The sequence below is a fragment of the Burkholderia perseverans genome (assembly GCF_022870505.1).
In the GTDB taxonomy this organism is placed as follows: Bacteria; Pseudomonadota; Gammaproteobacteria; order Burkholderiales; family Burkholderiaceae; genus Burkholderia; species Burkholderia plantarii.
The window spans coordinates 1,942,316-2,053,881 of record NZ_CP045094.1 but is presented as its reverse complement, the minus strand read 5'-3'; the positions used below and the strand labels follow the sequence as shown (position 1 = coordinate 2,053,881).

Annotated in this window: 112 protein-coding genes and 3 riboswitches (1 of these 115 cut by a window edge); of the genes, 71 read left to right on the top strand and 41 right to left on the bottom strand. The window is 67.5% G+C overall.

Annotated elements, in window-relative coordinates; translation table 11 throughout:
• Positions 1-146: the beginning of a hypothetical protein gene (locus BpN12_RS23785; protein ID WP_246797864.1), read on the bottom strand. Its footprint begins 181 nt before the window's first position; only the first 146 of its 327 coding nucleotides appear in the window; it begins with the start codon at positions 144-146; its stop codon lies off the left edge, out of view.
• Between BpN12_RS23785 and BpN12_RS23780 the strand changes: the two genes are divergently transcribed.
• The 3 genes from BpN12_RS23780 (at position 145) to BpN12_RS23770 (ending at position 2,808) form a co-directional block, all read left to right on the top strand.
• Positions 145-1,785, top strand: a complete 1,641-nt coding sequence (locus BpN12_RS23780; RefSeq protein ID WP_246797863.1) for a methyl-accepting chemotaxis protein — start codon at positions 145-147, stop codon at positions 1,783-1,785. The genes BpN12_RS23785 and BpN12_RS23780 overlap by 2 nt on opposite strands.
• On the top strand, positions 1,782-1,943 hold the full coding sequence (locus tag BpN12_RS23775; protein WP_246797862.1) for a hypothetical protein: 162 nt from the start codon (positions 1,782-1,784) through the stop codon (positions 1,941-1,943). The genes BpN12_RS23780 and BpN12_RS23775 overlap by 4 nt, the downstream gene beginning before the upstream one ends.
• A 160-nt stretch (positions 1,944-2,103) precedes the next feature.
• On the top strand, positions 2,104-2,808 hold the full coding sequence (locus BpN12_RS23770) for a glutathione S-transferase N-terminal domain-containing protein (protein ID WP_246797861.1): 705 nt from the start codon (positions 2,104-2,106) through the stop codon (positions 2,806-2,808).
• A gap of 130 nt (positions 2,809-2,938) precedes the next feature.
• On the opposite strand, the gene cobM is transcribed toward BpN12_RS23770, so the two are convergent.
• From cobM to cbiE, 3 genes are all read right to left on the bottom strand, one after another.
• Positions 2,939-3,664: a precorrin-4 C(11)-methyltransferase gene (gene cobM, locus BpN12_RS23765; RefSeq protein ID WP_246797859.1), complete on the bottom strand. Its 726-nt coding sequence runs from the start codon at positions 3,662-3,664 to the stop codon at positions 2,939-2,941.
• A gap of 85 nt (positions 3,665-3,749) precedes the next feature.
• Positions 3,750-4,511, bottom strand: a complete 762-nt coding sequence (locus BpN12_RS23760; protein ID WP_246797858.1) for a cobalt-precorrin-6A reductase — start codon at positions 4,509-4,511, stop codon at positions 3,750-3,752.
• Positions 4,508-5,728 (bottom strand): precorrin-6y C5,15-methyltransferase (decarboxylating) subunit CbiE, encoded by a 1,221-nt coding sequence (gene cbiE / locus BpN12_RS23755; protein ID WP_246797857.1) that lies wholly within the window; start codon positions 5,726-5,728, stop codon positions 4,508-4,510. Before cbiE ends, BpN12_RS23760 begins: the two co-directional genes overlap by 4 nt.
• 108 nt (positions 5,729-5,836) lie before the next feature.
• Positions 5,837-6,028: riboswitch (cobalamin riboswitch) on the top strand.
• 214 nt (positions 6,029-6,242) lie between these two features.
• Here cbiE and cobG point away from each other — a divergent pair.
• Genes cobG through cobJ form a run of 4 tightly spaced genes read left to right on the top strand, consistent with a single transcriptional unit; the run spans position 6,243 to position 10,883 of the window.
• Positions 6,243-7,613 (top strand): precorrin-3B synthase, encoded by a 1,371-nt coding sequence (gene cobG, locus BpN12_RS23750; RefSeq protein ID WP_246797856.1) that lies wholly within the window; start codon positions 6,243-6,245, stop codon positions 7,611-7,613.
• Positions 7,614-7,618: 5 nt separating this feature from the next.
• On the top strand, positions 7,619-8,245 hold the full coding sequence (locus tag BpN12_RS23745) for a precorrin-8X methylmutase (RefSeq protein WP_198252352.1): 627 nt from the start codon (positions 7,619-7,621) through the stop codon (positions 8,243-8,245).
• Positions 8,242-9,063, top strand: coding sequence for a precorrin-2 C(20)-methyltransferase (locus tag BpN12_RS23740; protein ID WP_246797855.1), 822 nt, complete (start codon positions 8,242-8,244; stop codon positions 9,061-9,063). Before BpN12_RS23745 ends, BpN12_RS23740 begins: the two co-directional genes overlap by 4 nt.
• Positions 9,060-10,883, top strand: coding sequence for a precorrin-3B C(17)-methyltransferase (cobJ, locus tag BpN12_RS23735; RefSeq protein WP_246797978.1), 1,824 nt, complete (start codon positions 9,060-9,062; stop codon positions 10,881-10,883). The genes BpN12_RS23740 and cobJ overlap by 4 nt, the downstream gene beginning before the upstream one ends.
• A 348-nt stretch (positions 10,884-11,231) precedes the next feature.
• Here the strand turns inward: cobJ and gcvA are convergent, their stop codons facing one another.
• Positions 11,232-12,146 (bottom strand): transcriptional regulator GcvA, encoded by a 915-nt coding sequence (gene gcvA, locus BpN12_RS23730; RefSeq protein ID WP_246797854.1) that lies wholly within the window; start codon positions 12,144-12,146, stop codon positions 11,232-11,234.
• A gap of 110 nt (positions 12,147-12,256) precedes the next feature.
• Between gcvA and BpN12_RS23725 the strand changes: the two genes are divergently transcribed.
• Complete coding sequence (locus tag BpN12_RS23725) at positions 12,257-13,207, top strand: DMT family transporter (protein WP_246797853.1); 951 nt, start codon at positions 12,257-12,259, stop codon at positions 13,205-13,207.
• A 118-nt stretch (positions 13,208-13,325) separates the two neighbouring features.
• On the opposite strand, the gene BpN12_RS23720 is transcribed toward BpN12_RS23725, so the two are convergent.
• The 5 genes from BpN12_RS23720 to BpN12_RS23700 all read right to left on the bottom strand — a co-directional run bounded on the left by BpN12_RS23720 (position 13,326) and on the right by BpN12_RS23700 (position 19,563).
• Positions 13,326-14,411, bottom strand: a complete 1,086-nt coding sequence (locus BpN12_RS23720) for a retropepsin-like aspartic protease family protein (RefSeq protein WP_246797851.1) — start codon at positions 14,409-14,411, stop codon at positions 13,326-13,328.
• 213 nt (positions 14,412-14,624) lie between these two features.
• Positions 14,625-15,278 carry a hypothetical protein gene (locus BpN12_RS23715; protein ID WP_246797850.1) on the bottom strand — a complete coding sequence of 218 codons (654 nt, stop codon included), beginning with the start codon at positions 15,276-15,278 and terminating at the stop codon, positions 14,625-14,627.
• A 1,059-nt stretch (positions 15,279-16,337) separates the two neighbouring features.
• Positions 16,338-17,135 (bottom strand): ABC transporter ATP-binding protein, encoded by a 798-nt coding sequence (locus BpN12_RS23710; protein WP_246797849.1) that lies wholly within the window; start codon positions 17,133-17,135, stop codon positions 16,338-16,340.
• The gene (locus tag BpN12_RS23705; protein ID WP_246797848.1) at positions 17,132-18,214 is read right to left on the bottom strand and encodes a FecCD family ABC transporter permease; all 1,083 of its coding nucleotides are present in this window, start codon (positions 18,212-18,214) and stop codon (positions 17,132-17,134) included. The genes BpN12_RS23710 and BpN12_RS23705 overlap by 4 nt, the downstream gene beginning before the upstream one ends.
• Positions 18,215-18,309: 95 nt before the next feature.
• A complete protein-coding gene (locus tag BpN12_RS23700; RefSeq protein WP_246797847.1) occupies positions 18,310-19,563 on the bottom strand; it encodes an ABC transporter substrate-binding protein in 1,254 nt (417 codons plus the stop codon).
• Between the two features lie 269 nt (positions 19,564-19,832).
• On the opposite strand from BpN12_RS23700, the gene BpN12_RS23695 reads away from it, so the two are divergent.
• Together BpN12_RS23695 and BpN12_RS23690 are read left to right on the top strand one after the other, a co-directional pair.
• Positions 19,833-21,251 (top strand): ATP-binding protein, encoded by a 1,419-nt coding sequence (locus BpN12_RS23695; protein ID WP_246797846.1) that lies wholly within the window; start codon positions 19,833-19,835, stop codon positions 21,249-21,251.
• Positions 21,252-21,616: 365 nt separating this feature from the next.
• Positions 21,617-22,720 (top strand): pyridoxal-phosphate-dependent aminotransferase family protein, encoded by a 1,104-nt coding sequence (locus tag BpN12_RS23690; RefSeq protein WP_246797845.1) that lies wholly within the window; start codon positions 21,617-21,619, stop codon positions 22,718-22,720.
• A 303-nt stretch (positions 22,721-23,023) separates the two neighbouring features.
• On the opposite strand, the gene BpN12_RS23685 is transcribed toward BpN12_RS23690, so the two are convergent.
• The 4 genes from BpN12_RS23685 to BpN12_RS23670 all read right to left on the bottom strand — a co-directional run bounded on the left by BpN12_RS23685 (position 23,024) and on the right by BpN12_RS23670 (position 28,437).
• Positions 23,024-24,289: a styrene monooxygenase/indole monooxygenase family protein gene (locus tag BpN12_RS23685; RefSeq protein ID WP_246797844.1), complete on the bottom strand. Its 1,266-nt coding sequence runs from the start codon at positions 24,287-24,289 to the stop codon at positions 23,024-23,026.
• 352 nt (positions 24,290-24,641) lie between these two features.
• Complete coding sequence (locus BpN12_RS23680) at positions 24,642-25,217, bottom strand: class I SAM-dependent methyltransferase (RefSeq protein ID WP_246797843.1); 576 nt, start codon at positions 25,215-25,217, stop codon at positions 24,642-24,644.
• Between the two features lie 140 nt (positions 25,218-25,357).
• Positions 25,358-26,926: a tetratricopeptide repeat protein gene (locus BpN12_RS23675; protein ID WP_246797842.1), complete on the bottom strand. Its 1,569-nt coding sequence runs from the start codon at positions 26,924-26,926 to the stop codon at positions 25,358-25,360.
• A 320-nt stretch (positions 26,927-27,246) separates the two neighbouring features.
• Positions 27,247-28,437 carry a fumarylacetoacetate hydrolase family protein gene (locus BpN12_RS23670; protein ID WP_246797841.1) on the bottom strand — a complete coding sequence of 397 codons (1,191 nt, stop codon included), beginning with the start codon at positions 28,435-28,437 and terminating at the stop codon, positions 27,247-27,249.
• Between the two features lie 148 nt (positions 28,438-28,585).
• Here BpN12_RS23670 and BpN12_RS23665 point away from each other — a divergent pair, with 148 nt between their 5' ends.
• Complete coding sequence (locus BpN12_RS23665) at positions 28,586-29,362, top strand: IclR family transcriptional regulator (RefSeq protein WP_246797840.1); 777 nt, start codon at positions 28,586-28,588, stop codon at positions 29,360-29,362.
• Positions 29,363-29,561: 199 nt separating this feature from the next.
• Here the strand turns inward: BpN12_RS23665 and BpN12_RS23660 are convergent, their stop codons facing one another.
• The 4 genes from BpN12_RS23660 to cobW all read right to left on the bottom strand — a co-directional run bounded on the left by BpN12_RS23660 (position 29,562) and on the right by cobW (position 36,271).
• On the bottom strand, positions 29,562-30,131 hold the full coding sequence (locus BpN12_RS23660; RefSeq protein ID WP_246797977.1) for a vWA domain-containing protein: 570 nt from the start codon (positions 30,129-30,131) through the stop codon (positions 29,562-29,564).
• A 92-nt stretch (positions 30,132-30,223) separates the two neighbouring features.
• Positions 30,224-31,333: a magnesium chelatase ATPase subunit I gene (locus BpN12_RS23655; RefSeq protein WP_246797839.1), complete on the bottom strand. Its 1,110-nt coding sequence runs from the start codon at positions 31,331-31,333 to the stop codon at positions 30,224-30,226.
• On the bottom strand, positions 31,330-35,187 hold the full coding sequence (gene cobN / locus BpN12_RS23650) for a cobaltochelatase subunit CobN (protein ID WP_246797838.1): 3,858 nt from the start codon (positions 35,185-35,187) through the stop codon (positions 31,330-31,332). The genes BpN12_RS23655 and cobN overlap by 4 nt, the downstream gene beginning before the upstream one ends.
• Positions 35,188-35,203: 16 nt before the next feature.
• Entirely contained in the window at positions 35,204-36,271 is a 1,068-nt protein-coding gene (gene cobW, locus BpN12_RS23645) for a cobalamin biosynthesis protein CobW (RefSeq protein ID WP_246797837.1), read from the bottom strand.
• Between the two features lie 174 nt (positions 36,272-36,445).
• A riboswitch (cobalamin riboswitch) is annotated at positions 36,446-36,708 on the bottom strand.
• 93 nt (positions 36,709-36,801) lie between these two features.
• Positions 36,802-37,049, top strand: a riboswitch (cobalamin riboswitch).
• Positions 37,050-37,265: 216 nt separating this feature from the next.
• Between cobW and BpN12_RS23640 the strand changes: the two genes are divergently transcribed.
• Genes BpN12_RS23640 through BpN12_RS23630 form a run of 3 tightly spaced genes read left to right on the top strand, consistent with a single transcriptional unit; the run spans position 37,266 to position 39,737 of the window.
• Positions 37,266-37,754 (top strand): cobalamin biosynthesis protein, encoded by a 489-nt coding sequence (locus BpN12_RS23640; RefSeq protein ID WP_246797836.1) that lies wholly within the window; start codon positions 37,266-37,268, stop codon positions 37,752-37,754.
• Between the two features lie 49 nt (positions 37,755-37,803).
• The gene (cobO, locus tag BpN12_RS23635; RefSeq protein WP_246797835.1) at positions 37,804-38,406 is read left to right on the top strand and encodes a cob(I)yrinic acid a,c-diamide adenosyltransferase; all 603 of its coding nucleotides are present in this window, start codon (positions 37,804-37,806) and stop codon (positions 38,404-38,406) included.
• A complete protein-coding gene (locus tag BpN12_RS23630; protein ID WP_246797834.1) occupies positions 38,406-39,737 on the top strand; it encodes a cobyrinic acid a,c-diamide synthase CobB in 1,332 nt (443 codons plus the stop codon). Before cobO ends, BpN12_RS23630 begins: the two co-directional genes overlap by 1 nt.
• Before the next feature lie 60 nt (positions 39,738-39,797).
• On the opposite strand, the gene BpN12_RS23625 is transcribed toward BpN12_RS23630, so the two are convergent.
• Together BpN12_RS23625 and BpN12_RS23620 are read right to left on the bottom strand one after the other, a co-directional pair.
• Positions 39,798-40,166, bottom strand: a complete 369-nt coding sequence (locus BpN12_RS23625; protein ID WP_246797833.1) for a helix-turn-helix domain-containing protein — start codon at positions 40,164-40,166, stop codon at positions 39,798-39,800.
• Between the two features lie 248 nt (positions 40,167-40,414).
• Entirely contained in the window at positions 40,415-41,029 is a 615-nt protein-coding gene (locus tag BpN12_RS23620; protein WP_246797976.1) for an RNA polymerase factor sigma-70, read from the bottom strand.
• A gap of 621 nt (positions 41,030-41,650) precedes the next feature.
• On the opposite strand from BpN12_RS23620, the gene BpN12_RS23615 reads away from it, so the two are divergent.
• Positions 41,651-42,964, top strand: coding sequence for a M23 family metallopeptidase (locus BpN12_RS23615; RefSeq protein WP_342346223.1), 1,314 nt, complete (start codon positions 41,651-41,653; stop codon positions 42,962-42,964).
• A gap of 259 nt (positions 42,965-43,223) precedes the next feature.
• Positions 43,224-44,015, top strand: a complete 792-nt coding sequence (locus BpN12_RS23610; RefSeq protein WP_246797831.1) for a YoaK family protein — start codon at positions 43,224-43,226, stop codon at positions 44,013-44,015.
• A 216-nt stretch (positions 44,016-44,231) separates the two neighbouring features.
• Here the strand turns inward: BpN12_RS23610 and BpN12_RS23605 are convergent, their stop codons facing one another.
• The 14 genes from BpN12_RS23605 to BpN12_RS23540 form a co-directional block, all read right to left on the bottom strand.
• Entirely contained in the window at positions 44,232-45,536 is a 1,305-nt protein-coding gene (locus BpN12_RS23605; protein ID WP_042624860.1) for an MFS family transporter, read from the bottom strand.
• A gap of 307 nt (positions 45,537-45,843) precedes the next feature.
• Positions 45,844-47,526 carry a SpoVR family protein gene (locus BpN12_RS23600; protein ID WP_246797830.1) on the bottom strand — a complete coding sequence of 561 codons (1,683 nt, stop codon included), beginning with the start codon at positions 47,524-47,526 and terminating at the stop codon, positions 45,844-45,846.
• 4 nt (positions 47,527-47,530) lie between these two features.
• Positions 47,531-48,796: a YeaH/YhbH family protein gene (locus BpN12_RS23595; RefSeq protein ID WP_246797829.1), complete on the bottom strand. Its 1,266-nt coding sequence runs from the start codon at positions 48,794-48,796 to the stop codon at positions 47,531-47,533.
• Between the two features lie 114 nt (positions 48,797-48,910).
• Positions 48,911-50,833: a PrkA family serine protein kinase gene (locus tag BpN12_RS23590; RefSeq protein WP_042624857.1), complete on the bottom strand. Its 1,923-nt coding sequence runs from the start codon at positions 50,831-50,833 to the stop codon at positions 48,911-48,913.
• 1,062 nt (positions 50,834-51,895) lie between these two features.
• Positions 51,896-52,837, bottom strand: a complete 942-nt coding sequence (gene rbsK, locus BpN12_RS23585) for a ribokinase (protein WP_246797828.1) — start codon at positions 52,835-52,837, stop codon at positions 51,896-51,898.
• Entirely contained in the window at positions 52,834-53,880 is a 1,047-nt protein-coding gene (locus tag BpN12_RS23580; RefSeq protein WP_246797827.1) for a LacI family DNA-binding transcriptional regulator, read from the bottom strand. Before BpN12_RS23580 ends, rbsK begins: the two co-directional genes overlap by 4 nt.
• A gap of 22 nt (positions 53,881-53,902) precedes the next feature.
• Complete coding sequence (locus BpN12_RS23575; protein ID WP_246797826.1) at positions 53,903-54,925, bottom strand: ABC transporter permease; 1,023 nt, start codon at positions 54,923-54,925, stop codon at positions 53,903-53,905.
• Positions 54,922-56,505, bottom strand: coding sequence for a sugar ABC transporter ATP-binding protein (locus BpN12_RS23570; RefSeq protein ID WP_246797825.1), 1,584 nt, complete (start codon positions 56,503-56,505; stop codon positions 54,922-54,924). The genes BpN12_RS23575 and BpN12_RS23570 overlap by 4 nt, the downstream gene beginning before the upstream one ends.
• A gap of 7 nt (positions 56,506-56,512) precedes the next feature.
• On the bottom strand, positions 56,513-57,469 hold the full coding sequence (locus BpN12_RS23565) for a sugar ABC transporter substrate-binding protein (protein ID WP_246797824.1): 957 nt from the start codon (positions 57,467-57,469) through the stop codon (positions 56,513-56,515).
• 365 nt (positions 57,470-57,834) lie between these two features.
• Positions 57,835-58,764 (bottom strand): CysB family HTH-type transcriptional regulator, encoded by a 930-nt coding sequence (locus BpN12_RS23560; RefSeq protein WP_042624851.1) that lies wholly within the window; start codon positions 58,762-58,764, stop codon positions 57,835-57,837.
• A 53-nt stretch (positions 58,765-58,817) separates the two neighbouring features.
• On the bottom strand, positions 58,818-59,879 hold the full coding sequence (locus tag BpN12_RS23555; protein ID WP_246797823.1) for a sulfate/molybdate ABC transporter ATP-binding protein: 1,062 nt from the start codon (positions 59,877-59,879) through the stop codon (positions 58,818-58,820).
• Positions 59,880-59,896: 17 nt separating this feature from the next.
• A complete protein-coding gene (gene cysW, locus BpN12_RS23550) occupies positions 59,897-60,817 on the bottom strand; it encodes a sulfate ABC transporter permease subunit CysW (protein ID WP_246797822.1) in 921 nt (306 codons plus the stop codon).
• On the bottom strand, positions 60,814-61,713 hold the full coding sequence (gene cysT / locus BpN12_RS23545; protein ID WP_246797821.1) for a sulfate ABC transporter permease subunit CysT: 900 nt from the start codon (positions 61,711-61,713) through the stop codon (positions 60,814-60,816). The genes cysW and cysT overlap by 4 nt, the downstream gene beginning before the upstream one ends.
• A gap of 177 nt (positions 61,714-61,890) precedes the next feature.
• Positions 61,891-62,925, bottom strand: coding sequence for a sulfate ABC transporter substrate-binding protein (locus BpN12_RS23540; protein ID WP_246797820.1), 1,035 nt, complete (start codon positions 62,923-62,925; stop codon positions 61,891-61,893).
• A gap of 271 nt (positions 62,926-63,196) precedes the next feature.
• Between BpN12_RS23540 and lexA the strand changes: the two genes are divergently transcribed.
• The 3 genes from lexA (at position 63,197) to BpN12_RS23525 (ending at position 65,066) form a co-directional block, all read left to right on the top strand.
• The gene (gene lexA / locus BpN12_RS23535; RefSeq protein ID WP_246797819.1) at positions 63,197-63,844 is read left to right on the top strand and encodes a transcriptional repressor LexA; all 648 of its coding nucleotides are present in this window, start codon (positions 63,197-63,199) and stop codon (positions 63,842-63,844) included.
• Between the two features lie 137 nt (positions 63,845-63,981).
• Positions 63,982-64,323 (top strand): hypothetical protein, encoded by a 342-nt coding sequence (locus tag BpN12_RS23530; RefSeq protein WP_246797818.1) that lies wholly within the window; start codon positions 63,982-63,984, stop codon positions 64,321-64,323.
• An 89-nt stretch (positions 64,324-64,412) separates the two neighbouring features.
• On the top strand, positions 64,413-65,066 hold the full coding sequence (locus tag BpN12_RS23525; RefSeq protein WP_246797817.1) for a DUF2939 domain-containing protein: 654 nt from the start codon (positions 64,413-64,415) through the stop codon (positions 65,064-65,066).
• 151 nt (positions 65,067-65,217) lie between these two features.
• Here the strand turns inward: BpN12_RS23525 and BpN12_RS23520 are convergent, their stop codons facing one another.
• A complete protein-coding gene (locus BpN12_RS23520; RefSeq protein ID WP_246797816.1) occupies positions 65,218-65,721 on the bottom strand; it encodes a universal stress protein in 504 nt (167 codons plus the stop codon).
• Between the two features lie 217 nt (positions 65,722-65,938).
• Between BpN12_RS23520 and nodI the strand changes: the two genes are divergently transcribed.
• Both nodI and BpN12_RS23510 read left to right on the top strand, forming a co-directional pair.
• Positions 65,939-66,853: a nodulation factor ABC transporter ATP-binding protein NodI gene (gene nodI, locus BpN12_RS23515; protein ID WP_246797815.1), complete on the top strand. Its 915-nt coding sequence runs from the start codon at positions 65,939-65,941 to the stop codon at positions 66,851-66,853.
• 3 nt (positions 66,854-66,856) lie between these two features.
• Positions 66,857-67,687, top strand: coding sequence for an ABC transporter permease (locus BpN12_RS23510; RefSeq protein ID WP_246797814.1), 831 nt, complete (start codon positions 66,857-66,859; stop codon positions 67,685-67,687).
• 240 nt (positions 67,688-67,927) lie between these two features.
• Here the strand turns inward: BpN12_RS23510 and BpN12_RS23505 are convergent, their stop codons facing one another.
• The 4 genes from BpN12_RS23505 to BpN12_RS23490 all read right to left on the bottom strand — a co-directional run bounded on the left by BpN12_RS23505 (position 67,928) and on the right by BpN12_RS23490 (position 71,255).
• Entirely contained in the window at positions 67,928-68,350 is a 423-nt protein-coding gene (locus tag BpN12_RS23505) for a hypothetical protein (protein ID WP_042624841.1), read from the bottom strand.
• A 125-nt stretch (positions 68,351-68,475) separates the two neighbouring features.
• A complete protein-coding gene (locus tag BpN12_RS23500; protein ID WP_246797813.1) occupies positions 68,476-69,537 on the bottom strand; it encodes a permease in 1,062 nt (353 codons plus the stop codon).
• A 272-nt stretch (positions 69,538-69,809) separates the two neighbouring features.
• On the bottom strand, positions 69,810-70,688 hold the full coding sequence (gene ypfJ, locus BpN12_RS23495; protein ID WP_246797812.1) for a KPN_02809 family neutral zinc metallopeptidase: 879 nt from the start codon (positions 70,686-70,688) through the stop codon (positions 69,810-69,812).
• A gap of 129 nt (positions 70,689-70,817) precedes the next feature.
• A complete protein-coding gene (locus BpN12_RS23490; RefSeq protein ID WP_246797975.1) occupies positions 70,818-71,255 on the bottom strand; it encodes a PaaI family thioesterase in 438 nt (145 codons plus the stop codon).
• Positions 71,256-71,415: 160 nt separating this feature from the next.
• Here BpN12_RS23490 and BpN12_RS23485 point away from each other — a divergent pair, with 160 nt between their 5' ends.
• The 9 genes from BpN12_RS23485 to BpN12_RS23445 all read left to right on the top strand — a co-directional run bounded on the left by BpN12_RS23485 (position 71,416) and on the right by BpN12_RS23445 (position 80,958).
• Positions 71,416-71,892 carry a winged helix-turn-helix transcriptional regulator gene (locus BpN12_RS23485; protein ID WP_246797811.1) on the top strand — a complete coding sequence of 159 codons (477 nt, stop codon included), beginning with the start codon at positions 71,416-71,418 and terminating at the stop codon, positions 71,890-71,892.
• Positions 71,893-72,672: 780 nt separating this feature from the next.
• On the top strand, positions 72,673-73,950 hold the full coding sequence (locus BpN12_RS23480) for an L-fuconate dehydratase (protein WP_246797810.1): 1,278 nt from the start codon (positions 72,673-72,675) through the stop codon (positions 73,948-73,950).
• A 72-nt stretch (positions 73,951-74,022) separates the two neighbouring features.
• The gene (locus BpN12_RS23475; protein WP_246797809.1) at positions 74,023-74,799 is read left to right on the top strand and encodes an SDR family oxidoreductase; all 777 of its coding nucleotides are present in this window, start codon (positions 74,023-74,025) and stop codon (positions 74,797-74,799) included.
• Positions 74,800-74,820: 21 nt separating this feature from the next.
• Positions 74,821-76,368 (top strand): sugar ABC transporter ATP-binding protein, encoded by a 1,548-nt coding sequence (locus BpN12_RS23470; protein ID WP_246797808.1) that lies wholly within the window; start codon positions 74,821-74,823, stop codon positions 76,366-76,368.
• Between the two features lie 19 nt (positions 76,369-76,387).
• The gene (locus tag BpN12_RS23465) at positions 76,388-77,425 is read left to right on the top strand and encodes an ABC transporter permease (RefSeq protein WP_246797807.1); all 1,038 of its coding nucleotides are present in this window, start codon (positions 76,388-76,390) and stop codon (positions 77,423-77,425) included.
• A gap of 70 nt (positions 77,426-77,495) precedes the next feature.
• The gene (locus BpN12_RS23460; RefSeq protein ID WP_246797806.1) at positions 77,496-78,437 is read left to right on the top strand and encodes an ABC transporter substrate-binding protein; all 942 of its coding nucleotides are present in this window, start codon (positions 77,496-77,498) and stop codon (positions 78,435-78,437) included.
• Between the two features lie 151 nt (positions 78,438-78,588).
• Positions 78,589-79,362: a FadR/GntR family transcriptional regulator gene (locus BpN12_RS23455; RefSeq protein WP_246797805.1), complete on the top strand. Its 774-nt coding sequence runs from the start codon at positions 78,589-78,591 to the stop codon at positions 79,360-79,362.
• Between the two features lie 536 nt (positions 79,363-79,898).
• Positions 79,899-80,081, top strand: a complete 183-nt coding sequence (locus tag BpN12_RS23450) for a hypothetical protein (protein ID WP_246797804.1) — start codon at positions 79,899-79,901, stop codon at positions 80,079-80,081.
• 71 nt (positions 80,082-80,152) lie between these two features.
• Positions 80,153-80,958, top strand: a protein-coding gene (locus BpN12_RS23445) for an IS5 family transposase (protein ID WP_246797803.1) whose coding sequence is annotated in 2 segments (ribosomal slippage) — positions 80,153-80,483 and positions 80,483-80,958 — 807 coding nt in all. Because the reading frame shifts where the segments join, the coding sequence is not laid out codon by codon here.
• Between the two features lie 651 nt (positions 80,959-81,609).
• Here BpN12_RS23445 and BpN12_RS23440 read toward each other — a convergent pair.
• Positions 81,610-82,098 carry a hypothetical protein gene (locus BpN12_RS23440; RefSeq protein WP_246797802.1) on the bottom strand — a complete coding sequence of 163 codons (489 nt, stop codon included), beginning with the start codon at positions 82,096-82,098 and terminating at the stop codon, positions 81,610-81,612.
• A 13-nt stretch (positions 82,099-82,111) separates the two neighbouring features.
• Positions 82,112-82,903: an XRE family transcriptional regulator gene (locus BpN12_RS23435; RefSeq protein ID WP_246797801.1), complete on the bottom strand. Its 792-nt coding sequence runs from the start codon at positions 82,901-82,903 to the stop codon at positions 82,112-82,114.
• A 144-nt stretch (positions 82,904-83,047) separates the two neighbouring features.
• Here BpN12_RS23435 and BpN12_RS23430 point away from each other — a divergent pair, with 144 nt between their 5' ends.
• The 41 genes from BpN12_RS23430 to BpN12_RS33465 all read left to right on the top strand — a co-directional run.
• Positions 83,048-83,377: a helix-turn-helix domain-containing protein gene (locus tag BpN12_RS23430; protein ID WP_246797800.1), complete on the top strand. Its 330-nt coding sequence runs from the start codon at positions 83,048-83,050 to the stop codon at positions 83,375-83,377.
• A gap of 61 nt (positions 83,378-83,438) precedes the next feature.
• A complete protein-coding gene (locus BpN12_RS23425; protein ID WP_246797799.1) occupies positions 83,439-83,921 on the top strand; it encodes a hypothetical protein in 483 nt (160 codons plus the stop codon).
• Positions 83,918-86,104 carry a Mu transposase C-terminal domain-containing protein gene (locus BpN12_RS23420; RefSeq protein ID WP_246797798.1) on the top strand — a complete coding sequence of 729 codons (2,187 nt, stop codon included), beginning with the start codon at positions 83,918-83,920 and terminating at the stop codon, positions 86,102-86,104. The genes BpN12_RS23425 and BpN12_RS23420 overlap by 4 nt, the downstream gene beginning before the upstream one ends.
• An 18-nt stretch (positions 86,105-86,122) precedes the next feature.
• Positions 86,123-86,872, top strand: a complete 750-nt coding sequence (locus BpN12_RS23415; protein ID WP_246797797.1) for an AAA family ATPase — start codon at positions 86,123-86,125, stop codon at positions 86,870-86,872.
• Between the two features lie 7 nt (positions 86,873-86,879).
• Positions 86,880-87,101, top strand: coding sequence for a hypothetical protein (locus BpN12_RS23410; RefSeq protein WP_246797796.1), 222 nt, complete (start codon positions 86,880-86,882; stop codon positions 87,099-87,101).
• Entirely contained in the window at positions 87,091-87,711 is a 621-nt protein-coding gene (locus BpN12_RS23405) for a hypothetical protein (RefSeq protein WP_246797795.1), read from the top strand. The genes BpN12_RS23410 and BpN12_RS23405 overlap by 11 nt, the downstream gene beginning before the upstream one ends.
• Positions 87,698-88,027 carry a helix-turn-helix domain-containing protein gene (locus BpN12_RS23400; protein ID WP_246797794.1) on the top strand — a complete coding sequence of 110 codons (330 nt, stop codon included), beginning with the start codon at positions 87,698-87,700 and terminating at the stop codon, positions 88,025-88,027. The genes BpN12_RS23405 and BpN12_RS23400 overlap by 14 nt, the downstream gene beginning before the upstream one ends.
• Positions 88,024-88,338, top strand: coding sequence for a hypothetical protein (locus BpN12_RS23395; protein WP_246797793.1), 315 nt, complete (start codon positions 88,024-88,026; stop codon positions 88,336-88,338). The genes BpN12_RS23400 and BpN12_RS23395 overlap by 4 nt, the downstream gene beginning before the upstream one ends.
• Before the next feature lie 70 nt (positions 88,339-88,408).
• Positions 88,409-88,855, top strand: coding sequence for a hypothetical protein (locus BpN12_RS23390; RefSeq protein ID WP_246797792.1), 447 nt, complete (start codon positions 88,409-88,411; stop codon positions 88,853-88,855).
• Entirely contained in the window at positions 88,852-89,166 is a 315-nt protein-coding gene (locus BpN12_RS23385; RefSeq protein ID WP_246797791.1) for a hypothetical protein, read from the top strand. Before BpN12_RS23390 ends, BpN12_RS23385 begins: the two co-directional genes overlap by 4 nt.
• Positions 89,167-89,207: 41 nt before the next feature.
• Positions 89,208-89,795, top strand: a complete 588-nt coding sequence (locus tag BpN12_RS23380; RefSeq protein ID WP_246797790.1) for a hypothetical protein — start codon at positions 89,208-89,210, stop codon at positions 89,793-89,795.
• Positions 89,788-90,408 carry a DUF3164 family protein gene (locus BpN12_RS23375; RefSeq protein WP_246797789.1) on the top strand — a complete coding sequence of 207 codons (621 nt, stop codon included), beginning with the start codon at positions 89,788-89,790 and terminating at the stop codon, positions 90,406-90,408. Before BpN12_RS23380 ends, BpN12_RS23375 begins: the two co-directional genes overlap by 8 nt.
• A 7-nt stretch (positions 90,409-90,415) precedes the next feature.
• Positions 90,416-90,703: a hypothetical protein gene (locus BpN12_RS23370; RefSeq protein WP_246797788.1), complete on the top strand. Its 288-nt coding sequence runs from the start codon at positions 90,416-90,418 to the stop codon at positions 90,701-90,703.
• 11 nt (positions 90,704-90,714) lie between these two features.
• The gene (locus tag BpN12_RS23365; protein WP_246797787.1) at positions 90,715-91,413 is read left to right on the top strand and encodes a DUF2786 domain-containing protein; all 699 of its coding nucleotides are present in this window, start codon (positions 90,715-90,717) and stop codon (positions 91,411-91,413) included.
• A 78-nt stretch (positions 91,414-91,491) separates the two neighbouring features.
• The gene (locus BpN12_RS23360) at positions 91,492-91,887 is read left to right on the top strand and encodes a gp16 family protein (RefSeq protein WP_246797786.1); all 396 of its coding nucleotides are present in this window, start codon (positions 91,492-91,494) and stop codon (positions 91,885-91,887) included.
• Between the two features lie 2 nt (positions 91,888-91,889).
• On the top strand, positions 91,890-92,324 hold the full coding sequence (locus BpN12_RS23355) for a Mor transcription activator family protein (RefSeq protein ID WP_246797785.1): 435 nt from the start codon (positions 91,890-91,892) through the stop codon (positions 92,322-92,324).
• Between the two features lie 130 nt (positions 92,325-92,454).
• Positions 92,455-92,973 carry a glycoside hydrolase family 24 protein gene (locus BpN12_RS23350; protein ID WP_246797784.1) on the top strand — a complete coding sequence of 173 codons (519 nt, stop codon included), beginning with the start codon at positions 92,455-92,457 and terminating at the stop codon, positions 92,971-92,973.
• A gap of 166 nt (positions 92,974-93,139) precedes the next feature.
• Entirely contained in the window at positions 93,140-93,388 is a 249-nt protein-coding gene (locus tag BpN12_RS23345) for a hypothetical protein (RefSeq protein WP_246797783.1), read from the top strand.
• Complete coding sequence (locus BpN12_RS23340; RefSeq protein ID WP_246797782.1) at positions 93,372-93,971, top strand: hypothetical protein; 600 nt, start codon at positions 93,372-93,374, stop codon at positions 93,969-93,971. Before BpN12_RS23345 ends, BpN12_RS23340 begins: the two co-directional genes overlap by 17 nt.
• 4 nt (positions 93,972-93,975) lie before the next feature.
• Positions 93,976-94,203, top strand: a complete 228-nt coding sequence (locus BpN12_RS23335) for a TraR/DksA C4-type zinc finger protein (RefSeq protein WP_246797781.1) — start codon at positions 93,976-93,978, stop codon at positions 94,201-94,203.
• Positions 94,194-94,496: a hypothetical protein gene (locus tag BpN12_RS23330; RefSeq protein ID WP_246797780.1), complete on the top strand. Its 303-nt coding sequence runs from the start codon at positions 94,194-94,196 to the stop codon at positions 94,494-94,496. Before BpN12_RS23335 ends, BpN12_RS23330 begins: the two co-directional genes overlap by 10 nt.
• Positions 94,493-94,687 (top strand): hypothetical protein, encoded by a 195-nt coding sequence (locus tag BpN12_RS23325; RefSeq protein WP_246797779.1) that lies wholly within the window; start codon positions 94,493-94,495, stop codon positions 94,685-94,687. Before BpN12_RS23330 ends, BpN12_RS23325 begins: the two co-directional genes overlap by 4 nt.
• A 5-nt stretch (positions 94,688-94,692) precedes the next feature.
• Positions 94,693-95,193, top strand: a complete 501-nt coding sequence (locus BpN12_RS23320; RefSeq protein WP_246797778.1) for a DUF1804 family protein — start codon at positions 94,693-94,695, stop codon at positions 95,191-95,193.
• 9 nt (positions 95,194-95,202) lie between these two features.
• Entirely contained in the window at positions 95,203-95,400 is a 198-nt protein-coding gene (locus BpN12_RS23315; protein WP_246797777.1) for a hypothetical protein, read from the top strand.
• A 1-nt stretch (position 95,401) separates the two neighbouring features.
• Positions 95,402-97,171 (top strand): hypothetical protein, encoded by a 1,770-nt coding sequence (locus BpN12_RS23310; RefSeq protein WP_246797776.1) that lies wholly within the window; start codon positions 95,402-95,404, stop codon positions 97,169-97,171.
• 8 nt (positions 97,172-97,179) lie between these two features.
• Entirely contained in the window at positions 97,180-98,799 is a 1,620-nt protein-coding gene (locus tag BpN12_RS23305) for a DUF935 domain-containing protein (protein WP_246797775.1), read from the top strand.
• Positions 98,789-100,093 carry a PBECR2 nuclease fold domain-containing protein gene (locus BpN12_RS23300; RefSeq protein WP_246797774.1) on the top strand — a complete coding sequence of 435 codons (1,305 nt, stop codon included), beginning with the start codon at positions 98,789-98,791 and terminating at the stop codon, positions 100,091-100,093. The genes BpN12_RS23305 and BpN12_RS23300 overlap by 11 nt, the downstream gene beginning before the upstream one ends.
• Positions 100,094-100,192: 99 nt before the next feature.
• The gene (locus BpN12_RS23295) at positions 100,193-100,783 is read left to right on the top strand and encodes a phage virion morphogenesis protein (RefSeq protein ID WP_246797773.1); all 591 of its coding nucleotides are present in this window, start codon (positions 100,193-100,195) and stop codon (positions 100,781-100,783) included.
• A 200-nt stretch (positions 100,784-100,983) separates the two neighbouring features.
• Positions 100,984-102,078 (top strand): phage protease, encoded by a 1,095-nt coding sequence (locus tag BpN12_RS23290; protein ID WP_246797772.1) that lies wholly within the window; start codon positions 100,984-100,986, stop codon positions 102,076-102,078.
• Positions 102,075-102,479 carry a hypothetical protein gene (locus BpN12_RS23285; protein ID WP_246797771.1) on the top strand — a complete coding sequence of 135 codons (405 nt, stop codon included), beginning with the start codon at positions 102,075-102,077 and terminating at the stop codon, positions 102,477-102,479. Before BpN12_RS23290 ends, BpN12_RS23285 begins: the two co-directional genes overlap by 4 nt.
• Positions 102,480-102,489: 10 nt before the next feature.
• Complete coding sequence (locus tag BpN12_RS23280; RefSeq protein WP_246797770.1) at positions 102,490-103,407, top strand: Mu-like prophage major head subunit gpT family protein; 918 nt, start codon at positions 102,490-102,492, stop codon at positions 103,405-103,407.
• A 116-nt stretch (positions 103,408-103,523) separates the two neighbouring features.
• The gene (locus BpN12_RS23275; RefSeq protein WP_246797769.1) at positions 103,524-104,078 is read left to right on the top strand and encodes an SPFH domain-containing protein; all 555 of its coding nucleotides are present in this window, start codon (positions 103,524-103,526) and stop codon (positions 104,076-104,078) included.
• Between the two features lie 3 nt (positions 104,079-104,081).
• Positions 104,082-104,507: a gp436 family protein gene (locus BpN12_RS23270; protein ID WP_246797768.1), complete on the top strand. Its 426-nt coding sequence runs from the start codon at positions 104,082-104,084 to the stop codon at positions 104,505-104,507.
• Positions 104,507-105,220 (top strand): DUF1834 family protein, encoded by a 714-nt coding sequence (locus BpN12_RS23265; RefSeq protein WP_246797767.1) that lies wholly within the window; start codon positions 104,507-104,509, stop codon positions 105,218-105,220. The genes BpN12_RS23270 and BpN12_RS23265 overlap by 1 nt, the downstream gene beginning before the upstream one ends.
• Complete coding sequence (locus tag BpN12_RS23260; protein WP_246797766.1) at positions 105,210-105,431, top strand: hypothetical protein; 222 nt, start codon at positions 105,210-105,212, stop codon at positions 105,429-105,431. The genes BpN12_RS23265 and BpN12_RS23260 overlap by 11 nt, the downstream gene beginning before the upstream one ends.
• Positions 105,432-105,433: 2 nt before the next feature.
• Complete coding sequence (locus tag BpN12_RS23255) at positions 105,434-106,852, top strand: phage tail sheath C-terminal domain-containing protein (protein WP_246797765.1); 1,419 nt, start codon at positions 105,434-105,436, stop codon at positions 106,850-106,852.
• A gap of 25 nt (positions 106,853-106,877) precedes the next feature.
• Complete coding sequence (locus BpN12_RS23250; protein ID WP_246797764.1) at positions 106,878-107,255, top strand: phage tail protein; 378 nt, start codon at positions 106,878-106,880, stop codon at positions 107,253-107,255.
• Complete coding sequence (locus tag BpN12_RS23245) at positions 107,252-107,647, top strand: hypothetical protein (RefSeq protein ID WP_246797763.1); 396 nt, start codon at positions 107,252-107,254, stop codon at positions 107,645-107,647. Before BpN12_RS23250 ends, BpN12_RS23245 begins: the two co-directional genes overlap by 4 nt.
• Before the next feature lie 139 nt (positions 107,648-107,786).
• Positions 107,787-110,147 carry a phage tail tape measure protein gene (locus tag BpN12_RS23240; RefSeq protein WP_246797762.1) on the top strand — a complete coding sequence of 787 codons (2,361 nt, stop codon included), beginning with the start codon at positions 107,787-107,789 and terminating at the stop codon, positions 110,145-110,147.
• Between the two features lies 1 nt (position 110,148).
• On the top strand, positions 110,149-111,459 hold the full coding sequence (locus BpN12_RS23235) for a DNA circularization protein (RefSeq protein ID WP_246797761.1): 1,311 nt from the start codon (positions 110,149-110,151) through the stop codon (positions 111,457-111,459).
• Positions 111,443-111,566: phage baseplate assembly protein (locus BpN12_RS33465; RefSeq protein ID WP_425306372.1), on the top strand; the 124-nt coding region annotated here is incomplete at its 3' end. The genes BpN12_RS23235 and BpN12_RS33465, both read left to right, overlap by 17 nt.

The following is a 111,566-nucleotide window of genomic DNA, read 5'->3' as shown; positions in this document are numbered from 1 at the left end:
GCGACTACCTGATTTTCGTGATTCGGGTCAACGATATAGGGGTTCGGGAAGGTAAAGAAAAAAACAAACATCCCGTTAACGCAACTACGACGAGCGGACGTCGCGCTGATTTTCGTCTCGAACCCTACTTTCAAGAGGTTAATCATGAAAATTCTGCGGCTGAGCATCAAGACCAAATTGCTTGGTGCTTTCGGCTTGCTGGCGGCAGTCGTGGTGGGCGTTTCGGCATTTGCGCTGAATGCGCTATCGGACACCAATCACGCGTTCGCCAGCTATACCGAAGGCATCAATGCGCGCGCCAACGTGGCCGAGGAAGTGCGCACGGCGGTGGACCGCCGCGCGATCGCGGCGCGCAACCTGGTGCTGGTGACGCGGCCCGACGACATCGCGCTGGAAAAGGCCGACGTGCAGCGCGCGCACGCGGACGTGCAGCACCGGCTCGCGCAGCTGCAGTCGATGCTGGCCGCCGCGCCCGACGCCACCGACCGCGCCCGCGCGCTCGCCGCCACCATCGCCGAGGTGGAGGGCCGCTACGGCCCGGTCGCGCTGCGGATCGTCGACCTGGCGCTGCAGGGCAAGCGCGACGAGGCGACCACCGCCATCGACAACGAGTGCCGCCCGCTGCTGGCCGAACTGGTGCGCGCCACCGACGCCTACGCGGCCTACACGCGCGAGCGCGAGGCCGGACTCGCGCAGGCCGGCGCCGAGCGCTACACGAACGTGCGCAACCTGATGGCCGTGATCAGCGCGGCCGCCGCCCTGCTGGCGATCGGCGCCGGGCTCTGGCTCACGCGCTCGATCACGCGGCCGCTGTCGGACGCCGTGCGGGTGGCGCGCACCGTCGCCGACGGCGACCTGACGAGCCACATCCAGGTGCGCGGCCACGACGAGACGCGCGACCTGCTCGACGCGCTCGACACCATGAACACGCGGCTCGCCGGCATCGTCAGCCGCGTGCGCGAGGGCAGCTCGGGCATCGCCGCGGCGGTCGGCGAGATCGCGGCGGGCAACGTCGACCTGAGCCAGCGCACCGAGGAACAGGCCGCGTCGCTGGAGGAAACGGCCGCCACCATGGAACAGTTCACGTCCACGGTGCGGCTCAACGCCGAGAACGCGCGCCAGGCCAGCGCGCTCGCCAGCAGCGCCTCGGATGTCGCGCAGCGCGGCAGCCACGCGGTGGGCCGCGTGGTCCACACCATGAACGACATCGGCGAGCGCTCGTCGAAGATCGCCGACATCACCGGCATCATCGAGGGCATCGCGTTCCAGACCAACATCCTCGCGTTGAACGCGGCCGTGGAAGCGGCGCGCGCCGGCGAACAGGGGCGCGGCTTCGCGGTGGTGGCGAGCGAGGTGCGTTCGCTCGCCCAGCGCTCGTCGGTGGCGGCCAAGGAGATCAAGGACCTGATTGCCGCCTCGGTGCAGACGGTGCATGACGGCGCCGCGGTGGCCGACGAGGCGGGCCGCACCATGACCGAGGTCACGCAGGCGGTGGCGCGCGTGACCGACATCATGGAGGAGATCGCGGCGGCCTCGACCGAGCAGAGCCGCGGCATCGAGCAGGTGAATCTGGCGATCACGCAGATGGACGAGACCACCCAGCAGAACGCGGCACTGGTCGAGCAGGCGGCGGCCGCGTCGAAGTCGCTCGAAGCGCAGGGGCGGCAGCTCGACGAGACGGTGGCGCGCTTTCGCGTCAACGCCGGGCCCCCGGACGCGCCGGTCGCGAGCGTCGTCCCCGAGCGCTACGCGGGCCACGCCGACTGGCGTCTGGCGACGGCATGAACGCCGCGCCCCGCCTGCTGCACGACGGCTCGACGGCCGCCGCGCGCGCCGCGCGGCGCCTCGGCCGCGCCCGCCACGCCGACGCGCTCCACCACTGCCTGCGCCACGCGCGGCGGCGCCCGCCGCGCGAACGACGGCCGATGCCGCGTGCGCTCTGAGCGCGCCGCACGGCATCGGCGCCTGGACGGACCGGATGGTCTCTCGCGTCTCGCGGCCCGCCCGGCTTGACGCGGTCGGCATGGCCCCCCGGACGGCACCGGCAGCGTCCGGCGGTTCCGTATACCATCGCGACACCCTTCACTCACACCGAGCCGCCCCATGAGCGACCTGTCCACGTTCCCGATCACGAAAAAATGGCCGGCGCAGCATCCGGACCGCATCCAGCTCTATTCGCTGCCCACGCCGAACGGCGTCAAGGCGTCGATCATGCTGGAAGAACTCGGCCTGCCCTACGAGCCGCACCTGGTGCGTTTCGACGCGAACGACCAGTTCTCCCCGGAATTCCTCTCGCTGAACCCGAACAACAAGATTCCCGCGCTGATCGATCCGGACGGCCCCGGCGGCCAGCCGATCGGCCTGTTCGAATCGGGCGCGATCCTGCTGTATCTGGCCGAGAAGACCGGCAGGCTGATCCCGGCCGACGCGGCCGGCCGCTACGAAACGATCCAGTGGCTGATGTTCCAGATGGGCGGCATCGGCCCGATGTTCGGGCAGCTCGGCTTCTTCCACAAGTTCGCGGGGCGCGAGTACGAGGACAAGCGCCCGCGCGACCGCTACGTCGGCGAGGCCAAGCGCCTGCTCGGCGTGCTGGAGGCGCGGCTCGCCTCGAACGCCTGGATCGTCGGCGCCGACTACACGATCGCCGACATCGCGACGTTCCCGTGGGTGCGCAACCTGGTGGGCTTCTACGAGGCGCGCGAGCTGGTCGAGTTCGAGCGCTTCCCGAACGTCGGGCGCGCGCTCGAGGCGTTCCTCGCGCGCCCGGCCGTGCAGCGCGGCCTGACGATCCCCGCGCGCGACTGAGCGTTCCGCCGCCGGCGCCGCGCCGGCCCGGCCTGGTGCCGGCGGCGCGGTGCGGCGCTTTCGGCGGCTTCGCGAGTTGGCGGCGCCGCGGCGTTCCCCTCTCCACTTCCCGTCACCTTTCCGGCGCGGCTCAAGCCTTCGCGTAGAGCGTCGATTCGTCGAACCGGTCGGTATCGAGCACGCGGCCGATCAGGATCAGCGCCGTGCGCTCGATCGCGGTGGCCGCGATCCTGCCGACGATGTCGGCCAGCGTCCCCGTCACGCGCGTCTCGTCGGGCCAGCTCGCGCGGTAGATCACGGCGATCGGGCAATCGTCGCCATAATGCGGGCGCACCTCCTCGACGATCTTCGCCAGATGCCGCACGCCGAGATGGATCGCGAGCGTCGCGCGATGCGCGGCCAGCCCGCCCAGCGCCTCGCCTTCGGGCATCGTGGTCTTGCCCGCGTAGCGCGTGAGGATCACCGTCTGCGCGACGCCGGGCAACGTCAGCTCGACGCCGAGCGTGGCCGCGCAGGCGGCGGTGGCGGTCACGCCGGGCACGATCTCGTAGGGAATCCCGAGCGCGCGAAGGCGGCGGATCTGCTCGCCGATCGCGCCGTACAGCGACGGGTCGCCCGAATGCACGCGCGCCACGTCCTGCCCCTTCGCATGCGCGTCGGCGAGCAGCGCGACGATCGCGTCGAGGTCCAGCTCGGCCGTATTGACGACCGTTTCGGCGCGATGCCCGTCGAGCACCGCGGCCGGCACCAGCGAGCCGGCATAGAGGATCACCGGGCAGCCGCGCACGAGGCGCTGGCCCTTCACCGTGATCAGCTCGGGGTCGCCCGGCCCCGCGCCGATGAAATACACCGTCATCTGTCGTGTTCTCCGTTGGAATGGGATGGCGCCGGGCGGGTCCGACGCAGGTCGTGCATGCGCCGGCCGGCTCTCGCGCCCGGCATCAGGTCGCGCGCCAAGCGGCGAGCGCGTCGGCCAGCGCGGCCGGATCGTCGAAACTGCGCCCGGGCTCGGGCAGCGCCGGCCGCTCGATCATCACGACCGGGATGCGCCGCTCGCGCGCGACCTCGAGCTTCGCTTCGGTCGCCGCGCCCCCGCTCATCTTGCTGACCAGCACGTCCACCCCGAGCAGCGCGAACAGTGCGCGCTCGGCGGACAGCTCGAACGGCCCGCGCGCGGCGATCACGTTCGCGCGCGCGTTGCCGCGATGTGCGTCGAGGCAGCGGATGGTCCAGTGCTGATGCGGAGGAATTTCGTCCAGATGCGCGAGCGGCTCGCGGCCGAGCGTGAAGAACGGCCGCGCGAACGGCGCGATCGCGGCGGCCACGCCGGACCAGTCGCGCACGAAACGCCAGTCGTCGCCGTCGCGCGCGCTCCAGGCCGAGCGGCGCAGCGCCCAGTACGGCGTGCCGGTGGCCGCGCAGGCCGCCGCCGCGTTCGCGCTGATGCGCGCGGCATACGGATGGGTGGCGTCGGCCACGAGAGCGATGCCGGCCTCGCGCAGCCAGGCGGCCAGCCCGTCGGCGCCGCCGAAGCCGCCCACGCGCACCTCGCAGGCCAGGTCGTCGGGCACCTTGCCGAGCCCGGCGAGGCTGTAGACGTCGGGGGCCGGCAGCGTGCGCGCGATCTTCAGCGCGTCGCCGGTGCCGCCGAGCAGCAGCACGCGCGCGGCGGCGCGGGGCGTGTCGGGCGAGGTGCCGCTCATGCGCCGCCGTCCGCGAGCGGCTTGCGGACCTCGTAGAGCGTGACGGGCAGCGCCGGGCGCCAGGTGTCGAAGCCGCCGAGCGGCGCCGCGCCGGCCAGCGCGACGCGCGTGAGCGTGCCGCCGTGCCGCTCGCGCCAGTCGAGCAGCGCAGCCTCGGCCTGCAGCGTCACCGCGTTGGCCACCAGCCGGCCGCCCGGCTTCAGCGCGGCCCAGCAGGCGCCCAGCACGCCGGGCTCGCTGCCCCCGCCGCCGATGAACACGGCGTCCGGCGCGGCAAGCCCGGCGAGCGCCTCGGGCGCGCGGCCCGCCACGATCGCAAGGCCCGGCACGCCGAGCCGGTCGCGGTTCAGCGCGATGGTCTCGCGGCGCGCCGCGTCGGCCTCGATCGCGAGCGCCATGCACGATGGATGCGCGCGCATCCATTCGATACCGATCGAGCCGGAGCCGGCGCCGACGTCCCACAGCAGTTCGCCCGGGGTCGGCGCGAGCCGCGCCAGCGTGATCGCGCGCATGTCGCGCTTGGTCAGCTGGCCATCGTGCTGGTAGGCGTCGTCGGGCAGGCCCGGGGTGAGCGGCACGGGCGGCGTGTCGGCCGCGCGCACGCAGTCGAGCGCGATCAGGTTCAGCGCGGCGACCTGCGGCGCGGGCCAGCCCTGCGCGAGCGCGTCGATGCGGCGCTCGTCGGGGCCGCCCAGATGCTCGAACACGCTGATGCGCGTCGCGCCGTAGCCGGCCTCGGCCAGCCGCGCCGCGAGCGCGGCCGGCGTCGCGCCGTCGGCGCTCAGCACCAGCAGGCGCCGGCCATGATGCAGATGGCGCGCCAGCGCCGCGAGCGGACGGCCGACACACGACACGATCTCGAGATCCTGCAGCGCCCAGCCGAGCCGGGCCGCGGCCAGCGATGCCGACGACGGCGCCGGCAGCACGCACAGTTCCTCGGCCGGCAGCTGCCGCGCGAGCGTCGCGCCCACGCCATGGAACATCGGGTCGCCGCTCGCGAGCACGCACACGGCCTTGCCGCGCCGCGCCAGCAGCGCCGCCAGATCGAACGGCTTCGGCCACGGCTCGCGCCGCGCGCGCAGGCAGGCCGGCAGCATCGCCAGATGGCGCTCGCCGCCGATCACCACGGCCGCGTCGATCAGCGCGCGCCGCGCGCGCTTGCCGAGCCCCGCGAATCCGTCGTCACCGATTCCGACCACCGTCAGCCACGCCGTCATGCCCCGTTCCCCATCCGTGTTCCATCCTCGCCGCGTTGCCGTCCATCGCCGCGTCGGGCACGCCGGCCGGCGCGCCCGGCGTATCTCGGCCGAACGAAAGCAGGCATAATACAGCCTCGTTCGCCGGTGCCCAACGGGCCTAACAGGGAACGCAGGGCGTGGCTTGCCGCGCCGCTGCGGCTGCCCCCGCAACTGCGCGCAGCGAGTGCGCCGCCCGTCGATGCCACGGCATGCGTGCCGGAAGGCGCGCGGCGGCAACCCGTTGCGCACCAGCAGACCTGCCGGCGCGATGAACGTGCCGGCCGGCATCAGGCGGGGTAAACCGATGCCGCTACGGCGCACGCGCGAGTCGCGGGCGCCCGTCTCCCGCCGGCTCGCGACCTGACCCGGCACGCCGTTGACTCGTTCGTTATCCTCCCTTCGCTCGCCCCCTGGCCCGACTCCGAATCCGACCGAACGGCCGGCCGATGGTCGGAGCGATGCCGCGTCCGCTGCTGCTCTGGCTGCCGACGCGGTGCCCGCTGCCGCGCCCGCCATCCCGGCGATCCGTCCGAGCGCCTGCCCGGGGCTGGTCCGCGTGGTCGCGACGAAGGACGGCGGACTCTGCCGCGTGCGGCTGCCGGGCGGCCGGCTCGATGCCGCCGGCGCGCGCGCGCTCGCGGCGGCGGCCCGCACGCACGCCTCGGGCGCGCTCGACGCGACCAATCGTGCAAACCTGCAGATCCGCGGCGTATACGCCGGCCACGAGGCCGCGCTCGCGGCCGCGCTGATCGACGCGGGCCTCGGCCCGCTGCCCGACGGCGGCGTCGATCTGGCCACGGCGGCACTGCGTGACGACCTGCGGAACGTGATGCTGAGCCCGGCTGCCGGGCGCGATCCCGGCGCGCTCGCCGATACGCGCGCGCTCGGCGCGGCGCTGCTCGCGATGTTGCAGACCGAGCCGCGCTTCGCGGCGCTCTCGCCGAAATGCTCGTTGCTGCTGGACGGCGGCGAGCGGCTCGCCGCGCTCGATCATCCGCACGACCTCTGGTTCGCCGCGCTGCACGATGCCTCGGGCGAGCCGCGCTACGCGTTCGGGCTGGCCGGCCGCCCGCCCGTGACGGCCGGCGATGCGCCCGCGCTCGCCACGGTGGCGCCCGACCAGGTCGTGGCCACCGCCCATGCGCTGCTGCTCGCGTTCATCGAACTCGCGCCGGCCGACGCGACACGGCTGCGCGACGCGCTCGCCGTGCTGCCCGCCGAGGCGCTGCTCGCGCACGCGGTTGAGCGGCTGCCGTTCGCGCCACGCCGCGAGGCGGCGCTGGCCGGCTGGCGCCGCAGCGCGGCCGAATCGTTGCGGCGCTTCGGGGTGCAGCCGGAAGCCGACCCGGCCACGCGCCAGGTCGGCGCCCAGGTGCCGCTCGGCCGGCTCGCCGCGGCCACGCTCGACGCGCTCGCGGCGCTGGCCGAACGCCACGGCGACGGCACGCTGCGCTTCACGCCGTGGCAGAGCGTGCTGCTGCCCGGCGTGCGCGCGGCCGATGCCGACGCCACGCTCGCCGCGCTGACCGCGCTCGGCCTCGTCGGCACGGCCGACGCGCCGCTCGCGCATCTGGTCGCCTGCGCGGGCAGCCGTGGCTGCGGCCGCGCGCTGGCCGACACCAAGGCCGACGCGCTGGCGCTGGCCGCGCGCCTCGCCGCGCCGGCCGAGGCGCATCTGAGCGGTTGCGCGCGCGCCTGCGCGCAGCCGTGGCCGGCCGCCGCCACGCTGGTGGCGATCGAGGCCGGCCGCTACGACCTTTACCGACGCGACGGCGAGACCGGCTTCGGCCGCCTCGCCGCGCGCCATCTGACGATCGACCAAGCCGCCGCGATGCTCGACGCGCCGCGGCGCACTCAGGACTGACTCGCATGCTCGACTACCTTCGCGACGGCCAGGCAATCTACCGGCAATCGTTCGCGACGATCCGCGCCGAAGCGGATCTGACGGCCATCCCGGCCGACCTGGAAAAACTCGCCGTGCGCGTGATCCACGCGTGCGGGATGGTCGACATCGTCGCCGACCTGCGCTTCTCGGCCGGCGCCGGCACGGCCGGGCGCGCGGCGCTCGCGGCCGGCGCGCCGATCCTCTGCGATGCGCGGATGGTGGCCGAAGGCATCACGCGCGCGCGGCTGCCGGCCGCCAACCCGGTGTGTTGCACGCTCGGCGAGCCCGAGGTGCCCGCGCTCGCCGCGCAACTCGGCAACACACGCTCGGCCGCCGCGCTCGAACTGTGGCGCCCGCAACTGGCCGGCAGCGTGGTGGTGATCGGCAACGCGCCCACCGCGCTGTTCCACCTGCTCGACATGCTCGATGCCGGCGCGCCGAAGCCGGCGCTGATCCTCGGCTTCCCGGTCGGCTTCGTCGGCGCGGCCGAATCGAAGGCGATGCTCGCCGCCGACAGCCGCGGCGTGCCGTTCGTGGCCGTGGCCGGCCGGCGCGGCGGCAGCGCGATGGCCGCCGCCGCCGTCAACGCGCTGGCCACGGAGGTCGAATGAGCCTGCCGTTCGATTCGCTCCTGCCGCCCCTGCCGGCTGAGCTGCTCGCCGACATCCCCGCCGCCCTGCCCGGTGACGTCGCGCCGGGCACGCCGCGCGGCAGGCTGTTCGGCATCGGCGTCGGCCCCGGCGACCCCGAGCTGCTGACGCTGAAGGCCGTGCGCCTGCTGCGCGCGGCGCCGGTGGTGGCCTACTTCGTCGCCAAGGGCAAGAAAGGCAATGCCTACGGCATCGTCGAGGCGCATCTGGCCGAGAGCCAGTGCCAGCTGCCGCTGGTCTACCCGGTCACCACCGAGGCGCTCGCGCCGCCGCTCAGCTACGAGCACATCATCGCCGACTTCTACGACACCGCCGCCGAGGTGGTGGCCGCGCATCTCGACGCCGGCCGCGACGTGGCCGTGATCTGCGAGGGCGATCCGTTCTTCTACGGCTCCTACATGTACCTGCACGACCGGCTCGCGCAGCGCTACGACACCGAGGTGGTGCCCGGCGTCTGCTCGATGCTCGGCGGCGCCGCCGTGCTCGGCGTGCCGCTCGTCTACCGCAACCAGACGCTGTCGGTGCTGTCGGGCGTGCTACCCGCCGACCAGCTGCGTGCGCGGCTCGAGAAGGCCGACGCGGCCGTGGTGATGAAGCTCGGCCGCAATTTCGACAAGGTGCGCCGCGTGCTCGAGGAACTCGGGCTGGCCGAGCGCGCGCTGTACGTCGAGCGCGCGACCATGGCGAACCAGCGCATCGTGCCGCTCGCCGAGGTCGATCCGATGGCCTCGCCGTATTTTTCGCTGCTCGTCGTGCCGGGGGAAAAATGGCAAGGCTGAACGTCGCGCCGGCCATCGTCGTGCTCGGTGCCGGCGCGCTACCGGTGGCCGAGCGGATTCGCGCGCGCTACGCGGGCGCGACCCTCCACGCGCTCACGGGCCGTGTGCAGGGCGACGTCGGGTTCGCCGAACTCGGTGCGCACCTGCGCGAGCTGTACGCACGCGGCACGCCGATCGTCGCGCTGTGCGCGGCCGGCATCGTGATCCGCTGTGTCGCGCCGTGCCTCGCCGACAAGGGCGTCGAGCCACCCGTGCTGGCGGTGGCCGAGGACGGCAGCGCGGTCGTGCCGCTGCTCGGCGGGCTGACCGGCGCGAATTTGTTCGCGCGCGAGATCGCCGAACTGCTCGCGGTGGCGCCTGCCATCACCACCAGCGGCGAGCTGCGTTTCGGTGCCTGCGTGCTGAATCCGCCCGACGGCTACGCGCTGGCCGACCTCGGCGCCGGCAAACGCTTCGTGTCGGACCTGCTGGCCGGCGCCGGCACGCGCGTGGACGGCGACGCGCCGTGGCTCGACCAGGTCGCGCTGCCGCTCGATCCGGATGCATCGCATGCGATCCGCGTGACGCCGCGCGTGGCCGGCGGCGGCGCCGGCGAACTCGTGATCCATCCGCGCAGCGTGGTGGTGGCGCTGTTGCCGGAGGCGCGGGCGGTGGCACCGCTGGCGCCCACGACACCGCTCCTGGACGCCTCGCTCGATTCCCGCGCCGATCCGCTTGCGGCCCACGTGCTCGACGCGCTGACTGCGGCCGGTCTCGCGCCGCTGGCGCTGGCCGCGCTCGTCGCGCCACGCCGGGCGATGCGCGACGCGGCGCTGGCAGGCGCCGCGCGCGCGCTCGGCGTGCCGCTGCGCTTCGTGCCGGACGCCGGCAGCGGAGATCGCGCCGATGCCGGCGCGCTGCTCGACGCGGCGCTCGCGTCGGCCTCGATCGTTGCGACCCGCGTCATGGCCGTCGATTCCGCTGGACAAGCCCTCGCTGCTCCGGCTCATCATGGCGTTGAGGCTGCCGTGCCCGTCGCGATCGCCGTGGCCGCCGCGCCCGTCGACGCCGACGCGCTCGGCCAGGCGCGCGGCAGCCTGACCGTGCTCGGCCTCGGCCCCGGCAGCGCCGAGTTGATGGCCCCGGCCGCGCGCGCCGCGCTCGCCTCGGCCAGCGACATCCTCGGCTATGCGACCTACGTGCGCATGGCCGGCCCGTTCCGTGCCGATCAGCGCGTCCACGAAACCGACAATCGCGAGGAATTGCAGCGCGCGCGGCACGCGTTCGAACTGGCCGCGCAGGGGCGCCGCGTGGCGATGGTGTCGTCGGGCGATCCGGGCGTGTTCGCGATGGCCGCGGCGGTGCTGGAAGCGCTCGACGGCAGCGACGACGCGGCCTGGGCCGACGTCGCGCTCGACGTGGTACCCGGCGTGTCGGCCGCGCTCGCCACCGCCGCGCAGGCCGGCGCGCCGCTCGGCCACGATTTCTGCGTGATCTCGCTGTCGGACAACCTGAAGCCGTGGAGCGTGATCGAGGAACGGCTCGCGCTTGCCGCGCGCGCCGATCTGGTGATGGCGTTTTATAACCCGGTGTCGCGCGCGCGGCCGTGGCAGCTCGATCGCGCGCTCGATATCGTGCGCGCGGTGCGCACGGCCGACACTGTTGTCGTGCTGGGTCGCGACATCGGCCGGCCCGGCGCCACGCTGCGCAGCACGACGCTCGGCGCGCTGAGCGCGGCCGATGTCGACATGCGGACCATGGTGATTATCGGCTCGTCGAAGACGCGCCGCTTCGTGAGTGGCGAGCGGGAGTGGGTTTATACGCCTAGGTTTTATGATTGATGGGGGTGTGGGTGGATGGATGGCCGGTCGGGGTGGTGGTTAGAGATCAGGCGACGGGCGACCCGTTGCAGTCGGTGAGCTTTTACCAAGTTGGTTGCACGGCGCATCGCAGTCTCCTCTTGATATCGTGAAATCCAGCACTGCCGCTCGATGGATGTCTGGTCGTGGCCGGCTCCTTTGCAACACTTCGGACAGGTCTGCCGGGGGCAAATTGCCGAAAATGGCCGGCAGGCCACCGTGCAAAAACGCGACCGTCGCAGATCGACCTTCTCGGTCACTCTGTGTATCGACTAGGCCGACCGATTTCGGCCTGATACCGATCCGTGAACTCGAGAGTGTCAGCGTCGCTCATTCACGGGGACGCAGAAATCGCCGCACTTCAACTGCCAACCAGTCGCGCAGGACCGATACCTTGGCGTCAGCGCCGCTTCCGGCGCGATACACGAGATCATAGCCGCGCTCGGCCTTTAGCCGGATGTCGTGAAACGGTGCAACGAGCCGTCCCGCCAGAATGTCGTCATGCACCAAAACACTACGGCCTAACGCGACACCTTCGCCGCGTATGGCTGCTTCAATTGCCATGCTACCGTGGCTGTATGCCGGACCGCGACCTCTGCGGCTCCGTTCCAGGCCTGCAAGTGCCAACCATCGATCCCAGTTCGCCAGCATTCTGTCCTCGTGCAGCAGCGTGCAGTGCGCGAGATTCGTCAGGTCCCGCAGGCCGCCCACATCGTCAAGATAACCGGGGCTGCACACCGGGGTGACGGTCTCTTCGAGTATCCGCTCGCAGCCTGTGCGGGGATACCGACCATTGCCATACCGCAGGGCCGCATCGACCTGACCGTCTCCGAGGTCGACATTGAGATCGGTCACATCAAGATGGATATCGAGTTCCGGATGCAGGGCCTTGAGCCGATGCAGCCGTGGCGCAAGCCATTTGCTCGCGAATGACACGCTCGTGCTGATTGTCAGGCGCGACACGGTGTCATGTCCGCGCAAGCGCTCCGCTTCGCGTGTCAGATCCCCCAGCAACCGCGCGACGACAACATGGAATTCGGCTCCCGCATCGGTGAGCACGATGCGACGCGTCAGGCGTCGGAAAAGCGGAACGCCGAGATGGTCCTCGAGCGTCTTGACGTGCCGGCTGACCGCACCGTGCGTGACATGGAGTTCTTCGGCCGCGAGCGTCATGCTCAACAGTCGCGCGGCTGCTTCGAAAGCTCGCAGTGTTTGCAGGGGAGGAAGCCGGTCGAACATGTGCATCGGTTATACGTGAGTTTGACTCACGCATTATATGACGACAAATGGTTTGTCAGTCCCGTGCAGTGGCTGCAGTATCGTGACCGCCGATCACGCTTACGCAAAAACATTCGATGTCTAGTCAATCCATCCAGTCCGATGTTCCCGTCGGGAATGCGACCACCACCCGCAAGCCCGTCACGCTTTATCAGTTTGGCGCAATGCTCCTGCTCGCAGTCATGTGGGGCCTGTCGATCCCGGTGACAAAATTCGGCCTTCAAACCATGCCGCCGTTGACGCTAACCACGATGCGTTACGGCGTAGCAGTGCCGCTACTTCTTGTCTTTGTCATTGTCGGCCGGCATTCACTGCCTTGGCGCGCTCTACCTCGCGTTGCTGCGCTTGGCGTGCTTGGCATTGGCATTGGGCAGGTCGCGCAGACCTTCGGTGTTGCCGGCACGTCGGCATCGGCCGGCACGATCATCTCGGCGACTATTCCGGTCTTTATCGTTTTCTTCGCTGCGATCCGCCTCAAGCAGCAGGTGTCCCGATGGCAAAAAGTCGGCCTGCTCGCAGCATTCGCAGGCATTGCAGTGGTCGCATTGGGACATCAAGGCGCGTCGGCAAGCGCACAAACGACGAGTGCCGGTGCAGCCTGGGTTCTGCTATCGGCGCTTGCGATTGCGTTCTATTACGTATGGAGCGTGGAATTGACAAACACTTACGGCACGGCAACTGTTGCCGCGTGGAGCACGCTATTCGGCTTCGTCGCATTGCTGCCTTGGTGCGCGCGTGAGATATCGCATGCTGCGCTTCATGTCACTACTCAGGGATTTGTCGCTGCGACCTACCTCGGCGTAGTCGTAACAGTCGCAGGTCTCTTCATGTGGCTGAACCTGCTGCGTGTCGTTCCTGCCCGGATGGCCGCGAGCGTTCAATATGTCCAACCGGTAATTGGCATCATAGCCGCCTCGGCTTTGTTCGGTGACCGCATCGGCATCTCGTTTGTCTTGGGTGTTGCCATGGTGCTCGGTGGGTTGATGCTGACAATGACCTCTCGTAGCGAACCGGGCCAGGCAAGCTGAAGGTAGAGCGTCTGTTGATCCGTAGCCGAATGCAACCTACCCTGAAGCAAACCGCGAAACGAATGTCTTGCGCTCCGCACGCGCGATGGGAGGAAGCACGAGCCAACGATGACGAGACTCAGGAATGCTGCCGGATCAACCAGTACGTTGGCGTGAACGAAACTTCGAATCGCGAAAGAAAGGATTGCCCCAGCAGGCCGTCGATACCCTGCCCGAACGGCGTCTTGGCTGCGGGATCAACCGACACGGGCACGGCGGAAGCCGCCACCTTGCCGAGCGTGACGGAATTCGCTTGAGCGAGCAGGCCGTCACGCGATCCATTGGCGGTCTGCAGATGAATATGCCGGGCCTGCGCGGTGTCGATCCGGGCACGCTGCGCGAAGTCCCGACTCATCACGACATAACTCGCGCCGGTATCGACGATGAAGGTGCCCTCCACACCATTGATGCGTGCATTGACCCGGATGGTGTTGCCGCCCGAGCGCGCAAAGCGCTCCTGCCCCGAGGCGTAGTTCGATGGACAGTTGGCCTGCGAGGCGTAACGGGCAATCCTATTCTTGGCCTCCACGTTGTCGGCACGCTCGGGATCGGCCGCTACCCACATCCGGATAGCGCTCGCCGCGTCGCAATACCGGCCGGCCTTGGCATGCAGATCGGCGATGCGTATGAACAGGTTGCTGGTGATCGACGCGCGGTTCGGTGACAAGGCCAGCACCTGCATGTAGTCGGCCAGCGCTGCGTCGTCCAGCTGGCCGACTTCGTAGGCACGGCCGCGATCGAAATAGTATTGCGGTTCCGTGGCGTCGTTCGCGAGCAGGCGATTGGCGACCGCCACCGCGCCCTTGGAGTCGCTGGAGGCAATCAGACCCTCGAGAGCCGCGCTCAGGAATCCGTCCGCCCTGCCGCATCGATCCACGAAACCGACCAGCGCGTCGGCACTCTCGCGCCGGTAACCGAGCCGGTCGATCTGCGCAGCCATGCGGCCCATTGCATCGCGATTGCAGGCTTCACGGCTCAGTTGAACCAGCGAGCGCCGAATCTCCGGCCTGGTCAAATCGGAAACACCGAGACTTGACAGCCGGTACGCATCGACAGCCGGTTTGATGTCATCGGGAATGCTTACCTTGACCTCGTCGCAAGCGGCTTGCGAGAGCAAGATCGCACAAAGCAGGAGTTCAGCCAGCCCCGCTGGAGTTCGCTTCATTTTGTTATTTTGTTCAGGTAAAGATCGGAATATTTAATGCCGAAAAATGAGATTCGATTTTCGCGAAATCTTAACACGTCATTCAGATATCACCGCGACCTGACGAAGGATCAAGGGTAGGATCGGGTGTATGGAACGGCCGCAACTGGCCAACAGTTGTCTCATGCCACGGCGTTCTGACCCTGGAAGCGGGCGGGCGGCAATCGAGCCGGTTCAGTGCGTGGCCGGACTCGTCTGCACTACAGAAAGATCGATACGGCCCGCCTCGGAATCGACGGCATGAACCGTCAAAACGCGTATACCTAGCGGGCCGCGCAGGGAGTGCACGACGGATAATCTGCTGATCGGCCCGCCGTACTTTGGAAATAGTGGGGAGGTCAAGCAAACGGTCACATTGCCGCCAACGAACGAGTCGAGCCATGTGACAGCATTGCCACATCCTTTCTGATATGTCGCTTTAACAGTTTCTTCATAAAACACATCTGTTTTAGCCGATGATCTGACCACCAGCGTTTCAACATCAGTAACAAGTAGCCAGAAAGGCAGGCAGTTAAGCGCGCCAAAAGCCAAGACGAAGACAATAATCTGTGATGGCAGGGCTGGCAGTCCACCCGCTTCCTGCATAGCTAATGGCGGCTTCGCGGACGAAGACGATGGAGAACGCCAGCGCGCGAGCCACAAAAGGGTTGCCAAAACGATCAGGCCGATTACGCTGATTACGGCAACCTCGAGCGGATTGATATGCTGAGCGAACTCTCTCGTTGCGAAGGTGGCAGATACGAGCGGTTGCAGAGCGAGCGCTACCGTGAGGCTTCCGATAAGGCTCAGGGACAGTAGTGTAAATATGTACTTCCGAAACCGCTGCATATGTGGTTGCTTCTCAAGAGTTCGCTCGACGACAGTAGCCGATTTTTGTAGCGTAATCTAGGACGGTCGAGTGTCCGTTCCTGGCCGAACACGGCCGACCGCCACCCTGCGACGCGCGACAATCGCAGACCGACCCGGAGCATCCGTCGGACGATCTTGAAAGCAGCCGTTCGAACTGGTCAGATTTGACCACAAGTAGACGACGTACTGCCCGGGCATACATGAGGCTATGGATTTAGTCGCTTGAATCGAATCTCTGCGATCGTCTGCAGAAGCAACCAGAAGCCGCACCAGAAAGCTCCGAATCTGGTCACCCACGTACTACTTCGTCGAGTCGCGGCGACTTGATCATCGAGGTACTGCTGAGTCCACCGAAACACTTCGGCACCGGAAATCGTCACTCGTGCCGGATGGGCGCCGCAGAACTCTGCCCGTACCGGGAAACCGACCCGCGCCTCGAAAAGGCTCGGATCAAGTGGGCCACACCCGCCCTTGGCGCAACGCGACAGAAGCGTGGCGTTGTCTCCTGCCTCCTGGATGAAGTAGGCATTTGTAATGTGCGATACGCGTCCGACAGCTACTTTGTCTATTACCGGATCACCGGACGCATTCAAGTGGCATATGTCCGAAAGCCTGGACGCGGGCGCTGGCTGCAGCATCGGCATAACAACGCTCAATAAGCCAGTGGCCACCATCGATATCGTGAAGCGACGTAACTTCACAGCGTCGAATCTTGCTGTCATCGGTGCGGTGTCGCCGGTCCTCGTCAAGGAACCAGATTGTCGACGATCCATGCATCCATGTCGAATGTCCGTTACTGGCTGCGGATTCAACCGGTAAACGCAGGCCGCCCAAGCAACTTTCCCTGCCGCGTGAGTACGCCCCCTCCCCCGCAGCGCCTGCAACCGTCACTCCGTGCGGCGCAGGCGCGCGTATCAAACCACGCATCCGCACCGGTTGAACCGGGGGGGTTATGCACCACCGATGCCGGCCGGCACGTGCCCGAGCCTCATCCACCTCGAACGGACCGCCAGGCGCAGCAAGCATCGTCCGCCCTTCTCAAGCCCCCACCGCCAACCCATCAATCATCACCTGATGGTACCCAAGCGAACAAGGCTCGATCCGCGCCACCACCCCAAACACATCCGCCAAACTTTTCGCCGTAACAACCACCTCCGGCGCACCAAAACGCTCGATACCACCACAATGCAGCAGCATCGCGCGATCGCAGGCGCGCATCGCCGCGTTGATGTCGTGCAGCACCACCACGGTAACGATCCCACGCTCACGCGTGACCTCGCGCAGCACCTGCATCACATGGAACTGGTGGTTCAGGTCAAGCGCCGAAAGCGGCTCATCCAGCAGCAGCACGTGCGGATCGCGCGCGAGCGCCTGCGCGATCCCCACCAGCTGCCGCTGCCCGCCCGACAGTTCATCGAGCGAGCGCGTCGCGAGCGCCCCGATGCCGAGCCGCTCGAGCACCACATGCGCGGTAGCCAGATCAGCGGCCGAGCCGTGCCGCGGCAAGCCCGGATCGCGCGCCGCGCGCCGCGCGACCAGCACCGATTCGAGTACCTGCAGCCGCACGCCGGCCGGCAGCGTCTGCGGCAGGTACACCACGCTGTGCGAACGCGCGCTGCGCGCCGACAGCGCGAGCGGCTCGCCGTCGAGCGTCAGCCGGCCGGCGCTGGCGGCGGTCAGCCCGGCCAGCACGCGCAGCAGCGTGGACTTGCCGCTGCCGTTCGGCCCGAGCAGCGCCGTGATCATGCCGCGCGGCAGCGGCCCGGCCGACAGCTCGCGCAACACCTCGCGCCGTCCATAGTGCACCGACAGCCCGTGAATCGACAGCCCGCTCATTGCGACGCCCCCTGCGAACGCACCACGATCGCGAGGAACAGCGGAATGCCGACCAGCGCCGTGACGATGCCAACCGGAATCAGCACGCCCGGCACGATCAGCTTCGAGGCGATCGACGCGAGCGACAGCATCAGCGCGCCGCACAGCAGGCTGCCCGGCAGATAGAAACGGTGGTCCTCGCCGAGCAGCGTGCGTGCGATGTGCGGCGCGATCAGGCCGACGAAGCCGATGGTGCCGACGAACGACACCGCGAGCGCCGACAGCACCGCCACCCGCAGCAGCGTGCCGAGCCGCAGCCGGCGCACGTCGATGCCGAAGCTGGCCGCGCGCTCCTCGCCGAGCCGCAGCGCGGTGAGCGCCCAGGCATTGCGCATCGACAGCGGCAGCGCGATCGCGAGCGCCGCCGCGAGCACGCCGATCTTCGGCCAGTCGGCGCGAGCGAGCGAGCCGAGCGTCCAGAACACCAGCCCCTGCAGCGCGTCGGCCGAGGCGATGAACTGCATCAGTTCGACCAGCGCATGGAACGAGAACACCAGCGCAATGCCCATCAGCACCACGCCGGCGGTGCTCATGCCGCGCCAGCGCGCGACCAGGTCGAGCAGCATCGCCGAGGCGAACGCGAACACGAACGCGTTCGCCGAGATCACCCAGGTCTGCGGCACATGCGGGATCGCCACGTCGAGCACGATCGCGAGCGACGCGCCGAACGCGGCGGCGGCCGACACGCCGAGCGTGTACGGGCTGGCCAGCGGATTGTTGAGGGTGGTCTGCATCTCGGCGCCCGACAGGCCGAGCGCGGCGCCCACCACCAGCGCCATCACCGCATACGGCAGGCGGATCTGCCAGACGATCACGAGGTTGGCCGGATCGGCGCCGGCCGGCGAGAAGATGGTACGCAGCAGCGTCGCCAGCGGCAGGCCCGACGGTCCGGATGAAAGATCGAACAGCAGCGAGGCCACGATCAGCAGCGCGATCGCCACGAGGCACAGCACGCGACGCCGCGTGAGCCGCGCATAGGCGCGACGCGCATGGCCCTCGTCGGGCGCATGCGCGTGCGGGTTGGCCGTCGGATGAGCCATCGAGTTGGCAGTCGGCTGGGCCGCCGGGTCGATCGGAGCGGCCGGCCCACCGCCGCGGCCGGCCGGCGCGGCCGGGGCCGCCGGAAGCGGCGCGCTCATCGCGCCGCCTGCTGCGCGCCGCCCGCCGGCAGCGGCGAGTCCACCCATTCGGTGCCCGACACCGGCACCGCGAGGAAGCGGCGATACAGCTCGGCCTGCGTGGCGTGGACGTCGAGCGACGCGAAGCGCTGCGGATAGAACCACTTCGCGAACGCCTCGATCGCGATGATGTTGTACGGCGAATCGTAGTAGTTGTGCGCGATGCCGTGGACGCGGCCGTCGTGGATCGCCTTGATGGTGTCGAAGCCGGGCCGCGCGACCAGTTGCGCGAGGCTCGCGCGCGCATCCTGCTCGCTCGTCAGCGCGCCCACCCGCAGCGACGCGAGGCCGGGCTTGGTGCGCGCGCCGGTGGCGATGTAGACGTCGGGCCGCGCCGTGATGATCTGCTCCATGCTGAGGTCGCCGAGCACGCCGGGCAGCAGGCCCGCCGCGATGTTGCGCCCGCCCGCGGCGGTGATGAACTCGCCGAAGTTGCCGTTGCCGGCGGTGTGGCAGCAGCCGGCGTCCCAGACGCCCGCGAGCATGTCGATGAACACCTTCGGACGCTGCGCCTCGGGCACCGTGTCCACCACCTGCCGCACGCGCGCCAGATGCTGCTGGTAGAACGCGATGTAGTCGTTCGCCTCGCGCTCGCGGTGCAGCACCTGGCCGAGCAGCCGGATGCTCGGCAGCGTGTTCTGCATCGGGTGCAGGCGGAAATCGATGAACACCACCGTGGTGCCGGTCGCCTCGAGCTGCTTGACGAGCGCGTTGTAGCGGCTCGGGCCGTGGCCGGCGATGCTGAAGATCGCGACGTCGGGCTTCAGCGCGAGCGCCTTCTCGTCGCTGATGCTGTCCTCCGTGGCCTTGCCGATCAGCGGCACCTCGCGGATCTCGGGGAAGGTCTTCGCATAGGCGTTGAACGCCTGCGGATCCATGGTCGGCAGGTCGCCCTGCCAGCCGACGATGCGCGCGAGCGGATGCTGGCCCTCGAGCAGCGCGACGGCCTCCAGCGTGCGGCTCTCGCCGAGCAGGATGCGCTTCGGCTCGGCGGCCGGAATCCGGATCGCGCGGCCGGCCAGATCGGTGACGGTCTGCGCGTCCGCGGCGGCGGCGGTCGTGGCGGCGGCGGCCTGCGCGGCGAAGGCCGGCGCACCGGCGGCGCAAGCCGCGCCGGCCAGCACGACGGTGGAAAGCGCGCGCGCGGCCGGCACCGCGATCACGACGGACGCGGCCGCCCGGGCCGCGCGAACAAGGCTGGAAATCGACATGGTGGACATCTCAAATGAGAACGATTGCTATTTGTGCGTGGCCGACACTGTAGCGACGCTTTGTAATGCCGGTGTGTTGGGCGCGGGCGCTTTTGTAATGGATTGTGTTGGGCCGGCGCGCGGGCTCAAAGTCGATGCGCGGGTCGATGCGATTGCCGCTCGCGCGGCGCGCCGGTTCGCGGTAACGTCGCGCAGGCGCGCGGCGCGCCCGGCGCGAGATCCGTCTCCGGACAGACGCCGCTTCGTTGCCCTTTTGCCCCGTTACGCCCATGACCTTTCGCCTGTGGCCCGATTCGCTGTTCGGCCGTCTCGTGACGATCCTCGCGGCCGGCATGTTCGCCGGCCAGCTGCTGACCAGCACGATCTGGTTCGACACGCACGACAACCGCGCGCTGGAGATTCCGGCGCGGCTGTTCGCGAGCCGCCTCGCCGACACGCTGCGCCTGCTCGACAACGCGCCCGACGCGGCCACGCGCGACGCCACGCTCGCGCGCCTCGCCGACGCGCGCTACCGGCTGCGCTGGGTGGCCGCGCCCGAGCCGGCGCCGGCCTCGCCCTCGTTCGTGCAGCGCGCCACGGGCGGCCTGATCGCGGGCGTGATCCAGCGCCGGCTCGGCACGCCGGTGGAAGTGCGGCTGCTCGATGCGCAACTGCGCGACGATGCCGGGCGCCATCTCGGCATCCTGAGCCTGTTCAACTCGCGCATGCCGATGGGCGACTTCCACCTGCAATTGCAGGTGCCGAATCAGGGCTGGCTCGACGTGGTGGCGCACGAAGGCCAGGCCGGCATGCACAGCGAGCCGGGCGCGCTGGTGGCCGACTATCTGTTGCGGCTCTACCTGATCCGTTTCGTGGCCGTCTGCGGCTTCGCGTTCGTCGCGGTGCGCTTCGCGCTGCGCCCGCTGCGCGCGTTCGCGAAGGCCGCCGAGGCGCTCGGCCGCAACATCTATCGCGCGCCGCTCGCGCTCGACGGTCCGCAGGAGGTGCGCGGCGTGGCGAAATCGTTCAACGCGATGCAGCAGCAGCTGATCGACAGCTTCGCCGCGCGCACGCGCTTCCTGACCGCCGTCTCGCACGATCTGCGTTCGCCGCTCACGCGCCTGCGGCTGCGCGCCGAGATGCTGCCCGATCCGCTCTGGCGCGAGCGGCTGCGCGGCGACCTGGACGAGATGGAGGCGATGCTGCGCGCCACGCTCGACGCCGTGCAGGGCATCGAGATCACCGAGCCGCGCCAGCGCATCGACGTCGACTCGATGCTGGCCGGCCTCGCCGAGGACGCGCGCGACGCCGGCCACGCGGTGCGTATCGACGGCCACGCGGGCGCGCCGTATCCGGGCTTCGCGCGCAACCTGAAGCGCTGCCTGCAGAACCTCGTCGACAACGCGATCCGCTACGGCAGCGACGTCTCGATACAGGTCACCGACGACGGCCGCGCGCTGCGCATCGTGATCGGCGACCACGGGCCGGGCATCCCCGATCCGGCGCTGCTCGAACGCGTGTTCGAGCCGTATTTCCGCGCCGTCACCACGCACGACGGCGCCCCCGCGCCGGACGGCACCGGGCTCGGCCTCACCATCGCGCAGGGCATCGCGGCCGCGCACGGCGGCACGCTCACGCTGCGCAACCGGATGGACGGCGCGCGCATCGACGGGCTCGACGCCGAACTGGTGCTGCCGCGCGAGGCTTGAGGCGGGAGATGTGAGGCGGCGGGTGCGGGACGGCAACGTCGCGCCGGATTGGCGAACCCGCGCGGCGCCGCTTCGCAAATGCGGCGCCCGCTGCGGACCGGACCCGGGCCGCGGCCGCCGGCCGTGACAGACTTTGCCGGTTTGGGCAGGCGCTGCCCGTTTCCGTCCACCGTCGAGGTCCGCTGCCGATCCAGGCCGCCGGCCGTGCCGCCGGGCGCGCCGTTTGCCGGCGCGCGGCGGCATGGGCCGGCCCGCGCCGGTTCGAAGCGGGCGGTCCGCGAGGCACGCCGCATCCGGCCGGCCTCGCGGCGCGGCGTGCCGGTCGCGACCGCGCCGCCCGCCCGTCCCTCTTCCACCGCCTGCCCATGAACCGCTTCGATCCGCATCTCCTGCTCGACCTGCCCGGCTATCCGGAGCATGGCTACGCGCGGCTCGCCGATCGCATCCGCCACCTGCTCGCCACCTCGGCCGACATCCTGTTCGTGCAGGCCGAGGCCGCGTTCGCACTGGAGGCCGTCGCCACCAGCCTCGCGCGCCCGGGCCTGACCGCCGTGAACATCGTCACGAGCCGCTACGGGCGCTGGTTCGGCGCCTGGCTGCGACGCGGCGGCGTGAGCGTCCACGACGTGACGGCCGCGCCCGGCCAGGCGATCGCGCTCGACGCCGTCGAGGCCTGCGCCGCCGGGCTGGAGCGCGTCGACATCGTGGCCGCCGTGCATGCCGAATCGTCGACCGGCGCGCTCAACCCGATCGCCGGCCTCGCCGCGCTGGCCCGCGCGCACGACGCGCTGTTCGCGGTCGACGCGGTCGCCTCGGTCGGCGGCCATCCGCTCGAACTCGACGCGCTCGGCATCGACGTGGCCGTGATCGGGCCACAGAAGGCACTGGCCGGCCCGGCCGGCGTGTCGGCCGTGGCAGTCGGCGCGCGCGCCTGGGCGCAGATCGAGGCGGCGCCGGATTTCGCGCCGTCGGGCCTGTCGCTGGCCGCGCTCCGCCGCGACTGGCTGCAGCGCGATCGCGGCCTGCTGCCGGGCTCGCCGTCCGCGCTCGAATTCTGGGCACTGGAGGCCGCGCTCGACCGCATCGAGGCCGAGGGCATCGCGCGAATGGTGGCGCGCCACGCGCAGGCCGCGCGCGCGAGCCGCGCCGCGCTGCGCGCGCTCGGCGTGACGCCGTGGATCGCGCACGACGACGACGCCTCGGCGCTCGTCACCGCCGCACCGGTGCCACCCGGCGTGGACCCGCTCGCGCTGATCTCGCACGCGCGCCGGCACGGCGTGGAACTCGCGCCCGGCTCCGGCGAGATCGCCGGGCAGATCGTCCGGCTCGACCACACGGGCCTGCGCGCCACCGCCGACGCCGTGCATGCGAACCTCGTCGCCTACGGCTGCGCGCTCGAGCAGCAGCGTTATCCGGTCGATCTGGACGCGGCCGGGCAGGCGATTGCCGACGCCTACGCGGGCGAGTGACGCGCGCCGGCTGACGGTGAAGCGGACGCCGGATCGTCCGGCTCGATCGAACCGGCCTGCGCGCCACCGCTGACGCTGTGGATACGAAGCTCGTCGCCTATGGCGGCGTGCTCGAACAGCAGTGTCATCCCGTCGATCTCGATGCGATCGACCCGGCGATCACCGATGCGGACGAGTGACGCGCGCCGGCCAACGTCGGGACAGCGGCCGTGACGGCGCTCCGAACCTCGGCCCGAAGCGCCATCGCCAAGGCCCGACCAAACGCAGGCCGAAGTCCATCGCCCGCCTGCGACCTCCTCCGCGTCAAATACCGAGCGACTCGCGCCAGGTCTCGCAGGCCTGCGCGTCGCTCCACGCCGGATAGAGGCTCGACGGATCGTCGAAGCCATCGGCCAGCCGCGTGGCGAGCGCCGGATTGCGCTGCGCCGCGCGGAACAGGCCCAGCACATGCGGCACGGGCGGGAACAGCATCGAGTTGGTCCATTGCACGGCGTAGGCCGCATCGCGCCAGTACGCGGCGAACGCCGACAGCATCCAGCCGTGCGTGAACGGCAGCGCGCCGCGCTCGACGATCGCCTCGACGTAGGCCGCCGCGCATTTCACGGCGCCGTTCGCGCCTTGCCCCGTGATCGGATCGTGCAGCACCACCGCGTCGCCCATCCCCAGCACCGCGCGCCCCGACGGCAGCACCGCCACCGGATGGCGAACCGTCGGCGCGAACGATCCGGTCAGCGTGCCGTTCGCGTCGGTCAGTTCCACGTAGCGGCAGGCGTCGAGTTCCCAGGGCGTGAAGCGCCGCATCAGGTCGAGCGAGCGGCCCAGATGCGCGCCGGCCGACTTCACGTCGCGCCAGCAGTCGAGCGGCCCACCCGCGATGCCTTCGAACACCGCGACGTGGCACGGCCCGGAATGCGTGAGCGCCGGCATCACGAAGATCTCGCCGACGCCCGGCACCACGTTGAAGCTGACCGCATCGGCCGGCCCGACGCGGCCGTCGCAGTGCAGGAAGGTCAGGCCCAGCACGCGCTGCGGCGTGCGGAACACCGAGCGCACCGCGTCGCGCTCGAACAGCTGGCCGGTCTCGCCGCGCCCGGTCGCCACCAGCACCAGGTCGTGCGAGGCCGCCAGTTCCTCCAGCATCGCCACGTCGGCCGTCGCGATCCGCACCGTGCCGCCGCGCCGCGGCACCTCGCGCAGCAGCGCGGCGAACTTGATGCGCGGGTCGATCGCGGCCGCGCCGCGGCTCAGCGCGCCGCGCCAGGCGATCATGCGGCCGTTCGGGCTGCGCGCGTCCACCGCGCCGAACGTGATCGCGTTGATCGGCGGGCAGGCGTCGCGGCCGAACTCGATGCCGGCCGCGCGTTCGAGCTGCAGCGCCTCGCCGAACAGGCACTGGCTCGATTTCACGCGGCCGCGCTCGACGTCGTCGGGCTCGCGCTCGGCCACCAGCGTGACCGCGTAGCCGCGCCCGAGCAGCGCCAGCGCCGCCTGCAGTCCCGCCTGCCCCGCGCCGACCACGGCGATCCTGCGCCCCGCGCCGGCGGTCCCGGGGCTCTCCACTTGCGTCATTGCTGTTACTCCGTCGTAGGCCTGGATTCGGGAGGCCGGTCAGTCCGGCCGCCCGCCCCATGCGAGGGACGCGTCGTGGCTGCGCGCGTGCCGTCGTGGGGCGTTCGTGCTGATGTCCTGGGCTTAACGGATGAAGGGGCGGGATTATTCCGCGAATCGCGTGTCGATGATTGACGATGCGTGGCGGCGCGGGAACGCGGTGGAAAATCGCGCGGACGGACGGCGCGCGCAGCTTGTCGCGCGTATTTTGCGCGCCCGAAACGACCGGCGCCTGCGGATCCTTATCCGCAGCCAACGACAGATCATGGCGGCAACCGGAGCGGACCGGTGCCCGAGTTTGGCCGGCGCGTGCCTAGCGAGCGGCGCCGTCGTCCGGCTGCACGCCCTTGCGCGCCGGCCAGCGATACAGCGCGGCGGCGCCGCGCAGCCCGGGCCCTTGCCGGACCGCCTCGACCTGCCGCTCGCGGAACCAGAACGTCAGCGCCACCACCGGCGTGCCGGGCCGCAGCATGCGGTCGAGCAGCGCCGCCAGTTTCGGCATCGGCGCCATCATCAGGTAGCAGGTCACGGCGTGCGCGTCGCTCAGATCGCAGCGATGGAAATCACCGCGCCGCAGCGACACGTTGGGCAGCCGTCGCGTGCGCCAGCGCGCCACCCAGTACGGCAGCGGCGACGCCTCGATGCCGCGGATCTCCGCGTCGGGAAACGCCCGGGCCAGCGCGATCACGAGCGCGCCCCAGCCACTGCCGAGTTCGTAGACGATCGCGCGCGGCGGCAGCTTCGCCTGCTTCAGCAGCGCCACCACGTCGGCCGTCTCGGCGCTACCCGACGACATCGGCGGCACGCCCGTGAGGATCTGGAACAGCAGCAGCGACAGGCAGAGCGCCACGACCACCACCAGCACGACGAGCGAGAGGATATCGGGCATCAGCGACCTGACTGGCGAAGCGACCGGTTATGCAGCCGGCGCGTGGTGCCGCCGGCCGGGTGCGAGTGAGAGTGAGAGTGCAAATGCGAATACGAGCGCGATCCGGGCGGACCGCAACGAAGCACCGCGCCGGGCGCCCATCACGCGCGGCCGAAACCGTCGACGGCCGTGCGCAGCGCGGCCACCACGTCCGACCAGTCGCCGCGCCGGGCCTGCCGGAACAGCCGCGCGCCGGCGTACCACGGGCTGTCGTCGCGGCCGAGCCGCCAGCGCCAGTCCGGCATGAACGGCAGCGCGATCCAGACCCGCTTGCCGAGCGCGCCGGCCAGATGCGCCACGGCGGTATCGACGCTGATCACGAGATCGAGGCGCGAGACCAGCGCCGCGGTGTCGGCGAAGCTGCCGAGCCGCGCGGACACGTCATGCAGCACGCCGCGTGCTTCGTATTGCGCGAGCGCGGCGCGATCGCCCTCGCGCAGGTCCGGCTGCAGCGAGAAGAATGCCGCGTCGGCCTCGAACAGCGGCGCGAGTTGCGCCAGCGTCATCGAGCGGTTGCGGTCGTTGCGGTGGGTGCGGCTGCCCGACCAGACGAGCCCGACGCGCGGCCGGCCCGGCGCGGGCGCCGGCAGGTCGTCCCAGCCCGCGGCCAGCGCCGCGTCGGCATGCAGGTACGGCCCCGGCACCGCGATGTCGGCCTCGCGCACCTTCAGCGCGAGCGGCAGGCTCAGCATCGGGATGTGGAAATCGAACGCCGGCACCGGCGCGGTCTCGCCGATCACCTCGGTCGCGCCCGGATAGTCGCGCAGCAGCGGCAGCAGCGAATCCTGCACGCGCAGCACGACGCACGCGCCGGCCGCGGCGAGCCGGTCGACGAAGCGCACGAACTGCAGCGTGTCGCCGAAGCCCTGCTCGTGATGGACGAGGATCGTCCGGCCCGCCAGCGGCTCGGCGCCGCTCCATTGGCTCTGCACCGGGAAGCCGTGGCGCGCCGGGCCTTCGCGCCAGCGCCATTCGTACTCGCGCCAGCCGTGCTCGTATTCGCCGAGCAGCAGATTGGTCTGGGCGCGGTTGGTGCGCGCGCCGACATCGTTCGGATTGATCGCCAGCGCCTTCTTGAACTGCTGCAGCGCCTCGTCGAAGCGCGTCAGGTCGCGCAGCGCCACGCCGAGGTTGACGTAGGCGTCGGTGAAGCGCGGGTTCAGCGCGATCGCCTGCCGGTACGCGTCGAGTTCGTCGTCGTAGCGCGCCATCGTGCCGAGCAGCGTGCCGCGGTTGTAGTGCGCCTCGGCCGAGCGCGGCTGGAGCCGGCACAGCCGCTCCAGCAGGTCGAGCGCGCGCGCGTGCTCGCCGAGCGCGATCAGCGACATGGTCGCGCCGTGCAGCGCGTCCGGGCGGTTCGGGAACCGTTCGAGGCTGCGCTCGAACAGCGCCAGCGCATCGGCGTGGCGCTGCACCGACTGGCAGACCTGCGCGGCGAAATCGAGCTGGGCGTCCGACATCGGCAGATGCGCCGCCGCGCGGACCAGATAGTCGGCCGCGCCCGCGTGATCGCCCTGCCGGATCGCGAGATGGCCGAGCCCTTCGAGCGCGTCGCCGTGCGCGGGGTCGCTCGCCAGCACCTCGTGCAGCAGGCCCGTGGCCTCGCTCAGGCGGCCGGCGACGGCATGTTGCTGGGCGGCGGCGAGCGCGTGCTCGATATCTTGGGTCATGACGATCGGGGATGAAGGACGGATGGATGGCCGGGAGCGACCGTCGCGGGGCAACATTGTAGCGGGTGCGTATAGCGGGTGCGCGTGGCGGGTGCGCGTGGCGCGAACCGGCGCGAGGCGGGAAGTTCGGTGAGTCGCGTGGTTCGTGCGGATCGAACACGACGCGTCGTGCGGGAGCAGGCGGCGTGCTGCACGCGCCGCTCGCGGGCGTCGCGTTCGCGCTTGCCGGCGGCGAGCGCCGCCGGCCCGCAGCGAGCCGCGCGAAGCGCCCGGCCGCCGCGCCCACCCGCGGGCGCGGCAAGACCGCCGGGCGCCGGCCCTCAGCGCACCAGCCCGCGCGCCGCCAGATTGCGAAACAGCGCGCGCGTGCCGAACTGCCACGGCGCCACCTCGGTACACAGCGACACGCGGTTGACGAGCGCGCCGAGCGAGGCCGTCGAGATCGTCACGCGGTCGCCGAGATGATGCGTGAACCCGGCGCCGGCCTGATCGCGATCCTTGATCGGCGAGAACATCGTGCCGAGGAACAGCATGAAGCCGTCCGGATACTGGTGATGCGTGCCGCAGGTCTGCGCGACCAGGTCGAGCGGATCGCGGCTGATCTCCGACATGTGGCTGACGCCGTCGAGTTCGAAGCCGTCGCTGCCGTCGATGCGCAGCCCCACCGAGGCGCCGCGCACCGTATCGATCGTGAACGCGCCGTCGAACAGCCGCACGAACGGCCCGATCGCGCACGACGCGTTGTTGTCCTTGCACTTGCCGAGCAGCAGCGCCGAGCGCCCTTCCACGTCGCGCAGGTTCACGTCGTTGCCGAGCGTCGCGCCCACCGCCTCGCCGCGCGCGTTCACGGCCAGCACCACTTCCGGCTCGGGGTTGTTCCAGGTCGAGATCGGCAGCAGGCCGACCTCGCTGCCGAAACCGACCGCCGACATCGGCTGCGATTTCGTGAACACCTCGGCGTCGGGTCCGATCCCGACCTCCAGGTATTGCGACCACACTCCGCGGTCCTGCAGCTCCTTCTTGAGCCGCAGCGCCGCCTCGGAGCCCGGCACGACCTGCGAGAGATCGGTGCCGATCGCGCGCTGGATGGTGGCGCGCACCTCGTCGGCACGGCTCGCGTCGCCGGCCGCCTGTTCCTCGATCACGCGCTCGATCAGGCTCACCGCGAAGGTCACGCCGCAGGCCTTGATCGCCTGCACGTCGCACGGCGCGAGCAGCCGGATCGCGGGCTCGGCGCCGTCGCCGAGCTGCGCCGCGAGGATCTCGCGCGCGCTGCCGAGATGTTCGCCTTCGGCGCGGCGCGCCACTTCCACCGCGTCTGGCAGGTCGAACAGGTCGGCCGTGGTCGGCGCGGCGGCCGTGATGTCGAACACCTCGCCGTCGCGCACGGCCACCACGCACGGCCCCTCGAAACTCGCCGTCTCGCGCCAGACGCGGCCGACCAGCAGCGCGCTGCCGAGGTCGGCGGGAAGAAAATCGTCGATCGTGAACTTGTCTGCCTGGGATGTCATCGGTCCTGTCTCCTCCATCGGATGCGGCCGATGCTAGGGCGAAGCGCCCGGCCTGTCCAACATGCGGACGTATAATCCAGCCAGCTGGACAGCCTCAAGTGCCCTGCTATCTTCCTGCCCACGTCCTGCCCGCTTGCGAGCTGCCCCGATGCCCGACCCGTCCGATAAATCCGATAAGCCCGACAAAGCGAACGACGTGCCCGCGATCGGCCGCGTCCACGACATCCTCGACGCCTTGAAGACCACGCGCCGCCCGACCTCCGCGCGCGACCTGCTCGCGCTGACGGGCATGCCGCGCAGCACGCTCTACCTGACGCTCGACGCGCTCGAACGCCGGCAGTGGCTGGAGAAGATCGGCGACGGCTACGCGATCGGCGTCGCGCTGTTCGAGATCGGCAGCACCTACCTGCTGGCCGACTTCACGCTCGATGCGTTCCGCCGCGAGGCGGCCTGGTTCGTGGCGAAGCACAACGAGGCAGTGCAGATGGCCGTGCTGGACCGTGCCGAGGTGGTCTATCTCGCGCGCGAGGACCCGTCGCGCGCGGTGCGGCTCGTTTCCGACATCGGTTCGCGGCTGCCCGCGCATTGCTCGGCGCTCGGCAAGGCGCTGCTCGCGAGCCTCGCCGACGAGACCGTGCAGATGCTGCTGCCGGCGCGGCTGCACGCGCTGACCGAACGCTCGCTGACGCGCCGCGCCGAGCTGATCGAGGCGCTGGCCGGCGTGCGCGCGAACGGCTACGCGATCGAGCGCGAGGAAGCCTGCACCGGGCTCGCGTGCCTGGCCGTGTTCGTGGGCGTGTCGTCGGTGGGCAAGCGGATCGCCGTCAGCACCAGCGTGCCGGTGGACCGGCTCGACGCGAAACGCGAGACGCGACTGCTGGTCGATCTGACCACGCTCGCGCAACGCGTGGCGCGCGGGCTTTGAGCGCGGTGCGCAGAGGCGCGGAACGAGGCAGGAGCACCAGGCGCGTCAGCGAGCGAACGCATCGCTCCCCGCCACCTGCAAGCCATGACCACGATGACTTCGGAAGCGGTGGCGCGGAAGTGTGTCGAAGGTGGGAAACGAGCTGACCGTTAGTTGCGACTGATATCTCGACATACCGACCGAACGCGCCCCACCCCACTCAATCCCGAATCAACATCTCCGGCAGCCACCAGCGCGCCTCCCAGGCCCGCGCCAGCCGTTCAGCGCGGCCGAGCCGCACGGCGGCATCGTCAAAATCGACCACATGGATCTCGTCGGCCTGCGCGGGCCGCGCCGGCATCTCGTCGGTACGTCCGTCGGTCAGCAGCCAGAGCGAGCGCGGCGCGCCGGGCCGCCGCCGGGCCAGCTGCGCGAGCAGCACGCGCGCCGCGTCGATGCCGAGCGTGAGCGGCGTGCCGCCGCCGCCCGCCACCGGTTCGAGCCAGCGCTCGTTCCACCAGCGCGGCACGGCCGGCCCGAAGCGCCGCTCGGCGCCGCCCGCGCCGAAGCAGATCAGCGCCACCTCGGCGCGCTCGCGCGCCGCCGCGTCGAACAGGCCGACCAGCAGCCCTTTCGCGCGCGCGAGCCGGCCGCCGTCGAGCATCGACGCCGAGCAGTCGAGCACGAAGCAATGGAACGCGCGCGGCGCGCCGGCGCGCGGCCGGAAGCGCAGATGCGCCGGCGCGAGCGCGGCGCCGCGCGCGGCGGCCAGCGTCGCGGCCCAGGCGATGCGCGTGCCGGGACGGCCGCGCCGGTCGGGGAGCTTGCCGTGCTGCCATCGAACCCCGCTGCCGGCGGCGGCGGGGGCATCCGTCCGATGGCTCAGCGTTTTTTTGACGGCAGCGGGATCACACCCTTGACGGGCACCAGGCCGGCCGGCTCGGGCGGCAGGTAGCCCCAGTCGGCCTCGTCGCGCGCCGGGCTCGTCGCGGACGACGAACGGGAGGATGAATTGGACGACGAATTGGACGACGCCGCGCCGGCGTCATCATCGGCGCGATGCTCGTCGCGCGGCGCATCCGGCGGCGGCCGCGACGGCGCGGGCGCCGCCGGCGGCACGGTGCGCCGGTGCCGCAACACATCGTCGGCGACGCGCTCGACATGCGCGTCGCGCACCGCCGCCTCGCCGTCGAGCGCCGCCAGCGCACGCGCGGCGCGCAGCATCACGAGGTCGGCACGCAGCCCGTCCACGGCGGCCTCCATGCAGCAGGCCGCCACGCGCGCGTGGACGGCGTCGTCAATGCGCACCGTAGCGAGCGCCCCGCGCGCACGGCGAATCCGTTCGACCAGCGCGGCCTGCGCCTCGTCATGCGCGGCGCGAAACGCCTGTGGATCGAGATCGAACGCGAGCCGCGCCTTGACGATCCGCTGCCGCTCGTCGGCATCACGCGGGTTCGCGAGTTCGACCATCAGCCCGAAGCGGTCGAGCAGTTGCGGGCGCAGTTCGCCCTCTTCCGGGTTCATCGTGCCGACCAGCGCGAAACGCGCCGCGTGCGAATGCGAGATCGCATCGCGCTCGACGGTGTTGACGCCGCTCGCGGCGGCGTCGAGCAGCACGTCGACGAGGCCGTCGGGCAGCAAATTCACCTCGTCCACGTACAGCACGCCGAGATGCGCGCGCGCCAGCAGCCCCGGCGAAAAACGCACGGCCCCCTCGCCGAGCGCGCCGGCCAGATCGAGCGAGCCGGTGACGTGCTCGTCGGCGGCGCCGAGCGGCAGCGTGACGAAGCGGCCCTCGGGCAGCAGTTCGGCCAGCGCGCGCGCGGCCGTCGATTTCGCGGTGCCGCGCGGCCCGCTCACCAGCACCCCGCCGATCGCCGGATCGACGGCCACCAGCAGCAGCGCGCGCTGCAGCGCGGCCTGCCCGACCAGCGCGGAAAACGGAAAGGGCGGCAGCGCGCCTGGCGCATCGTGTGGGCTGTGTGGGCTCATCGCCGGCTTCCTTCGAGATGCTGCTCGACGGCGAGCAGCTGTTGTTCGAGCTGGTCGCGATAGGCGCCGGGCTCCTGCCAGAGTCCGCGCTGGATCGCCTCCAGCAGCCGCTCGCAGATGCCGTGCAGCGCGTGCGGATTGTGCTGTTCGAGGAACGCGCGCGTGGCGGCATCGTTCACGTAGGCGTCGGTGACGAGCGCGTACTGGTGGTCGGCCACCACGCGCGCGGTCGCGTCATAGCCGTACAGGTAATCGACGGTCGCCGCCATCTCGGCCGCGCCCTTGTAGCCGTGCCGCTTTACGCCGTCGATCCACTTCGGATTGACCACGCGCGAGCGGATCACGCGCGCGATCTCCTCGGTCAGCGTGTTGACGCGCGGCGTGTCGGGCCGGCTGTGGTCGCCGTGATAGAGCGCCGGCTGGCGCCCCGCGCGATGCCGGACCGCGGCCGCCATGCCGCCCTGGAACTGGTAGTAGTCGTTCGAGTCGAGCAGGTCGTGCTCGCGGTTGTCCTGGTTCTGCACCACCGCGTCGAGGGTGGCGAGCCGCGCGCCGAACGCGTCGTGGGCCGCTTCGCCGGCGCTGTTCTGCGCGTAGGCGTAGCCGCCCCAGGCCTGGTAGGCGTCGGCGAGGTCCGCGTCGGTCTGCCAGCCGCGGCCGTCGATCATCTGCTGCAGGCCCGCGCCATAGCTGCCCGGCCGCGCGCCGAACACGCGCCAGCCGGCGCGCCGCCGCGCCTCGTCGGCCGCCACGCCGCGTTCGACCAGCGCCGCCGCGTCGCGCTGCACGCGCGCGCGGATCGGATTCAGATGCGCGGGCTCGTCGAGCTCGGCCACCGCCTGCACGGCCGCGTCGAACAGGTGCATGAGGTTCGCGAACGCATCGCGGAAGAAGCCCGACACGCGCAGCGTCACGTCAATGCGCGGCCGGTCGAAGATCTCGATCGGCAGGATCTCGAAGTCGGTCACGCGGTGGCTGCCGTGCGCCCACTTCGGCCGCACGCCGATCAGCGCGAAGGCCTGCGCGATGTCGTCGCCGCCGGTGCGCATGGTGGCCGTGCCCCAGACCGACAGGCCCACCGCGCGCGGATAATCGCCATGCTCCTGCAGGTGGCGCTCCACCAGCTGGTGCGCGGACTTCATGCCGAGCAACCAGGCCGCCTGGGTCGGCACCGCGCGCGTATCGACCGAATAGAAGTTGCGGCCGGTCGGCAGCACGTCGGGGCGGCCGCGCGACGGCGAGCCGCTCGGCCCCGGCGGCACGAAACGGCCGTCGAGCCCGCGCAGCAGATGGCGCAGTTCGTCGGCGCCGCAGGCGTCGAGGCGCGGCGCGAGATCGCGCGCGACGCGGTCGAGCACGGCCAGCGTGGCGGGCCAGCGTTCGGGGTTCGCGTGAAGATCGGGGGTGCCGGCGAGCGCATCGGCTTCGGCAGCGTCCGCCGCCGCCTCGCCGTACCCATCACCCTCACCAGTCAACCCCGCCACCAGCCGCTGCGCGAGCAGTTCGAGCCGCTCGCGCGTGTCGCCGGCATGGCGCCACGGCGTCGGATCGACGGCCAGCAGTTCGGCAGGCCGCGGCCCGCTCCACGGCGCGGCCCAGTCAGCCGCGAGCGGATCGAAATCGCCGCCGAGCGCGAGATCGCGCGCGAGCGCCGCGATCAGCCCCGCGTTCGCGCCGAGCCCGTCGCCGACTGGAAAGCGTGCCAGCGCGAGCAGCGTATCGCGGCGCTGGCGCCCTGCGGGAGAGCGGCCGAAGGTATGCAGCCCGTCGCGGATCTGCGCCTCCTTCAGCTCGCAGAGCCAGGCGTCGACGCGCGTGAGCAGCGCGTCCTCGTCGCCCTGCCCGGTGGGCGCGGCCATGCTCAGTTCCTCGTGCAGGCGGTGCTCGACGATGGTGTCGAGGATGGTCCGGCGCAGCAGCTTCGCGCGCCGGGCGTCCACCATCAGCGCGTCGTAGTACTCGTCCACCTGCCGCTCCAGGTCCTGCAGCGGCCCGTAGTTCTCGGCGCGCGTGAGCGGCGGCATCAGGTGGTCGACGATCACGGCCTGCGCGCGCCGCTTGGCCTGGCTGCCCTCGCCGGGATCGTTGACGATGAACGGATACAGATGCGGCAGCGGCCCGAGCACGAGGTCGGGCCAGCACGCGTCGGACAGCGCGACGCTCTTGCCCGGCAGCCATTCGAGGTTGCCGTGCTTGCCGACGTGGACGATCGCGTCGATCGCGAACCCATCGCGCAGCCAGAAATAGAACGCGAGGTAGGCGTGCGGCGGCACGATGTCGGCGTCGTGATAGCTCGCGTAGTCGTTCGCGTCGCGCGTGCGCGCCGGCTGGATCCCGACGAACACGTGCCCGGCGCGCCAGCCCGCGATCGGAAAGCGTCCGTGGCGCAGCCCCGGCTCCTGCTCGGGCAGGCCCCAGCGCGCCTCGATCGCCTCGCGCGCGGCAGCCGGCAGCCGCGCGTAGTGCCGCCGGTAGGCCTCCATCGCGAGGCTCTGGAACGCCGGCCGCAGTGCGCTTTGCGCCGCGTCGTTGGTCACGCCGTCGGTGAGCCGCGCGATCAGCGCGTCTCCCGATTCCGGCAGCGGCCCGGCCAGCGTGTAGCCGGCCGCGCCGAGCGCGGCCAGGATGCCGAGCGCCGAGGCCGGCGTGTCGAGCCCGACGCCGTTGCCGATCCGCCCTTCGCTGGTCGGATAGTTGGCCAGCACCAGCGCGAGCCGCTTGTCGGCGTTCGGCGCGGTGCGCAGCCGGCACCAGCGCCGGCTCAGCTCGGCCACGAACGCCACGCGTTCGGCGTCGGGCTGGTAGCGCACCACGTCCACCTCGGTATGCGGGCAGCGATAGGCGAGCCCCTTGAAGCTGACCGCGCGCGTGACGATGCGCCCGTCCACCTCGGGCAGCGCCACGTGCATGGCGATGTCGCGCGCATGCAGCCCCTGCGGGTCGGCCAGCCACGCCTCGCGGTTGCCGCCCGACAGGATCACCTGCAGCACCGGCGCGTCGCCGGCCAGCTCGACGGCGGCGGGCGCGTCGATCGCGCCGGTCGCGAACGCGGTGGTGTTGAGTACCAGCGCCACGCGCTCGGACGCCACCAGCCGGTCGATCACCTCGCGGCTCATGGCGTCCTTCAGCGAGGTAACCGCGATCGGCAGCGGGTTGAGCCCCTCGCGTTCGAGCGCCTCGATCAGCGCGTCGAACACGGCCGTGTTGGCGGCCTGCCAGTGCGCCTTGTAGAACAGGATCGCCACCACCGGCGCGCCGGGCGTCCAGCGCGCGCGCCAGTCGTCGAGCGTGGCCGGCTCGCGCGCCGGGTGGTAGAGCGCGGCGGCCGGCAGCGGCCGCGGCGGCGGCGGTTCCTCGCCCACCCCGAGCGCATGGAACGCGATGCTGCGCAACAGCGCCCGCGCGTTGTGCGCGCCGCCCTCGCGCAGATAGCGCCACCATTGCCGGCACAGCGCCGGCTCGACGGTGCTCCTGGCGATCAGGTTCGGATCTTCCTGCAGGTCGCCCGAGAACATCGCGAGCCGCTGGCCGCGCCGTTCGGCGAGCGCCACCGCCTGCTCGATCCCGTAAGGCCAGTAGGCCTCGCCGCCGAGATGGTCGATTACCACCACGCGCGCGTGCTGCAGCACGTCGTCGATATATAAATCGACCGACGCCGGCTGGCGCAGGAACGTCACGTTGGCGAGCCGCACGCTCGGGAAACCCTCGCCGAGCAGCGGCACGGCGCTCGCGAGCAGCGACAGCGTGGTGTCCGCCGAGCTGAGGATCACGATCTCGGCGGGACGCTGGTCGATCCGGATCACGCCCTGCGTGTCGTCGACGAAGCCGCCCGGCGTGGTGCGCAGCAGATGCATGGTGGCGCCCGGCGCGTCAGGCCGCCTGCGTGGCGCCGAGCGCGGCCGTGAAGGCCTGCTGCAGCGCGGCCGCGTCGAGATCCTCGCCGATCAGCACGAAGCGGCTGACCTCGCCCTCGCCGTCCCGCAGCCTGCGGTCGAAGTAGCTGTCGAAGCGCCCGCCCACGCCCTGGATCACGAGCCGCATCGGCGTGTCCGGCAGCGCCGCGAAGCCCTTCACGCGGTAGATCGTGTGGCCGTCCACCAGCGCGCGCAGCGCGGCGATGGTCGCCTCGCGCGAGCTGACGCGCGCCTCCACCACCACCGAGTCGAACTCGTCGTGATGGTGATCCGCGTCGTCGGCCGAGCCGTGGTGGTCGTGGCGCAGGTGGATGGTTTCCTCCGAGGCCGCGTTCAGGCCGATCAGCGTGGCCAGATCGAGTTCGCCGCGCTGCGCGCGCACGATCTTCACGTGGGCCGGGATGTCCTCGCGGATCGTGGCCTCGACCGAGGCGAACTGCGCGTCGTCGAGCAGGTCGGTCTTGTTGACGATCACGAGATCGGCCGACGAGAGCTGATCGGCGAACAGTTCGTGCAGCGGCGATTCGTGATCGAGGTTCGGGTCGGCGCGGCGCTGCTCGTCCACGGCCTCGGGGTTCTCGGCGAACTGGCCGGCCGCGGCGGCCGGGCCGTCCACCACCGTCAGCACCGCGTCGCAGGTGAAGCTGTTCTTGATCGACGGCCAGTTGAACGCCTGCACGAGCGGCTTGGGCAGCGCGAGGCCCGAGGTCTCGATCAGCACGTGGTCGATGTCGGCGCGGCGCTCGACCAGCGCTTCCATCACCGGATAGAACTCCTCCTGCACCGTGCAGCACAGGCAGCCGTTGGCGAGCTCGTAGAGCTGGCCGGCCGCTTCCGCGCCCTCTTCGCAGCCGATGCCGCAACCCTTCAGGATCTCGCCGTCGATGCCGAGCTCGCCGAATTCGTTGACGATCACCGCGATCCGGCGGCCCGAGGCGTTCTCGAGGATGTGACGCAGCAGCGTGGTCTTGCCGCTGCCGAGGAAGCCCGTGACGACGGTCACGGGAATTTTGCGCATTTGCATGGGAAGGATTCCGTCGGTGAGTCAGTGGATGATGCCATCGGCGCGTGGCATGGGCGATCGCGCGAGCAAGCCGCCACGCCGGCGGCCCGGGACAGCGCGCCGCCTCCCGCGGCGCGTCCCTTTCGGAACCTCGCGCGCCGCGCGCCGGACCGGGTCCGGGCGCGCCGCGAGCGCGGCGGCTCCACCGTTCTGGCCGGTATCCGGGCTGGCGATCGCGCCGCTTCGCCTTCCCGGACGCCGGCGGCATCCAGTGGCCTGGCCGCGCGTGACTCGCACGCGCGGTGAAGCGGGCCTCGCATCGCCTGCGCGATGCGTTCGCTTACCGTTGCGGGGGCAGCACAGGTTGATCGCGGCCGCGGCGCGGCCCGATGCCCTGTTTCCCGTTCAACTGCGTGCGCAGGAATCCGCACGCGAGCACCAAAACGGCTGCGAGTGTAGGCGCCGCGCCGGGACGCGTCAAGGCGGCCGGGCGGGCCTCGCGCGGGCCGTCCGGCGCCGCGCGGCGGCCCGTCCGCGCGCCGTCGCTGTGCTATCGTATGCGCGCGTCTGGTGCCCGCTGCCGCGTTCGTGGCGGCGGTTGAACGGGAAACAGGAAGCGGCGTGCATCAAGTGGCACCTCGCGTGGCCTGTGCTGTCCTCGCAACGGTACGCCGCCGGCGGCGCGCGCAAGCGGGCCGCGCGGATCGACGAACGCCACTGCCGCGCGCGGCGGGAAGGCCTCGATCCGTTCGTTTCGATCGGCGGTCAGCCCGGATACCGGCCGGCGCGATGGCGGGTTCGCCCGCCCGACACGGCGCTCGCGAGGTACGCGCGCCATCGTGGCCGCGCCAGCGCGCCGTTCCGATCAACCCAGGTTCGATCCCGCTTTCGCATGACCCGCTCCGCTTCGCCTCCGGCCCCGGATCACGCGTCGTCATCGGCCGCGATGCCGTCCGGTGTGACGCGCGCGTCCGATGCCGCGCCATGGCCGTCCTTGCCGCCCTCGGCATTCCCCTTGTCTTCGCTGGCGATGCCCGCGTGCGCGCCGGCCACCGGAGCGCCCGATGCCGCCGATGCCGCTGATGCCCTCGCCCCGTCCGCCGCGCCGTGGCGCGTCGCGATCGGCGTCGGCTGCCGCGCCGGCCGCCCGGCCGAGGCGATCGACGCCGCGATCGATGCCGCGCTCGCGCGCCATCCGGGCCTCTCACGCGAGGCCATCGCGCTCGTCGCGACGCTCGACGCGAAGGCGGCCGAGCCCGGCCTCGTCGCCTGCTGCGCGCGCCACGGCTGGCCGCTCGTCGCGATCACGCGCGAGGCGATCGCGGCACTGACAAGCGGACCCGACGCAAGCAGCGACGCGGTGCCCACGTCAGCGGTGCAGGCGCGCTTCGGCGTCGCCGGGGTCTGCGAGCCCTGCGCGCGCGCGGCCGTGCCGAACGGCACGCTGCTGGTGCCGAAGACGATCCTGGACGGCGTGACCGTCGCGATCGCCGGCCCGCTCTGAACCCGCCCCTCCACCCATTTCCGTACCCAGGACCCGAAGGACCGATCCGATGAAAACCGATCCCGAATCGCATCAGCGCATGACCGAACGCCGCCGCGCCGGCCACGAGAAGAAACAGGCCGCGGCCACCGTCGAGAAGGGGCTGCTGATCGTCAACACCGGCAACGGCAAGGGCAAGAGCACGGCCGCGTTCGGCATGGCGGTGCGCGTGCTCGGCCACGGCATGCGGCTCGGCGTGGTGCAGTTCATCAAGGGCGCGCTGCACACGGCCGAGCGCGACCTGCTGAACACCTTCGCGCAATGCGATTTCGTCACGATGGGCGACGGCTACACCTGGAACACGCAGGACCGCGACGCCGACATCGCCACCGCGCGCAAGGGCTGGGACGAGGCGCGCCGCATGATCGAGAGCGGCGACTACCAGATGGTGATCCTCGACGAACTGAACACGGTGCTGAAATACGAATACCTGCCGCTCGACGAGGTGCTGGCCGTGCTGGCCGCGCGCGCGCCGATGCTGCACGTGGTGATCACCGGCCGCCACGCGCCCGACGCGCTGGTGGAGGCCGCCGATCTCGTCACCGAGATGCGGCTCGTCAAGCACCCGTACCGCGAGCAGCACGTGAAGGCGCAGCGCGGCGTGGAGTTCTGATGACGGCGGCCGGCGCGCCCGCCTGCCCCGCGCTGTTCGTCGGCGCGAGCGGCTCGGGCCAGGGCAAGACTTCCGTGACCGCCGGGCTCGCGCGGCTGCATCGGCGGCTCGGCCGGCGCGTGCGCGTGTTCAAGACCGGCCCGGACTTCCTCGATCCGATGATCCTCGCGCGCGCGAGCGGCGCCGAGGTCGAGTCGCTCGATCTCGGCATGGTCGGCGAGGCCGGCTGCCGCGCGCTGCTGGCACGCGCGGCGGCCGAGGCCGACGTGATCCTGATCGAGGGCGTGATGGGGCTCTACGACGGCACGCCGAGCAGCGCCGATCTGGCCTGCCGGTTCGGCGTGCCGGTGGCCGCGGTGATCTCGGCGAAATCGATGGCGCAGACGTTCGGCGCGCTCGCGTTCGGGCTCGCGCGGTTTCGCCCCGAGCTGCCGTTTCACGGCGTGCTCGCCAACCGGGTCGGCTCGGCGCGCCACGCGACGCTGCTGCAAGCCGCGCTGCCCGACGACATCCGCTGGCTCGGCCATCTGTCGACCGACGCCGGCATCGCGCTGCCGGAGCGGCATCTCGGGCTGCATCAGGCCGGCGACATCGCCGATCTCGACGCGCGGCTCGAACGCGCGGCCGACGCGCTCGCGGCCACCGCGCTCGCCGAGCTGCCGCCGGTGGTGCGCTTCGCGCCGCCCGAACCCGCCCCGCCGCTGCCGCGCTGGCTCGACGGCCTGCACGTGGCGGTGGCCCGCGACGCAGCGTTCTCGTTCATCTATCCGGCCAACCTCGCGCTGCTGGCCACGCTCGGCGCGCGCGTGACGAGCTTCTCGCCGCTCGCCGACGAGCCGCTGCCCGACTGCGACGCGCTCTATCTGCCGGGCGGCTATCCCGAACTGCACGCGGCGCGCCTGGCCGCCAACACGCGCAGCGCGGCCGGCATCGCCGCGCACGTGGCGGCCGGCCGGACCGTGCTGGCCGAATGCGGCGGCCTGCTCTACCTGTGCGAGACGCTGACCGACGCCGAGGGCACGACTACCCCGATGCTCGGCCTGCTGCCGGGCGCCGCCACCATGCAGCGGCGCTTCACGGCGCTCGGCATGCAGCGGCTCGACACGCCGCACGGGCCGCTGAACGGCCATACCTTCCATTATTCGAAGCTGGCGATGCCGCTCGCGCCGGCCGCGGTGGCCACGCGCCCCGACGACGGCGCGCGCGGCGAGGCCGTGTACCGGCACGGGCCGATCGTGGCGAGCTACCTGCATGCGTACTGGCCGTCGAACCCGCGCGGCCTCGCGAGCCTGCTGCGCGGCGAATGGCCCGACGCCTCCGCGCGTCTCTGAGCGACGCGGCGAGCACGCGCAACCTCACCGAGGGAAGACCCGGGCGCGGCGCGCGCCGGATCAGGCCGCGCCGATCAGCACGTCGGCCGGGATCCCGAGCCCCCGGTGCAGCCGCCGGATCATCGCGAGGCTCAGCGAGCGCTTGCCGTTCAGCACTTCGTAGATGCGGTTGGTGTTGCCGATATAGGGCTTGAGGTCGGCGACCGACAGGCCGTCCTGCTCCATGCGATAGCGGATCGCGGCGATCGGGTCGCGCGCGTGCCGGCGCAGGCAGGCGTGCTCGTAGCGCTCGACGAGGCACTCGAGGATCTCGAGCTTGTCGCCGCCGGGCGTGCCGGGCCTGGCGCCGGCCGCGGCCAGCGCCGACATCTCGGCGAGCGCGGCCTCGTAATCGGGTTCGCTGCGGATCGGGCGAATCGTCAGGTCCATCGGGTCATCTCCACGGTAGCCGCACCGGCCGGACACGCGGCGGGATTCCCGCGGATGCCGGCCGGGAAGCGGGGCGAGCCATGGTAGTCCCCGTGCGGGACCGCTCTCAATGCGACATGGCTGCGCGGGTATCGATCGGGGCCGGCAGCGACGGGAATGGTGGCCGTGGCGCGCTGGCAAGGCGAGGCCACCGACACCGCCCGCGCCGGAACACCGGTGACGACGAAGCGATGCCGAGGAGCCCGCGCCTAACGCCGTCTCGGTGCCGCCGCGAAGGCAGGCGGCGCGGCGCCGCGATCGAGCGCGTCGAGGCTCTCCGCGCAGTGCCGCGTCACGTCGCGCACCATGAAATGCACGAGCGTCTGCGAGACGTCGAGCGCGTTCGCGGTGGCTTCGAGCGTTTCCTCGCGCAGCCGCACCATCTCGAACGCGGCACGGCTGCGCGCGGGAATCGCGGCCAGCGCATGCTGCACGCGCCGCAGCGCGTCGCGCGTCAGCACGGCCGCCTCGGGCGTCGGCGCGGGCGAGGCCACCTCCAGCGCGGGTTCTTCATCCTGATCGGCAAACCAGGTGGTTTCGAGCGACTGGCGGCGGCACACGTCGATCGACGCGTTGCGCACCATGCGCGTGACGTAGGCGAGCGGCTGGCGGATCGCGTCCTGGTTCGGAAAATCGACGAGCCGCACGCAGACGTCGTGGACCACGTCCTCGGCACGGCTCGCGCAACCGAGCACGCCGCGCGCGACCTGCACCAGCATCGCGCGATGGCGGACCAGCACCTCGACGAGCGCGCCCGCGGCCGGCTGCGCGCCATCCCGTTGCCACGACGCGGCAGGCACCGCGCCGCGTTCGCGCGCCGGCATGCGGAGCGACGCTTCGGCACCATCGACATCCATGGCGCCCGCCGGACGCACGCGGCGCGCCCGCGGCGGCGGCGAAGTCCCGGCGAACGCCGGGGTGGCAGGCAGATCCGATCTCACGGCAGGGCTCCTTGGCGACGGCGCGCATCCGGCGGCGCGCGCGGCATCGCCGGCGCCGCCGCATCCGCCGTCGGGAATGCGGAATTCGTCAATTTAATGCAAACGCAAATCGTTCTCAATCTTGTTTGAGAACATTCCCATGCCTTCGCTGAAAACAGCGCCGCATGACAGCCCCGCCGCTTCGGCTCGCATCATGCCCGAGCTTGCCGATCCGCCCGCGATCAAGCAGGGAACTTCCATCAAACCCCATATAAAAAATCCGAATGTGACGGAACGCGGACGACATCGTGCTGTCACTTTTCCTGGCATCGATTTCCACGCAGGGTCCCGCCCTTCATCGATGGATCCTCGTCCGGCGCGTTTCACCGCGCGCCGACGCGCCGAACCGAACGCAGCCGGCCGCCCTCGCGGCGCCCGGTGCCGACGCTCAAGCGCCGCCGGGCCGTGTCGTGTCACGCGGCCCGCCTCCCGTCGCCCAAACCGTTTTTGAGGAAGTGCAGTCCGTTGAACCCCATTTCCGACGTTCCCGTCTGCGCCGGCGCCCGACACGCCCGCCGGCCCGCCGCGCGCCCGCTCGCGCGCCTCGTTCATGCCACCGGCGCCATCGGCGCGCTGGCCGCGCTCGCCGCCCTCAGTCTCACCGCCGCGCCGCCGGCCGCCTCGACGCCGGCCTCGCCGACACTGACCGGCGCCGCGAAGACGCCGCTGCGCGTGTTCGCGGCCACGCCGTTCCCGAGCGCGCAGCGCTTCGTCACCGATCAGCTCGAAGCCGCGATCGGCGCGCACGACGCGGCGCCGGGCCAGCCCGCCGCGCTCACCACCCTCACCCCGCGCCGGCTTGCGCGGCCGGGCCTGCTCGGCGACGCCGGCGACCTGTTCTCGCTCGCCGCGCCGTCGCCCGACGCCGCCGCGGCGCCGCAGGCGAGCGGCGTGCGCACCGGCACGATCGAGCGTTCGTTCGCGGACACGCTGCAGCGGCTCGACGTGCCGCCCGAGGTGCGGATCCAGCTCGGCGACCTGGTCGCCGCACACGCGCGCTCGCACGCCGCCGCGCAGGCCGGCGACCGCTACCGGCTCGCCTACGAGGTGACGCGCGACGGCCCGCGCCTGACCGCGCTCGACCTGCGCAGCGCCGGGCGCCGCTTCGGCGCGATGTGGTTCCGCCCGCCGGGCGCGGTACACGGCGCGTTCTACAGGTTCGACGGCACGCCGCTGGAAGCGGCGGCGCTGACCATGCCGGTGGTCGCCACGCGCATCAGCTCGCCGTTCGGCGAGCGCATCCACCCGATCTCGCACCTGCACCTGATGCATACCGGCGTCGATTTCGCGGCGCCGCGCGGCACGCGCGTGAACGCGGCGGCCGACGGCGTGGTGTCGTTCGTCGGCGTCGATCCGCATGGCTACGGGCGCTACGTGGTGGTCGAGCATCCCGATCACGATTCGACGCTGTACGCGCATCTGTCGGCGTTCGCGCCCGGGCTCGAGGAAGGCATGCGCGTGGCGCAGGGCCAGCGGCTCGGCGCGGTCGGCATGACGGGCGCCGCCACCGGCCCGCATCTGCATTTCGAGGTGCGCGTGGCCGACACGCCGATCGATCCGGTCGTCGCGCTCGCCGACGCCAGCAACACGCTCTCGCCGATGCAGCTCGACGCGTTCCGCCGCGAGGCCACCGACCTGCGCACCCAGCTCGCCGCCGCGGCCGGCCCGGCCACCGGCATCGCGATGCTCGACGCGGCGCCGGCCGGCGCCGGCCTGAGCACGCTCGACCCGACGCTGCGCGCGCTGCTGCCGGCGCCTGGCCTGGGCACCGCGTCGTAACGGCGGTGACGGGGGAGCCGCCGGTGTCGGCGTGACGATGTTGTCGGCAGTATCCGCAGCCTCGGCGCCGTCAGCGGTGTCGGCAGCGCCAATGGCGCGGCGGCGTCGGCAGTAACGGCCCGATCCAGCCACGCAACGCGGCACGCGCCATGACGTCGCGCCGCTGTCTCGCTATCATCGTGGGCGAGGCGCGCCGGCAGCGGCACGCCTCGCGGGCCGCGCGCGGCGCGGCACAGCATTCCTCGACGGGAGCGCTTCGATGGCGCCAACTCAGTATTTCCGCAGCCTCGCCGGACGCGAGCGCAGCGCCGACGGCAATCGCCGGCTCGGCCTGTCGCTCGCGTTCGTGGCGGGCGCGGCCAATGCCGGCGGCTTTCTCGCCGTCCACCAGTACACCTCGCACATGAGCGGCATCGTGTCGTCGATCGCCGACGACACCGCGCTCGGTGATCTTTCGCTCGCGCTGGCCGGCGTGGCGTCGCTGCTCGCGTTCGTCTGCGGCGCGGCCAGCACCGCGCTGCTCGTCAACTGGGGGCGCCGGCGCGGCCTGCACAGCCAGTACGCGTCGCCGCTCGCGCTCGAGGCGCTGCTGCTGGTGGGCTTCGGCATGCTCGGCAGCCAGCTCGCCGAGCATCGCCCGTTCTACGCGCCGCTCACGGTGATTCTGCTCTGCTTCATCATGGGGCTGCAGAACGCGATGATCACCAAGATCTCGAACGCCGAGATCCGCACCACGCACGTCACGGGGATGGTCACCGACATCGGCATCGAACTCGGCAAGCTCTGCTATCCGAACCGCGCGCTGGCCGGGCCGGCACCGGACGGCGCCGCGGACCCGCCCCTCGCGGCGCTGCCGCCGGTGCGCGCGAACCTGCCGAAGCTGCGCGTGCTCGGCGCGATGCTGGCGATGTTCATCGGCGGCGGCCTGGCCGGCGCGCTCGGCTTCCAGCACGCCGGCTACGCCGCGACGCTGCCGCTCGCGGCGCTGCTCGTCGTGCTCGCGATCGTGCCGTTCGCCGACGACGTGCGCGCGCGGCTCGACCGCTCCTGATCGCACCGCGCCGCCGCCCGCGCAATACGGACACGAACACGAACACGAACACGGACACGAACACGGACGAAAAAAAGCCCGCCGTCAGGCGGGCATCCAATCCCAGTCAAGGAGGTGTCACACGAACTACGGGTTCAGATTAAGGTGCCCGCCGCGTGACCACAACCAAGCATTTCCGATATCGTTATCGCGCGCGCGCCGCTGCCGCCCCCGCGCTCACGGCTCGTGCCGCAGGTAACCTTCCCTGGCCGGTTCGCGCATCCGCCACGACACCAGGAACGAGATCGCGCACAGCGCCGTCACGTACCAGTAGAACGTCGCCTCCGTGCCGGCCTGCTTGAACCACAGCGCGACGTACTCGGCCGTGCCGCCGAACAGCGCGTTGGCCACCGCATACGAAAGACCCACGCCCATCGCGCGGACTTCGGGCGGGAACATCTCGGCCTTGATCAGGCCGCTGATCGAGGTGTAGAAGCTGACGATGGCGAGCGCGACCGTGATCAGCACGAACGCCATGACCGGGTTCGTGGTGCCCGCGATCGCATGCATCAGCGGCACCGTGCCGATCACCGCGAGGCCGCCGAACAGCAGCATCGAGGTGCGCCGGCCGATGCGGTCCGACAGCGCGCCGAACACCGGCTGCAGCAGCATGTAGACGAGCAGCGCCACCGTCATCACGTTGCTGGCCGTCTTGGCATGCATGCCCGCCGTGTTGACGAGGTACTTCTGCATGTAGGTCGTGAACGTGTAGAAGATCAGCGAGCCGCCGGCCGTGAAGCCGACCACCGTGAAGAACGCGCCCTTGTGCTGCATCACGCCGCGAATCGTGCCGGCGTCGCGCGCGTGGCGCGATTCGCTGGTGGAGGTCTCGTCGAGCGACTTGCGCAGGTAGACCGACACCAGCGCGGCCGCCGCGCCGACCACGAACGGAATCCGCCAGCCCCAGGCGCGCAGTTCCTCGGTGGTGAGGAACTGCTGCAGGATCACCAGCACCAGCAGCGCGCAGAGCTGGCCGCCGATCAGCGTCACGTACTGGAACGACGCGAAGAAGCCGCGCCGGCCCTTCAGCGCGACCTCGCTCATGTAGGTCGCGCTGGTGCCGTACTCGCCACCCACCGAGAGCCCCTGGAACAGCCGCGCGACCAGCAGCATCACCGGCGCGAGCGCGCCGATCTGGTCGTAGGTCGGCATCGCCGCGATCACCAGCGAGCCGCCGCACATCATCAGCACCGAGATCATCATCGCGGTGCGCCGGCCGTGCCGGTCGGCGATGCGGCCGAACAGCCAGCCGCCGATCGGCCGCATCAGGAAGCCGGCCGCGAACACGCCCGCCGTGTTCAGCAGCTGCGTGGTGGGATTGCCGCTCGGGAAGAACGCGTGCGCGAAATAGAGCGAGCAGAACGAATAGACGTAGAAGTCGAACCACTCGACGAGATTGCCCGACGAGGCGCCGACGATCGCGAAGACGCGCCGGCGGGTGTCATTGGCGGCCACGAAGGCCGGATCGGTGAGATCGGTCATGCAGTTGGGTTCCTCGATTGGTCGTGTGGTGCGTGCGTGTGGCGGGCGGACAGGGGCGCCCGGCGGCCGCGAGCGGTCCGCCCAGGGGTACGGGCCGGGCTGATCCGGCACCGCCCGCGTCTGCTGCGGCGCCATTTTATCCAATTGAAAGGTTGCGTGCCTTCAGGGCTGTCCCCAAGACCGGGGACGGCCCACGCCCGCCCCTATCGATCGCGCCCCATAACGAAAAAGCCAGCCCGGAGGCTGGCTTCGTTTCACGCGGACCGGCGTGGCCGCGATACGTGCGGACGGCGCGTCCGCCCGGCGCTCAGACGCGCACGTCGGGCGGCCGGTAGCGGCACTCGTAGCGCTTGCGCACCGTGCCGGACTCGTCGACGCTCTCGAGGAACACGTCGAACTGCCAGAGCCGCGCCATGTGCTTGAGCACCTCGTCGCTGTCGTTCGACAGGTGGCGGTTGTCGGTCATGAAGTGGCGCAGCGTGAGGCTGCGGTCGCCGCGCGTGTTGACGGCCCACACCTGGATGTTCGGCTCGCGGTGATGGATGTCGTACTGGCGCGAGAGCGCCTGCCGCACGTACTGGTAGCCGCTGTCGTCGTGGATCGCCGAAACCTCGAGCGAATCGCGCATGTCGTCGTCGAGCACCGAGAACAGCCGCATCTCGCGGATCAGGTGCGGTGAAAGATATTGCGCGATGAAGCTCTCGTCCTTGAAGTTGCGCATCGCGTAGTGCAGCGCCGGCAGCCACGGGCTGCCCGCCAGCTCCGGAAACCAGCGGCGGTCCTCCTCGGTCGGGTTCTCGCAGATGCGCCGGATGTCGCTCATCATCGAGAAGCCGAGCGCATACGGGTTGATGCCGCTGTAGTAGGGCTTGGTGACGGGCGGCTGGTAGATCACGTTGCTGTGTGAATGGAGGAACTCCATCATGAAGCCGTCGGCCAGCTTGCCCTGCTGGTAGAGCGTGTTGAGCAGCGTGTAATGCCAGAACGTGGCCCAGCCCTCGTTCATCACCTGCGTCTGCCGTTGCGGGTAGAAGTACTGCCCGACCTTGCGCACGATGCGGATCACCTCGCGCTCCCACGGTTCGAGCAGCGGCGCGTTCTTCTCGGCGAAGTACAGCAGGTTCTCCTGCGGCTCCGGCGGGTAGCGCCCTTCCACTTCCTCGTCGGCCGCTTCCGGCTTGCGGCCCGGCAGCGTGCGCCAGAGTTCGTTGACCTGCGACTGCAGGTAGGTCTCGCGCTCGCGCCGCAGCGCGGCCTCCTTGGCCAGCGACGGCTTCTGCGGACGCTTGTAGCGGTCCACGCCGTAGTTCATCAGCGCGTGGCACGAGTCGAGCAACTCCTCGACGCGGTCGAGCCCGTAGCGTTCCTCGCATTCGGCGACGTAGTTCTTCGCGTAGACGAGGTAGTCGACGATGGCGTGCGCGTCGGTCCAGAGCCGGAACAGGTAGTTGCCCTTGAAGAACGAGTTGTGGCCATAGGCGGCGTGCGCGATCACGAGCGCCTGCATGGTCAGCGTATTCTCTTCCATCAGATACGCGATGCAGGGGTTCGAGTTGATCACGATCTCGTAGGCGAGCCCCATCTGGCCGCGCCGGTAGCTCTTCTCGGTCGACAGGAAATGCTTGCCGAACGACCAGTGGCGGTAGTTGACGGGCATCCCGACCGACGCGTAGGCGTCCATCATCTGCTCGGCGCTGATCAGCTCGAGCTGGATCGGGTAGATGTCGAGCTCGTATTGCTCGGCCACCTGCGCGATATGCGTGTCGTACTCCTCGATCAGCTCGAAGGTCCAGTCCGACGGGCATGGCAGCGGTTTGCGTTCGGCGACGTTCATGCGCCCTTCCTTGTGCCCGCTCTCGGGCATTGCTGGGTGCGGCGGCGAGGCATCGGTTCCGGCGCCGGCTTGATCGGCGCCGGGGCCGGGCGTGTCGTCGCCCGTGTGGCGCGCCTGCCAGCCGCGCGCCTCGTTGTCCGGATGGCGTGTCGTCATGCGATCAGGTTTCCACGTGTTTTTCGAACAGCTCGCGGAACACCGGATAGATGTCCGCCGCCGACTCGGCCTTCTTCATCGCCATGTGCGGCTGCGACAGCGCGAGCTGCGCGTATTCGAGCCACAGGTTCTGCTCTTCGGGCGCCACCTGGATGTAGGCGAAGTAACGCGTCTTGGTGAGGATGTCGTCCTGCAGGATCTTGCGGCACTTCGGCGAATCGTCGGTCCAGTTGTCGCCGTCCGAGGCCTGCGCGCCGTAGATGTTCCATTCGGTCGGCGAATAGCGCTCGTTCATCACCTTGCGCATCAGTTCGAGCGCGCTCGACACCACCGTGCCGCCGCTCTCGGTCGAGTGGAAGAAGGTGTCCTCGTCCACTTCCTCGGCACGCGTGTGATGGCGGATGAACACCACCTCGATGCGCTCGTAGTTCCGCTTCAGGAACAGGTAGAGCAGGATGAAGAAGCGCTTCGACAGATCCTTGCGCTGCTCGTCCATCGAGCCCGACACGTCCATCAGGCAGAACATCACGGCCTGGCTCGACGGCTGCGGCTGCTTCACGCGATTCACGTAGCGCAGGTCGAACGGATCGATGAACGGAATCCGCCAGATACGCCGCTTCAGGTGATGGATCTGCGCCTCGAGTTCGGCGATCTCGACGCGGTGGTCGCCGGGATCGTCCTGCAGCGCCTCGAGTTTCGTCTCGAGCCCGCGCAGCTCGGCCACCAGCGGCGAGCCGAGCGCGATGCGCCGGCCCAGCGCGCTGCGCAGCGAACGCACCACGTCGATGTTGTTCGGCGTGCCTTCCGCCGCCCAGCCCGCGCGCACGTTCTTCCAACTCGGCACCGTCAGCAGGTGCGTCTTGACGAGCCGCGGCAGCTCCAGGTCGTCGAAGAAGTACTGCATGAACTCGTCGCGGCTCAGCTCGAACACGAAGTCGTCCTGCCCCTCGCCCTCGTTGCTGGCCTGGCTGCCGCCGCCACCGGAGCCGCCCGGCGGACGCGGGATCTTGTCGCCGCGGATGTAGTCGGAATTGCCGGGATGCACGTGTTCGCGCCGCCCGCCGGACGCGTGGCGGAACGTGGGCTCCGCGATGTCCTTGCGTGGAATGGTGATGCTCTGGGTGCTTTGGATGTCCTTGATGCTACGGTCGCGGACGGCGTCGGACACCGCCCGGCGAATGTAGTTCTTGACGCGACGCAGAAAGCGTTCGCGGTTTGCAATGCTCTTGTTCTTGCCGGCAAGCCTGCGGTCGATGATTTGATGAAGCACTCCCGGTCTCCCGCTCGAAAGTCGATACGCCGGGACGTGCCGCACGATCCGCCGTGCGGCGCGTCGCTCAGGGTGCCCGCGCGGCGCGGCCGCGCGGGCGGTGCAACAGGTGCGTCATGACGACTTGCGCACGCGCAGGTACCAGTCGCAGAGCAGGCGAACCTGCTTCGGCGTGTAGCCCTTGGCGACCATGCGGTTCACGAAGTCCTCGTGCTTGCGCTGCTCCTCCGCCGATCCCTTGGCGTTGAACGAGATCACCGGCAGCAGTTCCTCGGTGTTCGAGAACATCTTCTTCTCGATCACCACGCGCAGCTTCTCGTAGCTGACCCAGGCCGGATTCTTCCCGCCGTTCGCGGCCCGCGCACGCAGCACGAAGTTCACGATCTCGTTGCGGAAATCCTTCGGATTGCTGATGCCCGCCGGCTTCTCGATCTTCTCGAGCTCGGCGTTCAGCGAGGCGCGATCGAAGCTCTCGCCCGTGTCGTGATCGCGGAACTCCTGATCCTGAATCCAGAAGTCCGCATAGGTCACGTAGCGGTCGAAGATGTTCTGCCCGTACTCCGAATACGACTCGAGGTACGCCGTCTGGATCTCCTTGCCGATGAACTCCGCGTAGCGCGAGGCGAGCAGGTCCTTCACGAACGACAGGTACTTCTGCTCCGTCTCCGGCGGGAACTGCTCGCGTTCGATCTGCTGTTCGAGCACGTACATCAGGTGGACCGGGTTCGCGGCCACCTCCGAGCTGTCGAAGTTGAACACGCGCGAGAGGATCTTGAACGCGAAGCGCGTCGACACGCCCGTCATGCCTTCGTCAACGCCGGCGTAGTCGCGATACTCCTGATACGACTTCGCCTTCGGATCGGTGTCCTTCAGGTTCTCGCCGTCGTACACCTGCATCTTCGAGAACAGGCTCGAGTTCTCGGGCTCATGCAGCCGCGTGAGCGCCGAGAACTGCGCCATCATCTTCAGCGTGCCCGGCGCGCAGACGGCCTCGGCCAGCGAGGAACTGCGGATCAGCTTCTCGTAGATGCGGATCTCTTCCGACACGCGCAGGCAGTACGGCACCTTCACGACGAAGATCCGGTCGAGCAGCGCCTCGTTGTTCTTGTTGTTGCGGAACGCCTTCCATTCGGACTCGTTCGAGTGGGCGAGGATCACGCCGTCGAACGGGATCGCGCCGAAGCCTTCGGTGCCCTTGAAGTTGCCTTCCTGGGTGGCCGTCAGCAGCGGGTGCAGCACCTTGATCGGCGCCTTGAACATTTCGACGAATTCGAGCAGGCCCTGGTTGGCGAGACAGAGGCCGCCCGAGTAGCTGTAGGCGTCGGCATCGTCCTGCGCGTACTGTTCGAGCTTGCGGATGTCGACCTTGCCGACCAGCGAGGAGATGTCCTGGTTGTTCTCGTCGCCCGGCTCCGTCTTGGCGATGCCGATCTGGCGCAGGATCGACGGATAGCGGCGCACCACGCGGAACTGGCGGATGTCGCCGTTGTACTCGTGCAGCCGCTTGACGGCCCACGGGCTCAGGATGCTCTTGAGGTAGCGGCGCGGAATGCCGTATTGCTCTTCGAGGATCGGGCCGTCCTCGTCGTAGTCGAACAGCCCGAGCGGCGATTCGTTGACGGGCGAGCCCTTCAGCGAATAGAACGGCACGCGTTCCGCCAGCTGCTTGAGCCGCTCGGCGATCGACGACTTGCCGCCGCCGACCGGTCCGAGCAGATAGAGGATCTGCTTCTTCTCCTCGAGCCCCTGTGCCGAGTGGCGGAAGTACGCGACCACCTGCTCGATCACCTCCTCCATCCCGTAGAACTCGCGAAACGCGGGATAGACCTTGATGACCTTGTTCGCGAAGATCCGCGACAGACGCGGATCGTTTCGCGTATCGACCTGCTCCGGTTCCCCGATGGCTGCCAACATGCGTTCGCCCGCGGTGGCGTACGCCGATGGATCGTTCTTGCAGAGCGCGAGATACTCTTCGAGCGAGAACTCCTCCTCCCGGGTTTTCTCGAAGCGGTTCGCGAAGCTGCTGTAAATATCCATGCTACCTCCTCGCCTTGTGACGGAAGACGATCTTGCCTTCGTTGGATCACGCAGAAGCAGGACCGTTCGATTTCATCCTAAACCCATTTCCCTATTTTTTCACGAACAAACTTCAGTCGGAACGTTGTTGCCGGACACTCAGAAAAACCCCGCTTGGACTGGGTTTTTTGACTGCCATACAATGTTCTCCCCGAGCTTCGCAACGTGACGCACGCGTCCTCTCCTGTTGCATGGAATCGTCTCTTTCACCGGACGCGTTCCTCCCTTCTTCCCTATACGATCGAGCCGGCATTTCGGACGACAGAGCGATCGCATTCGTTACAATTTTTTGCGATTGGACCGGATTCGCGCGATGACGCGATGTGCTCGCGACGCGGTGAGTGGTGCGGCATCGCGGCTTGCATGTTTCGATGCGATGCGCGTGAATGGTGCGTTGGCGAGAGGCACGGACGCATCGGTGGAAACACGACGTAGCGTGTCACATGCTCGTGCATCGGGCCTGCCCGGCATCGTGTGATGCGAGGTGAGGTGAATGACGCTGGATCGCGCGCCATGCTCGTTAACCTGCATCCAGATCGTGGATCGAGACGCCGGGCTCGAACGATGAATGGAAGCGAACCGGACGAAGCGCTGCGATCGCGTCGATACGATGGTGTATCGCAAGCATTGGTCCGATGCTGCGGATACCGCGATCCGTGAACGCCACCCGTCGTGACGACTCATCCGGACATGGCCCGCTTGGCGCTGCGTTCCGGCGATAGATACCGGTTCGTATCGTCGCATCACGCGATGGACGATCGGGAACGCAACGGTAATTTCGATATTCGGATGAGCCGCGCATCACGATCCCGGCGACGCACGAGATGCACCTGTGCGGGGCACCGGACGTGCAGCGTCCCTGCTCACTCTCGCGCGCGACGAAACGATCGCAGCAATCGTCTCGTTCATCTCGAACGATCCGCCCCGTCATCCCCACCCCGATAAAACGGCATCCCCAAACGAACGAATCCGGCGCAAGGCCGGATTCGAAGGACTGCCGTGGGTACGACGCGCGAGCGACGCTTACGCGGACAATTCTTGTAGGGTCGGAATCGAAGGTTGCGCACCCTCGCGCGTCACCGACAGCGCGGCCGCGCGTTGCGCGAAGCGGATCGCTTCGTCGGGCGCGTCGCCGGCCGCGAGCCGTGCCGCGAAACCGCCGATGAAGGTATCGCCGGCCGCCGTCGTGTCGACCGCCTCCACTTTCGGCGCCGGATAATGGCGCGTGCCGCCGTCGGCGTACCGCGCCACCACGCCCTGCCCGCCGAGCGTGACGATCACGTTGCGCGCGCCGCCCTCCGCGAGCCGCCGGGCGGCCAGTTCGGCATCGGCCGGCGTCGCGATCGCGATGCCGGTCAGCGCAGCCGCCTCGATCTCGTTCGGGATCAGCCAGTCGACCAGCGGCAGCCAGCCGTCCGGCAGCGGCGCGAGCGCCGGCGCCGGATTCAGCACGACGATGCGTGCGTGGCGGCGCCCCGCCTCCAGCGCGGCCCGCACGGCCGGCAGCGGCGTCTCCAGCTGGCAGACCAGCACGTCGGCGGCCGCGATCATCGCGTCGTGGGCGGCGACGTCGTCCGGCGTCACGCGGCCGTTGCCGCCGGCCACGATCACGATCGCGTTCTGGCTCGCGTCGTCCACCACGATCAGCGCGACCCCGGTCGGCACGCCGGCGCTGGTCGCGAGCGCCGCGCAGTCGATCCGCTCGGCCTCGAGCGCGGCCCGCAGCGCGGCGCCGTTCGCGTCGTCGCCGAGGCGCCCCAGCATCGCGACCTGCGCGCCAAGCCGCGCGGCGGCCACCGCCTGGTTGCCGCCCTTGCCGCCCGCGGCCTGCGCATAGCCATGGCCGCTCAGCGTCTCGCCCGGCTTCGGCAGGCGCGGGGCGCGCACCACCAGATCCATGTTCAGGCTGCCGACCACGGCAACCTGGCCGCCCGGCGGCCGCGCGCCCTGCCCGCCGCCGCTCATGCGCGCCCGGCCGGCGCGACGCCGGCTTCGCCGTTGTAGGCCGCGGTCGATTCCCGCAGCACCAGCCGCGGCGACACCACGCGGCGGCGCTTGGTCATCGTCGCCGAGCCCTCCGAGCCGGCCGCGATCCGCTCGATCAGCGTTTGCGCGGCAATTTCGCCCAACGCGCGCACCGACTGGCCGACCGTCGACAGCGCCGGGTAGGTGTAGCTCGACATCTCGATGTCGTCGAAACCGATGATCGAGCAATCCTCCGGCACGCCGACCCCGCGTTCGGCCGCCGCGCGCAGCGCGCCGATGCCCATCAGGTCGTTGCCGGCGAAGATCGCCGTGGGCTGCAGCGTGTCGAGCAGCTCGGCCGCGGCGCGGTGGCCGCCCAGGCACGAAAAATCGCTCTCGGCGATCGCGCCGGGCATGATGTCGAGGCCGCGCTCGGCCATCGCACGGATGAAGCCGTGGACGCGCATCGCGCTGACCGCCGTATCGACCGGGCCGGTGATGCAGCCGATCCGCGAATGCCCGAGCTCGATCAGGTGGCGCGTGGCCAGATAGGCACCACGTTCGTGGTCGATCTGCACCAGATCGGCCGACAGCCCCTCGATGTTGCGGTCCACCACCACCAGCGGCTCGCGCGAATCGGCGAGCGTCTGGGCCAGCACCGCGTCCTCGCCCGCCGACGCGATGATCAGCCCGTCGATGCGTTTTTCCTGCAGTACGCGCAGGTAATTGCGCTGCTTGACGGGATCGTCGTCGGAATTGCAGAAGAACACGCAATACCCGCGTGCCGCGCACTGATCCTCGATGCCGCGCGCGAGTTCGGCGAAATACGGATTCGTGCTGTTCGGCACGACCAGGCCGATGGTGGCCGTCGAGCGTGCTTTCAGGGATCGCGCGACGGCCGACGGGACGTAGTTGAGCTGGGCGATCGCCCGCTCCACCTTCGCCCTCACGTCGGCCGACACCGGCCGCGAATTGTTCACCACGTGTGACACCGTCGTGAACGACACGCCTGCCATGGCAGCCACATCCTTGATCGTCGCCATTTTGAATCCCTCTGGTCTGTCTTTAAGTGCGCGACCGGCGGCTGCGATACGTGTCGAGCACGACGGCGACGACGATCACGGCCCCGGTAATGATGCGCTTGGTCGGTTCGTTCGCGCCGATCTGGGCAAGCCCCGCCGCCAGCACCGAGATGATCAAGACGCCAAAAAACGTGCTGATCACGGAGCCGCGCCCGCCCATCAGGCTCGTGCCGCCGATCACGACGGCCGCGATCACCTGCAGTTCGAGCCCGACGCCCGCATTCGGGTCGGCCGCTTCGAGCCGCGAGATCTGGAACAGCGCCGCAAGCCCCGCGAGCGCGCCCATCAACGCAAACACGATGATTTTATACGGACGAGGGTTGACCCCGGCAAGCCTTACAGCCTCTTCGTTGGTACCGATACCAACCAGATATCGGCCGAACACCGTCCGGGTAAGCACGAACTGGGCCACGAGCATCACCGCGACCGCGATCGCGAACGCCGGCGAAATGCCGAGCGCGAAAGGATTCGACAGGAAATCGAAGGCATCGCCGATGTAGGCGGTGCGCGAATTCGTCAATTGATAGGCCAGCCCGCGCGCGCCCTCCAGCACGCCGAGCGAGACGATGAACGACGGAATCCGCCAGCCCACCGTCACGGCGCCCGTCGCCATCCCGGTGACGGCCGCCGCGGCCATGCCGAGCAGCGCGGCCGGCAGCGGCGCCCAGTGCCACCTCAGCGCCGCCACGCTGACCACCGAGGCGGCCAGCGCCAGCACCGAGCCGACCGACAGGTCGATCCCGGCGATGATCAGCACGAAGGTCATGCCGACCGACATCACCACCAGGTCGGGAATCTGGTTCGCGATCGTGCTGAACGTGTCGTAGGTCAGGAAATGCGAGCTGAGCGCCGAGAACAGCGCGATCATCGCGAGCAGCGCGCCGGCCAGGCCCAGGTAGTTGGACAGCCCGAGCCGCGTGCCCGAGAGGCGCTTCGCGGAAGGCGCGGCCGCGTCGGGCGCGGCACCGCCGGCCGTGTCGTGGCCGGGGACGATCGGTTCATTCATGAAGGAATTCCTGGGGTCGAGTCACCTGCCGGCGCGGCAGGCATCGGAGCGGGCGTGGCGGCGCGGCGCGAGAAGCCGGCGAACGCGGCGGCCAGCAGCGCGTCCTGGGTCCAGTGCCCGCGCTCGAACACGGCCGTCATGCGGCCGGCCGACATCACGCCGATCCGGTCGCAGATCAGCATCAGTTCGCGCAGGTCGCTCGACACCACGACCAGCGCGCGGCCCTCGCGCGCGAGGCCGCCCATCAGCGCGTAGATGTCGAACTTGGCGCCGACGTCGATCCCGCGCGTGGGCTCGTCGAACAGCAGCACGCCCATGTCGTGGGCCAGCCAGCGGCCGATCACGACCTTCTGCTGGTTGCCGCCCGACAGTTCGCCGACCGGCTGCGCCGGCCCGCGCGTGCGGATCCGCATTGCCTCGATCTGGCGCTGGGCGAGCGCGTGCTCGCGCCGCGTGTCGACCACCCCGCCGCGCGAGATCCGGCCGAGCTGGCCCAGCGACACGTTGGCCGCGATCGGCTGCGACAGCAGCAGCCCCTCGCCCTTGCGGTCCTCGGTGATCAGCGCGATGCCATGCTTCACCGCGTCGGACGGCGAGCCGATCCGCACCGGGCGCGGCGGCGTGCCGATCGAGACCGTGCCGGCCTCGGCGCGGTCGGCGCCGTAGATGAGCCGCAGCAGCTCGGTGCGCCCGGCGCCGATCAGCCCCGAGATGCCGAAGATCTCGCCCGCACGCACCTCGAACGACACGTCGCGCACCGCCGTGCCGCGCGCGAGGCCCGCCACCGCGAGCCGCGGCGCGCCGATCCGGCGCTCGCCGAACTCGATGTGCTCGCCCACCTCGCGGCCGGCCATCAGCGCCACCAGCCGCTCGCCCGACACCTCGCCCATCGGCCCGGCATGCACCAGCCGGCCGTCGCGCAGCACCGCCACGCGCTCGGCCACGCGCGCGAGTTCCTCGAGCCGGTGCGAGATGTAGACGAGCGCGACGCCGGCGGCCTTGAGCCGGTCGATCTGCGCGAACAGCAACTCGACCTCGCGCGCGGTCAGCATCGCGGTCGGCTCGTCGAGGATCAGCACGCGGCAGTCGCCGATCAGGTTGCGCGCGATCTCGACCATCTGCTGGTGGCCGATGCCGAGCGCGCCGACCGGCGTGTCCGGGTCGATCGCGTCGAGCCCGACGCGCGCCATCGCCTCGCGCGCGTCGGCGCGCAGCCGGCGCCGGTCGATCACGCCGAAGCGGCGCGGCAGGCGGTTCAGGAACAGGTTCTCGGCCACCGTCAGGGTGGCGAGCAGGTTCAGCTCCTGCATCACCATCCGCACGCCGAGCGCCTCGGCCTCGCCGCGGCTGGCCGGCGCATAGGCGCCACCCGCCAGCCGCATCGCGCCGGCCGTCGGCGTGACGAGGCCGCCGACGATTTTCGACAGCGTGCTCTTGCCCGCGCCGTTCTCGCCCGTCAGCGCGAGCGCCTCGCCCGCGTGCAGCGCGAGCGAGACGTCGGCCAGCACCGGTTCGGCGTAGGTCTTGCCGATTCCCGAGACGTCGAGCACCGGCTCGCCGGCGGTTGCGATCGTCGCCATGCGCGCCTTACTGCTTGACGATCAGGTCGACCGGCGTCTCGACCACGCCCGACAGGTCCGACTGCTTCTTGTGCGCGGCGATCGCCTTCAGCGCCGTGTCGATGCCGAACACGGCCTGCTTGGCCGCGTACTGGTCGGCGGTGGCGAGGATCCGGCCGTCCTGCAGCATCGGCTTGACCGCGTTGATGTTGTCGTAGCCGACCACGTAGACCTTGCCGGCCTTGCCGGCCGCGCGCACCGCCGACACGGCGCCGATCGCCATGCTGTCGTTGCCGCACAGCAGCGCCTTCAGGTTCGGGTATTCGTTGAGCATCGCCGAGGCCACCGCGTTGCCCTTGTCGATCTCCCACTCGCCCGACTGCACCGACACCACCTTCACGCCCGCGGCCTTCATCGCGTCCTGGTAGCCGGCCGTGCGCTGCTGCGCGTTGGTGGTGGTCGACACGCCCTCGAGGATGCCCACCTCGTCGCCGGCCTTCAGGCGCTTGGCGAGGTAGTCGCCGATCTTGCGCGCGCCCTTGCGGTTGTCGGGGCCGACGAACGGCACGTTGAGGTTCTTCGACTTCAGCACGTCCGGATCGAGCCGGTTGTCGATGTTGATGACGATGATGCCGGCATCCACCGCCTTCTTCACCACCGGCACCAGCGCCTTCGAATCGGCCGGCGCCAGCACGATCGCGTCGGCCTTGGCGACGATCATCTGCTCGACGATGCGGATCTGGTTGGCGGTGTCGGTCTCGTCCTTGATGCCGTTGGTGACCAGATCGAACAGCGCCGGGTTGTGCTGCTGATAGTCCTTCGCGCCGTTCTCCATGGTCAGGAAGAATTCGTTGGCGAGCGACTTCATCACGAGCGCGACCTTCGGCTTGTGCGCGGCCTGCGCCTGCGCGCCGAGCGGCGCGACGGCAATGGCGGCGCCGACGAGCGCGGCGGCGAGAACACGGCGGCGAATGCGGAACTCCATACGACTCTCCTCACTGATCTGGCCCGGCTGTCCGGGTGTCGTTTTCATGTTGAGCAAACGTTTGCTCGATGGCATCCGGCGCGGTGCGAAAAAAGGTGCGACCGCAACCATGAATGCGACGAATCGGCTTTCGACGGCGGCCGTCCGCTCTCGCGCATCCAGGCCGGACGTATCGGCAAGCGCCTATGCTGGACTGATCGCGCGCGATGCGCAACGGGGTTTTGCCCTGATTGAGCGTGGGTCGGGAGTTTGCAGGGCGCGACACGGGTGCGCACCTTCGCGGATGACCGCGGGCGCCGGCGGGCGCCGGCCTGGGGCAGGATGGCGCGCCGGCGCCGCCTCGCGGCGGGCGCGGCGCCTCGCGCTCAGAGCGCGGTTTCCTTCAGCTGCGCGACCACCTCGGCTTCGGTCAGGTGCGGCGCGAACATCTCGAGCAGCCGGTAGGCATAGGAGCGCAGGAACGCGCCCTTGCGCAGGCCCACCCGCGTCGTGCTGGCCTCGAACAGGTGCTGGGTGTCGAGCGCGACGAGCCCGGCATCGCGCTGCGCGTCATAGGCCATCGCCGCCACCACGCCGATCCCCATGCCGAGCTCGACGTAGGTCTTGATCACGTCCGCGTCGATCGCGGTCAGCACCACGTCGGGCACCGCGCCCGCCTTCGCGAACGCCTGGTCGATGTGCGAGCGGCCCGTGAAGTCCTGGTCGTAGGTGATGATCGGATGCTCGGCGATTTCCTCGAGCGTCAGGTTCGCACGGCCCACCAGCGGGTGATCCTTCGGCACCACCACGGTGTGATGCCACGAATAGCACGGGAACGTGACGATGTCCGGGTAGCGGTCGAGCGCCTCGGTCGAGATGCCGACATCGGCCTCGCCGCTCAGGATCATCTGCGCGATCTGCTGCGGGCTGCCCTGGCGCAGCGCCAGATGGACCTTCGGGAACACCTCGGTGAACTGGCGGATCACCTTCGGCAGCGCATAGCGCGCCTGCGTGTGGGTGGTCGCCACCACCAGGTGGCCGCTGTCCTGATCGGCGTACTGGCGCGCCACGCGGCGCAGGTTCTCGGCGTCGAGCAGCATCCGCTCGATCAGCTGATGCACGGCCTTGCCCGGTTCGGTCAGGCCGGTCAGCCGCTTGCCGCGGCGGATGAAGATGTCGACGCCGAGCTCGTCCTCCAGATCCTTGATCTGCTTCGAGACGCCCGATTGCGACGTGTAGAGCACGTTCGCGACCTCGGTCAGGTTCATGTTCTGGCGTACCGCTTCCCGAACGAAGCGCAGTTGCTGGAAATTCATGGGTCAGCCTCTCAGGGGCGTTGTCGTTGTCGATTGTCGAGGAAAAACGGGCCTCAGCGCGCCGGAAACACGCGCGCGTGGCGCGGCACCGCCGTGGCGCCGTCGCCGACGTTGAGCGCGAGCGCGCGCCAGGTGTCGCGATCGAGTTCGGCTTCCAGCGGCGTGCCGCCGGCGCGCGGCGCGAGCTCGATACGCACCGCGCCGCCGAGCGGCACCACGCGCCGCACGTCCACCGCGATGCCGTCGCCGCGCGCCTCGCCGGCCGCGACGATCTGCAGGTCGTGCGGGCGCACGTAGGCATGCGCGCGGCCGGCGAAGTCGGCGGCCACCGTGATCGGGCCGGCCGCGCCGTCGGCCACGAAGCCGTCGCCCTGCACCACGCCGTCGAGCTTGTTGGCCGCGCCGAGGAATTCGTAGACGAACGCGCTCTGCGGATGGTCGTACACGTCCTGCGGGCTGCCCACCTGCTCCACGTGGCCGCGATTGAGCACGACGATGCGGTCGGCCACCTCCAGCGCCTCTTCCTGGTCGTGCGTGACGAAGATGGTCGAGATGTGCAGGTCGTCGTGCAGGCGGCGCAGCCAGCTGCGCAGTTCCTTGCGGACCTTCGCGTCGAGCGCGCCGAACGGCTCGTCGAGCAGCAGCACCTTCGGTTCGACCGCCAGCGCCCGGGCCAGCGCGATGCGCTGGCGCTGGCCGCCCGAGAGCTCGGACGGATAGCGCGGTGCGAGCCAGTCGAGCTGCACCAGCTTGAGCAGCTCGTGGACCTTCTCGCGGATCACGGCCTCGGACGGACGCTCGGCGCGCGGCTTCACGCGCAGCCCGAACGCGACGTTCTCGAACACGGTCATATGGCGGAACAGCGCGTAGTGCTGGAACACGAAGCCGACCTGGCGCTCGCGCGCGCCGACGTCGGCCACGTCCTGGCCTTGCAGCACGACCTGGCCGGCGTCCGCGTGCTCGAGGCCCGCGATCACGCGCAGCAGCGTGGTCTTGCCGCAGCCGGACGGCCCGAGCAGCGCCACCAGCTCGCCGGGCGGGAAATCGAGCGAGACGTCGTCGAGCGCCGTGAAGTCGCCGAATTGCTTGTGCAGGTTACGAACGGTGATACCCATCTGGTGTGCCTCTTCGATCAGGAGTGCGCCGTGGCGCCAGCGCGCGCATCGGCGAGTTCGGCCGACATGCGGCGTTCGGCGAGCAGCTTCAGCGCCAGCGTGACGAGCGCGAGCAGGGCCAGCACCGAGGCCACCGCGAACGCGGCCGAGAAGTTGTATTCGTTGTAGAGGATCTCGACGTGCAGCGGCATGGTGTCGGTCTGGCCGCGGATGTGGCCCGACACCACCGACACCGCGCCGAACTCGCCCATCGCGCGCGCGTTGCAGAGGATTACGCCGTACAGCAGGCCCCAGCGCACGTTGGGCAGCGTCACGCGGCGGAAGATCTGCCAGCCGGAGGCGCCGAGCACGCGCGCGGCCTCCTCCTCGTCGTTGCCCTGCGCCTGCATCAGCGGAATCAGCTCGCGCGCGACGAACGGGAACGTCACGAAGATCGTCGCCAGCACGATGCCGGGCACGGCGAAGATGATCTGGATGTCGTGCGCCTCGAGCCACGGCCCGAGCCAGCCCTGCGCGCCGAACATCAGCACGTAGACGAGCCCCGAGATCACCGGCGACACCGAGAACGGCAGGTCGATCAGCGTGGTCAGCAGCGCCTTGCCGCGGAACTCGAACTTGGCGATCGCCCACGAGGCGCAGATCCCGAACACCAGGTTCAGCGGCACCGCGATCGCGGCCACCGTCACGGTCAGCTCGATCGCGGCCCAGGCGTCGGGGTCGCCGAGCGATTCGAAGTAGAAGCCGATGCCCTTGGCGAGCGCCTGCGCGAACACGGCGGCGAGCGGCACCACCAGGAAGCCGGCCAGGAACAGCAGCGCGAGGCCGGTCAGCACCCAGCGCACCAGGCGCGATTCGGTGACGGGGTCGCGCCGGCGCGCGGCCTTCGCGCGCGGCGCGGCGCCGGCGGGCAGCGTGGAGCTGGTCGAGTCGCGGCTCATCGCACACCTCCGGCGGCGGCCACCGCGGCGCCGGTCGCGGCCGGCGCCGGACCGCTCGCGCCGCGGCTGGTGCGGCGCTGCAGCCACCATTGCAGCGTGTTGATCAGCAGCAGCATCAGGAACGAGACCACCAGCATCACCACCGCGATCGCGGTCGCGCCCGCGTAGTCGTACTGCTCGAGCTTCGTGATGATCAAGAGCGAGGTGATCTCGGACTTCATCGGCACGTTGCCGGCAATGAAGATCACCGAGCCGTACTCGCCGAGCGCGCGCGCGAACGCGAGCGCGAAGCCCGTCAGCAGCGCCGGGAACACGGCCGGCAGCACCACGCGGCGGAACGTCAGCCAGCGCGAGGCGCCGAGGCAGGCCGCGGCCTCCTCCTGCTCGCGCTCGAACTCCTCGAGCACGGGCTGCACCGTGCGCACCACGAACGGCAGGCCGATGAAGGTCAGCGCCACCAGCACGCCGAGCGGCGTGAACGCGATCTTGATGCCGAGCGGCGCGAGATACTGGCCGACCCAGCCGTTCGACGCATAAACGGCCGCGAGCGAGATGCCCGCGACCGAGGTCGGCAGCGCGAACGGCAGGTCGACGATCGCGTCGACGATGCGCTTGAACGGAAACCGGTAGCGCACCAGCACCCAGGCGACCAGGAAGCCGAACACGGCGTTGATCAGCGCGCCGCCGAGCGCCGAGAGGAACGTGAGCCGGTACGAGGCGATCACGCGCGCGGAAGTGGTCGCGGCGACGAACTGGTCCCAGGTCAGCGTCGCGGTCTTCAAGAACGTGGAGGCGAGCGGTATCAGCACCACGAGGCTCAGATAGGCCACCGTGATCCCGAGCGTCACGCCGAAGCCGGGCAGCGCGCTCGGCTTGCGGAAGGTGTACGTCGTCATGCGAAATGCGCTTCCTTGGTTGACATGGGAGGCGCGGCCGTCGGAAGGTACCGGGCGGCCGCGCATGGGTTCGTGTTCGTCGTTGTATCGGGCCGCGCGTGCGCTCGCTCGCGCCGCGCGGCCTCGGGTTGCTGCTCCGCCGCGCATTGTTGCCCGGCAGGGTGTAGCGTGCCGCGTTTATTGCGGCTTGTAGATCGAATCGAACACGCCGCCGTCGGCGAAATGCGTCTTCTGCGCGTTGGTCCAGCCGCCGAACGTGTCGTCAACCGTGTAGAGCTTCAGCTTCGGGAACTGCTTCGTCAGCTCGGCCGGCACGTCCTTCGAGCGCGGGCGATAGAAGTTGCGCGCCGCGATTTCCTGGCCCTCCTTGCTGTAGAGGAAGTTCAGGTAGGCCTCGGCCAGCTTGCGGTCGCCCTTCTTGTCGACCACCTTGTCGACCACCGCGACGGGCGGCTCGGCGAGGATGCTGACCGACGGCACGACGATCTCGAACTTGTCCGGGCCGAACTCCTTCAGCGACAGGAACGCCTCGTTCTCCCAGGCGATCAGCACGTCGCCGATGCCGCGCTGCACGAAGCTGGTGGTCGCGCCGCGCGCGCCCGAATCGAGCACGCCGGCGTTCTTGTAGACCTTCGCCACGAAATCCTTCGCGCTCTGCTCGCTGCCGCCCGGCTTGTGCAGCGCATAGGCCCAGGCCGCCAGGTAGTTCCAGCGCGCGCCGCCCGAGGTCTTCGGGTTCGGCGTGACGATCGACACGCCCGGCTTGATCAGGTCGTCCCAGTCCTTGATGCCCTTCGGGTTGCCCTTGCGCACCAGGAACACGATCGTCGAGGTGTACGGCGACGCGTTGTCCGGCAGGCGCTTCTGCCAGTCCTTGGCGACGATGCCCTTGTTGGCGAGCGCGTCGATGTCGTAGGCGAGCGCGAGCGTCACGACGTCGGCCTGCAGGCCGTCGAGCACCGAGCGCGCCTGCGCGCCCGAGCCGCCGTGCGACTGCTTGAAGTTCACGGTCTCGCCCGTCTTGGCCTTCCATTCCTTGCCGAACGCCTGGTTGACGTCCTGATACAGCTCGCGGGTCGGATCGTACGAGACGTTCAGCAACGTCGTGTCCGCGAGTGCGTGCGTGGCGCCGCCGAGCGCCGCCGCGCCTACCGCCAGTGTTGCGATCAGACGGCGGACGCCGCCAGCCAGCCCCGTGTTGCGCTTGACCATCCCGTGATCTCCAAAGGTTCGTGGATCGTTTTTTGCAATGTCGGGCCAGTCTAGCGAACGGCTTTCATCATTAAAAATAATCGTTCCGAATTTTTTTATATGAAAAAGTGGTAAGGACCAGCCGGCGGACGGTTGCGGCATCAGAACCGGCGTTTCGACGTCGCTCGATCGCGGCGGAATCGACGCGATAGCGCCGAACTTCAAGTAACACTTGAATTTCCCGGACTACTGTATAAAAATACAGATCACTGTCTATCCATACAGTCCAACCATGACCAAACTCACCGCACGCCAGCAGCAAGTGTTCGACCTGGTTCGCCGCGCGATCGAGCGCTCCGGCTTCCCGCCGACCCGCGCCGAGATCGCCGCCGAGCTCGGCTTCAGTTCGCCGAACGCGGCCGAGGAGCACCTGCGCGCACTCGCCCGCAAGGGCGTGATCGAGCTGGCCGCCGGCGCCTCGCGCGGCATCCGCCTGCTCGGCCTCGACGACGCGCCGCACCAGCTCACGCTGCCGCACGCGGGGCTGATGCAACTGTCGCTGCCGCTCGTCGGGCGAGTCGCGGCAGGTAGCCCGATCCTCGCGCAGGAACACATCTCGCAGCATTACGCGTGCGACCCGGCGCTCTTCACGAGCAAGCCCGACTATCTGCTGAAGGTGCGCGGGCTGTCGATGCGCGACGCCGGCATCCTCGACGGCGACCTGCTCGCCGTGCAGAAGCGCAGCGAAGCCAAGGACGGCCAGATCATCGTCGCGCGGCTCGGCGACGACGTCACGGTCAAGCGCCTGAAGCGCCATTCCAGCGGCATCGAACTGATCGCCGAGAACCCCGACTACGAAAACATCTTCGTGAAGGCCGGCAGCGCGGAATTCGCGCTCGAGGGCATCGCCGTCGGCCTGATCCGCTCCGGGGAGCTGTAGCGCCTGGGCCAGGGCCGGTTGCGGTTCGCCGTCCGGCCGTTTTTTTGCCCGCTTGCTGCCCTTGTTTCCTGCCCGCTGCCTGCACCCGGTTTGCATCCGCTTAGTACGTTCGTCCCTCCATCCGATCTGGAGAACACATGGAACGCCTCGCCCGCCTGTTGCCCTTCCGTCAATTCGGTCGCCTGCGCCATCTGCGGGGCCGCACGCCCTGCACGCCGCTCATGGCGGATTCCGCCGAATCCGCCGGGTTTGCCGAGTCCGGCACGCTGTCGCTGGCCGCCGAGCCGGCCGCGCTGCCCTCGGCGCTGCCGGCCTTCGCACGCGTCTCGCTGAACGCCGGGCTCCATCACGCCGAGCCGGCACGCCGTGCGCCGGTGCGCGTCTACCACGGGCAGTCGCGCGTGATCATGGTGGGGACGATCGATGCGGTGTGTCGCATGATCGATCGTTGCATTGCCGAGGGACGCTCGGCGGTCTGATGGTCTGATACGCTCTCCAGGTTCCGAGACCGTCTTTCGAGACAGGAGGCCTGGTGTCCGTTTCTTCGTCGTCTGATTCGCCGTCTGATATGTCGTCCGTTCCGCCCCCACGCCGCAAGCGGCTCGGATGGGTGCTTGCCCTGGTGGTTGCCGTCGCGGTGCTTGCGGCGATCGTATACGCGGCCGCGTCGCCCTATCTCGCGTTGCGCGAGTTGAAGCGGGCGATCGATGCGCGCGACGCGCAGGCGATCAGCCGCTATGTCGATTACCCGGCCTTGCGCATCAGCCTGAAGCAGCAGTTGACCGACGAACTGATGCGTCGCATCGATCTGCAGCGGCACGACAATCCGCTCGCGATGCTCGGCGCGATGGTCGGCTCCGCCTTGATCGGCCCGCTCGTCGATGCCTACGCGACGCCCGAGGGCGTGGCCGCGCTGCTGAGCGGCCTGCCGCCGAACGGCGATCCGCGCCAGCAGCCCCCGGCGCTTGCTCAACCCGCGCCGCCGGCCCCCGCTCCGGCATCCAGCGCCGGTGTCGCGCCGCCTGCCGTGGCCAGCGCGCCTCCGCCTTCCGGCAGCGGCACGATGCCACCCGCGGCGCCGCAATCGAGCGCCGCCTACCACGGCATCAACGAATTCATCGCCGTTTATCAGCGCGATGCCGGCGGCACGCGCTACGCGGCCATTTTCCGGCGCAGCGGCCTGTTCGGCTGGAAGCTCAGCGCGATCGATCTCCAGCACTGACGCGATCCGCGCCGCCGCATGCCGAAGGCAGCCGGCGGCGCGGTCGGAAGCGGCCGGTGGCGGGCACGGAATTCGCGCCACGCCCGCTCGCCAATCGCTTCGACCTCCTCGATCCGCCGATCAACCCATCGAACCGCCGGCCCGTCGATGCTCAGGTGTGGGCCGCTGCCGCGAGCGCCGCTTCCTTTTCCTTCGCCAGTTCCTCACGCTGCTCGTCGGACGACGCGCAGGCCACCAGGATGCTGCACGAAATGCGGTCGAGCAGCTGGGTGTTGCCGGCGCCCATCCACCAGCGCGCGAGCCCGCTGCGGCAGCGATGGCCGACAACGACCAGGTCCGCACCGAGCTCCTTCGCGAGATTCGCGATCTCGTCGATCGGATAGCCGAACGCGAAGTGGCCCTGCGCCTGCACGCCGCGCGCGGTCAACCAGTCGACGCCTTCCTGCAGGATCGCGCGCGCCGTCTCCTCGAAGCGCCCGCAGGCGACGTCGGTCAGCAGCCCGGCGCTCTGCGCGATGCTCGAGCGCATGTCGACCACCGACAGCAGATGCGTCTCCGCCTTCAGTTCGAGCGCGAGGTCGGCGCCGCAGCGCAGCGCCTTGCGGCCCTCGAGCGTGCCGTCGTAGCAAAGCAGGATTTTCTGGTAACTGGCCATGATCGCCTCCGTTGCGACATCGGTCGTCAATTCATCATCGTGCGCCGCAATTCAGGATGCAAGGGCTGGAAAACGCGAAGTCCCTTGTCGGGCGAGGCTGCCGCGTCGCGGTGCAGGCTTGCACGATGGCGCGGCAGGTTCGGGCCGATATCGGGCCTGATGCACTAGAATGGCCGCTTCGTGATGTCCTTCCGTCCCTTTCGCCCTTCGCGCACCCATGTCCGTCGCTCCGATCGAATTCCTCGATGTCAAAAAAAGCTTCGGCGAGCGGCTCGTCGTCGATCATCTGTCGTTCCGCGTGCAGCGCGGCGAATGCTTCGGGCTGCTCGGCCCGAACGGCGCCGGCAAGACCACCACGCTGCGGATGCTGCTCGGCATCACGCAGCCCGACGCCGGCACGATCCGGCTCTGCGACGAGCCGGTGCCCGAGCGGGCGCGTCATGCGCGGCAGCGCGTCGGCGTGGTGCCGCAGTTCGACAATCTCGATCCCGATTTCACCGTGCGCGAAAACCTGCTCGTGTTCGGGCGCTACTTCGGATTGTCGGCCGGCCAGGCGCGTGAGCTCGTACCGTCGCTGCTCGAATTCGCGAAACTCGAGAGCAAGGCCGATGCGCGGGTGGGCGAGCTGTCGGGCGGCATGAAGCGCCGCCTCACGCTGGCGCGCGCGCTCGTCAACGATCCCGACGTGCTGGTGCTCGACGAACCGACCACGGGGCTCGACCCGCAGGCCCGGCACCTGATGTGGGAGCGGCTGCGCTCGCTGCTCGCGCGCGGCAAGACGATCCTGCTGACCACGCACTTCATGGAGGAAGCCGAACGGCTCTGCGACCGGCTCTGCATCGTCGAGTCGGGCCGCAAGATCGCCGAGGGCGCGCCGCCGGCGCTGATCGAGGCCGAGATCGGCTGTGACGTGGTGGAAATCTACGGCACCGATCCGGCCGCGCTGCGCGACGAGCTCGCGCCGCGCGTCGCCCGCGCCGAAATCAGCGGCGAGACGCTGTTCTGTTACGTGGATGATCCGGAGCCGCTCGCCCGGACGCTGAAGGGCCGGCCCGGCCTGCGCTACCTGCACCGGCCTGCGAATCTCGAAGACGTGTTCCTGCGGCTGACCGGCCGCGACATGCAGGACTGACCTATGGATACCGGCCACTCGTCACCCGCCGCCGCGCCGCGACCGCGCGGCGCCCGCTTCACGATCGCGCTGCCCGCCAACGCGACCAACTGGATCGCCGTCTGGCGCCGCAACTATCTGGTCTGGCGCAAGCTCGCGTTCGCGTCGATGATCGGCAACCTCGCCGATCCGATGATCTACCTGTTCGGGCTGGGCCTCGGGCTCGGGCTGATGGTCGGCCACGTGGACGGCGTGTCGTACATCGCGTTCCTCGCGGCCGGCACGGTCGGTTCGAGCGTGATGATGTCAGCCAGCTTCGAGGCGATGTATTCGGCGTTCTCGCGCATGCACGCGCAGCGCACCTGGGAGGCGATCATGCATACGCCGCTCGCGCTCGGCGACATCGTGCTCGGCGAGATCGTCTGGGCCGCCAGCAAGGCGATGCTGTCGGGCACCGCGATCATGCTGGTCGCGGGCGTGCTCGGCTACGCATCGTTTCCGTCGCTGCTGGCCGCCGTGCCCGCGATCGCGCTCGCCGGGCTGGCGTTCGCCAGCGTCACGATGATCGTGACGGCGGTGGCGCCGTCCTACGACTTCTTCATGTTCTACCAGACGCTCGCGCTCACGCCGATGCTGCTGCTCTCGGGCGTGTTCTTCCCGATCGCACAGCTGCCCGCGGTCGCGCGCTACGCGGCCAACGCGCTGCCGCTGGCGAACGCCGTCGACCTGATCCGGCCCGCGATGCTGGGCCGGCCGGCCAGCGACGTCGCGCTGCATGCCGGCGTGCTGGCCGCCTACGCGGTGGTCGGCTTCCTCGTCTCGGCCTGGCTGTTCCGCCGCCGCATGATGCGCTGAGCGTGAGCCGTGCCCGCCGCCGTGCAATCGGGCCGGGCGCGGAGCGCGCGCGGCTCGATTGCATGCGTCCCACGCACGGTTGCTCCGGGCACGGCTCGCCTGCGATGACGCGCGACGCCTCGCATGCGGTTCACCCGAACCCGCTCCACTCGTGGTTCACCGGCGCACGCACCGCGCGCGGCGGCTTCGTACCGGCCGGCGCCCGAAAGCGGGCGCATCGGCGAGTACCGTGACGCGTGCTTACGCGTCGTCGTCGCCCCAGGGCATCTCGACGTCGGTCAGGAACGCCACCGTCGCGATCGGGCCGCCTTCCTGGCGGCCGAGCTTGCCGTCGGCGCGATGCCATTCGACACGGAACATCGTGCCGGGATCGTCGGCCAGCAGATAAACCGAACGCAGCTCTTCCTCGTCCGCTTCCTCGACCGGGCCGTCGAACGACACGCGCATGCGCTGCGGCCAGAGGCCGTTGACGGGATCGTAGATCCGGTCGCCCTGCGGGATGTCGATGCTGGCCTCGACGCCGATCGTCGACGACGCCTCGACGATCATCTTGCCGAGTGCGTTCAGCACCGCGGTCGCGCGTGCGGAATTGGCCTGGCGGATCGCGAGATCGCCTCGCGTCAGCGCCTGTTCGAGTTTGGGATGGATCTTGTGTTGCTTCATGCGTAATCCTGATTGCTTCGGGGGAAGCCGCCGCGAGATCGCGACGGCGGTCGATTCGTCATGCCTCGATGCCGGCCGATGGTGAATGCCCGGCCGAGGCGCATAGTCGGTCGGAAACCGGACGGTCAGAGGCCGAGCGCCACCGCGGCGAACCCGCCCACGATGCCGAAGCCGACCACGAGCACCGCGACCAGCGCGAGCGAGCGGGCCGGAAACGAGCGCGACAGCATCGCCATCGACGGCACGCTGACGGGCGGCAGCGTCAGCAGCAGCGCCGCGGCCGGGCCGACGCCCACGCCGAGCGCGAGCATCGCCTGGACGATCGGCACTTCGCCCGCGGTCGGAATCACGAACAGCATTCCGGCGACCGCGAACGCGACGATCCACAACACGGTATTGCCGACGTCCGCGCCGACGTGCGGGAACAGCCACGCGCGCGCCGCGCCGAGCAGCAGCACCAGTACGATGTATTCGGGAATCAGGCGCAGCGTCATGCGCGCGAGCAGTTTGAGCCAGCGCGCGAACGCGTTGCCCTGCGCCGCCTGCCCGGCCGCGAGGCTCGCGAGCGCCGCGTCGTCGAGCGGCGGCGCATCCGGTGCCGCGAGCCGGTTCAGCAGATAGCCGATGCCGAACACCATCACGACGCCGAACGCGATCCGCAGGCCGGCCCACTGCCAGCCGAGCACGAAGCCGATGAACACCAGCGTGGCCGGATTGAGCACGGTGTTGCCGAGCCAGAACGCGACCGCGCCGCCCGGCGACGCCTGCCGCGCGCGCAGGCCGGCCACCACCGGCGCCGCGCAGCACGTACACATCATGCCCGGCAAAGACAGCAGGCCGCCGGCGACGACGCTGCCAAAGCCGGTGCGCCCGAGCAGCCGCGCGATGGTCCGCGCGGGCAACAGCGCCTGGAGCGCCGAGCCGAGCAGCAGGCCCAGCACCATCGCCTGCCAGATCGCCTTGCCGTAGGCCCAGGCGTAATCGAGCGCGGCGTGCCAGGACGGCGCGGGCGCGCTGCTCGCGGCGCCCATCAGGATCGACTGGCCGATCGAATGGTGCTCGGCCGCGACGAACGCGCGGTGATAGTACGGAGACCACTTCACGTAGAAGAGGCCGACGATCGCGATCAGCGCGAACGTCGCCCAGCCGAGGGCCGGAGAGGTGGGCGTGGTGCGGGTCGTATTCATGTCCTTGGCTGCGTGCGGGCCCGTGGGTGTGATCGGCGAGCGCGGTCGGCCCGCCCTGCGTGGGTCCGCGCCTCCGGGAAGCGAGACGCGGCGGCGCCGGTCATCATGTGCCACGGCTTGCGCATGATGGTGGGCGAAGCGTGGATTATCGCATGCGACGGCCGGGTGGCGGCGTCTGGCGAGGTCTGGCGGTGCATCGGCGCGAGCCGCGGCGGCACCGCGAGCGGCCGACACGCACGCCGCCGGGCAGCGATGCAGGGGTTGCGCGCCGCTCAACGCGCGGCGAACGTATCGCAATCGCGCACGTCGCCGTGCTGCATGCCGCGCCGCAGCCAGCTCACGCGCTGCTCGCTGGTGCCGTGCGTGAACGCGTCGGGGACCACGTACCCCTGGCTGCGGCGCTGCAGCGTGTCGTCGCCGATCGCGGCCGCGGTCCGCAGCCCCTGCTCGAATTCGCCCGGCTCGATCAGCCGCTGGTTGGCCTGCCGTGCGTTGTAGGCCCAGACGCCCGCGAAACAGTCGGCCTGCAGTTCGAGCCGCACCGACAGGCGGTTCGCCTGCGCCTCCGAGACCCGCCCGCGCGCGGCATCGACCTGATCCGAGATGCCGAGCAGCTTCTGCACGTGATGGCCGACCTCGTGCGCGATCACGTAGGCCTGCGCGAAGTCGCCGCCGGCGCCGAATTTCTGGCGCAGCTCGTCGTAGAAACCGAGATCGATGTAGACCTTGCGGTCCGCCGGGCAATAGAACGGCCCCATCGCCGTCTGTCCCGTGCCGCAGGCGGTGGACGTGCGGTGCTCGAACATCACGAGCGTCGGCGGCGAATACTGGCGGTGCAGCTGGGCCGGGAAGACCTGGCTCCAGGTGCGTTCGATGTTGCCGAGCACCTTGCGCGTGAACATCGCGCGCGGGTCGTCGGCGCCGGCCCGCGGCGACGGGTTCGCCGCGGGCGCGGGCGCCTGTCCCGCATGCTGGCCCTGCAGCACCGCCGCGCCCTGCAGCACGACGCGCGGATCGATACCGAGGAAATACGACGCGGCCAGCGCCACCACCAGCGTGCCGATGCCGATCGTGGCCCCGCGTCCGCCGCCACCGAAACCGCCGCGGCGATCTTCGACATTGCGGCTTTCGGCTTCGTCGTCGAGACGCATGACAAACACTCCGTTCGGCAGGGTCGCGGACGGTGCGCCGCGAGACGAACGAAGTATAGCGAATGCGCCGTTTGCCTACGTCCGGCTTTCACGGCGGCGACGCAGGCCTGCCCTCGCCCCGCCGCCCGCTTATTCGGGCCGCTGGATGAAGCAGGTTGCCGAGCCTTGTGCGACGATCTTGTCGTCGGGCGTCTTGAGCGTGCCTTCGGCCACGCCGAGCGTGCGCGACAGATGAGTCACGCGCCCTTCGGCGATCAGGTCGACGTCGCGCGGCACCGGGCGCAGCATCTTCACGTGCAGATCCACGGTGCCATAGCCCACGCCCTGATCGAGCATCGAATGCACCGCACAGCCCGTCACCGAGTCGAGCACCGTGGCCGCGAAGCCGCCATGCACGCCGCCCAGCGGATTCAGGTGCCGCTCGTCCGCGCGTGCCGTCATTCTCACGTAGCCGAGCTCGACCGCGTCGAGCTGCATCGGCATGGTTCGAGTGATCGACGGCGCGGGCACGTCGCCCGCCGCCGCCGCGCGCAACAGGTCGATACCGGAAAAATCGAGCGGATTCATCAGCACACTCCTCATCGCCAGGCGGGTCCCGGCACTCTGGTTAGTTCCAAAACAGAACGAATTATTTGTTGCATGATCGTGTGCTGTCAACGCGGTAATCGCGAGTTCGAGCGAGCGTTCTATAATCGAACCCACCATGCCAACCGAGCGAGGGCTACCAATGAAATGGGACGACGTGGGCGAGTTCCCCTGCTCGATCGCGCGCACGCTGGCCGTGCTCGGCGATCGCTGGACCATGCTGATCCTGCGCAACGCGTTTTATGGCGTGCGCCGCTTCGATGCGTTCCAGGCGCAATTGGGGCTGACACGTCATGTGCTCGCCGACCGGCTCGCGCGGCTCGTGGAGGAAGGGGTGTTTGTCCGGCGCCAATATCAAGAGCGGCCGCCGCGCCATGAATACCGGCTTTCGGACAAGGGGCGCGACCTGTACCCGGTGCTGCTGGCGCTGACGGCCTGGGGCGACCGCTGGAAGGACGAAGGCGCCGGGCCACCGGTCCTGCTGCGCCACACGCATTGTGGCAAGTTGCTGCGGCCGGTCATGGTCTGCTCGGAGTGCGGCGAACCGCTCGATCCCCGCGATATCGAACTGCTGCCCGGCCCGGGAACGCAGCCGGAGGTCGTCGGCGAGACGCATTGATCGGTCGGGGTCCGGCGCGGGCTGGCGGGGCGTCCGCCATTTTTTGCGCACAAAAAAGCCCGCCTCGATGTCGACGAAGCGGGCTCAAACTCAAGGCAGCCGAGGCAAGTCAGCTGTCGATTGAAGGATAACGGCCAGACGCGCGGAGACTTTGGTTTATTTCCAGCTAGCTTGCGCGAGATCAAGTTTACTTCGGCTGACACACCTGTTTATCGATCGAGTGCTTGCGGCACAACATGTTTAGGTTTTCGAACGAAACGCCATGAGCGATTGGGGCACGGCAAACAAAAACGGCGCCAATCTTCCGACTGGCGCCGTCTACAACTAGACCCGCTTCTGAATTCTTGGTGTGGCTGACGAATCGGAACCCGCACGGCGGCAGGACAATCACCAACGTCAACCACCTTTCCGTTATGACTCATGGCCCCTGGCATGGAATGTGGGAACAACTGGGCACCTTGGGACCATGGAGCGACGAGCGCTCCGAAAAGCATCCGCGATTTTACGCTGGTTGGCACGATTTTCGCAAGCACGGCGGGCCGCGCCCTGCCCTTGCTGCCGTGAAGCCGTCGTGTCTACCGCCCGCTTGATGTCCACGACGTGACCGCTCGCGCCGTCGTGCGCTCTGGAAAACCCTGCGTCCACTTTTCGTGACAAACGCTGGAGCGCTCTCTATCATTGGATGGACCTTTTGTCCTTTGTACCAATTCGGGCGCCGGATACCCCAGCCATCCACGCGCGCACCGTGCAGGCCTGATTCCCTTTCACAGATAATTAGTCATGCCGATCATCCGCTCGATGCGCGTCCTCGACGTGCGCTTCCCGACCTCGCAACGGCTCGACGGCTCCGACGCGATGAACCCCGATCCCGACTACTCGGCCGCCTACGTGATCCTCGACACCGATCACGACGGCCTCGCCGGCCACGGCCTGACCTTCACGATCGGCCGCGGCAACGAGATCTGCTGCGCCGCCATCGAGGCGATGCGCCATCTCGTGGTCGGCCTCGACCTCGACTGGATCCGCGAGGACATGGGCCGCTTCTGGCGCCACCTCACCTCCGACAGCCAGCTGCGCTGGATCGGCCCCGACAAGGGCGCCATCCACCTCGCCACCGGCGCCGTGGTCAACGCCGCCTGGGACCTCTGGGCCAAGGCCGAAGGCAAGCCGCTCTGGCGCCTCGTGGCCGACATGACGCCCGAGCAGCTGGTCCGCTGCATCGATTTCCGCTACCTCAGCGACGGCCTCACGCGCGACGAGGCGCTCGCGCTGCTGCAGCGCCAGGCGCCGGGCAAGGCCGAACGGATCGCCACGCTCGAACGCGAAGGCTACCCGTGCTACACGACCTCGGCCGGCTGGCTCGGCTACGGCGACGACAAGCTGCGCCGGCTCTGCCAGGAAGCGGTGGACGCCGGCTTCAACCACGTGAAGCTGAAGGTGGGCGCGAACCTCGAGGACGACATCCGCCGCGTGACGATCGCGCGCGAGGTGCTCGGCCCCGATCGCCAGCTGATGATCGATGCGAACCAGGTGTGGGAAGTCAGCGAGGCGATCGACTGGGTGCGCGAGCTGGCGTTCGCCAAACCGTGGTTCATCGAGGAGCCGACCAGCCCCGACGACGTGGAAGGCCATCGCAAGATCCGCGAGGCGATCGGCCCGGTGCAGGTGGCCACCGGCGAGATGTGCCAGAACCGCGTGCTGTTCAAGCAGTTCATCATGCGCGGGGCGATCGACGTGGTGCAGATCGACGCGTGCCGGCTGGGCGGTGTGAACGAGATCCTGGCGGTGATGCTGCTGGCGGCGAAGTACGGCCTGCCGGTGTGTCCGCATGCGGGCGGCGTGGGGCTGTGCGAGTACGTGCAGCATCTGTCGATGATCGATTACGTCTGCGTCGCCGGCACGCGCGAGGGCCGCGTGATCGAATACGTCGATCACCTGCACGAGCATTTCGTCGAGCCGTGCGTGGTGCGCGACGCGGCCTATTTCCCGCCGACGGCGCCCGGCTTCTCGATCGAGATGAAACCCGAGTCGCTCGAACAGTACCGGTTCCGCGGCTGACGATCGGGCTGACAACCGGGCCGCCGAATCCCGGTCGAATCGAAAAAACAAGACGAACGACGGAGACGCGAAGTGGATTTGAATCTGCAAGACAAGGTCGTGATCGTGACGGGCGGCGCGTCGGGCATCGGCGCGGCGATTTCGATGCGGCTGGCCGGCGAAGGCGCGATTCCCGTGGTGTTCGCGCGCCACGCGCCGGACGACGCGTTCTGGCGCGACCTCACGCAGCAGCAGCCGCGCGCCGCCTGCTTTCCCGTCGAACTGCAGGACGATGCGCAATGCCGCGAGGCGGTGGCTGAGGCGGTAGCCCGCTTCGGCCGCCTTGACGGCCTCGTCAACAACGCCGGCATCAACGACAGCATCGGGCTCGACGCCGGGCGCGACGCGTTCGTCGCCTCGCTCGAACGCAACCTGATCCATTACTACGTGATGGCGCACCACTGCGTGCCGCATCTGAAGGCGGCGCGCGGCGCGATCGTCAATATTTCATCGAAGACGGCCGTCACCGGTCAGGGCAATACCAGCGGCTACTGCGCGTCGAAGGGCGCGCAGCTCGCGCTGACGCGCGAATGGGCCGTCGCATTGCGCGACGACGGCGTGCGCGTGAACGCGGTAATCCCGGCCGAAGTGATGACGCCGCTCTATCGCGACTGGATCGCCGGCTTCGACGATCCCGAGGCGAAGCTCGCCGACATCGCCGGCAAGGTGCCGCTCGGCCGGCGCTTCACGACGGCCGGGGAAATCGCCGACACGGCCGTGTTCCTGCTGTCGGCGTGCGCCTCGCACACCACCGGTCAGTGGCTGTTCGTCGACGGCGGTTACACGCATCTCGATCGCGCGATCAGCTGAATGCCGCGGAGCCCCGAACCCATGCAAGCTGCCCCGCCCCCCAACCCGGCCGCCGCACGCGCGCCGCTGATCGCGCTGAGCGGCATCAGCAAGCGCTTTCCCGGCGTGCTGGCGCTCGACGACTGCCAATTCGACCTGCGCGCCGGCGAAGTCCATGCGCTGATGGGCGAGAACGGCGCCGGCAAGTCGACGCTGATGAAGATCCTGGCCGGCGTCTACCAGAGGGACGGCGGCGAGATCCGGATGGACGGCCAGCCGGTGGAGATCACCGATCCGCGCACCGCGCAGGCGCTCGGCATCGGCATCATCCATCAGGAACTGAACCTGATGAACCACCTCAGCGTCGCGCAGAACATCTTCATCGGCCGCGAGCCGCGCGGGCGTTTCGGCCTGTTCGTCGACGAGGAACGGCTCAACCGCGACGCGGCCGCGATCTTCGCGCGGATGCGGCTCGACCTCGATCCGCGCACGCCGGTGGGCCAGCTCACGGTCGCGAAGCAGCAGATGGTCGAGATCGCGAAGGCGCTGTCGTTCGACTCGCGCGTGCTGATCATGGACGAGCCGACCGCCGCGCTCAACAACGCCGAGATCGCCGAGCTGTTCCGCATCATCCGCGACCTGCTCGCGAACGGCGTGGGCATCGTCTACATCTCGCACAAGATGGACGAGCTGCGCCAGATCGCCGACCGCGTGACCGTGATGCGCGACGGCAAATACGTGGCCACCGTGCCGATGGCCGAGACTTCGATGGACGCGATCATCGCGATGATGGTCGGCCGCCAGCTCGAGGCCGGCTCGCGCACGCCGCCCGACACTTCGGCCAACGAGGTCGCGCTCGAGGTGCGCGGCCTGTCGCGCGGCCGCGCGATCCGCGACGTCGGCTTCACGCTGCGGCGTGGCGAGATCCTCGGCTTCGCGGGGCTGATGGGCGCGGGCCGCACCGAAGTGGCGCGCGCGGTGTTCGGCGCGGACCGCGTCGATGCCGGCGAGATCCGCGTGCATGGCCGCAGCGTGACGATCCGCACGCCGGCCGACGCGGTCGCGCACGGCATCGGCTACCTGTCCGAGGATCGCAAGCACTTCGGGCTCGCGGTCGGCATGGACGTGCAGAACAACATCGCGCTGTCGAGCATGCGCCGCTTCCTGCGCCGCGGCCTGTTCCTCGACGGACGCAAGATGCGCGACACCGCGCAAGGCTACGTGCGGCAACTGGCAATCCGCACGCCTTCGGTCACGCAGCCCGCGCGGCTGCTGTCGGGCGGCAACCAGCAGAAGATCGTGATCGCGAAATGGCTGCTGCGCGATTGCGACATCCTGTTTTTCGACGAGCCGACGCGCGGCATCGACATCGGCGCCAAGAGCGAGATCTACAAGCTGCTCGACGCGCTCGCCGCCGCCGGCAAGGCCATCGTGATGATCTCGTCCGAGCTGCCCGAGGTGCTGCGCATGAGCCACCGCATTCTCGTGATGTGCGAAGGGCGCGTCACGGGCGAACTGAGCGCGGCCGAGGCCACGCAGGAAAAGATCATGCAGCTCGCGACGCAACGCGAGTCGACCGTCCTGTCCTGATCCAGACGCATACCCCACCATGTCCAACGATACGCATCCCGTCCCTCCCCTCGCCTCCGGCGACGCGCCGGCCGGCGCACCGGGCCTGAAGGCCCGCTTCTTCAACCCCGCGGCGCGCCAGAAGCTGCTCGCGTTCGCGAGCCTGGTGCTGCTGATCGTGTTCTTCAGCATCGCCTCGTCCAATTTTCTGGACATCGACAACCTCGTGTCGATCCTGCAGGCCACCGCCGTGAACGGTGTGCTCGCGGTGGCCTGTACCTACGTGATCATCACCTCGGGCATCGATCTGTCGGTCGGCACGCTGATGACGTTCTGCGCCGTGATGGCCGGCGTGGTGCTGACCAACTGGGGCATGCCGCTACCGCTCGGGATCGTGGCCGCGCTGCTGTTCGGCGCGCTGTCGGGCTGCGTGTCGGGCTTCGTGATCGCGAAGATGAAGGTGCCGCCGTTCATCGCGACGCTCGGCATGATGATGCTGCTCAAGGGCCTGTCGCTGGTGATCTCCGGCACGCGTCCGATCTACTTCAACGACACGCCCGGCTTCACCGCGATCGCGCAGGATTCGCTGATCGGCAACCTGGTGCCGGCGCTGCCGATTCCGAACGCCGTGCTGATCCTGTTCCTGGTCGCGATCGGCGCGTCGATCGTGCTGAACCGCACGCTGTTCGGCCGCTACACGTTCGCGCTCGGCAGCAACGAGGAAGCGCTGCGGCTGTCCGGCGTCAACGTCGACGCCTGGAAGATCGCCGTCTACACGTTCAGCGGCGCCGTGTGCGGGATCGCCGGGCTCCTGATCGCGTCGCGCCTGAACTCGGCGCAGCCCGCGCTCGGGCAAGGCTACGAACTCGACGCGATCGCCGCCGTGGTGATCGGCGGCACCTCGCTGTCGGGCGGCGCCGGCAGCATCCTCGGCACCATCATCGGCGCGTTCATCATGAGCGTGCTGACCAACGGCCTGCGCATCATGTCGGTGGCGCAGGAGTGGCAGACCGTCGTGACCGGCGTGATCATCATCCTCGCCGTCTATGTCGACATCCTGCGCCGGCGGCGCCGCTGACGCGCGCGGGCATGCGCTTCACCGCCGGTTCCGGCCGGCATCCCACTCGATACAAAAAAGGAGACGCGAAGTGATCAGGAGCAAGCTGTTGAATGCAGTCGTCGGGATGGCGTTCGCGGTCGGCCTCACGGCCGGCGCGCAGGCGCAGGAAACCTATATTCCGCTGATCTCGAAGGGCTTCCAGCATCAGTTCTGGCAGGCCGTGAAGTCCGGCGCGATGCAGGCCGCCAAGGACTACAAGGTGAAGGTGACGTTCGAAGGCCCCGAGACCGAGGCCATGGTCGACAAGCAGATCGACATGCTGTCGGCCGCGATCGCCAAGAAACCGGCCGCGCTCGGCTTCGCCGCGCTCGACAGCAAGGCCGCGCTGCCGCTGCTGAAGAAGGCGCAGGCCGAGAAGATCCCCGTGATCGCGTTCGATTCGGGCGTGGACAGCGACATCCCGGTGACCACCGCCGCGACCAACAACAAGGCCGCCGCCGCGCTGGCCGCCGACAAGCTCGCCGCGCTGATCGGCGACGAGGGGCAAGTGGCCGTGGTCGCGCACGACCAGACCAGCCGCACCGGCATCGACCGGCGCGACGGCTTCCTTGACCGGATGAAGGCGGCCCATCCGAAGGTGCAGATCGTGACGGTGCAGTACGGCGAAGGCGACCAGCTGAAGTCGACCGAGGTGACGAAGTCGATCCTGCAGGCGTATCCGAAGCTCAAGGGCCTGTTCGGCACCAACGAAGGCTCGGCGATCGGCGTGGTCAACGGCGTGCGCGAGATGAAGCGCAAGGTCGTGATCGTCGGCTACGACTCCGGCAAGCAGCAGAAGGACGCGATCCGCAGCGGGCTGATGGCCGGCGCGATCACGCAGAATCCGGTCGGCATCGGCTACAAGACCGTCGAGGCCGCCGTGAAGGCGATCAAGGGCGAGAAGCTGCCGAAGGTGATCGACACCGGTTTCTACTGGTACGACAAGAGCAATATCGACGATCCGAAGATCGCCGCGGCGCTCTACGACTGACCGGCCCGGCACGGGCGCGCCCGGCGGCAGCCCGGCCGACGCGCCCGTGCCGGCATGGCTAAAAAAATAGACGCAGGCATCCCGTGCAATTTCCGGATTCGCCGGGCTCGCCTGACCTGCCAAACCGCAATCGATCCGTGAGGGGCCAGGTATGCCTATCGAGCCGATCCGGAACCGCCGCCTCTACCAGGAAATCGCCGACAAGCTCGGCGCCCTGATCGAGGCCGGCGATTTCCCGCCGGGCAGCTATCTGCCGCCCGAACGCGAACTGGCCGAGCAGTTCGGCGTGTCGCGCACCTCGGTGCGCGAGGCGCTGATCGCGCTGGAGGTGCGCGGGCGCGTGAGCGTGCGCGTCGGCGACGGCGTGAAGGTGCGGTATCCGGAAGCGAACGCCGCGCCCGTCCTGACGCCGGCGCCAGTCGAGGAAACGAAACTGGCGCCGCTCGGCAGCGTCGAGGTCGATCCCGAACTCGGCATCGCGCTCGATCTCGACACCGAGATTCCGCCGTTCGCGCTGCTGCAGGCACGCCGGCTGATCGAACCGGAAACCGCGGCACTTGCCGCGACGCAGGGTTCGGCCGCGCAGATCGAGGCGATCGAGGCGGCGTTCCTGCGCAACCAGCAGGACAACCGCAGCGGCTCGCTCACGCACCCGGGCGACCGGCTGTTCCATATCCGCATCGCCGAGGCGAGCGAGAACCCGGCCTATGCGCTGATGATCCGGCAGCTGCTCGCGCACAAATACGACCCGATGTTCCGGCGCCTGCAGTCGCTGTACATGTCGAACGACATGCCGCACCGCTCGGAACTCGAGCATCGCGCGATCCTCGACGCGATCCGCGCGCGCGATGCCGGCGCAGCGCGTCATGCGATGGCCGCGCATCTCGATGAGGTGATCCGGATTTTCGGGCGGGCGCTCGATTGATTCCATTCCGGGTTGGAGCGCAGTGGTTATGGATGCTGGCAGGCGGGGATTGCCGACACATGCATTGAAGGGGCTTTCGTCCATCGACAACGCGTTGAGTCGTTACGGCATGCGAACCAGACGATCGCTGACTGGATTCGGTTTTAAAGCCGCTTGACCTGAGCAGGTTCCGCTAGATCATCACAGCGGCTCGCCGTCAGCGAGGAACGTGGCGGACACCCCCTCGGCGACGCCGTGGGTCGGCGTGATGGGCGAAGCCAGTTCGAATCGTCGAATAGGCTATCAGGCGGGGCCGGGCGAGATATTGGCAACATTTTCGCTAGTGCAGCAGATTTCTTAATTTTGTAATATCTGCGATTTGATTCGAATAATGAAACACTCAAATCAATACAGGGAATTCGAATCAAATAATGAAACGATAGAGATAAATCCGCAACATTGACTCCGGACACTCAATTATCGCAATATCTGCATGGTCGCAAACGCAGAACGCGGTTGCGGACACTCGATCAATGAGCACAGACAGGAGAGCATTAATGACCACAGCACGAGCAACAGAGCAAGCCGTCGAACTCGTAAAAGCAGCACTCGCATCCGGTTTAGTCGCACCAGCCACCGGTGATCGATGGTTTACAGACCCCGCCAAAAATGGAGAGGAGCTAGGAAAATTTATCGGCGCAACCGTCGCCAAGATCGCCAAGGAAATAGACGCACTGTAGGAAATCGGATGTGACTTAGAACCGCTAACACAACCTAGACATGAGGCAGCAGAAGTCGTATCGTCTGCGATATGGCAAGACGCAAAATCAGCAACGAGTTGTGGGTGGCGCTGGAACCGCTGATTCCGGAATTCACCCCATCGCCCAAGGGCGGACGGCGGCGCACGGTCGATGACCGAGCTGCACTCAACGGCATCCTCTATGTGCTGCAAACTGGCATCCCGTGGGAAGACCTTCCGCAAGAGCTGGGTTTTGGCAGCGGCATGACGTGCTGGCGACGTCTGCGAGACTGGCAAGCGGCCGGGGTGTGGCATCGGCTGCATCTGGCGATGCTGCGCCGGCTGCGTGAGCATGACCAGATCGATTGGGAGCGCGCCAGCCTCGATGGAGCCAGCGTCTCCAGCCCCCGGGGGGCCAGGAAACCGGCCCCAACCCGACGGACCGCGGCAAGCTCGGATCGAAACGACACATCGTCGTAGATGCACGCGGCATCCCGCTGGCGGTCACGATCACGGCAGCCAACCGTCACGATTCGATGGCATTCGAGTCCACGCTGGATGCCATCCCTGCCGTGGCTGGCCTGAATGGTCAGCCGCGCAAGCGGCCGACCAAACTGCACGCTGACAAAGGGTATGACTTTGCGCGTTGTCGACGTTATCTGAAACAGCGCGGCATCAAGGCCCGTATCGCCCGGCGTGGTATCGAAAGTAGCGAACGGCTGGGACAGCATCGTTGGGTCGTCGAGCGCACACATGCCTGGTTCGCCGGATTCGGCAAGCTTCGAATTCGCTTCGAGCGGCGTCTCGATATTCATGCCGCTCTGCTTGTCCTGGCTGCCGCCGTCATCTGCTCCAGATTCGTGGATGACTTGTGTTAGCGGTACTTATTAAACGCCGAGCAAGTAAAAAAGCCCGCTGGCTTTCGCTCAGCGGGCTTCGATCTAATCTTACCTATCGGGCAAAGGCGTCTCAATCCAGATATCGCCAATGCGGCCGTCGTCTCGAACTACCACTGTCACTGGACCGGGAACAATCTCTTGCGTTACAACGTCGCCCACTTTCGCAGTCCGAGGTGGGTGCCCGATTAAATCCCGAATCAGGGCTGGGGTCGATTTGTACGACCACGGCACATGGCCCCACCGATCGTCACCGGATTTCCCGTCCGACGGGAACGGCAGAGTAACCGGCCCATCTGGCATCTCCACATCGCTGCTCGACATAGCAGTCTCCCTCCGAGGTTGGGACCGCCGTCCTACAAAATCGCAATAATCCTGACTAACCATTGAGTCGACGTCAACCCGTCGACGGTCAGAGCGGTGAAGAAAGGACAGACATGGCGCCGATGATCTTATGGGGTGGTGCTAGTTTTGACACAGGAGCGCAAAAACGTGAAAAGCGCTGAAAGCGCCGCCGAATAAGGCGGCGGCGCTTTCACACTGGGGCGAGTCGAGCCTAAAATTTTGCAAAAAAATATGCCAAAGTAGGCAGATTTCGCGCGATTTTTGACACCTGAATAGGCTGATCTGCGCTCAAGTTCCCCAGATGGGCAGCGTCGTGTGATGGAGGCAGAACGTTCTCTGGCTATCCGCAAACGCAAGCGTCTTTTTCTTGCCTTCGAGATCGGCCGCGATGGGTGGGCCGTTCAGCGGATAGGCTTCCTTCCACGCGTTATACAGAGAGATAACAAAAATCTTGCACGTCTGATCGTGGGCGGCATCAAACAAAGCGACTCCTGTATCCATCCACCGTTGCAGGTGCTCACTGTCGGCCTTGAACAGGGACTGAGCTATACGCATTTGAGCATTAGGATCGCCTTCGTTGTAGGGGGTCCGGTCGATCGCAGCCTGCACAACCGCTGAATATTTCTTAATAAAATCAACGGCTACCGACGGTGCCGGGGCGTTTCCCTCCGCGACGAAGTTTGGAGGCGCTGGCCGATCAATCTCTTGGGCCGGTGCCGGATTTTTGTCACATGCGCCGAGCGCTGCCAAAGCTGCGATTACGAGTATTTTTTTCATTTTAATCAATAGCTTAAACCTGCCGACCAAACCACACTACTCGACCGATGATCGCGAAGTCTGACGGCGGCTTGAACATGTTCACAGTGAAAGGCTTGTACGCAGGGTTGGCGCTGGTGACCTCTAGCACCCCCTCTGGCAAGCGTTGCAGCGTCTTAACGATGATCTCGCCGTCGATCCGGAGCACGTAGAGCCCTGCCATGCCTGACGTTTGGCTTCGGTCGATCAGGATCACGTCCCGATCGTTCAAAACGCCCTGTTGAGAGTCGCCTTTGACCGAGAGAACCGACAGGTCGGCGGGATTGGCGTGCAGGTAGTTTTCGATCCAGTAGCGCCGAAACGCCATCGAGTGCGTTGGGGCTTCATCCGTGATGTTCTGGCCGGCACCTGCGGCAGCCTTGACGCGATATCGGGGTATGAACACAAAGTCGCCGATATCAACAGGCTTTCCGAGTGTGTCCGTGATCGTTGGAACCTCAAGGATCGTTTGCCTGGCGTCGTGTTCGCTGGCGCCGCTATGGATAGCATGCGCGGAACCGACGCCGTAGAGCATCCACGATAGCTCGGTCGCGCTTCGCTCTGCCACTCGGGCCAGGAACAACGAATCTGGCGTGCGCTCGCCGCTCTCATACCTCTGAATCGTGCTCGTCCCGACCTCGAAAGCAGACGCCATGTCGGCGACTGAAGCGCTGAATATTTCCGTTCGGATGTAACGCAGACGCTCGCCGATGGCAGTGTTGAACGTTTCTACTTCCCGAACGGAAGTAGAAAGCGGAGCCGTCAGCGCAGTGTTGCTTTTCATCATGCCGATATCTCATTGATTTCATTAGACTTACCATCCATTCGGGGTAAGTCACTCCGAGCGGAACTAGGAAATCAACCCGAAAGGATTGCCTTTCATGTTCCGTTCGGGTTTAATTACGTCATGACGAACCTAATGGAGTACGTCATGACGCATGAAGTAGCCCAAAAAAAGACCGCCATTACATCCAATCGGAATGATCAAAGCTCCGATTGGCACCAGGCGGACATCATCGCAGCCGTAAAAAAGGCAGGCTGGTCGCTACGGGCATTGTCGATCGAGCACGGCTACGCGCCCGGTACGTTGCGAAATGCTTTACGCACGTCGTACCCGAACGGCGAGAAGCTGATCGCTGACGCGATCGGGTGCAAGCCCGAAGACATCTGGCCGAGCCGCTACAAAACACGAAATTTTACGCGGGTTTTGGCACGAGGTCATTCCGTTCGGACCGATCCCACCTCACCGGCGATGGGTTGAATCGTAGGCTGGCAGCGGCCAACGCGCCACCTGCGAAATTCTCGATGCACGAGACCACATCATGAGAAAACCCAATCGGAAATTCCGCCCCGCAACCAGCTTGCGCGAGGCGGTCGAACGCTGCACTGCGATAGCCGACGCTCATCGCCGGCCGGCCAAAGTCATGGCTGATTTGATGGGCGTCGAAGTCAAGACTTATTACCGTTGGCTTGCCGACCTGTCGATGCCACTGAATCGGGTAATGCAGTTCGAGGAGTTCTGCGGTGCGCGTTACGTGAGCGAGTACCTATGCGTTACAGACGGTCGCCGCGTTGTGATCGACATTCCTACAGGCCGTCGTCCGAAGGTCTCCGACATCTCGGGCCTTCAAACAGCTTTTGCTGAAGCAGCTGCGGTGCTTTGCCGGTACTACACGGCCGGCGTCGAGCAGTCACAAGCCATCGAAGCCCTCTCCACCGCGATCTCCCAAGCTGCTTATCACCGTGCGAACGTCGTGAAAGACCGCGCGCCCGAGCTGCAATTTGATACGGAGGTCGGCGAATGACCACGCCGATCGTGAAGACGCATTACGCAGCGGCCGAACTGGCGGCAATGGGACTGCGTTCGCTGCCGGGAACAATGCAGGGAATCAATCAGCGCGCCCGTTCTGAGCAGTGGAGCGCGCGGCGGCGCATCGGTCGCGGCGGTGGTCGCGAATTCGCGTTTAACAGCTTGCCGACCGCTGCCCAGGATGAGATCCGCAACCGTGCTGCCAACGTAATCATCGGCAAGACGGATTCGAAGCTCGACAAGGAAGCAAAACCTGCACCGACGCAGCTCGACTTGGTCGTTACAGACGAGCAGCGCCTGAGAGAAGACGCGAGGCGCGGGATTCTGACGACTCTAGATCGCCTGATGCTGCAATGTCATGTCTCTCGCGAAACGGCGATGACGACGCTGCTCACGCAAGCGAAGGCCGGCACGCTCGATGACCACCTGATCATGATGTTGCGCGCGGCGCGCGACGAGCGCGGCCGGAAAGGTGACGGGTTCCCGTCGATTCGCACGCTGAAACGCTACCTAGGCCAAGCCAAGGCCGGCACGCTCGCGCCGAAGCTGCCCCGCAAGGAGTTTGAGGCGCCGGTATGGGCCAAGGCGTTTCTCGGCTTCTACCAACTGCCGCAGAAGCCGTCCGTCGAGCTGGCCTATCGCGAATTCGAGCGCGCCTACGCAGGACGCGGAAATGAATGGGCGTTCCCGACGATTCACCAGGTGCGCCGGTTCCTCGGCAAGCTTGGCAGCGTGTCGCGCGAAGTCGGTCGGATGGGGCCGCGTGAGCTGAAGAACATCCGTCCGTTCGTGCGCCGCACGTTCGACCAGTTGCGACCCAATGATGTCTGGTCGGCGGACGGCCATACGTTCGACGCTGAAGTACAGCATCCGCTGCATGGCCGTCCCTTCCGCCCCGAGATCACGTCGATTATCGACATCGCAACGCGCATGTTGGTCGGGTTTTCGATCGGGCTGGCCGAATCGAGCCTCGTGGTGCTGGAAGCGATCAGCCACGCTGCGGTGAATCGAGGCACGCCTGCCGTGTTCTACGTCGACAACGGCTCGGGCTACAGCAATGAACTGCTCAAGCGCGAAGGCACTGGCCTGCAAGGTCTGCTCGGATTCGAGGTTACGCATTCGCTGCCCTACAACAGCCAGGCCAAGGGCGTGATCGAGCGTTCCCACCAGACGATCTGGATTCAAGGGGCGCAGCGACTGCCGAGCTATGTCGGTAAGGAAATGGACCGGGAGTCGCGGCTCGCCAATTTCAAGGTGACGCGCGCTGCCGTGAAGAACGGCGGCGCTATGCCCTTGATCGGTTGGGAACAGTTCGTCCAGTTCTGCATGGAGCTGGTCAACGAGTACAACGCGCGCGCGCATCGTTCGTTGCCGAAGGTCAATGATCCTCTGACGGGCAAGAAGCGCCATATGTCGCCGAACGAGGCATATGAAAAGCATCGTCTCGCGGGATGGGAACCGCACACGCTGACCGAGGCCGAGGCGCGTAGCGTATTCCGCCCGCGCATGGAGCGCAGCGTCGCACGCGGCGAAATCAACCTGCTTAACAACCGGTATTTCAGCGCGGCACTCGAAGAGTTCCACGGCGACCGCGTGCAAGTCGCATTTGACATTCACGACGCATCCCGCGTGTGGGTCTATGACCTGGACGGCCGGTTTATCTGCGATGCCGAGTTTGGCGCGAACGAGCGGCACTACATGCCGATGTCGTTTGTCGAGCAGGCGCGCGAGAAGCGGGCCGACGCGCGGGCCAAGCGCCTCGAAACCAAGTTTGATGAGGTCGAGGCCGAGCGCCGAGGCGCACCCGCACTGACGGTCGAAACGCCCAACGTCATCACGATTCCGGGCTTCGGCGAGTTCTCCCGCGATGCAATCGAGCGCCGATTCGACATAGCCGATGTCCAGGACGTGCAGTGCTTCGAGCGTGTCGCCGAAGCGCCGAGCGAAGTGGTCAACGCGTCTTCGGTCGAAATGCCAACACGTTGGACACCGCCGGAAACGCCGGAAGGCCGATTCGCATTGTGGACGCAGATTGACCAGACGATCGCGGCCGGCCAGAACGCCAGCACGCCGGAAGAAGCCGAGTTCTATGGCACCTACGCACTGACCAAAGAAATTGCGGCCATGAAACGCCGCGAGCAAGACGCTGGCGGATTCCCGCTTGCGAGTTCGATGTAACACCCATAAGGATCAACAATGACGCAGCCGCAAACCACGATCAAACCCATCAACGGGGGCATCGCGCAGACCGCTAACCTCGCCGTGTGCGATATCGCGATCACGCGCGCCATCGAGCGCAGCAAGAATCTGCCCGGCCTGGTCGGTTTCTACGGCCCCTCGGGCTACGGCAAGAGCATCGCCGCAAACTACGTCGCGAACCGCCGTCGTGCCTATTACGTCCAGGCAAAGTCGGTCTGGACCAAGAAGCACTTTCTGCAATCGATCCTGTTTGAGATGGGGATCAAACCGGCCGGCACGATCGCCGAATTGGCCGACCAGGTGTCGGAGGAACTGGCCGCGTCCGAGCGCCCGCTGATCATCGATGAATTCGACCACATCATCGATCGCAACGCCGTCGAGCTGGTGCGCGATCTGTACGAATCCAGCCATTCCCCGATCCTGCTGATCGGCGAAGAGGCCATGCCTGCAAAGCTGAAAAAGTGGGAACGCATGCACGGCCGCGTCCTCGCGTGGGTGCAGGCGCAGGCCGTGACGATGGAAGACGCGCGCAAGCTCGTGCAGCAATATAGCCCGAACGTCGAAATCGCTGACGATCTGCTGCATAGGCTGGTCGAGCTGTCGCATGGTTCGGTACGCCGCGTGTGTGTGAACCTCGAAAAGATTCAGGAGGAAACGCTCGCTGCCGGCCGTCGATCCGTCGACCTCGGAGCGTGGGGTGGGCGCGATCTGTACACCGGCGAAGCACCGAAGGCCCGTCGTGTCTGAGGCCGCCATGCTGAACACTCACAACCAACTTCAACGGGACCGCGACATCGTCGCGTCGACCCATACCAATCTTGCGTGCATCTCAGCTTGCGCCGTCGTCGCGCTGATCGTGGGCCTGTGCGTGATCGATAGCGCCGACTACATCATCACGTATGTCGCGGCGGTGATGGCCGTCTCGCTGGCCGTCTTCATTGCTCTCATCGTGGCAGGAGGTCGACATGCCGCGTAAGCCAGTATCAGAACTGAAAGGCGGCCGAGGCTCGCGCCAGATCGTTTGGGAGTTCATCCGCGCGCACGCCGATAGCTTCACCGTGTTCGACATTGAGAAGGCGACGCGACTGGATCTCGCCACGATCCGAACCTACGTCCAATGGCTTGGTCGCGGCGGCTTCGTTGCAGTGACGAACGACACGCGAACGTCACGCCAGCGAAAGCAATACCGGCTCGTTCGCAACGTCGGTATCGAGGCGCCGCGCATCGACAAAGCGGGAAAGCTGCTGGCGCCCACCGGCCAGGAGAACATGTGGCGCACGATGCGGATCGCCAAGACCTTTACTGCTGAAGAACTGGCAGCGCGATCGACTACCGATCAAACATCCGTCTCCGTCGCGAGTGCAAGAAACTACATCACTGACCTGGCTCGCGCGGACTACCTACTGGTGGTCGATCCAGGGCACCCCTACCGCCTCGGCGTGGGCGCCAAGCAGGCGCGATATCGCCTCGCTACTTCGAAGTACACCGGGCCGCGCCCGCCGATGATTCAGCGAACGAAGTCGCTGTATGACCCGAACCTCGGGAAGATCGTATGGCAAGAGGAACCGGATCATGACGCAGCTTAACTGGCTCGACATGCTGCGGACTGCGGTAGCCGCATCCACGCGAGCCGATGTCGCAAAGCGGCTTGGTTATTCACGAACCGCTGTATCACAAGCCTTGTCCGGCACCTATGCCGGAAAGACCGACCGTATCGCCACGCGAGTGCTGGAAGTATTCGGCCAGGTGCAATGCACGCATACCGGGCAGCTGATCGAGCTGACGGTATGCGTGTCTTACACCACGCGTCGCGCCCCGATCAACAACCCGCTTGAACTAAGTCACTGGCGCACGTGCCGGAATTGCCCGCTGCGCCCCGATAGCAAAGGAGATCAACAATGAATCAGCAGCACATTCCGGCAATCGCCGCGCGTCCGATCGTCAGTGGAAACCAGGAAATGCAGCTGACGGCCCTGCGTATTGCCACGACGATCGAGACGCTGACCAACCGAGGTTTTACGGTCATGAGCATCGAGCACACGGGCGGTTCCGCACCGACGATCCAGATTCAGAGCTGCCCTGCTTGCGCCTCGATGATCGATCGTGGAGAAGCGGTCTACTACTGCGTCCAGGGTGACGGAGCAACCCGAGCGAGAAAGGGGCAATTCAAGATCGACTCCGTGCGCGTGATCTGGTTCGAGCGCGGCCACTGAAAGAGAGATCCCCGCCGGACGTACACATAACCGCTATGGAGTTAGTTGTACTAACGAGAATTCATAAATCATGACCACCACCAAGAAGATTTTGCAGGCAATCATCGACTACCCCGGTTCAACCGCTGCCGAACTGCTGGCGCTGCTCGGGGACAAGGTATCGCTCGTGCCGAGCGACATCCAACCCCGCATCCACACCTACATCGCCGATGGCCGAGTCATCATCGAAAAGCGAGACACCGACGGCGCGAAACAAGTCAACACGTATCGCGCGAGCAAAGAGCTGGTCGCCGCGTTCGATGGTCAGGAGCAGCTTGTGACAAATGCGCCGCGAAAAACGGCCGGCCGACCGGCATACGATCCGGCGATTGCGTTCGAGGTTGGTTTCTCGTCGGGCGGTCGCATCACGATCTCGAAGGGCGGGAAGAAGATCGACTTGTCGCGCGAAGAGACGGCGGCGCTGCTGGAATTTCTCGACTGCATCAACATCGAGAAGATCACCGGGGCGTCGGCATGACCTACGACGAACTGATGATTGTCGACCCCGCCGGCCTGGATCGCCACGAGCTGAGCGCGGCACTTCGCAATGCCAACGCGAAGCTGGTCGAAATGTGCGCCGCCATCCAGAAGTATCGCAAGGCGCTGGACCATCGCGAACAGGTGGGCCGCGATTTGACGGCCTTCGTTGAGGGCGTACTCAAAGCGTGCCTGCGCAACGATACGGCCGAAGTTTCTCGTCTCGCCAACCAGTATTTCTCCGAGCGTCCGCGTTACCGTGAGCGCTTGGAGGAAGACATCGAGCATGCGGCACGCCAGGGGAAGAACTGATGCCGATGCCGCTCGTTTCCTGCCCCGCCTGTCGGGCTCAGATGAGCCTCGACGTGATACTCGCCGAGGACGCCCCGCGTGATGCGCTGAATGCGATCGTGGCGGCGCATCCGGCCGGCGAGACGTTTGTGAAGCCGCTGCTGCGCTACGTCGGCCTATTCGCGCCGGCAAAGAGCCAGATGTCGCACTCCCGCATCGCGGCGCTCGTCAACGAAATCGCGCCGATGATCCGCACCGCGCAGATTGAACGGTCCGGCCGCGTGTGGCCGGCGCCGCTCGATTACTGGATGCGCGGCTTCGAGCAGATGCTCGCGCTGCGCGACCTTGGACGCCTCAATCTCCCGCTCAAGTCGCACGGCTACTTGCTCGAAGTGATCGCCGGCTTCACCGAAAAAGCAGAAGCCCGGCGAGAGACTCACACGGAACACCAGCGGCAAGGGCATGCCGGGCTCGGCACGCCCGCAGCGCGAGCGTCGCCGCCGCCGCTCGCCTTGCCTATCAGCACACCGGCAGCACCGGCTGAAGTTCCGCGCGAGATCACGCCATCGATAGCAGACAGCCTCGCGACCATCCGAACGATCACGAAACAACGAACCTATTTCGCAAAGGCAGGAAATTCCGATGAATAACCACCAAAACATTCCGGCCGGCTACGTCCAAGATGCGCGCGGGCGCCTCGTCCCGAAGTCGATGGTGTCTCCGATCGACCAGCTTCGCGACCAGACGATTAACGGCATCGTCGAAGAAGCGAAGGCATTGCAACAACGCATGGCGTCGTTCAAGGGCCGCGCGTTCGCCGACATCGAGGCATTCGTCGCGGCCAGCCACGAGCAATACGACGTCAAAGTCGGCGGCGCAAAAGGCAACGTCACGCTGATCACGTTCGACGGCCGATACAAGATCGTTCGGCAGATCGCGGAGCACACCAGATTCGACGAACGTCTCCAGGCCGCAAAGGAGCTGATCGATGAGTGCCTGCGCGAGTGGACGGAAGGCAGTAACGACAAGGTCAAGGTATTGATCAACGAAGCGTTTCAGGTCGACAAGGAAGGCAACGTCAACACCGGTCGTGTGCTCGGCCTGCGCCGGCTCCCGATCGACGACACGAAGTGGTTGAAGGCGATGCGCGCTATCGCGGACAGCATCCGCCCCACCGGCACGAAGCCCTACGTCCGTATCTACGAGCGCGACGACGAGACGGGGAACTACAACGCAATCAGCCTCGATATCGCGGCGATCTGAGGTAGCCATGGCAACTCGCAAAACAGCACCGAAGCGGGCGAGCAAGTTCGCGTATGTCGAGGTCGGCTACATGAGCCTCGTGATCGAAGCGGACAAGGCCATCCAGGTGGTGAAGCTGCTCGGAGACGCCGTGGCATGCGATCGGCAGTATGACGCCAGATCGTACCTATACCACGTCACCGAGCCGCTACAGGTGAGCATGACGATCCTGCGCCCGGACCAAATCCGCTTTCCGACCGATGAGCCATCTCGGCCGGCACTCGAACACAAGCCCACCACCGATTTCTTTGAATAGCGAGGTGACGTATGGACAAGAAAACCGCAATTGAGAAGATCCGAAAGTGCCTCGCGCTCGCCAACTCGGCAGAGCCGCACGAAGCTGCCGCCGCGCTGCGCCAGGCGCAGAAGCTCATGAAGCAATTCGGCGTCGAGCATCCCGAGCTGTTGGCGGCCGGAGTATGCGATGCATGGTCGCGCAGTAGAGCGTTGCATCGCCCGATCCGGTACGAAGCCGCGCTGGCGCGCGTCGTTGCCGATGCCTACGGCTGCGACATGCTGTTCGGCCGAGAGCTGAACGAAGCGAAGACAGACATCGTCGGTGCCTACACGTTCATCGGCATCGGGCCGTCCCCGGAGATCGCCAAATACTCATTCGACGTGTTGGCCCGCAAGCTGCGTGCCGCACGTCGCGTCTACATCGGTGCAAAGCTGAGGCGCTGCACGCCGAGGAACAAGGTTGCACGAGCAGACGAGTATTGCGACGGATGGGTGATGGCGGTTCGGGACAACATGATGACGGGCACCATGCCGGCCGAACACGTCGCAATGATTTCGTCTTACATCCGCGCCAACTTCGGTACCACGTCGACGTTCGAACCGCGGACGCGGGCCGTGTCGCGTCGCCGCGCGATCGACGATAGCCACAACGGCTACGACGAAGGGCGGCACGCGGTGGTTCATCGTGGCGTCGGCAAAGAGCAACAACGGAGGTTGTCGAATGTCTGATACCTGGATCATCGTGCTCGGCGTGCTGTTCCTGGCCGGTCTGTGTCGCCGTGAAATTCGGCGCTGGTGGAGGTCGTGATGCAGATCGCGAAATCGACGCTGGCCAAGATTCACGTCGCGAAGAAGCAGCTGGCGATGAGCGAAGGCGACTATCGGGCGATGCTGCGCAGCGTCGGCGGCGTCGATTCCGCGAAAGACCTGTCGCCGGCCGGCGCGCACCAGGTGCTGAAACACCTTGAGCGATGCGGCTTCACGCCGAAGGCGACGACGGGCCGCCGCCCGGTTGTCGCGATCACGCGCGAGGCACAGCTCGGGAAGATCGAGGCGCAGCTCGCGGCGGCCGGCCGGCCATGGTCGTATGCAGACGCGATGGCCCGGCGGATTTGCAAGGTAGACGCGGTTCAGTTCTGCGATGGCGACATGCTGTCGAAGCTGATCGCCGCACTGTCGATTGACGCGAAGCGGAGGTCATAGAGATGGACCTTATCGAGGTGCAGCACATGCTGCCGAAGTCGATTCGAACGATCATGGCGCTGATCGGGCCGGACGCAACCAGGAAGCTGATCGAGACGATGGCCGGCGTCTCCGTCCTGGTTCCCAAGGGGCGCAACGCGTTTGGACGGGCGAAGTTCGAAGCGATCGCCGAATGCATCGGCCAGGAGGCAGCCGAGAAGCTGAGCAAGTATTTCGGTGGTGAAGTGATCGAAGTCGCGACGTGTCATCACGCACTCGTCGAGCTGCGTCGTCGGCAGCTTCGCGAGGAATTCACCGCCCTATGCCGTGAGTACAGCACGCGCCAAGCGCTCAACATCCTTGCCCGCACGCACGGCATGTCGGGACGGCACATACGGTTGATCGTCAACCTGCCGGACGAGCGACCGGCAGCCGACACACAACTATCCTTGTTATGATGCATCGCCGTTGAAACGAACCCCGCCCCGTGCGGGGTTTTTCGTTTCATGGGGATACGCATCAACGAGCCACGCATCACCGCCAGCGATACCTTGGCACCTGCACGAATAACCATTCGGAGAGGTGTACATGGCACGTATCACGGCAGATCAAGCCGGCGGCAAAAACGTTCTGGCGTTTCTCGACATGACCCGCTTCAGCGAAATCGGGCCGTGGCTGATCGCCAACAGCGATGAAGGCTACAACGTCATCGTCGGATCGCACGGACCGATCACGCGCGGCGGGGAGACGATTCCCGCCCGCCTCAACCTGTTCCACAGCTACGACACGCATCCCAACGCCTACGACGCACAGACGAATTCGACGGCCGCCGGCGGATTCCAGCTGCTCGCGAAGTATTTCGAGCCCTACGCGAAGCAGTTGCACCTGACCGACTTCAGCCCCGTATCACAGGAGCTGATCGCTATCCAGCAGATCAACGAGCGTCATGCAATCAAGCTGATCCAGGCTGGCCAGCTCGCGGCCGCGATCCACGCGTGCGGCACGATCTGGGCATCGTTCCCCGGCTCGCCCTATGGGCAGCGCACCAACACCTTCGAATCGCTTTGCGCCGCGTACAAGGCGGCGGGCGGAACGCTGGCGGTCTGATGCTGCGATTCCTCATTTCTCTGGTGAGTGGCTGGCGCGTGTCGCGCGGCGAGGCGCCACTGCGTGTCGGCTACGCCCACCCTGTCGGCGCGCGGCCAGGCCGAGCCGGCGTGCCTGCGGCGAAGCGCGCCGCGCGCCGTCGCCGCAACCTATCGCGGAGGCACTGATGGCACTACGCGACCTCGTCACCGGCATCGACGGCCGGCTCTCCCATACCAAGCTCTGGCCGAACGTTGCATCGCTCGCGGCAACGGTCGTGTTCGTCTACAAGGGCTTCCGCGATCAGCTGACCGTCGAGGAATGGCTGGTCTACCTCGGTTGCGTCGGCGGCTACTCCGTCTGCATCACGGCGATTGCCGCGCTCGCCTCGATGCGCAACAAGAACAAGGAACTTCAGAATGGAAATGATCAGTAGCTACGCGAAGCTGATTGCCGGCGTCGTGGTGATGCTGTTGATTGCCGCAGCCGGGGCATTCGGCTATCACGCCGGGTTTTCGGCTGCTCAGACGGCCGGCCAGCTCGCGCTCTCGGACTACAAAAACCAACAGATCTCCGGTGCCGCAGAGGCAGCGAGTGCGGCGTTCGGCAAGTACGCCAGCCAGGTCGGCCATGCCAACCAGGTCGAATCGAAAGTGCTGACGATCCAGGACAAGCACGCCCAACAGGCGACCATCAACAAGGGGAAGATCGATGCCGTTGCACAACCGCACCGGAGCATTCCGGAAACTCAAGCTGACCACGTTGTCTACCAGTGTGTGTTCTCTCGCGATTTTGTCCGGCTGTGGAACGACGCCGCCGGCATCGGTGCCGGTCATCGAGCCCTGCAAGGTCGCGCCGATGCCGGCGGCGCTGACGAAGCCGCCGACGCCGATGGTGCCGCTGACAGCGGGGTATCACAAGCCGACATCCTCGACTGGTTCATCGACTACGCCGCCCGCTCCCGCAACGTCGAATCCCAGCTCCGGGGGCTGATCCACGCGCTTCCGACGGAGCAGTGACGGCATGGATGATTTTGATAAGGCCACCGCCGTCGAGGAGATGCTACGCGAGATCGCGATCAACGCTGCGACGCAACGCCCCGGCACCGATCGCGAGTCGGCCGAGTTCTGCCTGGACGACGCGTGCGGCGAGCCGATTCCCGAAGCGCGCCGTCTTGCGGTGCCGGGCTGCCAGTTCTGCATCGAGTGTCAAACCCGGCGCGAAACCACGCGGAGGACCGCATGCAAGTAACGCTCGATCCCGCCGCGCTCGTGATGGGCTTCGTGACCATTCTGCTGGTCCTACTGCAAGGGTTGATTTTGCAGTGGGTTCGATCGGTGCAATCGAAGCAGAAAGATTCCGAGGACCGAGACGCAGCATTCCGCGACGAGCTGGCTTCACTTCGTGTGTCGATGGCCAGGGATTTTGTTTCTCGTACCGAGCAGCGCGACCTTCGAGATGAGTTCCGGGACGTTCTCAAGAGCGTCAATCAGAACCTGATCGACATCAACAACAAGCTGGACCGTAAAATGGACAAGCAATGAGTGATATCACGCAGGAAGATAGCCCGGAGCTGGTGCTGCTGAAGAAGATCGACGTCAACGTGTCCGATCTCCAGGGGCGCATGGACCAAGTCGAAAAGCGCGCAATCAAGTACGGCGCCGGTGCCGGTGCAATCGCGGGCGGCATCGTCGCAATGGGCGTGACGTTCGCGCGCGCGAAGCTGGGTCTGTAACGCGAATGGCGCACCCGAAAGAAACCCGCGACAAGGTGCGTCGTGCATTCGTGCTCGACCGCCTCTCGCTCGAAGTCGCCGCGCTGAAGTGCGGCGTCACCTATTCCACCGCCCGGCGCTGGAAAGATGCGGCGCGCGAGGCCGGCGACGACTGGACCAAGGCCCAGGCGGCGCAGATGCTCGCGGGCGGTGGCATCGAAGGCGCCGCACGTCAGATGCTGGCCGGCATGCTCACGCAGTACCAAGCGACCATGGACGCTCTCGACACTGACGCGGTGATGGGGCCGGCCGACAAGGTCGCGATGCTCGCCAGCCTGGCAGATGCCTACAACAAAACCATCAACGCGTCGAAGCGAGTGCTGCCCGAGACGAACGAACTGGCGGTCGCTATGGGCGTGGTGCAGCGTTTGGCCACGTTCATCAAGGACCGATACCCCGAACACGTTGCAGCGTTCGCGGATGTCCTCGGCCCGTTCGGCGACGAGCTGGCCACTACCTACGGTTGAGGTGACGAGGTGCTGATTAAACTGACCAGCAACATCGCCGTGAATCCCGTTCACGTCGTGAGCGCCCGTATCGAGCATCACGAAAGAGATACACGTCTGGTGGTTGAGGTAGTCACCGGGAGCTTGATCCGCGTGACGCACAACCTGCATGAGCGCGTCGACGTCTACGGGCTCCATCAAGCGCTGCTCGCCGCGAAGGTGGACTGACATGGTTCAGAAGTTCACCGAGAAAGATTTCTTTGCCGAGATCGCCGAGCTACAGGCGGCGCTGCGCAAGGACATCGAGGCCCATGCAACGGGCCTCGATGCCTCTCCCGCCGCACGCGCCGAGCGACGCCGTCGCGTCCTGCTCGATGGCGATTACGAATTCTTCGCGTACACCTACTTTCCGCACCACATTCGCGGTACGCCGTCGCTGTTCCAGGCCCACTTTTGCGGACGCTTCCCGCAGCTGCTGCGCCAGGCCGGCGGTTCGCGCGAGTGGTGGGTGGCGCCGCGTGGCGAAGCGAAGTCGTCTCTCGGCACCAAGATCGGCCCCACCTACATCATCGTCCAGGGCCTGCTGCAACGCGAAGAAGTGCGCAAGGAAATCGGTTGGTCAGGTGAGCCGCCGCCGTTCCTCGACTATCTGCTGCTGCTCGGTGCGGAGACGTCGCTGCCGACCAAGCTGCTCGAAGTCGTCAAGACCGAGCTGACCGCCAATGCGGCGCTCGCCCTCGACTTCCCCGAGGTATGCGGGAAATCGTCGAAGTGGAAGGTGGGCGAGTTCATCACGAAGAATGGCATCAAGGTGGAACCGTTCGGCGCGGAGCAGGCCATTCGCGGTACGTTCCACGGCGCGAGCCGGCCCAAGGTCTTGTTCGGCGATGACCTGATCACTGATGCCGAAGCCAAGAGCCCGACGGAGCGTCAGAACAGATGGACATGGGTCGAGAAGGCAATCGACTACCTCGGCCCGCCGGATGGTTCGGTCAAGTTCATCGGTGTCGGCACGGTGCTCAACAAGGATGACCCGATCTCGCGCGCCAAGCGCACCATCGGCCATATCGTCCACCACTTCCGCGCGATTGCGCAATTGCCGAAGAACATGGATCTGTGGCAGCAGTGCGAGGAACTGATGCTGAATGCGGACAAGCCGAAGATCGAGGCGGCATCCGCGCGCGGCGAGGTGATCCCGGACGCAGAGCTGCCGTCGTACCAGTTCTACCAGGCCAACCGCGACGCGATGGAGGAAGGCGCCATCACGTCTTGGCCGTCCGTGCGCACGCTGTTCTGGTTGATGCGCCAGCGCGCCAAGGCACCGCGCGCGTTCGCGACCGAGATGCAGGGTGACCCGCGTACCGAGGAAGACAAGGTATTCGGTCACATCACGTTTTGGGTGCAGCGTCTGTCGAGCTGGCTGATGTTCGGCGCGTGCGATCCGTCGATGGGGCGCGGCGAGAAGTCCGACCCATCCGCGATCCTGGTCGGCGGCCTGGACGTGCCGAGCCGAAAGCTTCATGTGGTCCACGCCGAGATCAAGCGACGCGTGCCGTCGAAGCTGGAATCCGATCTGATCGCAACGCAGCGCGAGTTCCGCTGCCTGGCATTCGGGTTCGAGAACAACAACGCTTATGAGTGGGCTCGGCAGGATCTGATCAAGGCGTCGCTGCGTGCCGAGGTGCCGCTGCCACTGGTCGGCGTGACGGCGACCGTCGCGCCCGAGCTGCGTATCGATTCGCTCGAACCGTTCATCACGGATCGGGTGGCGCCGTCCATTCTCCTGCATGCCGCATTGACGGCGCTGCTTGCCGAGCTGGACGAATGGCCCGAGCCGCAGACCGGCCACCACTTTGACGGGCTGACTGCGCTGCACATCCTTTGGATGATCGCCCACTCTCGCGCGCATTTCGCCACTGGCGGTTACGTCGAGGTGCCGAAGCACGGCGGTACGTCCCGCGACGGCGGATATGGCCATTTCGGCCGAGGGGCATGGTAGAGGGATACATGGGAAAAATCGTAGACGTCAACGGCAATCCGATCGACAGCAAGGTGCTGGCCGAATCGCAAACGTCGCAGCTCGGCTGGTTGACGCGAAGCTTCGACATGCATCCGTCGCGCGGCCTGACGCCCGCACGGATTGCGAAGATTCTGGACGCAGGCGAGCGCGGGCAATTGATCGAGCAGTCGTACCTATTCTCGGACATGGAGGAGAAAGACGGCCATATCTTCGCGGAGATGAGCAAGCGCAAGCGCGTGGTGCTGACGCTCGACTATGGCGTCGAGCCACCGCGCAACGCGACGGCGGCCGAGAAAGCGCTGACCGACGAGGTGCGCGAATGGATCGATGATCTGCCGTGCTTCGAAGACATGCTGCTCGACTGCCTGGATGCCATCGGACATGGCTTCTCTGCCCTGGAGATTGCCTGGCAGCAACTCGGCAAGGTCTGGTTCCCCCAGGCGTTCAATCATCGCCCGCAAAGCTGGTTCATGAACCCGTTGGAGGACCGCAACGCTATCCGGTTGCGCGGCACCGAGGTCAACGGCGCGCCGCTGTGGCCAGCCGGCTGGGTGCTGCACAAGCATAAGGCGAAGTCGGGCTATATCGCGCGCGGCGGCCTGCATCGCGTTCTGGTCTGGCCGTACCTCTTCAAGAACTACAGTGTGCGCGACCTGGCGGAGTTCCTGGAAATCTACGGTCTGCCGCTGCGCGTAGGCAAGTACCCGGCCGGCGCGACTGACGACGAGAAAGCGGCGCTGCTCGCGGCCGTGATGGGGATCGGGCACAACGCGGCCGGCATCATCCCCGAGTCGATGATGATCGACTTTCAGCAGGCGACCCAGGGCACGCATGTACCGCATATGTCGATGACGGAATGGTGCGAACGCACGCAATCGAAGATCATCCTGGGCGGCACGTTGACCAGCCAGGCCGATGGCAAGTCGTCGACTCACGCACTCGGCAACGTGCATAACGAGGTGCGGCACGATCTCATGACGGCCGACGCGCGACAGCTGGCCGGCACGATCACCCGCGACATCATCTACGTGATGGTGACGCTGAACAAAGGGCCGATCGACCCGCTGCGCTGCCCCCGCTTCGTGTTCGAGACGCGCGAGGCGGAAGACCTGGAGATGTACGCCAATGCGCTGCCCAAACTGGTCGGCATGGGGTTGAAGATCAAGCGCACCTGGGCGCATGAGAAGCTGTCGATCCCGGAGCCCGAGGATGGCGACGAGCTGCTGTCGATCGCTCAGCCGGATATGGTGGTACCGCCGGAGATGCGGCCGAAGCAAGCCCCGGTGGTGCCAATCGGTGCCAAAACCGCCGCGAATTCCAGTATCCGTTACGTGGCCGTGATGACGAACGAGCGCGGCGAGGTCATCTATCCCGACCAGCACCAGCTGGACCAAACGGTGGCAGCACTCGCGGCTGGACCGATCGACGCGGCGACGCAGAAGATGCTGGCGCCGGTGATCCAGGCAATCAAGGACGGCCAGACGCCCGACGATGCATTCGAGCAGCTGCTCGCGGCGATGCCCGACATGGATGAGAGCGAGATTGCCGAGCTGCTGTCGCGCGCCATATTCGTGGCCGACGTCTGGGGGCGCCTGAATGGCGGTTGATCTCGGGTTCGCGATGGGCCTGGAGCCGGCCAAGGCGATCGAATACTTCGAATCGAAGGGCTACAAGGTCGGCTTCCGGTGGCAGGACGTCGCGGCCGAGGCGCACGCCAAGGCGTTCACGGTAGCCGGCGTGATGAAGGTCGACGTGCTCCAGGACATCCGCCAGGCGCTCTCCACCTCGCTCAAGAAAGGCACGACGTTCGAGGATTTCAAGAAACAGCTCTCGCCGGTGCTGGAGCGTAAGGGCTGGCTCGGCAAGGGCATGATCGTCGATCCGGAAACCGGGGAGATCGAGGGTAAGCGGCTGACGCCGCGCCGGCTGGAAACGATCTTTCAGACCAACATGCAATCGGCGTACATGGCCGGTCGGTATGCGTCGCAGCTGGAACAGGTCGACACGCATCCCTATTGGGAGTACGTGGCGGTCCTGGACAGCCGGACGCGGCCGGCCCATCGAGCGCTGGCCGGCTCGATCTACCGGTATGACGATCCATTCTGGCAGACGTTCTACCCGCCGAACGGCTATCGCTGCCGTTGCCGCGTGCGCACGCGCACCCGTGCGTGGGTGGAAGACAAACACGGCCCGGTCCACGACAGCAGCGGGCGCCTGATTGAAGTCGAGGTGGTTGACCGTTCGGGCGCGAAGCGGCCGGCGCTCGCCTACAAAGACCCGGTGACGGGTCAAAAGCTGCTCCCCGATCCGGGCTTCAGCTCCAATCCAGGCGCGCAGTGGATGAAGCCGTTCACCCCCCCGCCCGCAGACACGTTGCCGCAGACGTTGCCTCACGGCGCCGAACTGCCACCGCTCCCCCGATCGCACCAGGTCGCGCCAGGTGCGATCCTGGCGGCCGGCGAGTCGCCGCAGTTCTATGCGGACGCGTTCATGCGGAAATTCGGGGCGTCGGTCGGCAAGCCGGCGACATACACCGACGTGGCGGGCGAGCGGCTACAGATCAACGAATGGCTATTCCAGGACGGCGCCGGGCACTGGAAGGCTGACAAGTTCGCCCGAGGCCCGTACATGGCGCTCCTGGCCGATGCCGTCGTCGATCCCGATGAAATCTGGCTCGCTTGGCAGCAGCTCGACGGCGTCTGGTCACTGCGCCGCCGCTACATTCGCGCGCTCGAGACGTCGGACGGCGATTGGGGGCTGGCAATCTTCGAGCAGGGACAGGACGGCTGGACGGGCGTGACGGCGTTCCCCGCGAAGGTCGGCAAGTCTGAGGAAGCGCGCCGCGCCTACATCGACAAGCAGCGCGGGACGTTCCTGCGCTACCGCCGGCCGCAGAAATGAGAATGGCCGCGCTCGCTCGCGGCCATTCGTCACGCGGTCCTTCGTCGATCCGGCAGCGAGTCCGGGATATACGACCACGATCAGTAAGGAGTTTAGCAGATGCAGATGCGTGACTTGGCGATCGATACCAGCCAATTTGACTCCGTCATGGGGCGAATTCTCGGCCTGATGCGCGACGCCACGCCCTTGATGGGGCTGGTATCGGAAGAGATGTGGGGGGCGGTTGAGGAGAATTTCGAGCAGCAAGGTCGACCGAAATGGTTGGGGCTCAGTCCCAAGACGTGGAAGCGTCGACGCGAGGCGGCCGGGACCGGTAAGATTCTTCAGCGTAGCGGCCGGCTCCTGAGCAGCATGTCGAAGTCGCACGATGCGACATCGGCTCGGGTCGGCACCAACGTCGTGTATGCCGCTATCCACCAGTTCGGCGGGATGATCGAGCGGCACCCGATGTCCGGCTACGTGCGGCTTCGCAAGGGCCGGGACGGCATGCTGCTGCGCCAGGCCAATCACCCGCGCCTGGCGGTGTTCGCCAAGAACAGCCATAAGCGGGCCAAGACCGTGAAGTGGACGCGCTCGACCGGCTGGACGATCAAGATTCCCGCCCGGCCGTTTCTGTTGCTGACCGAGGCGGATAGCGTCAAGATCGAGACCGAGGTCACCGCGTTCCTTCGCCGCCTGATCGACGAGTGATCTGGCGGGTTTTGCGGGCTTGCCGCGCACCCGGACAGGGCGACATAGCCACTATGGGGGTAGAAGCCCGTTAAACCCCCGTTAAAATCATTCCTATCGGGTATCCGACCCGACCCATCCCCTCCCGATCGCCCGAATCCCCCTTTCATGGGGATGCGTATCAGCGCGATCCGAATCACGCCGGCCGCCACCATGGCGGCATGAAACGTACTTTCCTCGCCTCCCTCTCGCTTGAAGTCCAGCCTGGTGCGTCGTCGTTCCAGCTGCTGCCGGCTGGCGACTTCCGCGCGAACGACGGCCGTCCGGCCGAGTGCGCCGCGTGGCGCGTGACGCCCGAGGGCGCCCAGCGGCTCGTTGCCGCCATGGCCGCCCGTAAGACGCCGATGGTTCTCGACTATGAGCACCAGTCGTTGACGGCCGCCACGAGTGGCACGCCCGCGCCGGCTGCTGCCTGGGTCAAGGCAGTCGAGTGGCGCGAGGGCCAGGGGCTGTTCGCGACGGACGTCGAATGGACGCAGCGTGCGGCCGAGTTCGTCCAGGCGCGCGAATACCGGTTCATTTCGCCGGTGTTCGCCTACGACCAGGACGGCAACGTCCTGCAACTGCTCAACGCCGCGCTGACCAACAGTCCGGCGATCGACGGCATGGACGAAGTCACGATTGCCGCCGCCTCCCGCCTGATCTCCCCCGAGTTTGTCCATTCCGGGTCGCCCGACCCGGCCCATTCCCTGAAGGAGCAATCCATGAAAGAGCTGCTGGCCGCGCTGCGGCAGGTGCTCGCGTTGCCGGAAACGGCGACCGAGGCCGACGCACTCGCGAAGCTCAACGCACTGTCGACCGCCATCGGTGCGACGGCTGCCGCGAGCGTCGATGTCACCGAGGTGGTGAAAACCCAGGGCGCCAAGATCGCCGCGCTGACGTCGGCCGCGCCCGATCCGGCCAAGTATGTGCCGATCGAGACGATGACGGCACTGCGCGACCAGGTCGCCGAGCTGACCAACCAGGCGCAGCAAGGCAGCGTCGACGGCCTGGTCACGGCCGCGCTGTCGGACGGCCGGCTGCTGCCCGCGCAAGAAGGCTGGGCGCGCGAGCTGGGCAAGTCGAACGTCGGCGCGCTGAAACAGTACCTCGACACCGCCAAGCCGATCGCGGCGCTGCGCAGCCAACAAACGCACGAGCACCGCCCGACCGATCACGTCAACCGGGCCGCCTTGACCGAGGGCGAGATCGCCGTCTGCCGCCAGCTCGGCCTGACGCACGAGGCGTACCTCAAAACCAAGGGGACCGCGCAATGACCGCCGCCACTCAGGACCGCAACACACCGATGAAGGATGCGGACGTCCTGGTCGTCGGGCTGAAGGCAGGCGCGCTGATCCGTGCCGGCGTGATCGTCGTCGTCGACGCCACCGGCTTCGCAGTCGAGGGTGCCACTGCCACCGGCCTGACCTACCTCGGCCGCGCCGACCGGTACGTCGACAACACGGGGGGCGCCAACGGCGCCAAGACGGTCGAGATCCGTCGTCACAAGGCGTTCAAGTGGGAAAACCTGGGCACGGATGCGGTCACGCAAGCGCAGCTCGGGAAGACCTGCTACATCGCCGACAACCAGACGGTGGCCGCGACGGACGGCACCGGCACCCGCTCGGCCGCCGGCATCGTGCTCGGCGTCGACGCGGATGGCGTCTGGGTTCAATAAGGGAGCCACCATGCTGGTCAACGCACAATCGATCAACCAGGTTTTTACCGGCCTTCAGGCCATCTACAACAACGCTTTCCAGGGCGCACCGTCCACCTGGCAGAAGATCGCCATGAAGGTGCCGTCGACCGGCGCGCAAGAGCTGTACGCCTGGCTCGATCGCTTCCCGCAGATGCGCAAGTGGGTCGGTGACAAGGTCGTCAAGGCGCTGAAGGCGCACGGCTATACGGTCGTCAACGACGACTTCGAGGCTACCGTCGAGGTCGATCGCAACGACATCGAGGACGATCGCCTCGGCATTTACTCGCCGCAGGCGGAGAACGCGGGCTACTCGGCAGCGCAACTGCCCGACGAGATCATCTACGGCCTGGTCAACCAGGCATTCAGCCAGGTTTGCTACGACGGCCAGTATTTCTTCGATACCGATCACCCGGTCGGGAAGGGTGTCGTGTCGAACCGCTTCGATCTGCCGCTGACGATCGACAGCCAGGCTGCCGCACGGAAAACCTACGGCATCGTGCGGACCGCGCTGCGAAAGGTCACCGACGACGAAGGCCGGCCGCTCAACATCGTTCCCACGGTCCTGCTGGTGCCGCCGGCACTCGAAGACACGGCCAACGCGCTGATGACCAACGATCGCCTCGACGATGGCAAGGCGAACCCCTACAAGGGCACGGCGCAGGTGGTATGCGATGCCCGCCTGACGTCGGATACCTCCTGGTTCTTGCTCGATACCACAAAGCCGATCAAGCCCTTCGTCTACCAGGAGCGCAAGGCGCCGGTGTTCGTGCAGCAGGTCGAACCGGAAGCGGACGACGTCTTCATGCGCAAGAAGTTCAAGTTCGGTGCCGAGGCGCGTGCGGCCGGTGGTTTCGGCTTCTGGCAGCTCGCGGCCGGCTCGACCGGCACCGGCGCGATCCCGCAGTAATACGCCGCTGCGAGGAAACAGCCGCGCGACGCCGATAAGCGCGGAGGCAGACAGTCCGGGAACTGCGGCGAATGGTGGGTTCCCGTTGGATGGCATCTATATCTATAGGTCAAGTCATGGAAAAGAAGAAGCACCCGGCCATCGCTGTCGCGTCGAAGGCGGATAGCTTTCGTCGAGCTGGCCATGCGTTTAGCCGCACGCCGAAAACCATCGCGCTGGCGGCGCTTCACCCGGACGCACATCGTGCGATCACCGAGGACCAATCTCTGGTCGTCGTGGCGAGCACGATCGAACTGACCGACGCGCAAGCGGCCGAGCTGGAGCATCACGACGCCGACCATGTGATCGAGGCGCTGAAGCATGTCGATACGATCCAGCTCCAGGTGAGTGAGGACGACGCGAAGCGCGCGCTGGCACTGGCGGACATCGAGCGCGATCTCCAGGAGCGTGAAACGGCCCTGGCCAACCGCGAACAGCAGCTGAAGCTGGCAGAGGCCGAGCTGGAATCCAACGTCAGCAAGCACGCCGAGAACCTGGCCGCGCTCGATCGACGCGCGGCCGAGCTGGACGACCGTGCTGCGCAGCTGGCCGAGCGTGAGGCAAAGCTGGCCGAGGGCGAGAAGTCGGCCGGCACCGGCCGCAACGCGACCAAGCAGAACGGCGGGCGGTAAGCGATGGCCTACGCAACCCAGGACGACATGGTGAGGAAGTTCGGGAGCCGCGAGGTCATCGCGATCACGGATCGGGACCGCGTCGGGGAGATCGGTATCGACGTGCTCGCGGGCGCGCTCGAAGGCGCGTCGGGCGAAATCGATACCTACCTGGCCGCCCGGTATCGCCTGCCGTTGTCCAGCGTGCCCCGCTACCTGGTCGACCTGTGTTGCGACATCGCCCGTTACCACCTGGTCGGCGCCGACGCGCGCGACACCGACGAGATCCGCAGCCGTTACAACGCCGCCGTGAAGTTCCTGGGCTATGCCGCTGACGGCAAGGTGACGCTCGGTGTCGACCAGGCCGGCGCGACCGTGCAGTCCGGCAACACGGTCCAGTTCGATACCGGCACGCGGATTTTCAGCAGCCGCGACCGAGGAGCGTACTGATGGCTACCGGCGACGCAGTGAGCAATGGCGTCTACGTGCCGATTATCACGGCGGTCGAGCTGGCGATCGTCGATCGCCTCACACGCGGTCTCGGCCGCATGGTCGACGAGGTGGCCACGTATGGCGGCGAATTCGACGATGACGAGCTGGATGACGTCGTGCGGCGTTTTCCGGCTGCATGGGTGACGTTCGGTGGTGTGAGAAGGACGGCGCCGGTCTCAACGAGCCGGGAGAAGTGGCACGCCGAAGCCGTGTTCGTTGTCATGGTCGGAGCGCGCAGCGTGCGCGACGAGCAGACGAGTCGCCATGGTGGCCCGGCCAAGGATGAGGTCGGCACGAACTTGTTGGTGTCGGCGGTGCGCCTTCTGCTCAATGAGCAGGACATGGGCTTGCCTATTGACAAACTCAGGCCCGGTGCCGTCCGAACACTGTTCAACACGAAGGTCAGGAACGACGCGATGTCGGTCTACGCGTGCGAGTTCCGCACCGCCTGGGTGGAGGACACGCTCTTTATCGGCGCCTTCCCGGAAAGCCCCGAAGCCGGACAGACGAAACCGACGATCGCCCAGGTGTTCGCGCAGTACGGCGGCCAGGTCGACCCGCCGCTGCCTGACTTCACTTCGCTGATGTTGTCGTATTACACCGCGCCTGGCACGGACCGTCCGGCCGACGCGCAGGATCTGGTCCGAATGGAGAGCAACGATGAAGGTTAAAGCGAAGGACGGATTGCGGGTTCCGAAGGAAACCGCGCCGACCAAGTACATCACCGCCGACGCAGTGGTCGACGTGCCCGACAGCGCCTATTACCGGCGCCGTGTCCTGGAAGGCGATCTGATCCGTCAAGACGCCGAGCCGGCCGCCGTCGATGCTGCGTCGGTCGCAGATGCGGCGGGCAATGCCAAAACGACCGCGAAAGGAGCCTGACCATGGCGAGCGAGAATATCGACTTTGACACCATCCCGTCGAGCAACCTGAAGCCGGGCCAGTACTTCGAGTTCAACCTCAAGCTGGCCGTGCGATCGTTGCCGACGAACGCGCAGACCGTCCTGGTAATCGCGCAGCGCACCGCGAGCGGCACGGTCGCCGCGCTGGTGCCGACGCAGGTTTTCTCGGGCGACGACGCTGCCGTCTACTTCGGTTACGGCTCGCTCGCGCATCGTGCGGCTGTTGCCGCGATCACGGCCAACCAGTATGTCGACCTGACCGTCATCGCCGTGGACGACGCCCAAGCCGGCGTCGTCGCGAAGTCGACGGTGACGTTCTCCGGTCCGGCCACGGCCGATGGCGCCTATGCGCTGTTCATCGGTGCGGATCGCGTTGACGTCGCCGTCGAAGCCAGTGCGACCGCTGCGGATGTCGCCGCGAGTTTCGTCGACGCCATCGCGCAGCTCCCGGCGCTGCCCGTCACTGCATCCGCAAACGCGGCCGTTTTGACACTGACCGCGAAAAACAAGGGCGCGGCGGGAAACGGCATCGTTGTGTCGCAGCTCGGGCAGACCGCAGGCGTCACGGCTGCAATCGTTCCGTTCGCGGGCGGCCTCAACGACCCCGACATTTCGGATGCGCTCACGACGGTCTACGGCGCCAGCTACGACATCTACACCGTCCTGCCGAGCGAGGCGACGCTGACCAAGCTGCGCACACATCTCGACTCGATCTCCGGGGCCATGGAGCAGCGGCCGGCCATTGCCGCCGTTGGCATCTCCGACACGCTGTCGACCGGAACGACGCTGGCCACCGATCTGAACTCGGGCCGGATCTCGATCGCCTGGTATCCCGGCTCGATCGTGCTGCCGACCGAGATCGGCGCGAAGTATGCGGCCGAGATCGCGACCGAGGAAGACCCGGCCAGGCCGCTGAATACGCTGCCGCTGATCGGAATGGACATCACGCCGATCGCTGCCCGCTCGGGCATCACCGAGCAGCGTGTCGCGCTGAAAAATGGCATCACCCCGCTCGAAGTCGGGCCGGGCAACGTGGTTCAGATCGTTCGCGCTGTCACGACGTATCGGAAGAACGCCCAGGGCGTCGACGATCCGGCGCTGCTCGATCTCACGACGATCCGCACGCTCGACTATGTGCGCAAGTCGTGCCGTCAACGCATCGCGCTGCGCTTCCCGCGCGACAAGCTGTCGGAGAAGACCCCGCCGAAGGTTCGTAGCGAGCTGCTGGATGTCCTCTACAAGCTGGAGGAACTGGAGATCATCGAGAACGTCGAGGCGAACGCCGCGCTGCTGATCGTCGAGCGTGATCTCCAGAGCGTCAACCAGCTCAACGCGGCGATCCCCTGCGACGTGGTCAACGGCCTGCACGTGTTCGCCGGCCGGATCGACCTGATTCTGTAACGGCAGCACCAGATAGGAGCCAGACATGGCACTCGAAGAATACGTCGGGGCGATCGTGCTCGAAGTCGACGGCGTCGAAGCCGATGTCGTCTCGGTCAACCCGACTTCGAATACCGGCAAGAAGCCGGTGCGAACGATGAATCGCACCGGCCGCGTCAAAGGATTCGCCAAGGGCATCGAATCCCACGAACTTAAGATCACAGTGGTGATTCCGCTCTCGGGCGACGAAATCGACTGGTGGAACATGCAAGGCGGCAAGCTGACCATCTTCCCGACGTCGACGGGTGGCAAGCGCATCACGTATCAAGATTGCGTGACCACCGAAATGGGCGACCAGTACACAGCGGACAACGAGGCCCGCCGGGATCTGAGCGTTTTCTCAACTCGCCGCGTGGAGGAATGATGGCGACCCTGACTGAAAAAGGCAGCCTGCTGTACGGCATTGAATACCCGGCCGACAGTGGCACGTACCACTACGATTTCGAGATCCGTATCGGCACGGTCGCCGACAACATCGAAGTCTACGAGCAGCCCGACATCATGGGCGGCCATGTGTCGAACATGCGCGTCAACGCGGCGATGATCGCGCGCTGCATCGAATCGCTCGGCACCGTACCGAAGGAGGCGATCACGGCGGATTTGATCGGGAACGCTGTCGACTCCGATTACGACGTGCTCTATGCCGCGCAGGACCGGCTCAAAAAAAAGCGGCTGCGGCCGATGCCCGCCTCGGCGGAATCCGACTCGCCGCCGCAGTCCTCGGCCAACACGGAATCGGCTACGAGCGGTTCCTGACGCTGACCGAAGCCGAGGTCGACGGGTTCCTTGCCGCGATCGCGAAGGCGCGCGGCAAGCAAACCAAGGGTGGCCCTGGCAGTGATGCCGGGGCCACTTACGTAAGTACGCGCCGAAAGGCACGAGGGAAGAAACGGTAATGGCGTCACGCGACCTTGAAGTCGGATTGAACATCCGCCTACGCGATTCGGCGTCTCAGCCGGCGCAGGCGGCTGAACGAAACGTGCAGCGTGCGGTTCAACAGACGGCGCAGACGTACACCGATGCGTCTCGCGTCGCCGTAACGTCCAGCCGCATGATCTTCGACTTGCGACGCGACCAGTCGGCGCAGGCCGAGCGTGTGGTGCAGACGACGGCACGGCAAACCGCCAAGACCTACGAAGACACGTCGCGAGCTGCAATCACGTCGAGCCGCATGATGTTCGACATGCGCAAGCAGCAGTCGACGCAGGCTGAACAATCCGTGCGGCGTGACGTGCAGCAGACCGCCGCCGCACAAACTCAGGCGAGCCGGAATGCGCTCACCGGTTCGCAGCGTCTCGCAGCTGCGCGCACGCAGCTCGAAGTGAGATCGGAGCAGACGATACGACGTGAGATCGATCAGACGATCGCAGCCTACAACCGCCTCGCCCGCGCGGGCTTCGCGTCGACAAACGAGCAAGCGCGCGCAGTGGCCGCGCTGCGCGGCCGTGTTGCCGAACTGAACCGCGAGCTGTCGGAGACCGCTAAAACCGAGAGCAGGATCGGCCGCGGAATCGGGACTGCGTGGAAAGTCGGCGGCGCCGCTGTTGGCGTCGGCGCGGCGGGAATGGTGGTCGCGCCGGCCGTCAAAGAGTCAATGGACTACGGCCGCCGGCTCGCGATGATGGCGAATACCGCGTACTCCGACCGAGACGTCGCCGGCCGCCAGCAAGGCGCGCGCGAGCTGGACAAATCGATACGCACGGCAGTGCGTGCGGGCGGCGGCTCGCCCGACCAGGCCGCCGACACGCTCGATAGCCTGCTCGCGTCCGGCGCGATCAGTGAGAAGTCGGCGAAGGCGCTTCTGCCGACGTTGCAGAAGTTCGCTACGGCAACCGGCGCGAATCCGAACGAGCTGGGCAACATCGCGATCCGCGCGATGCAGAACTTCGGTATCAAAGAGGACGAAGTCCCGAAGGCGCTCGATATGGCGCTCAAAGGCGGCCAGGCGGGTGGCTTCGAGTTGCGTGACATGTCGAAGTGGTTGCCGCAACAGATGGCGCTGGCCAAGCAAATCGGCATGTCGGGGCTGAAGGATTTCGGCCAGCTCGTCGTAGCTAACCAGGCGTCCGTCATCACGGCAGGCACGCGCGACGAAGCCGGGAACAACCTGGTCAACCTGCTCGAGAAGGTGAACTCGCAGGACACGCAGATCAAAGCCAAGAAACTCGGCATCGACCTGACCGGTAGCCTCGCGTCATCGCGTGCGCAAGGCGTGAACGCCCTGGACGCGTTCGTCGGGATCGTGCAACGCGTGATGTCGCGCGACCAACGTTACCAGCGCACGCAAAGGCAATTGGCGCACGCGCCCGAAGGCGACCGGAAAGCGATTCTCGAAAGCCAGGCGGACCTGCTGGAAGGCACGTCGATCGGAAAGCTTGTCCATGATCGGCAAGCCTTGGGCGCACTCGTCGCATACATGGGACAGAAGGACTACCGCAAGCAGGTGGCCAGCCAGGTGTTTGACGATAAGTCGGCTGTCGATGCGAGTTTCAAGACCATTCAGGAAACGCCGTCGTTCAAGACCGAGCAGGCCGGCAATGAGCTGTTCTTCGGGCGCATCGACGCGATGTCGAAGCTCGACGAGAAGATCGGCAACGTCGCGTCGAGCCTCACCGGCTACGCGCAGAAGTATCCGGGGCTCACGGCCGCGATCGAGGGCGCGACGCTGGCATTCAAAGGTGTGACAGCGGCCGTCGCACCGCTTGCTGTGTTCGCGCTGTTGCGCGGCGGTGGCGGCGCAGCGGCGGCCGGCGCTGCCGCCACCGCAGGTGTGCCTGGTGCGGTGGCCGCCGCCACCGGTGCAGCGTCATTCGGCGCCCGATTCGGCCGGATCGCTCGCCTCGGCGGACCGCTCGGCGTCGGCGTGCAGCTCGTCGGCAGCGGGATCGAGGCCGCCGAGCTGGCCGGCGACCAGTCGCTCACGCCGGACCAGAAGAAGGCCGGCTATGCCGGCGTCGCGGGCGGCGCAGTGGGAGGCGTCGCCGGCATGGCGGCCGGCGCCGCGCTCGGCGCTGCCGCCGGCTCGGTGGTGCCCGGCATCGGGACTGCTGTCGGCCTGGTCGCGGGCGGTGTCGCCGGCTACTTCGGCCATGACTTCGGCGAGCGGATCGGCAAGATGATCGGCGACGCGATTTTCGCTCAGAAGAAAGACGAAAAGCCGCCGGTGATCGAAGGACACATCACGGTCAATCTCGACGGACAACACCTGTTCGACACGATCACGACGATGAACACGCGCGCCGCGCAACGGAGCTGAGATGGCTTGGAAAGACACTCTGCAAGACGCGTCGTTTCGCGGCATCAAGTTCGACGTCCAGCGCACTGACGATCCGATCGAGCGGAACGTCGCGCGGTACGCGTACCCGTATGTCGACGGCGAAGACATCGAAGACTTGGGACAAAAGGCCCGCGAAACTTCGTTGACGGCGATTTTCTTTGGCGACGACTACGAGGACCGCCTCAAGAAATTCCTGAATGCGCTATCGCAGCCTGGGGCGGGCGAACTGGTGCATCCGGTGTTCGGCAGTATGCCCGCGATGCAGTTCATCGGTGGCCACGTTGCGCACAACGCTGACGATGTCGACGCATGCACTGTCGAGCTGCGCTTCGCAAAAGCGAATCCGGGCAATCCGTTCTTTACGGGCACGCTGACGAGTCAACGGCCGGACGCCACCGCGCAAACCGCGCAGACCGCGCAATCGGCATCGACGAGCATGTTCTCGAATGCCATCAGCGCGCTGAAGACGGCCAAGACCAGCCTGCGGCAACTCAACGCGATACGTGACATCTTCTCGGAAACGATCGGGCCGCTGAAAAATCTGGTGACGGGTTTCCAATCGACGGTGCTCGACTACATCAACTTTCCGGGCGCACTCGCAGGCGACCTGGTCGGTTTGGTGAGCGGCGTCGCCGACTTCAGATCGTTTGATCCGGGGCTTGTCATGTCCGATTGGAACAGCCTGTTCGATCAGATGGATGCGATCGTGAAGCTCCCGGTCGGCGCCGCTAGTGGCGACCCCGTCACGATCCCCGGCACGCCGAACACGCCAGCCGCGCCGGCCGGCGGCTCGGGAAGCACCAACGGTACCGGCACGCCACCATCGAGCGCGCAGATCGCTGATCCGGCGAATGTCGCCATCGTCACCGCGCTGACGAGTGCCGTGGTGGCCACGACGCTGGCCAGCGTCGCCTCGGACGTGTTGGCCAACGAGATCGACACGCCGACGCTCACGCCTGACGATATCGAGACGATCTCGAACGATGTCCGGTCGAGCCTGCAAGGTGCGATCGACGATGCGCGTGCGACGGAACCGCTCGCGGACTACAGGGACGCGGTGGAGGCGTTGAAGGACACCGCGCTCGCGGTGCAGCAGCTCGCGGCGGCTGTCATTGATCAGTTGCCGCCGATCGTCTCTCGGACTGTCGATGCGCCGTGCAATCTGACGCTGCTCGCATTCCGTTGGTATGACGACTACACCCGCGCGTCCGAGCTGATGAGACTGAACCCAGGAATCCGCAACCCGAATTTCGTCAACAGAGGGGACATTCTCCGTGGCTACGCCCGATGACACCGTGTCGGTCCTGATTGGTGGCCACGTCCACCAGAAGTGGACCACGTATTCGATCGACTCCGATTTGCTCGTGGCGGCCGACGCGTGGGAGGTGAAGCTGTCGA

What these genes read in the sequence shown, in the direction of transcription:
- BpN12_RS23780 (WP_246797863.1), top strand. Translation starts at nt 145, where the DNA reads ATGAAAATTCTGCGGCTGAGCATCAAGACCAAATTGCTTGGTGCTTTC.
- BpN12_RS23775 (WP_246797862.1), top strand. Translation starts at nt 1,782, where the DNA reads ATGAACGCCGCGCCCCGCCTGCTGCACGACGGCTCGACGGCCGCCGCG.
- BpN12_RS23770 (WP_246797861.1), top strand. Translation starts at nt 2,104, where the DNA reads ATGAGCGACCTGTCCACGTTCCCGATCACGAAAAAATGGCCGGCGCAG.
- cobM (WP_246797859.1), bottom strand. Translation starts at nt 3,664, where the DNA reads ATGACGGTGTATTTCATCGGCGCGGGGCCGGGCGACCCCGAGCTGATC.
- BpN12_RS23760 (WP_246797858.1), bottom strand. Translation starts at nt 4,511, where the DNA reads ATGAGCGGCACCTCGCCCGACACGCCCCGCGCCGCCGCGCGCGTGCTG.
- cbiE (WP_246797857.1), bottom strand. Translation starts at nt 5,728, where the DNA reads ATGACGGCGTGGCTGACGGTGGTCGGAATCGGTGACGACGGATTCGCG.
- BpN12_RS23745 (WP_198252352.1), top strand. Translation starts at nt 7,619, where the DNA reads ATGCTCGACTACCTTCGCGACGGCCAGGCAATCTACCGGCAATCGTTC.
- BpN12_RS23740 (WP_246797855.1), top strand. Translation starts at nt 8,242, where the DNA reads ATGAGCCTGCCGTTCGATTCGCTCCTGCCGCCCCTGCCGGCTGAGCTG.
- gcvA (WP_246797854.1), bottom strand. Translation starts at nt 12,146, where the DNA reads ATGCACATGTTCGACCGGCTTCCTCCCCTGCAAACACTGCGAGCTTTC.
- BpN12_RS23725 (WP_246797853.1), top strand. Translation starts at nt 12,257, where the DNA reads ATGTCTAGTCAATCCATCCAGTCCGATGTTCCCGTCGGGAATGCGACC.
- BpN12_RS23720 (WP_246797851.1), bottom strand. Translation starts at nt 14,411, where the DNA reads ATGAAGCGAACTCCAGCGGGGCTGGCTGAACTCCTGCTTTGTGCGATC.
- BpN12_RS23715 (WP_246797850.1), bottom strand. Translation starts at nt 15,278, where the DNA reads ATGCAGCGGTTTCGGAAGTACATATTTACACTACTGTCCCTGAGCCTT.
- BpN12_RS23710 (WP_246797849.1), bottom strand. Translation starts at nt 17,135, where the DNA reads ATGAGCGGGCTGTCGATTCACGGGCTGTCGGTGCACTATGGACGGCGC.
- BpN12_RS23705 (WP_246797848.1), bottom strand. Translation starts at nt 18,214, where the DNA reads ATGGCTCATCCGACGGCCAACCCGCACGCGCATGCGCCCGACGAGGGC.
- BpN12_RS23700 (WP_246797847.1), bottom strand. Translation starts at nt 19,563, where the DNA reads ATGTCGATTTCCAGCCTTGTTCGCGCGGCCCGGGCGGCCGCGTCCGTC.
- BpN12_RS23695 (WP_246797846.1), top strand. Translation starts at nt 19,833, where the DNA reads ATGACCTTTCGCCTGTGGCCCGATTCGCTGTTCGGCCGTCTCGTGACG.
- BpN12_RS23690 (WP_246797845.1), top strand. Translation starts at nt 21,617, where the DNA reads ATGAACCGCTTCGATCCGCATCTCCTGCTCGACCTGCCCGGCTATCCG.
- BpN12_RS23685 (WP_246797844.1), bottom strand. Translation starts at nt 24,289, where the DNA reads ATGACGCAAGTGGAGAGCCCCGGGACCGCCGGCGCGGGGCGCAGGATC.
- BpN12_RS23680 (WP_246797843.1), bottom strand. Translation starts at nt 25,217, where the DNA reads ATGCCCGATATCCTCTCGCTCGTCGTGCTGGTGGTGGTCGTGGCGCTC.
- BpN12_RS23675 (WP_246797842.1), bottom strand. Translation starts at nt 26,926, where the DNA reads ATGACCCAAGATATCGAGCACGCGCTCGCCGCCGCCCAGCAACATGCC.
- BpN12_RS23670 (WP_246797841.1), bottom strand. Translation starts at nt 28,437, where the DNA reads ATGACATCCCAGGCAGACAAGTTCACGATCGACGATTTTCTTCCCGCC.
- BpN12_RS23665 (WP_246797840.1), top strand. Translation starts at nt 28,586, where the DNA reads ATGCCCGACCCGTCCGATAAATCCGATAAGCCCGACAAAGCGAACGAC.
- BpN12_RS23655 (WP_246797839.1), bottom strand. Translation starts at nt 31,333, where the DNA reads ATGAGCCCACACAGCCCACACGATGCGCCAGGCGCGCTGCCGCCCTTT.
- cobN (WP_246797838.1), bottom strand. Translation starts at nt 35,187, where the DNA reads ATGCATCTGCTGCGCACCACGCCGGGCGGCTTCGTCGACGACACGCAG.
- cobW (WP_246797837.1), bottom strand. Translation starts at nt 36,271, where the DNA reads ATGCAAATGCGCAAAATTCCCGTGACCGTCGTCACGGGCTTCCTCGGC.
- cobO (WP_246797835.1), top strand. Translation starts at nt 37,804, where the DNA reads ATGAAAACCGATCCCGAATCGCATCAGCGCATGACCGAACGCCGCCGC.
- BpN12_RS23630 (WP_246797834.1), top strand. Translation starts at nt 38,406, where the DNA reads ATGACGGCGGCCGGCGCGCCCGCCTGCCCCGCGCTGTTCGTCGGCGCG.
- BpN12_RS23625 (WP_246797833.1), bottom strand. Translation starts at nt 40,166, where the DNA reads ATGGACCTGACGATTCGCCCGATCCGCAGCGAACCCGATTACGAGGCC.
- BpN12_RS23620 (WP_246797976.1), bottom strand. Translation starts at nt 41,029, where the DNA reads ATGCCGGCGCGCGAACGCGGCGCGGTGCCTGCCGCGTCGTGGCAACGG.
- BpN12_RS23610 (WP_246797831.1), top strand. Translation starts at nt 43,224, where the DNA reads ATGGCGCCAACTCAGTATTTCCGCAGCCTCGCCGGACGCGAGCGCAGC.
- BpN12_RS23605 (WP_042624860.1), bottom strand. Translation starts at nt 45,536, where the DNA reads ATGACCGATCTCACCGATCCGGCCTTCGTGGCCGCCAATGACACCCGC.
- BpN12_RS23600 (WP_246797830.1), bottom strand. Translation starts at nt 47,526, where the DNA reads ATGACGACACGCCATCCGGACAACGAGGCGCGCGGCTGGCAGGCGCGC.
- BpN12_RS23590 (WP_042624857.1), bottom strand. Translation starts at nt 50,833, where the DNA reads ATGGATATTTACAGCAGCTTCGCGAACCGCTTCGAGAAAACCCGGGAG.
- rbsK (WP_246797828.1), bottom strand. Translation starts at nt 52,837, where the DNA reads ATGAGCGGCGGCGGGCAGGGCGCGCGGCCGCCGGGCGGCCAGGTTGCC.
- BpN12_RS23580 (WP_246797827.1), bottom strand. Translation starts at nt 53,880, where the DNA reads ATGGCGACGATCAAGGATGTGGCTGCCATGGCAGGCGTGTCGTTCACG.
- BpN12_RS23575 (WP_246797826.1), bottom strand. Translation starts at nt 54,925, where the DNA reads ATGAATGAACCGATCGTCCCCGGCCACGACACGGCCGGCGGTGCCGCG.
- BpN12_RS23570 (WP_246797825.1), bottom strand. Translation starts at nt 56,505, where the DNA reads ATGGCGACGATCGCAACCGCCGGCGAGCCGGTGCTCGACGTCTCGGGA.
- BpN12_RS23565 (WP_246797824.1), bottom strand. Translation starts at nt 57,469, where the DNA reads ATGGAGTTCCGCATTCGCCGCCGTGTTCTCGCCGCCGCGCTCGTCGGC.
- BpN12_RS23560 (WP_042624851.1), bottom strand. Translation starts at nt 58,764, where the DNA reads ATGAATTTCCAGCAACTGCGCTTCGTTCGGGAAGCGGTACGCCAGAAC.
- BpN12_RS23555 (WP_246797823.1), bottom strand. Translation starts at nt 59,879, where the DNA reads ATGGGTATCACCGTTCGTAACCTGCACAAGCAATTCGGCGACTTCACG.
- cysW (WP_246797822.1), bottom strand. Translation starts at nt 60,817, where the DNA reads ATGAGCCGCGACTCGACCAGCTCCACGCTGCCCGCCGGCGCCGCGCCG.
- cysT (WP_246797821.1), bottom strand. Translation starts at nt 61,713, where the DNA reads ATGACGACGTACACCTTCCGCAAGCCGAGCGCGCTGCCCGGCTTCGGC.
- BpN12_RS23540 (WP_246797820.1), bottom strand. Translation starts at nt 62,925, where the DNA reads ATGGTCAAGCGCAACACGGGGCTGGCTGGCGGCGTCCGCCGTCTGATC.
- lexA (WP_246797819.1), top strand. Translation starts at nt 63,197, where the DNA reads ATGACCAAACTCACCGCACGCCAGCAGCAAGTGTTCGACCTGGTTCGC.
- BpN12_RS23530 (WP_246797818.1), top strand. Translation starts at nt 63,982, where the DNA reads ATGGAACGCCTCGCCCGCCTGTTGCCCTTCCGTCAATTCGGTCGCCTG.
- BpN12_RS23525 (WP_246797817.1), top strand. Translation starts at nt 64,413, where the DNA reads ATGTCGTCCGTTCCGCCCCCACGCCGCAAGCGGCTCGGATGGGTGCTT.
- BpN12_RS23520 (WP_246797816.1), bottom strand. Translation starts at nt 65,721, where the DNA reads ATGGCCAGTTACCAGAAAATCCTGCTTTGCTACGACGGCACGCTCGAG.
- nodI (WP_246797815.1), top strand. Translation starts at nt 65,939, where the DNA reads ATGTCCGTCGCTCCGATCGAATTCCTCGATGTCAAAAAAAGCTTCGGC.
- BpN12_RS23510 (WP_246797814.1), top strand. Translation starts at nt 66,857, where the DNA reads ATGGATACCGGCCACTCGTCACCCGCCGCCGCGCCGCGACCGCGCGGC.
- BpN12_RS23505 (WP_042624841.1), bottom strand. Translation starts at nt 68,350, where the DNA reads ATGAAGCAACACAAGATCCATCCCAAACTCGAACAGGCGCTGACGCGA.
- BpN12_RS23500 (WP_246797813.1), bottom strand. Translation starts at nt 69,537, where the DNA reads ATGAATACGACCCGCACCACGCCCACCTCTCCGGCCCTCGGCTGGGCG.
- ypfJ (WP_246797812.1), bottom strand. Translation starts at nt 70,688, where the DNA reads ATGCGTCTCGACGACGAAGCCGAAAGCCGCAATGTCGAAGATCGCCGC.
- BpN12_RS23490 (WP_246797975.1), bottom strand. Translation starts at nt 71,255, where the DNA reads ATGAATCCGCTCGATTTTTCCGGTATCGACCTGTTGCGCGCGGCGGCG.
- BpN12_RS23485 (WP_246797811.1), top strand. Translation starts at nt 71,416, where the DNA reads ATGAAATGGGACGACGTGGGCGAGTTCCCCTGCTCGATCGCGCGCACG.
- BpN12_RS23480 (WP_246797810.1), top strand. Translation starts at nt 72,673, where the DNA reads ATGCCGATCATCCGCTCGATGCGCGTCCTCGACGTGCGCTTCCCGACC.
- BpN12_RS23470 (WP_246797808.1), top strand. Translation starts at nt 74,821, where the DNA reads ATGCAAGCTGCCCCGCCCCCCAACCCGGCCGCCGCACGCGCGCCGCTG.
- BpN12_RS23465 (WP_246797807.1), top strand. Translation starts at nt 76,388, where the DNA reads ATGTCCAACGATACGCATCCCGTCCCTCCCCTCGCCTCCGGCGACGCG.
- BpN12_RS23455 (WP_246797805.1), top strand. Translation starts at nt 78,589, where the DNA reads ATGCCTATCGAGCCGATCCGGAACCGCCGCCTCTACCAGGAAATCGCC.
- BpN12_RS23450 (WP_246797804.1), top strand. Translation starts at nt 79,899, where the DNA reads ATGACCACAGCACGAGCAACAGAGCAAGCCGTCGAACTCGTAAAAGCA.
- BpN12_RS23440 (WP_246797802.1), bottom strand. Translation starts at nt 82,098, where the DNA reads ATGAAAAAAATACTCGTAATCGCAGCTTTGGCAGCGCTCGGCGCATGT.
- BpN12_RS23435 (WP_246797801.1), bottom strand. Translation starts at nt 82,903, where the DNA reads ATGATGAAAAGCAACACTGCGCTGACGGCTCCGCTTTCTACTTCCGTT.
- BpN12_RS23430 (WP_246797800.1), top strand. Translation starts at nt 83,048, where the DNA reads ATGACGCATGAAGTAGCCCAAAAAAAGACCGCCATTACATCCAATCGG.
- BpN12_RS23425 (WP_246797799.1), top strand. Translation starts at nt 83,439, where the DNA reads ATGAGAAAACCCAATCGGAAATTCCGCCCCGCAACCAGCTTGCGCGAG.
- BpN12_RS23420 (WP_246797798.1), top strand. Translation starts at nt 83,918, where the DNA reads ATGACCACGCCGATCGTGAAGACGCATTACGCAGCGGCCGAACTGGCG.
- BpN12_RS23415 (WP_246797797.1), top strand. Translation starts at nt 86,123, where the DNA reads ATGACGCAGCCGCAAACCACGATCAAACCCATCAACGGGGGCATCGCG.
- BpN12_RS23410 (WP_246797796.1), top strand. Translation starts at nt 86,880, where the DNA reads ATGCTGAACACTCACAACCAACTTCAACGGGACCGCGACATCGTCGCG.
- BpN12_RS23405 (WP_246797795.1), top strand. Translation starts at nt 87,091, where the DNA reads ATGCCGCGTAAGCCAGTATCAGAACTGAAAGGCGGCCGAGGCTCGCGC.
- BpN12_RS23400 (WP_246797794.1), top strand. Translation starts at nt 87,698, where the DNA reads ATGACGCAGCTTAACTGGCTCGACATGCTGCGGACTGCGGTAGCCGCA.
- BpN12_RS23395 (WP_246797793.1), top strand. Translation starts at nt 88,024, where the DNA reads ATGAATCAGCAGCACATTCCGGCAATCGCCGCGCGTCCGATCGTCAGT.
- BpN12_RS23390 (WP_246797792.1), top strand. Translation starts at nt 88,409, where the DNA reads ATGACCACCACCAAGAAGATTTTGCAGGCAATCATCGACTACCCCGGT.
- BpN12_RS23385 (WP_246797791.1), top strand. Translation starts at nt 88,852, where the DNA reads ATGACCTACGACGAACTGATGATTGTCGACCCCGCCGGCCTGGATCGC.
- BpN12_RS23380 (WP_246797790.1), top strand. Translation starts at nt 89,208, where the DNA reads ATGAGCCTCGACGTGATACTCGCCGAGGACGCCCCGCGTGATGCGCTG.
- BpN12_RS23375 (WP_246797789.1), top strand. Translation starts at nt 89,788, where the DNA reads ATGAATAACCACCAAAACATTCCGGCCGGCTACGTCCAAGATGCGCGC.
- BpN12_RS23370 (WP_246797788.1), top strand. Translation starts at nt 90,416, where the DNA reads ATGGCAACTCGCAAAACAGCACCGAAGCGGGCGAGCAAGTTCGCGTAT.
- BpN12_RS23365 (WP_246797787.1), top strand. Translation starts at nt 90,715, where the DNA reads ATGGACAAGAAAACCGCAATTGAGAAGATCCGAAAGTGCCTCGCGCTC.
- BpN12_RS23360 (WP_246797786.1), top strand. Translation starts at nt 91,492, where the DNA reads ATGCAGATCGCGAAATCGACGCTGGCCAAGATTCACGTCGCGAAGAAG.
- BpN12_RS23355 (WP_246797785.1), top strand. Translation starts at nt 91,890, where the DNA reads ATGGACCTTATCGAGGTGCAGCACATGCTGCCGAAGTCGATTCGAACG.
- BpN12_RS23350 (WP_246797784.1), top strand. Translation starts at nt 92,455, where the DNA reads ATGGCACGTATCACGGCAGATCAAGCCGGCGGCAAAAACGTTCTGGCG.
- BpN12_RS23345 (WP_246797783.1), top strand. Translation starts at nt 93,140, where the DNA reads ATGGCACTACGCGACCTCGTCACCGGCATCGACGGCCGGCTCTCCCAT.
- BpN12_RS23340 (WP_246797782.1), top strand. Translation starts at nt 93,372, where the DNA reads ATGGAAATGATCAGTAGCTACGCGAAGCTGATTGCCGGCGTCGTGGTG.
- BpN12_RS23335 (WP_246797781.1), top strand. Translation starts at nt 93,976, where the DNA reads ATGGATGATTTTGATAAGGCCACCGCCGTCGAGGAGATGCTACGCGAG.
- BpN12_RS23330 (WP_246797780.1), top strand. Translation starts at nt 94,194, where the DNA reads ATGCAAGTAACGCTCGATCCCGCCGCGCTCGTGATGGGCTTCGTGACC.
- BpN12_RS23325 (WP_246797779.1), top strand. Translation starts at nt 94,493, where the DNA reads ATGAGTGATATCACGCAGGAAGATAGCCCGGAGCTGGTGCTGCTGAAG.
- BpN12_RS23320 (WP_246797778.1), top strand. Translation starts at nt 94,693, where the DNA reads ATGGCGCACCCGAAAGAAACCCGCGACAAGGTGCGTCGTGCATTCGTG.
- BpN12_RS23310 (WP_246797776.1), top strand. Translation starts at nt 95,402, where the DNA reads ATGGTTCAGAAGTTCACCGAGAAAGATTTCTTTGCCGAGATCGCCGAG.
- BpN12_RS23305 (WP_246797775.1), top strand. Translation starts at nt 97,180, where the DNA reads ATGGGAAAAATCGTAGACGTCAACGGCAATCCGATCGACAGCAAGGTG.
- BpN12_RS23300 (WP_246797774.1), top strand. Translation starts at nt 98,789, where the DNA reads ATGGCGGTTGATCTCGGGTTCGCGATGGGCCTGGAGCCGGCCAAGGCG.
- BpN12_RS23295 (WP_246797773.1), top strand. Translation starts at nt 100,193, where the DNA reads ATGCAGATGCGTGACTTGGCGATCGATACCAGCCAATTTGACTCCGTC.
- BpN12_RS23290 (WP_246797772.1), top strand. Translation starts at nt 100,984, where the DNA reads ATGAAACGTACTTTCCTCGCCTCCCTCTCGCTTGAAGTCCAGCCTGGT.
- BpN12_RS23285 (WP_246797771.1), top strand. Translation starts at nt 102,075, where the DNA reads ATGACCGCCGCCACTCAGGACCGCAACACACCGATGAAGGATGCGGAC.
- BpN12_RS23280 (WP_246797770.1), top strand. Translation starts at nt 102,490, where the DNA reads ATGCTGGTCAACGCACAATCGATCAACCAGGTTTTTACCGGCCTTCAG.
- BpN12_RS23275 (WP_246797769.1), top strand. Translation starts at nt 103,524, where the DNA reads ATGGAAAAGAAGAAGCACCCGGCCATCGCTGTCGCGTCGAAGGCGGAT.
- BpN12_RS23270 (WP_246797768.1), top strand. Translation starts at nt 104,082, where the DNA reads ATGGCCTACGCAACCCAGGACGACATGGTGAGGAAGTTCGGGAGCCGC.
- BpN12_RS23265 (WP_246797767.1), top strand. Translation starts at nt 104,507, where the DNA reads ATGGCTACCGGCGACGCAGTGAGCAATGGCGTCTACGTGCCGATTATC.
- BpN12_RS23260 (WP_246797766.1), top strand. Translation starts at nt 105,210, where the DNA reads ATGAAGGTTAAAGCGAAGGACGGATTGCGGGTTCCGAAGGAAACCGCG.
- BpN12_RS23255 (WP_246797765.1), top strand. Translation starts at nt 105,434, where the DNA reads ATGGCGAGCGAGAATATCGACTTTGACACCATCCCGTCGAGCAACCTG.
- BpN12_RS23250 (WP_246797764.1), top strand. Translation starts at nt 106,878, where the DNA reads ATGGCACTCGAAGAATACGTCGGGGCGATCGTGCTCGAAGTCGACGGC.
- BpN12_RS23245 (WP_246797763.1), top strand. Translation starts at nt 107,252, where the DNA reads ATGATGGCGACCCTGACTGAAAAAGGCAGCCTGCTGTACGGCATTGAA.
- BpN12_RS23240 (WP_246797762.1), top strand. Translation starts at nt 107,787, where the DNA reads ATGGCGTCACGCGACCTTGAAGTCGGATTGAACATCCGCCTACGCGAT.
- BpN12_RS23235 (WP_246797761.1), top strand. Translation starts at nt 110,149, where the DNA reads ATGGCTTGGAAAGACACTCTGCAAGACGCGTCGTTTCGCGGCATCAAG.